This is a genomic window from Actinomadura rugatobispora, assembly GCF_042656285.1.
Taxonomy (GTDB): Bacteria; Actinomycetota; Actinomycetes; order Streptosporangiales; family Streptosporangiaceae; genus Spirillospora; species Spirillospora rugatobispora.
This window is the reverse complement of record NZ_JBHSON010000016.1, coordinates 1-112,717: the sequence shown is the minus strand read 5'-3', so window position 1 is coordinate 112,717 and position 112,717 is coordinate 1. Positions and strand designations below refer to the sequence as shown.

The window sequence follows — 112,717 nt, the reverse complement described above, 5'->3', positions numbered from 1 at the left end:
TGCTGCAGGACCCTTACTCCTCCCTCAACCCGCGGATGACGGTCGGCGACATCGTCGGCGAGCCGTTCGCCGTCCACCCGGAGGTCGCGCCCAAGGGGGAGCGGCGCGCCCGCGTGCAGGAGCTGCTGGAGCTGGTCGGCCTCGACCCCGGCCACGCCGACCGCTACCCGCACCAGTTCTCCGGCGGGCAGCGGCAGCGCGTCGGGATCGCCAGGGCGCTCGCGCTGCGGCCCGACGTGATCGTGTGCGACGAGCCGGTGTCGGCGCTGGACGTGTCCGTGCAGGCCCAGGTGATGAACCTGCTGGAGGAGCTGCAGGACGAGCTGGGGCTGGCGTACGTGTTCATCGCCCACGACCTGGCCGCCGTGCGGCACATCTCGGACCGGATCGCGGTCATGTACCTCGGGAAGATCGTCGAGACGGGCGACGAGACCCGGATCTACGAGCACCCCACCCACCCGTACACGCAGGCCCTGCTGTCGGCGGTGCCCGTGCCCGACCCCGAGCGGGCGGGCCTGGACGGGCAGATCGTCCTGGAGGGGGACCCGCCGTCGCCGCTGGACCCGCCGTCGGGGTGCCGCTTCCGCACCCGCTGCTGGAAGGCGGAGGACGTGTGCGCCGAGCGGGAGCCGGCCCTGGAGGAGCGGGAGGGCTCCGCGCACCCGAGCGCCTGCCATTTCGCCGCCGAGCGGGCGGCCACGACCGGCTGATCTCCGGCGACCCTCCCAAAGCCCTAAAGTGGGGAGACATGGCACGGAAGGCACGGGGGGCGCGGCTCCGCTCCGATCTCCACAAGATCGACGGCGGTGAGGCCGAGCTGCTGCGCGACGCCGACCGCGACGGCGGATGGATGCTGTGCGTGGGCGGCGTGCCGCAGTCCTACGTGGACCTGTCCGACCCGACCTATCTCGACTTCGAGTACATGCAGTTGATGGGCGACGTCGTCGACTGCCTCGACGTCCGCGAGGACGCCGAGCCGGGGAGCGGGCCGGGGCCGGAGCGGCGGGCGCTGGACGCCGCGCACATCGGCGGCGCCGGCTGCACGCTGCCCCGCTACATCGCCGCCACCCGCCCCGGCTCCCGCCAGGTGGTCTTCGAGCCGGACGGGCGGCTGGTCCGGCTGGTGCGCGAGCGGCTGCCGCTCCGGCAGGTCCCCGGCGTCAAGATCAGGATCACCGACGGGCGGACCGGCATGGCCGCGCTGGCCGACGCGGCCGACGACCTGGTGGTCCTGGACGCGTTCGCGGAGGCGTCCATGCCGGTCGAACTCGCCACCCGCGAGTTCACCCTGGAGGCCGCGCGGGTGCTGCGGCCCGGCGGCGTCTACCTGATGAACGTGGCCGACGGCTTCCGGCTGCCCTTCGCCCGCCGGGTGGTCGCGACCGTCCGCTCGGTGTTCCGGCACGTGCTGCTGATCGGCGAGCCCGGCGTGCTGCGCGGGCGCCGGTTCGGGAACCTGATCGTGGCCGCCTCCCGGCACCCGCTGCCGGCCGCCGAGCTGACCCGGCGGGCCGCGGGCGGCGCCTTCCGGGCCCGGGTGATGGCGGGGGACGAGCTGGCCGGGTTCTGCGCGGGCGCCGCGCCGCTGAGCGACGGCGAGGACGTCGAGGCGCCCGTCCCCCCGCCGGAGGTCTTCGGCCGCTCGTGACCGAGCAGGGCGGTCCGGAGCCGGTGATGAGCCGTTCCACCGCATATTCCGTGCGGTAAGCCGCGGACCGCGCAGTTCCGCGAACCGATTCCCATTGGAACCGGCCCGGAGCTACCCGAACGCGACCGGGCGCCGCCGGAGAGTAACGGCCGTCAGGCTGCCCGGACGCGTTTCACGCGGATTCCGGGACGGCCCCCGCGACGCCCCCGAGCATGTCGCGGGCAAGGTGACCTGGGCCGATTTCCCGGCCGCCCGCCAAGGCCGAGTAACGTCCTGTCGGGTGCGCAGTCATGACCTGAGTGCGCCTTCGCGCATCCGCCTTCGCGGACACGCGCAATGTCCCATAATTGAGCGATGCAGTCGTCCACCCGAATTCTCATTCTCGGCATGGATGCGTCGGGCAAAATCCTCCAGTTCGATCGCAACGCCGCCGCCGTGCTCGCCGAGAATCCCGAGGACCTGCTGGGCGCCCGGCTGGGCGAGGTCATCGCCGGCGCGCAGGACCCGCTGGACGAGGCGCTGCGCTTCGAGCGGGAGCGCACCACCATGCTCACCGTCGAGACCCGGCAGGGCGCCACCTACGACGCCGTGGTCACCGTGCACCCGATGAGCGGCGGCCCGGCCCTCGCCGGCGGGCCGTCCCGCCAGGGCGACGCGGCCCCGGCCGCCCTGGCGGTCATCCGCGTCCCCGTCCCGCTGGCCGACCGCTTCCTGGACCCGGCGGTGATCAGGCGCGCCCTGCTGGAGGACTCGCTGCCCCGGCTCGGCGCCACCCTCGACCTGGAACTGCTGGCGCGCGGCCTGATGAGCGTGCTGGTCCCGCACTTCTGCAACTCCGGCGGGCTGCTGCTGATGGAGAGCCTCGTCGACGCCGACGAGGACCCGCCGCAGCAGCAGGCCGGCGGGTCGCCCGCGCTGCGCCGCATGGCGGTCGCGTTCGACGACGGCGACCAGGCCTGGGACGCCACCTTCCCCACCGGCGAGGTGCTCAGCTACCCCGAGGGCACCCCCTACGTGCGCTGCCTGCGGACCGGCGCCCCGGTGCTGGTGGGGCTGGGCGGCGAGGGCGCGTCCAGGATCGCCGACGCCTGGCGCCGGCCGCCGGTGTCCGACCTGCTCAAGGGCGCCTCGATGCTGATCCTGCCGATCTTCGCCGACGGCGCGATGCTCGGCTTCTTCGTCTGCACCCGCAACGTGGCGCACCGCCCGTTCGACGCCTACGACATCGAGATCGGGATGGAGTTCGCCAGCCGCGCGGCGATCTTCATCGAGAGCGCCCGCCGGTACGGCCGGGAGCGCGCCACCGCGCTCACCCTCCAGCGCAGCATGCTCCCCACCGGCCTGTCCGCGCCGTCGTCGGTCGAGGTGCACCACCGCTACCTGCCCGGCAGCCGGCTGATCGAGGTCGGCGGCGACTGGTACGAGTCCATCGCGCTGCCCGGCGGCCGGGTCGCGCTGGTGGTCGGGGACGTGGCCGGGCACGGCGTGCGGGCCGCCGTCACGATGGGCCGGCTGCGCACCGCCATCCACACCCTGGCCGCGCTGGAGCTGCCGCCCGCCGAGGCGCTGGAGCGCCTCGACTCCCTGATGCGCACCCTCGGCGAGCGCGAACCGCACTTCGCCACCTGCGCCTACGTGGTGTACGACGCCGTCAGCGGGCGGTGCGAGGTGGCCAGCGCCGGGCACCTGCCCCCGCTGCTGGCCCCGCCCGACGCCGACGCGCGGTTCCTGGACGTCCCGCCCGCCCCGCCGCTGGGCGTCGGCGACGGCCCGGTCGTGACCCGCGAGTTCACCGTCGAGGACGGCACGCTGCTGTTCCTCTACACCGACGGGCTGGTGGAGAACCGGGCCCGCGACATCGACGACGGCCTGGCCCGGCTGCGCCGCACGTTCGCGCGCGGCGCCGCGGCCCGCCCGCTGGAGGACCTCTGCCAGGCCACCCTCGACGGCGTCTTCGACGACCAGCACCGCGACGACATCGCCATGCTGGTCGCCCGGCTGCGCCGCATCCCGGCCGACGACCACGTCTCCTGGGAGCTGCCCGCCGACCCCGCCGCCGTCCGCCGCGCCCGCGGCCTGATCCGCGCGCGGCTCGGCGAGTGGGGGCTGGGCGACCTGTCGCCGACCACCGAGCTGCTGGCCTCCGAGCTGGTCACCAACGCCATCCGGCACGCGGGCGGGCGGCTCACCCTGCGCCTGGTCCGGGAGGGCGGGCTGGTGTGCGAGGTGTTCGACTCCTCCGACGGCCGCCCCCGCATCCGCCACCAGGAGGACGCCGACCCCGCCGAGTCGGGCCGGGGCCTGCACGTGGTGGGGCGCCTGGCGCAGCGCTGGGGCGTCCGCCGCACCGCCCGCGGCAAGGCCGTGTGGTGCGAGCAGGAGCTGCCCTGAACCTTCCGGGGGCGCCGGCGCGGGCGGTCAGCGCAGCACGGAGATGTGCACGTGGTCGTAGTGGTTCTGGGTGATGCTGCCGCGGTCGGCCATCGGCCGCCAGCCGCCGCCCCGCACGTTCCAGATGTGCTGCTTCCAGATCACGTAGGAGATGCCCAGGCGCCGCGCGTTGGAGACGGCGTACTGCGCGACCTGGTCGCCGTGCCGCGCCGCGCTGGAACTGGGCATCCGCCCGCCCACGCTCTCCATGAAGTCGCACGCCCGCCCGTGCGCGTGGTCCTGCGCGTCCGCGCCGCTGCGGAAGCAGCCGATGGTGGGGAACGGGCCGTACATCTGGTCCAGCTCCATCACCAGTGAGCGCATCGTCGGCGTCATCAGGTTGCCGGTGATGAGCGACCGCGTCCCGCGCACGCCGTCCGGCCGCCCCGTCACCTGCGGCTGCCGGCGCGCCGACCCGCCCCTGGACGGCGTGTTCGCCGGGGCGTTGAGCTGCGCTATCCGGGTGCCGCGCGGCAGGATCCGCTGCAGCTTCTTGGTCAGGGCCTTGGCGTCGGTCTTGGGCGCGCTCACCACCAGCGCGTTGCCCTGGGGCATGCCGAGCGCGCGGGCCTGCGACCGGGACACCACCGCGTCGACGTCGCCGATGCCCATCGCCGCGTAGGCGCCCACCCGCACCTGGCCCGGCCGGTCGCTGCGCCCCGCCTTCACGACCCCGCCCAGCGGCAGCGACCCGTCCTGGCTCATCGAGAACGACACCGCCAGCCCGCCCGTCGCGATCGTCTGCCACAGCTGGTCGGACTCCGCCGACTGCGCCGGGACGAACGAGCGGAACGACGACGGGTCCACGCCCAGCAGCCCGACCCGGCGCCCCGCCACCTGGGCCCGCGCCGCGTCCACCACGGTGACCCCCGCGACGCCCTTCACCCGCTTCGCCCGCTCCACCGCGTCCGGCGGGAGCGTTCCGGTGCCCGCGATGAGCAGATGGGGGGTGTAGCGCTTGGTCAGGGGCGCCACCGGAGGCGCCTGGTCCGCCGCGCCGCCGGTGACGGAGACCAGGCGGTCGGTGCCCGCGGGCTCGTCGCCCCCGGACCGCTTGGAGACGACCACGACCAGGTCGGCGACCAGCGTGACGGCCAGCGCCGCCCCGATCACGGTGGGCAGCGCCCTGCCCGTCCTCCTCCCGGACCCGCCGATGCCCGTCCCGCCCCTTCGTGACCCGCGCGTCCGCACCCAGCCTCCTGTCATCGCGGGGGCGACCCCCCAAGCCCTCCACGCCCCACGCAGGGGCACCCCCGCGCACCCGAACCGCACCGGGGAAGCGCGGCCCTCGGACATCGCCGAGAGGGCGCCTTCGGGCAGGGAGGGGCGTCCGGGGGCCGGGTCGCGGCGAGGAGGGGCTCGCCGGCGGTCGGTCCCGTGCGCCGCATATTAGACAGCGAGGCGAATGCCCCGCCACCCGAGGCCGATCAGCGGACCGCTCGCACCGGTCAGTCCCACCAGAAGGACCACCAGGTCTTGCCGCGGATCTCCTCGGCGTAGCCGGTCAGGGTGCCGGGGCCCTGGAAGAGGATGTCCGGGCAGAAGGCCCAGTGCTCGGCGGCGACGTGCACCGCCTGGCGGGTGGTGACCGGCGGGGCGGCCACGCTGAGCTCCAGCGTGTTGAAGCCCAGCCCGATGACACGGGCCCCGAACCGCTCCTCCCAGCTCCGCACGACCGCCGCCAGGGGAGCGGTCCACTCGTTGTGGTTGAGCGCCCCCTGCCACCCCAGCGCGGCCAGGGCGTCGGCGCCGCGCTCCACGGCGGCCAGCCCCAGCGACATGCCGCGCCGCGCGAGCACGCGCGCGTGGCGGTCGGCCAGCGCGTCGGGGTCGTCCAGCAGGTGGGCGGGCTCGGCGGGCCCCGGGCAGTGCAGCCCGAACGGCGCGAGGTCGTCGACGTCGTCCTCGGACGCCTGCTCCGCCCAGTCGCCCCACACCTCGTACATGAACGCGCCCGGCGCGTAGTTGTCGATGTCGGCGACCGGCTCGGGGGCCACCTGCCCGGCCGCCCACGGCTGGTCGGACTCGTCCAGCAGCAGCGGCCACAGCCCCGACCCCGGGTGCTCGGTCCGCAGCCGCGACCACAGCTCGCCGCTCACGGGGTCGTCGCTGAGCCAGAACGCGGGGCGCAGCACCAGCTGGTGCTGCGGGTATCCGGGGTCCGGCCAGACCACGTCCCCCTCGGGCAGGCCCGCCGACAGCGTCCGCTCGACGGTGGCGTCGGCGAACAGCTGGGGCAGGTTGCCCGGCAGGGCCGGCCGGAGCTCTAGGTCGTCCATCTCTCGCCGTTCGGGTGCGCGTCGTGCCAACGGGGATCTTGGCACTCCCGAGATGTTAACGGCGTCGGCCCCGCCAGGGGGACCAGCCGCCAGGTTCGGTCGGCCCGCCGCGCCGGTCACCGCGCGGATCACGATCTGGTAGCGGGGGACGAGGGGTCGGGTCAGGGGGTTCCGGGGGAATCCCCGCGCAGCAGCGCGCGGGCGGGCAGGAGCATCGCGGCGGCACCGGAACCGGCCACCAACAGCAGGACCAGCGCCGCCGGGACCGGCGGCACCGAGGGGAGCGGCAGCCCGGTGACGGCGGTCGCGAACACCAGCAGCGTCACCGCCGCGATCAGCGCCCCCGTCGCCAGCCCCGTGCCGAGCACGACCACCGCCTCCAGGCGCAGCGACCGCAGCACCTGCCGCCGGGTCGCGCCCGCCAGCCGCAGCAGCGCGAACTCGCCGCGCCGCGCCGCCGTCGCCGTCGCCAGGGTGGTGACCAGGCCGATGACGATGAACCCGCAGATCGCCGCCACCACCACGCCGCTCAGGAAGCCCTGGAGGCGCAGCTCCTCGGAGACCCGGGCGCCGAACGCCCCGGCGGTGACGACCCGGGCCCCGGCGTAGCGGGCGGCGACCGGCCGCAGGTCGGCCTCGCCGGACACCAGGACGTGGTCGTCCAGGGGGGACGTGGCGTGCGCGGCGACCAGGTCGCGGGGGAGCAGCACGTCGCCCAGGCCCAGCCCGCGCTCGTAGATCGCCACCACGCGCGGCCTGAGCCGGGTGCCGTCGCCGAGCCACAGCGGCTTGATCGCGCCGACCCGCGTCCCGCCGGCCACGTCCCGGCTGAGCGCGACCGTCTCGCCGCGCAGCTCGCCGAGGCGGCCGGAAACCACGCCGGGATCGGTGGTGGCGGCGAGCCCGCCGGCGCCGACGCCCCGGGCGGGCAGCGAGCGCAACTGCTTCTCTCCCAGCTCGTTGACCGCCATCACCACCGTCGTGCGCTTGACGGCCGTCGCGGCGGTCACCCCGGGCGTCGCCCGCACGGCCGCCGCGGCCTCGGCGGGCAGCCCCGGCCCGGCCGAGACCAGGACCTGGGTCGCGCGCGTGGCCTCCCGGGCCTGCACCTCCGTCGCCCGCACCATCGTGGACTGGACGAACAGCTGCACGCCCGCGAACGCCACCGCCAGCGCCACCGGCGTCAGCACCGCACCCGCCCGCAGCGCCGCCGCGCCCGCCGCGTGCGCCGCCAGCCCGCCCGCGACCGGATCGAGCCGGCGGACCGTGCCGCCGAGCACCCGCACGCCGATGCGGGCGATCAGCGGGCCCAGGAACGCCGTCGCGATGATCAGGGAGATCACCAGGCCGCCCACCGACACCGCGGCGGTGGCGCCGGAGGTCGCCGCCGACGCGCCCAGCGCGCTCAGGCCGAGCACCAGGAACAGCCCGCCGGCGCCCACCCGCCAGCGCGGCAGCCCGGGGCGCTCCACGGCCGCCTCACCCAGGGCCTGGACGGGGCGGATCCGCGCCAGGCGCAGCGACGCCAGGAGCGCGGACACCGCCGCCGTGAGCACCGCGATCAGCAGCGCCGCCAGCGCGGGGAGCGGGCTCAGGGACAGGCCGAGGCCGCCGGGCAGCACGCCCCTGCCCGCCATCGCCGCGTGCATCGCGGCACCGGCGGGGAGCGAGAGCGTCCCGCCGAGCAGGCCCGCGGCGACCGCCGCCCGCACGTTCTCCCGGACGATCTGGGCCCGCACCTGCCCCGGCGTCGCGCCGACCGTCCGCAGCAGCGCGAACTCGCGGGCGCGCTCGCGGATCGACAGCGCGATCAGCCCGCCCGCCACCACCAGCGTCGTCATGACGGCCACGGAGCCCAGCGAGGCCCCCATCTCGACGACGTCGGGGCGCGCCGTGGCGACACTGAGGTCCTCGGCGTCCCCGCGCGCCGCGCCCGTGAGGACCTTCAATCCCGGGACGGCCTCGCGCAGCGCGGCGGTCTCCGCCCCGCCGCCCGTGTAGACCAGCAGCGCGTCGGCCTCGGACGGGCGGCCGCTCAGCGCGACCGCCGTCTCCGGGGCGAAGTACGCCCCCTCGGCGACCAGCCCGGTCACCGTGTACGGCCGCGGGGCCCCGTTCACCTGCAACATCACGCGCCGGCCGACCGCCGCTCCCGACGCCTGCTCCAGGGCGACCTCACCGGCCGTACGGGGAGCGCGTCCGGTGCGCAGCGAGGCCAGGCGGCTCCAGTTGTGCCCGGTGAACGCCCTGCCGTCCGCCGCGGCCACGGGGAACGACACGTCCGCGACCACGTCCCGGACGCCGGGCACGCTCCTGAGCCGCTGCGCCGCCGCGACCGGCACGCGCGCACGCTCGGTCAGGGGCCGCCGCTGGGTCTCCGGCTCCGACCCCGGCTGCTTGATCAGCATCGAGACCGACTGCGGGGCCGTGACGACCGCCGCGGCCTCCCCGTACCGCGCGACCGGGGCGTGCGCCCGCAGCGCCGACTCCAGGAGCACCCCGAACGTCCCGATGAGCACCGCCGCGAACGCCAGCGCGACGAAGATGCCGTGACGCGTCTTCACAGCGACTCCCAACGCCGCGAAACCTCGGCGGCCGTGGGCGAGGCCAGCTCGTCCACGATCCGGCCGCCGCTCAGGAACACCACCGAGTCCGCCCAGGACGCCGCCACCGGGTCGTGCGTCACCAGCACGACGGTCTGCCCGGCGGCGTCCACCGCCTCCCGCAGCAGGCGCAGCACCTCCCGCGCCGTGCGCGGGTCCAGCGCGCCCGTCGGCTCGTCGGCGAACACCACCTCCGGCTCGGTGATCAGGGCCCGGGCGATCGCCGCCCGCTGCTGCTGGCCGCCCGACAGCTCCGAGGGACGGTGCGCGGCGCGGTCGGACAGCCCCACCCGCCGCACGATCCCGGCCAGCCGCGCCGGGTCGGCCTCGCGGCCCGCCAGCCGCAGCGGCAGCGTGATGTTGTCCGCCACGCTCATCGTCGGGATCAGGTTGAACGCCTGGAAGACGAACCCGATCCGCTCCCGGCGCAGCCGCGTCCGCTTCGCCTCCCTCAGCGCGCCCAGGTCGACGCCGCCGATCCGGACCGTGCCCGAGGTGGGCCGGTCCAGTCCGGAGGCGCAGTGCAGGAACGTGCTCTTGCCCGACCCCGACGGGCCCATCACGGCGGTGAACCCGCCGCGCGGGAACGCCCAGGAGACCTCCTTCAGCGCGGTGACCTCGCCGTAGGTCCTGGTCACCGCCTCCAACTGGACCGCGCAGGCCGTGCCCGTGCGCGCCGCCATCGTCTGCATCACCTCGTCCACCCTTCTCACCTGCATGAACGTAGGCCGAGGGGCGGTGCCGGCACATGGGCGCGCGCCCCCGGATCGGTGGTGTAGCCCGCTACACCATGGATCCGGGGGTGCGTGACAGCGACGTCCGGGCCTGCCGTGCCTTACGGTTTCGGGGGAGATGAGACGAACCGTGAGACAGGCCCTCAGACGCAGCGGCGACGCCACGCGCTATCTCGCCGCCGGGCTGCGGACCGCGCTGCCCGCGCTGGCGGGCATGGCCGCGCTGCCCGTCGTGCTGTTCCTGTCCGTCACCCTGATCGCGCTGCCCTGGCTGCCCGACGCGCTGCGGCCCGTGCGCACCCTCGCCCGCGCCGAACGGCGCCGCGCGGGGAAGGCGCTCGGCCGCGAGATCCCCGAGCCGTACGAGCCGACCCGGGGCACCGGTCTGGTGCAGAGTCTCAGGCTGCTGCGCTCCTCCGCCACCTGGCGCGATCTCGCCTGGATGCCGCTGCACGGCGTCACCGGCCTGGTCATGGCCGTACTGGCGATCTTCATGTGGCCGGCCGTGCTGTACTCGCTGAGCCAGCCGCTCTGGTGGTGGGCGGCGCCGGAGGGCTCGCAGTCGGCGTTCATCGTGCTGGACAGCTGGCCCAAGGCGCTGACCATGCCGTTCGTCCAGGCCGCGGTGGAGATCGCCATCCTGGTCTGGGGGGTGCCGAGGCTGGCGCGCGGGCAGGCCAGGCTGGCCGAGCTGCTGCTGCGCCCCACCCGCCGCTCCAGCCTGACCGAGCGGATCGAGGAACTCGCCGAGACCCGGGCCGAGGCCCTGGAGGCGCACGGCGCCGAGCTCCGCCGCATCGAACGCGACCTGCACGACGGCACCCAGGCCCAGCTCGTCGCGGTCGCGCTCCGCCTCGGCCTGGCCGACCGCCGCTTCGACGCCGACCCCGACGCGGCCCGCACCCTCTTCCTGGAGGCCCGGGACGGCGTCGAGGAGGCCCTCACCCAGCTCCGCACCGTGATCCGCGCCATCTACCCGCCGATCCTGTCCGACCGCGGCCTGCCCGGCGCCATCCGGGCCCTGGCCGCCGGGCAGCACATCCCCGTCCACCTGGACGTGCCCGACCCGGGCCGCGCGCCCGCCGCCGTCGAGGCCGCCGCCTACTTCGTCGTGGCCGAAGCGCTCACCAACATCGCCAAGCACAGCGGCGCGGGCCGCGCCGAGGTCTCGCTCCGGCGCACGGCGGGGTCGCTGCGCGTCCTCGTCCGGGACGACGGCAAGGGCGGCGCCGACCCCGCGGCCGGCAGCGGACTGGCCGGGATCCGCCGCCGCGTGGCGGCCCTGGACGGGACCACCCGCCTCGACAGCCCCGCCGGGCGGGGAACGACCCTGGAAGTGGAGCTGCCGTGCGGATCGTGATCGCCGAGGACAACGTCCTGCTGCGCGAGGGCCTGGTGCTGCTGCTCACCTCCGACGGCCACGAGGTCGCGGCGGTCGCCCACGACGGCCCGGCCGTGCTGCCCGCGCTGCTGGAGCACCGGCCCGACGTCGCCGTCCTGGACGTGCGCCTGCCGCCGGGCTTCCGCGACGAGGGCCTGCGCGCCGCCATCGCCGCCCGCAAGGAGATCCCCGGCCTGCCCGTCCTGGTCCTGTCGCAGTACGTCGAGGAGACCTACGCGGCCGAGCTCCTGGCCGGGGGCGCCGAGGGCATCGGCTACCTGCTCAAGGACCGCGTCGGCCGGGTCGAGGAGTTCCTGGACGCCCTGCGGCGGGTGGCCGACGGCGGCACCGCCCTGGACCCGGAGGTCGTCTCCCAGCTCATGTCCACGCGCGGCGACCCGCTGCGCGCCCTCACGCCGCGCGAGCGCGAAGTGCTGGGGCTGATGGCCCAGGGCCTGGACAACGCCACGATCGCGAGCACGCTGGTCATCACCGAGCGGTCCGTGAGCAAGCACATCGGGGCGATCTTCACCAAGCTGGGGCTGCCGCACACCGACTCGGGCCACCGGCGCGTGCTGGCGGTGCTGGCCTACCTCAACTCCTGAGGCGGCGCCCGGCGCCGGCCGCGGCGTGCGGCGCCATGCCGTCCAGGAGGTAGGCCAGGCCCTGCGCGAACGCGGCGTCCCAGTCGCTGCCGCTGAGGTGGCCGTGCTCGGCGAGGCTGGGGTAGCGGTCGCGCTCGCGCCGCAGCAGCGCGTCGGCCGCCTCGCGCTCGGCGGCCTCGTCGCCGCCGCCCGCCTGCGTCAGCGCCGCCCCGATCACGTAGTTGGACAGGCCGGAGGCGGCGGCGACCAGATGCGGGCCGCGGAAGCCCGCCGCGACCAGCGTGGCGTGCATGAACTCGGTGCGGGCCAGCACGTTCGGGCCCAGCAGGGGGCGGCTGAGCAGGGCCGCCGACCAGGGGTGGCGCAGCATCGCGGCGCGCCACTCGCCGAGCAGCGCGGTGACGGCCTCCCGCCAGCCGGTGCCGTCCGGCGGGATCCGGGCCTCGCCGAAGATCGCGTCGAGGGCCAGGTCGAGCACGTCGTCCTTGGTCTTCACATGCCAGTAGAGGGTCGTGGAGCCGGTGCCCAGGCGCTCGGCGAGGCGGCGCATGGTCAGCCGCTCGTGTCCCTCCTCGTCCAGGAAGGCCACGGCCTCGCCGACGATCCGCTCGCGGGTCAGCGGCGGGGACTCCCGCCGCGGCCGCTCCTCCCGTAGCCACACGCTGCCGCTCATGGGGCGGGAGTCTAGTACATTGGCCCGGTAGTGGATCGTCGGTCTAGAAACTCGAACACTGTACGAGGAGGTCGCCGTGGGGCATGTCGACGTGAGCCGCCTGACCTATGCGCTGCCGGACGGGCGGCCCCTGCTGAACGAGGTCTCCTTCCGCGTCGGCGACGGCGTGAAGGCGGCCCTCGTGGGGCCCAACGGGGCCGGGAAGACCACGCTGCTGAGGCTGATCGCCGGTGATCTGCGCGCGGCCGGGGGAACGGTCTCGACCTCGGGCGGGCTGGGCGTGATGCGGCAGTTCATCGGGAGCGTCCGGGACGGCGGGAGCGTGCACGACCTGCTCCTGTCGGTGGCCCCCGCCCCCGTCCGCGCCGCCGCCGGACGCCTCGCGCGGGCCGAGCGGGAGCTGGCCGAGGACGAGCGGTCGCAGCTCGCCTACGCCCAGGCCATGGCCGACTACGGCGACGCGGGCGGCTACGAGATCGAGGTCGTCTGGGACACCTGCGCCACGGCCGCCCTCGGGCTGCCCTACGACGAGGTGAAGGGCCGAGCGGTCACCACGCTGTCGGGCGGCGAGCAGAAGCGGATCGTGCTCGAGGCGCTGCTGCGCGGCCCCGACGCGGTGCTCCTGCTGGACGAGCCGGACAACTACCTGGACGTTCCAGGCAAGGAGTGGCTGGCCGAGAGGCTGCGTGGCGTGCCCAAGACCGTGCTGCTGGTCTCCCACGACCGCCGCCTCCTCGCCGACGTCGCCGACCGCGTCGTCACCGTGGAGTCGGGCGACGTGTGGGTGCACGGCGGCGGCTTCGCCGGCTACGCGCAGGCGCGCCGCGAGCGCACCGAACGCCTGCACGAGCTGCGCCGCCGCTGGGACGAGGAGCACGCCAGGCTGAAACAGCTCGTCCACACGCTGCGGCAGCGGGCCACCAACAACGACGCGGTGGCCTCCTCCTACCAGGCCGCCCGCACCAGGCTGAAGCGGTACGAGGAGGCGGGCCCGCCGCGCAGCGCCCCCAAGGAGCAGAACGTGCGGATGAGGCTGCGCGGAGGCCGGACGGGCAAGCGCGCGCTGGTGTGCGAGTCGCTGGAGCTGACGGGCCTGCTGCGGCCCTTCGACTTCGAGGTCTGGTACGGCGAGCGGGTGGCGGTGCTCGGCTCCAACGGGTCGGGGAAGTCGTCGTTCCTGAGGCTGCTGGCGGGGGAGGACCTCTCTCACTCGGGCGTGGCGCGGCTGGGCGCGCGCGTGGCGCCGGGCCTCTTCGTCCAGACGCACACCCGGCCCGACCTGCACGGGCGGACCCCCGCCGAGATCGTCATGAGCGAGTACGCGCTGGTCCGCAACGACGCGATGGCGGCGCTGGCCCGGTACGAGCTGGCGCCCGCCGGGGCACGGCCGTTCGAGACCCTCTCGGGCGGCCAACAGGCCCGGCTGCAGATCCTGCTGCTGGAGCTGTCGGGCGCGACGCTGCTGCTCCTGGACGAGCCCACCGACAACCTCGACCTGGCCAGCGCGGAAGCCCTGCAGCAGGGGCTGGAGTCGTACGAGGGCACGGTCCTGGCGGTCACGCACGACCGCTGGTTCGCCGACGACTTCGACCGCTACCTCATCTGCGGCGCGGACGGGCGGGTGCGCGAGTCCGCCGAGCCCGTCTGGCGTGACGAGGCCCTGGCCGGGGGATCCTGACGGCGGAGGCGGAAGGCGGGAGGGCGATGGATCTCAACGAACGGGATATCGACGACTGGCCCGGGCACGGGCTCACCGACGCGGAGCTGGACGCGGCTTACAACGTGCGGGCCCTGGCGGGCGAGGAGCGGTTCGGGCACCTCATGGCGCGCTACCGCGCGATGTCCGATGCGGCGGTCGAAGGGCTGCCCGGGCATCCGGGGATCGTCTACGACGAGACCGGCGGGGAGCGCCTGGACGTCTGGGGCCCCGGGCGGGACGGCGAGGCGCGGCCGGTGTTCGTCTTCCTCCACGGCGGCTACTGGCGGGCGCTGTCGCGCGCGGACTCGGCGTTCATGGCCCGGACGCTGCACCGCAACGGGGTGGCGACGGTCGTTCCCGACTACACCCTCGCGCCCGCGGCGACGCTGGAGGAGATCGTCCGGCAGGTGCGGGCCGCGGTCGCCTGGGTGCACCGGCACGGCCGCGCGCACGGCCTCGACCCCGGGCGCGTGGTCGTGGGCGGCAGCTCGGCCGGCGGGCACCTGACGGCGATGACCATGCTGGACGGCTGGCAGGCGGAGTTCGGCCTGCCCGGCGACGCGGTCAGGGCGGCGATGCCGTTCAGCGGGCTGTTCGACCTCCGGCCGCTGACACGGGTCTACGTCAACGAGTGGCTGGGCCTGGACGTGCGGCGCGCCGCCGCGCTCAGCCCGGAGCTGCTGCCGGCCGGGCGCAGCCTCCCCGCCGTGGTCGCGGTCGCCGAGCACGACGGGCCCGGCTTCCTGCAGCAGTCGCGCCGCTTCGCCCGGCACTGGGGCCGCGCGGCCGAGCTGATGGTCGTCCCGGACCGGGACCACTTCGACGTGGTGCTCGACCTCGCCGACGAGCGCTCAGCGGTGAGCCGGGCCCTGCTCGCCCTCGTCCACTCGCTCTGAGCCCTCCGCGAGCCGCGCCGAGAGGCCGGCGGCCTCCCGGCGGAGGTGGTCGAGCATCAGCCGCGCCGAGGGCGTCGGCGGGCGGCGCGCGGGCAGCGTGACGCCGACCCGCCGCCGTACCGGGTCCAGCGGCACCGGCAGCGGCGCGATCCCGTCGCCGGCCCGGGCCACGAGCTCGGGCATCGCCGCGATCGCGTCGGTGTCGCGCACCAGCGTCCGCACGGTCAGGATCGAGGTGCACTCGACCAGGTCGGCGGGCAGCGGCAGCCCCTGGTCCCGGAAGACCTCCTCCAGTTCCTGCCGCAGCGCCGTGCGCTGCAGCGGCAGCACCCACGGGTAGCCGAGCAGGTCGGCCAGGCCCGGATCCGGCCGGGACCGGACGGGGTGGCCGGCCCGCGCGACCAGCCGCACCGGCTCGCTGTAGAGGCCGATCTGGCGCAGCTCCGGGGTGCCGCCGATCGGGTTGAGACGGCCCAGGATGAGATCGATCTCGCCGTCCATCAGCCGCGGGACCTGGGCGTCGAACGTGGCCTCCTGGACGATCACGGTGATCCGCGGCCGGTCCCGCTTGAGCGCCGCGATCGCCCGCGGCAGCAGCACGTTGGACCCGGCCAGCAGGGTGCCGATGGTGACGGTGCCGACCTCGCCGTCGGCCAGCCCGGTGATCCGCTCGCCGGCCCGGCGCAGCTCGGCCAGCACCGCGCGGGCGTGCTCGACGAACGCCTCCCCGAACAGCGTCGGCGTCATCCCGCGCGGCCCCCGCGCGAAGAGCTCGACGCCGAGGATCTGCTCGACCTCCCGCAGGCTGCGGGTGACCGCGGGCTGGGCCAGCCGCAGGTGCTCGGCGGCGCGCAGCACGCTGCCCTGGTCGGCGACGGCCACCACCAGGACCAGGTGGCGGAGCTTGAGCCGCCCGTTGAGCAGGTCGATCGGCCGCATGGCCGCACCCTATAACGACTTTGCGATATCTCTGATGGCAGGAGGTATTGGACAGGTATAGCGCACGGGATGAAGATGATCGTACGGGCGGCGAGCGGACGAGAGAGGACGTGGCGTGGTGAGGGGTTCATGAAGCCGGCCCACTACGTCGGCGGGGCCTTCCTCGCGGAGGAGCCCGGCGCGGAGACCTTCGCGCTGCTCGACCCGTGCGACGGCAGCGAGCGCGGGCGCGTCCCCGAGGCCGCCCGGGAGACCGTCGACGCCGCCGTCCGGGCCGCGCGCGGCGCGCTGGAGGGCGCTTGGGGCGCGACCGGCGACACCGGGCGGGCCGCCGCGCTGCGCCGGATCGCCGACGGCGTCGAGGCGCGGTTCGAGGAGTTCGTCGACGCCGAGACCGCCGACACCGGCAAGCCGCGCGAGCTGGCCGCCACCGTCGACGTCCCGCGCGCCGCCGGCAACTTCCGCGCCTACGCCGACCTGCTGTACGGGCGGCCCGAGCGCGCGTACACCACCGAGATCCCCGGCTGGTCCGCGGGCGCGGGCGGCCGGGCGCTCAACTACACCGTCCGCCGCCCGCTCGGCGTCGTCGCGGTCGTCTCCCCGTGGAACCTGCCGCTGCTCCTGCTGACCTGGAAGGTCGCCCCGGCGCTGGCCGCCGGCAACGCGGTGGTCGCCAAGCCCTCGGAGGAGACCCCCTCCACCGCCACCCTGCTCGCCTCGGTGATCGACGAGGCCGGGCTGCCCGCCGGGGCGTTCAACCTCGTGCACGGGCACGGCGCGGGCGCGGCGGGGGAGTTCCTCACCGGGCACCCGGGGGTGGACGCGATCGCGTTCACCGGCGAGTCGGCGACCGGTGCCGCGATCATGCGCAACGCCGCCGACCACGTCACGCCCGTCTCGTTCGAGCTCGGCGGCAAGAACCCCGCGCTGGTGTTCGCCGACGCCGACCTGGCGGGCGCCGTGGACGGCACGGCCCGGTCCTCCTTCACCCACTCCGGCCAGATCTGCCTGTGCACCGAGCGCGTGTACGTGCAGCGCCCGGTCTTCGAGGAGTTCGTGGCGGCGCTGGGCGAGCGGGCCCGCGCCCTCGCCGGCTACGGCCCGATGATCTCGGCGGAGCACCGCGACAAGGTGCTGTCGTACTACCGGCTGGCCCGGGAGGAGGGCGCCGCGGTCGTCGCGGGCGGCGGCGCGCCGCGGTTCGGCGACGCCCGCGACGGCGGCTTCTACGTGGAGCCGACCGTGCTCACCGGGCTGCCGGAGACCGCCCGCACCGTCCGCGAGGAGATCTTCGGGCCGGTCTGCCACGTCGCCCCCTTCGACACCGAGGAGGAGGCGGTGCGGCTGGCCAACGACAGCCCGTACGGCCTGGCCGCCACCCTGTGGACCACCGACCTGTCGAGGGCGCACCGGGTGGCGCCGCGCGTGCGGACCGGCATCGTGTGGGTGAACTGCTGGAACCTGCGCGACCTGCGGACCCCGTTCGGCGGGGTCAAGGCGTCCGGGATCGGGCGCGAGGGCGGGGAGTACTCCCTGGACTTCTTCTCCGAGCCCGTCAACATCTGCGTCCAGATCTGAGAGGCACATGGCCATCGAGACCGCCGCCCGGCGCATCCTGGAGGCGTACGCGACCGGCGTCCCGTGCGCGCCCGTCCGCGACCTGATCGGCCCGGACGAGGCGTACGACGTGCAGCGGCACCTCGCCCGGCACTGGGCCGCCGAGGGCCGCCGCCCGGTCGGCCGCAAGATCGGGCTGACCTCGGCCGCCGTCCAGGCCCAGCTCGGCGTGGACAGCCCCGACTTCGGCACGCTCTACGCCGACATGGCGGTGCCCGACGGCGCCGAGATCCCCGCGGGCGCGGTGCTGCAGGGCCGGGCGGAGGCGGAGGTCGCGCTCGTCCTGGAGCGGGACCTGCCGCACGAGCGGCACACCGCCGCCGACCTGATCCGGGCGACCGCGTTCGCGCTCCCGGCGATCGAGGTGGCGGGCAGCCGGATCCGCGACTGGGACATCACGCTGGCCGACACCGTCGCCGACAACGCCTCGTCCGGGATGTTCGTGCTGGGCAACCGCCCCGTCCCGCTGGCGGAAGTGGACCTGCGGCTGTGCGGCATGGTGCTGGAGCGGCGCGGCGAGCAGCTGTCCACCGGCACCGGCGCAGCCTGCCTCGGCCACCCGCTGAACGCCGCGCTCTGGCTCGCCGACACCCTGGCCCGCGCCGGTGACCCGCTGCGCGCCGGCGACATCGTGCTGACCGGCGCGCTCGGCCCGATGGTCCCGGCGGTCCCGGGCGAGGTGCTGGAGGCGCGCATCGAAGGGCTCGGCGACGTCCGCGTCGCCTTCGCCGAGGACCGCGAGAGCGGGGAGGACGCGTGAGCGAGCGGCAGGCGGCGGGCGGCGCGGCGGACGTGGACGCCGGCGCGCTGGCCGAGACGCTGGAGCGGGCCAGGGCGGAGGCCCGCGCGATCCCGCGCCTGACCGACGGCGCCGACCTGGACGTGGACACCGCCTACCGGGTGCAGCGCGCCGGGATCGATCTGCGGCTGGCCGGCGGCGAACGGCTCGCCGGGGTCAAGATGGGCTTCACCAGCCGCGCCAAGATGGTCCAGATGGGCGTGGACGACGTCATCTGGGGGCTGCTGACCGACGCCATGCTGGTCGAGTCGGCGGTGGACGCCGGGCGGCTGATCCACCCGCGGATCGAGCCGGAGATCGCCTACCTGATCGGCCGCCCGGTGCGCTCCGCGGCCGACGTGGACGCCGCCGTCGCCGGTGTCGCGGTCGGCTTCGAGGTGCTCGACTCGCGCTACCGGGACTTCTCGTTCACGCTCCCCGACGTGGTCGCCGACAACGCCTCGGCGTCCGGCTACGGCGTCGGCGCCTGGCACGACCCGAGCCGCGTCGGGAGCACGGCCAACCTCGGGATGCTGATGGAGATCGACGGCCGGGCCGTGCAGACCGGCTCGTCGGCCGCGATCCTAGGCGAGCCGGCGCGGTCGCTGCCCGCCGCCGCCCGGCTCGCCGAGGAGGCCGGGATCGTGCTGGAGCCGGGCTGGGTGGTGCTGGCGGGCGCCGCGACGGCGGCCGTGCCGCTGCCCGCGGGCGCCCACGTCAGGGTGACGGCCTCCCGGCTGGGCTCGGTGGAGGTGACGACATGACCGGCGACATCACCGGCGACATGACCGGCGGCCGCCGGGACGCGCTGCTGGTCGAGGGGAAGGCCAGGCCCCGGGGACGGTTCCCGCACGTGAAGCGGGCCGGCGACCTGCTCTTCGTGTCCGGCACCAGCTCGCGCCGCCCCGACGGCACCTTCGCCGGCGCGTCGGCCGACCCCATGGGCGTGACCGACCTGGACATCCGCGAGCAGACCCGCGCCGTCATCGAGAACGTCCGGGACCTCCTGCGGGCCGCCGGCGGCGATCTGGACGACCTGGTCAGCGTGACGGCCTACCTGGTCAGCATGAACGACTTCGGCGGCTACAACGAGGTCTACGGCGAGTACTTCGACGAGACCGGCCCGGCCCGCACCACCGTGGCCGTCCACCAGCTCCCCCACCCGCACCTGCTCATCGAGATCGCCTGCGTGGCGCACATTCCGGGCGAGCCAACGAAAGGGGCCGGATCGCCATGAGCCTGCCGAAGCTGTCCTTCGGGCGCTCCTTCAACCTCTCCCGCTGGGTCGACGAGCACCGCGACCTGCTCAGGCCGCCGGTCGGCAACGTCCAGGTGTGGAAGGACGCCGGCATGATCGTCATGGTGGTCGGCGGCCCCAACCAGCGCACCGACTTCCACGACGACCCGATCGAGGAGTTCTTCTACCAGCTCGAAGGCAACATGGTGCTGCGCGTCATGGAGGAGGAGGGCAGGCCGCCGGTCGACGTGCAGATCAACGAGGGCGACGTCTTCCTGCTGCCGCCGCACGTGCGGCACTCCCCGCAGCGGCCCGAGCCGGGCAGCATCGGCCTGGTCGTGGAGATCGCCCGGCCCGAGGGGACGCGCGAGGCGTTCGAGTGGTACTGCCTCGAATGCCACCACCGCGTGCACCGCGCCGAGCTGCACGTGGGCTCCATCGTGGACGACCTGCCGCCGGTCTTCCAGAGCTTCTACGACGGCGACCGCACGTGCGGGAACTGCGGCGCGGTCCACCCCGGCAAGGAGTGGCCCGAGCAGGCCCGCCCCAGGACGCGGGCCCGCGCGTGAACCGGCCCGTCGTCGACGTGCACGCGCACGTCTTCCCCCGGATCTCCCGCGCCGAGGCGCGGGTGCTCGCCGGCGCCGGCGAGCCGTGGCTGCGGGAGGGCGGCGACGGCGCCGGCATGATGATGAGCGGCGACGCCGAGTACCGGCCGGTCCGCGCCGAGCTGTGGGACGCCGCCGCGCGGGTCGCCGCGATGGACCGCTCCGGCGTGGACGTGCAGGCGGTCTCCTCCACCCCGCTGATGTTCGGGTACGAGGCCGACCCCGCCCGCGCCGCCGACTGGTGCGAGCTGGTCAACCAGCGGATCCTGGAGTACTGCGCGCAGGCCCCCGGCCGGCTGCTGCCGCTGTGCCAGGTTCCGCTGCAGGACGCCGAGCTGGCGTGCGCGGCGGTCACCAAGGCGGCGGCGGCCGGGCACCGCGGCGTCCACATCGGCAACCACGTCGGCTCCCGCTACCCCGACGACCCGGGCGTCGTGGAGTTCCTGGCGCACTGCGCCGCCGAGGGCGTGCCGGTGCTGGTCCACCCGTGGGACATGCTCGGCGGCGACCGGATGGGCGGCCGGTACATGCTGCCGTGGCTGGTCGGGATGGCCGCCGAGACCCAGCTGTCGATCCTGTCGCTGATCCTGTCCGGCGCGTTCGAACGGCTGCCCGCCTCGCTGCGGCTGTGCTTCTGCCACGGCGGCGGGTCGTTCGCCTACCTGCTCGGGCGGGCCGACAACGCCTGGCGCAACCGCGACATCGTGCGCCGCGACTCGCCGCGTCCGCCGTCGGCCTACACCGACCGGTTCCACGTCGACTCGGCCGTGTTCGACCCGCGCGCGCTGCGGCTGCTGGTGGAGGTCATGGGCGCGGAGCGGGTGATGCTCGGCACCGACTTCCCGTTCCCGCTGGGCGAGCTCGAGCCGGGCGCGACGGTCCGGGCGTGCGAGCAGCTGAGCGAGCGGGAGTGCGCGGCGATCCTCGGCGGGAACGCCCGCCGCTTCTTCGACATCGAGGACGTGGAGGCGTGAACGGCGGCGTGAACGGCGGCGTGGACGACCGCCTGAACGACATGGAGGCCGAGGCCCTGCGGCTCGACGCGACCGACCCGCTGCCCGCGCTGCGCGGCGACTTCCACATCCCGCCCGCGCCGGGAGGCCCGTACGCCGAGTCCGCCTACTTCGCGGGCAACTCGCTCGGCCTCCAGCCCAGAAGCGCCGCCCGCTGGGTGAACGAGGAACTGGACGACTGGGCGCGGCTTGCCGTCGAGGGGCACACCCAGGGCCGCCGCCCCTGGGTCGACTACCACGAGCAGGCCCGCGAGCCCCTCGCCCGGCTGGTGGGAGGGCTGCCGCACGAGGTCGTGGCGATGAACTCGCTGACGGTCAACCTGCACCTGATGATGGCCAGCTTCTACCGGCCCGCCGGGGAACGCACCCGCATCGTCATCGAGGACACCGCGTTCCCCTCCGACTCCTACGCGGTGCGCAGCCAGGCCGTCCACCACGGGCTCGACCCCGAGCGGACCGTCGTGCGCCTGCGCCCGCGTCCCGGCGAGGAGCATCTGCGCACCGGCGACGTCCTCGGCTACCTCGAACGTGAGGGACGGCACGTCGCCCTGCTCATGCTCGGCGGCGTCAACTACCTGACCGGCCAGCTCATGGACATGCCGGCCATCACCGAGGCGGGCCGCGCCGCCGGCGCCGCGGTCGGCTGGGACCTCGCGCACGCCGCGGGGAACGTCCCGCTGCGCCTGCACGACTGGGACGTGGACTTCGCCGCCTGGTGCTCCTACAAGTACCTCAACAGCGGACCGGGCGCGGTCGCCGGATGCTTCGTCCACGAGCGCCACGTGCGCGACCCCGCGGTGCCCAAGCTGGCGGGCTGGTGGGGCACAGACCCGGCGACCCGCTTCAGGATGGCGCCCGAGTTCAGCCCGCCCGCCACCGCCGACGCCTGGCAGCTGTCCAACCCGCCCATCCTGGCGCTGGCGCCCGTGCTGGCCTCGCTGGAGCTCTTCGACCGGGCCGGGATGGACGCGCTGCGCGCCAGGAGCGAGCGCCTCACCGCCTACCTGGCCGCGCGCCTGTCACGGGTCGCCGGGCTGGAGGTCGTCACGCCCGCCGACCCCGCGGCGCGCGGCTGCCAGCTGTCGGTCCGGGTGCCGGACGCGGCCGCGGTCGCCGGCCGGCTCGCCGCCGCGCACGGCGTCGTGGCCGATACCCGCGAACCCGATGTCGTCCGGCTCGCGCCGGTGCCGCTGTACTCTACGTTCCACGACTGCCACCGCGCCGGCACTGCCCTGAGGGCCGTGCTCGATCACCGGCCGGACGGCTGATACGTTCCCCGTATGTTGCTCCGGGGGCTGGATCGGCTCCCGAGGTGAGAAGATGGCGACGGAAACGGCACCGGCCGTCCTGCGCGTGGCGGACCTGCTGGCCCAGGGCGACCTGGCGCTCTCGCTGGTCGCGGGGCACGGCTCGCTCGGCCGCCGGATCAGGCGCGTGCGCGTCACCGACCTCCCCGGCCCCGGCGCCCAGGTGCGCGGCGGCGACCTGGTCCTGACCACCGGGCGGTGGTACCGCAGCCCCGCCGAGTGCGCGGCCTTCGCCGCCTCCCTGGCCGGACGCGGCGCGGCCGCGCTGGTGGTGGGCCCGGCGGCGCCGGACGGACCGCCCGTCTCCCTGGTCGTGGAGTGCGAGCGGCGCGGGCTGCCGCTCATCGCGGCCGCCGACGACCGCGCGTTCGCGGCCATCGCCGAACGGGTCGCCGAGGCGCACTCGCCCGCGGGACTGCGCCGCCGCCTGGCCGCGGCCGCGCACGGCGCCGGAGGGGTGCGCGGGGTGGTCCGCCTGCTGCGCGAGGAGACGGAGCTGGACTGCTGGGTGCTCTCCCCGCTGGCGACCGTCCTGGCCTCCGCCGGCGACCCGCCCGCCCGCGAGGACGTCGAGCGCGCCTGGCTGCACGCGACCGGCGCCGCGCCGCCGCCCGCCGCGGCCCTGGCCGTGCGCCCGATCCGCGGGGCGGACGGCGGCGTCCAGGGGCACCTGGTGTGCCCGGGCGGCGACGCCCCGGGCGCGGCGGGCGGGGAGAGGGCGATGCGGGCGGCCCTGCCCGTCCTCGGCGCCGAACTCGACCGGATCGACGCGGGGCGCCGCCGCGAGCAGCGCCGCGTCCGCGACCTGCTCGACGCCGCCGCCCGCGGCGCGGACCACGAGGCCGTCGCGGGAGGGCTCCGCTCGCTCGGCGCCGACCCGGGCGCGCCGACCGTGGCCGTCGCGGTCGCGCTCGACGCCGCGCTGCCCCGCGCCTGGATCGTCGGCGGCGCCCTGGCCCGCACGGCGGCACCCGACCGGGCCGGCCGGGTCCTGCTGTGCGAGCGCGACGACACGGTGATCGCGCTGGTCAACGGGCCGGCCGGCGCGGAGCGCGTCGAGGCGGCGCTGAGGGACGTGGCCGGCCGCTACCCGCTCGTCCTGCGGGGGCGCACCGTCGCCGCCGGGGTGAGCGAGGCGACGGGCGACGCCGGCGGCCTCGCCGCGGCGGTGGAGGCCGCGCGGCGCGTACTGCGGCACGCCCGCGACAGTGCCGGTCCGGTGACCGTCGTGCGCGAGGCCGACCTCGGCTCGCACCGGCTGCTGCTGGCCGTCCTCCCCGACGACGTGCGGCGCTCGTACCGGGAGCGGTTCATCGGACCGCTGGAGGACCACGACGCCCGGCACGGCTCGGAACTGGTCCGCACGCTCGACCTCTTCCTGGAGACGAGCGGGTCGTGGCAGCGCACGGCCGACCTCCTGCACGTCCACGTCAACACGCTGCGCTACCGCGTCCGGCGGATCGAGATGCTGACCGGGCGCAGCATGGGGTCGATGAGCGGCCGCGCCGACCTCTACCTCGCGCTGCGCTGCCCGCCGCCGTCCTGAACGGCCCGGGACGCCCCGCGGGTCAGCAGCAGGACGGCCATGACCGCGGCCGCCAGCACCCCCGCGAAGCTCGCGGCGCCCAGCTCGCCGCGCACCGCGTACGACGACACTGACGCCGTGAACACCCCGGTGCACATGGCGAAGGAGAAGGCCAGCGCCGGCACGGCGTGCCGCCGGGGGAGCGCGGCGGCCACCAGTAGCAGCCCGCACAGGATGAGGTCCGGCACGAGGAAGAGGTTGTCGCCGCGCCACGAGTCGTGCAGGAAGAGGAACGCGAACGTGCCCGTGCTGAGGATGACGGCGAGCACGCGGCCCGCGGTGATGAGCTCCATGCGTCCCATCTGAGCGGGCCGGGCGGCGCGGCGTATCCGCCCGCGGGCCGGAACGCCGCCGCCGCCCGGCCCGTCCTCGCCGGTCCGCCCGGACGGTGCGCGGCGGCCGGGTGGAGGAGGCGGCCTCCTGCTCGCGGCGGAGGGCGGGGCCGCGTGCCCGGCCTACGATCGGTACGTGTTCGCCGACCGGGTGGAGAACCTCGTCGGGCGCTGGTTCGCCCCGCTGCGCCTGGTGCTGGTCGCCGTGCTCGCGGCCGGGGACCTGGCCCTGATGCACCGTCCCGGGTCCGTCGGCGACTGGGCGGTGGTGCTGGCCGCGTACGGCGCGTACGCCGCCGCCGTCCGGCTCCCGATGCCCGCCGTGGCCGTGCTGTCGGTGCTGCTGGCCACCGCCGAGGTCGCCGCGTCCGCCGTCATCATGCCGGTGAAGGGGATGCTCGCGATCGCCCTGTTCGAGCTGGCCGTCCGCCGTCCGGCGCGCGAGCTGTCGGCGGGCGCGGCCGCTTTCGCGCTGGCGGTCGCCTGCGGCCGGATCGGCGACCCGGCCGCCGAGGTCGTGCCCGCGCTGTTCCGGGTCGCGGTCTTCGCCGCGGTGCTGCTGCTCGGCGGCGCCTACATCCGCTCGGTCCGCGCCGTCGCGCGGGAGGCCCGCGAGCGCGCCACCGAGCAGGAGCGGCGCCGGCTCGCCGAGACGCGCGCGGCCCGCGCCGCCGAGCGCACCGCCATCGCCCGCGAGCTGCACGACCTGGTCGCCCACCACGTGTCCTCGATGGTGCTGCGGGTCGGGGTGGCCCGGCACGTGCTGCCCGACTCCGGCCCGCGGGTCGGCGAGGTCCTGGACGACCTGCACGCCACCGGCACCGCGGCCCTGGCAGACCTCGGCCATCTGGTGGCGGTGCTGCGCGACCCGTCGACCGTCCACGACGACCAGCCGCCGGTCGAGCCCGCCGCCCTGCCGGCGGCGCTGGAGCGGGTGGTCGAGCAGGGGCGCCGCACCGGCCTGGCGGTGGAGGCGTCGGTCGACCCGGCCGTCGCCGGGCTGGACCCGGTCCGCGGCGTCACGGTGCTGCGCCTGGTGCAGGAGGGCCTGGCGAACGCCGCCAAGCACGCCGGTCCGGGCGCCCGTGTCCGGCTGACCGCACGGGTGGACCCGGACGCGGTACGGCTGATGATCCGCGACGGGGGAGGCGGCGGCCGCGACCGTCCCGCCTCCCCGCCCGGGTACGGGCTGGTCGGCATGCGCGAACGCGTCGGCCTGCTGGGCGGCACGCTGGAGGCGGGCCCGGCCGGCCCCGGCTGGGAGCTGTCCGCCGAGCTCCCCCTCGACGGGCGGCCGGACCCGCGGCCGGGGGCCGAGCGGCTGGAGGCGCGGCCGTGATCCGGGTCCTGGTGGCCGACGACCAGCACCTGGTGCGGGCCGGTCTGCGGATGCTCTGCGAGTCCGCCCCCGATCTGGAGGTCGTGGGCGAGGCCGCCGACGGCCACGAGGCGGTGGCGCAGGCGGAACGGGTCCTGCCCGACGTGATCCTCATGGACCTGCGGATGCCCGGCCTGGACGGCACCGCCGCCACCGAGCGGATCACGGCCGCCCGGCCCGCGGCGCGGGTGCTGGCGCTGACGACGTTCGGCGACGACGACCACCTGTACCCGGCGCTGGCCGCCGGGGCGTGCGGCTTCCTGGTCAAGAGCGCGCCGCCCGGGGAACTGCTGGAGGCGGTGCGCCGCGCCGCCGCCGGCGGCACCCCCTTCAGCCAGGAGGTGCTCGGACGGCTGGTGGACCGGGCCGTCCGCGCCCGCGACGAGTCCGCCCGCGTCCCCGACCCCGGCCCGCTCACGCCGCGGGAGCGGGACGTGCTGGCCCTGGTCGCCGCCGGGCTGTCCAACCAGGAGATCGCCGCGCGGCTGCATCTGGGCGTCACCACCGTGAAGACCCACATCGCCGCGCTGCTGTCCAAGACCGGCTGCCCGAACCGGATCCGGCTGGCCGTGTACGCCGTCCGCGCCGGGCTGGCCGGCGACTGACGGCCAGGCCAGGCCGGGCGGCGCTAGTCGGCGGGGCCCGCCAGGCCGTGGCGCGTGCCCTTGGGCAGCAGCGGGAACTGGCTCAGCGGCATGGGCGATCCGCCGCCCGCCGTGATGAGCGCGGCCAGGCGGTCCGGCGGCAGGCCGCCCGCCGCCAGGCTGCAGGGGGCCCGCAGCCGCACCGCGGCGGCCCGGGACGCGGTCCCGGCGGGCGTGCCCGCGACCGCCACACCGGCCTTGATCGCGACGCTGGCCAGCGACACGACCAGCGCCACGTCCGAGCCGGTGTCCAGCCGCACCGAGATCCACTCGCCGCCGGGCTGGATCGTGATCCGGCCCGAGTCGGCCAGCGCCGCGCCCATCCGGTCCACCACCGGGCGGGTCAGCCGCAGCTCGGCCTCCGCGCCGGTATGGAGATGGATGACCTGGACGCCCTTGGCGGCCAGGGCGACCCCTATGCCGCAGTCCGCCCGGACCTTGGAGACCCCCGGCCAGGCGCTGAGCCGGTCCGCGATGCGACCGGCATGGGAAGTCCCGCCACTTCCGTCGGCTGCCACAGCGTCATCGTTGCGCCGGTGAGGCGGCTTGCGGAACCGGTAGAGGCGGAATCGTTACGGGATGGTGCCGTGACCGTCTTGCGGACGGTCCGATGGCCCTCTGACCGACTGTCCTCAGGGGCTTCGGCACGGGCCACGCCCGGATCGCCGCGTTCGCCGCCGGGCCCGCCGCCCCGCTTCGCCGCCCGCCTCAGTCCTCGGCGCCGGGGGGCGGGAGGCGCTCCCCGGACCGCAGCCGGTCGAGGCCCAGCCAGATGAACTCGTAGGCCATCTGCTCGGCGCTCGCCCGCTCGGTGTCGGGATGCTCCAGCCACCACGACACCATCGACAGCATCGAGCCGTACATCAGCGGGACCAGCAGCCGCGCCCGCCGCTCGTTGACCGCCAGCGCGGCGGGCGACAGCGCGGGGTCGGCGCGGCGGCGCCGCAGCAGCAGGTCGGCGAACGCGGTGCCGAGCCGGTCGCGGAGCTCGCGCAGCTCCCGCAGCCCCAGCCCCACCTCGGGCTTGTCCAGGTGCCGGATCACCAGCGCCCAGGCGTCCGGCTCCTCGGTGGCGTAGTCGAACAGCACCCGCACCATGGCGCGGATGCCCTCGCCCGAGCCGCCCCGGGCGGGCACCGTCGCGTTGAGCCGCCCGGTCAGGTCGGTGACCACCGAGTCGGTGACCGCGGCGAACAGCTCCTCCTTGGACGCGAAGTGCTGGTAGAGCAGCGCCTTGGAGACCTGGGCGGCCGCCGCCACGTGCTCCATCTGGGTGAGGTGGTAGCCGCGCCGCCCGAACTCGCCCAGCGCCACCCTCAGCAGCTGCTCGCGGCGCTGGGCGTGCGGCATCCTGCGCCGCACACCCGGAACGGCCTCCCCCGTCTCACGCGTCATTTGCCGAGGTACTTACCCAGCTCGGCGCGCGCCACGGAACGCACGTGCACCTCGTCCGGCCCGTCGGCCAGCCGCAGCGTGCGCAGCCCGGCCCACATCGCGGCCAGCGGGGTGTCGTCGCTGACCCCGGCGGCGCCGTGCACCTGGATGGCCTTGTCGACCACGTCCAGCGCGACGCGGGGCGCGATCACCTTGATCGCCGCCACCTCGGAGCGGGCCGCCTTGACGCCCTGCTCGTCGATCAGCCAGGCGGTCTTGAGAGTGAGCAGCCGCGCCTGCTCGATCGCCATCCGCGACTCGGCGATCTGCTGCTGGACGACGCCCTGCCGGGCCAGCGGCTTGCCGAAGGCCACCCGCGAGGCGGCCCGCTCGCACGTCAGCTCCAAGGCCCGCTCGGCCATGCCGATGGCGCGCATGCAGTGGTGGATGCGGCCGGGGCCCAGGCGGGCCTGGGCGATGGCGAACCCGCCGCCCTCCTCGCCGACCAGGTTCTCCACCGGCACCCGCACCTCGTTGAGGTGGATCTCGCAGTGGCCGTGCTGGTCGGAGTAGCCGAACACGGGCAGCGGCCGGACGATCTCCACGCCCGGGGTGTCCAGCGGCACCAGCACCATCGACTGCTGCCGGTAGGGGTGGCCGTCCGGGTCGGTCTTGCCCATCAGGATCATGATCTTGCAGCGCGGGTCGGCGGAGCCGCTGATCCACCACTTGCGGCCGGTGATGACGTAGTGGTCGCCGTCGCGCTCGATCCGGGTGGAGATGTTGGTGGCGTCGGAGCTGGCCACGTCCGGCTCGGTCATCCCGAACGCGCTGCGGATCTCGCCGTTGAGCAGCGGGGTGAGCCACCGCTCCTTCTGCTCGGGCGTCCCGAACAGGTGCAGCACCTCCATGTTGCCGGTGTCGGGCGCGGCGCAGTTGATGGCCTCTGGGGCGAGGTTGGGGGAGCGGCCGGTGACCTCGGCCAGGCTGGCGTAGTCGGTGACCGACAGGCCGTGGGCGGGGTCCTGGCTGTCGGGGAGGAAGAGGTTCCACAGGCCGCGCTTGCGCGCCTCGACCTTGAGCTCCTCCACGATCGGGGGGACGGTGTGCTCCTGGCCGGCCGCGCGCAGCTCGCGCCGCTGCTCGGCGTAGAGCGGCTCGGCGGGGTACACGTGGGAGTCCATGAAGTCCTGCAGCCGGGCGAGGTAGTCCTGGGCCCGTTCGCTCAAACCGAAGTCCATTCGGCTATAGTAACTGACGAGTCAGTTACTTGGGGAAAGGCAGTCACATGGCGGCTTTCGACGGTGCGGGCAAGGTGGCGCTGATCACGGGCGGGTCCAACGGCATCGGCGCGGCGGTCGCCCGCCGGCTCGCCGCCGGCGGCGCGCGGCTGGTGCTCGCCGACATCGACGACGAGCGGGGCGGCGCGCTCGCCGAGGAGCTCGACGGCCGCTACGTCCGCTGCGACGTGCGCGAACCCGCCGACAGCCAGGCCGCCGTGACCGCCGCCGTCGAGGCGTTCGGCGGCCTGGACGTGGCCTTCCTCAACGCCGGGATCGTCGGCGGGGGCGACCTCGGCGAAGGCTTCGACCCCGACCTGTACCGCCGGGCCATGAGCATCAACCTCGACGGCGTCGTGTACGGCGTCCACGCAGCCCTCCCCGCCCTCCGCGCCCGCGGCGGCGGCGACATCATCGCCACCGCCAGCATGGCCGGCCTCACCGCCACCCCGTTCGACCCCGTCTACGGGGCGAACAAGGCCGCCGTCATCGGCCTCGTCCGCGCCCTCGGCCCCGCCTACGCGCCCGAGGCGATCCGCGTCAACGCGCTGTGCCCCTCGTTCGCCGACACCGCCATCCTCGGCGGCATGAAGGCCGAGCTGGAGGAGCGCGGGTTCCCCATCCTGGAGGTCGAGGACGTGGTAGGCGCGTTCATGGCCATCCTCGACGGGGAGGATTCCGGCGAGGCGTGGTTCGTCGTCCCCGGGCGCGAGCCGGGCCCGTTCAAGTTCCGCGGCGTCCCGGGTCCCCGCTGACCCTCGGGCCCGCCCCGATCCAGACCGTCCATCCGAGGGAGAGAGCGTGCGCGCGATCCAGATCACCGAGTTCGGCGGCCCCGAGGTGCTGAACGTCGCCGACCTGCCCGACCCGGTCGCCGGTCCCGGGCAGCTCCTGGTCGAGGTGTCCCGGGCCGGCGTCAACTTCGCCGACACCCACCAGGCCGAGGACAGCTACCTTTCCAAGACCGAGCTGCCGCTGGTGCCGGGCGGCGAGGTCGTCGGCCGCACCGCGGACGGGCGCCGCGTCGTCGCCCTCACCGGCAGCGGCGGGTACGCGGAGAAGGCCGTGGCCGCGGCGGGCATGGCCTGGGACGTCCCCGAGGCCGTCGACGACGTCACCGCCCTCGGCATGATCATCCAGGGCGCGTCCGCCTGGGTGCTGCTGCGCCGCAGCACCCACCTGGAGCCGGGGGAGACGGTCGTCGTGCACGCCGCCGCGGGCGGGGTCGGCACGCTGGCCGTCCAGATCGCCAAGGCCTGGGGGGCGGGCCGCGTCATCGCCACCGCCTCCTCCAAGGAGAAGCGCGAGCTGGCCCTGGAGCTCGGCGCCGACGTGGCGGTCGACCCCGCCGAGCCCGACCTGACGGCCGCCCTGATCGAGGCCAACGGCGGCAGGCGCGTGGACATCGTGCTGGAGATGACCGGCGGCCGGGTCACCGACCAGAGCCTGCGGGCGCTCGCCCCGTTCGGGCGGCTGGCCTTCTACGGGATGGCCTCCCGGGAGGCGCCCTCGCCCGTCCAGCCCGCCACCCTCCTGGCCCACTCCACCACCATCGCCGGGATGTGGCTGGCGCACGTCTTCCAGATGCCCGGCGACGTCATGGGCACCGCCCTCCGGGAGTTGTTCGGCCTGGTGGCCGACGGCCGGCTGCGGGTGGTCTCCGGCGGCGAGTACGGCCTGAGCGAGGCCCGCCGGGCCCACGAGGACCTGCGCGCCCGCCGCAGCACCGGCAAGCTCGTACTCGACCCCGCCCGCTGATGCGCCCCCGGCGGCGCGCCCGCGTCCCGGGCCCGCCGGGCGGGCCCGCCGGGGTCAGCCGCCGACCAGGCCGTTCTCGTAGGCGTACACGACCGCCTGGGTGCGGTCGCGCAGCGCCAGCTTGGTCAGCACATGGCCGACGTGGGTCTTGACCGTCTGCTCGGCCAGCACCAGCTCGGCCGCGATCTCGGCGTTGGACAGGCCCCGCGCGATCAGGCGCAGCACGTCCAGCTCGCGCGGGGTCAGCGACGAGGTCGCGCCCGGGCTGGGCCGCTGGTGGCGGCGGCGCCGGGCGAAGTCGCCGATCAGCCGCCGGGTGATGGACGGGGCCAGCAGCGCGTCCCCGGCGGCCACCACCCGCACCCCGTTGACCAGGTCGGCCGCCGAGGCGTCCTTGAGCAGGAACCCGCTGGCCCCCGAGCCCAGCGCCTCGTACACGTACTCGTCGAGGTCGAAGGTGGTCAGCACCAGCACCTTCGGCCTGATCCCGGCCGGGTCGACGTCGTCGCCGGGCGGCTCGCCGACCAGCTCGGCGGTCGCGGCCAGGCCGTCCATCTCCGGCATCCGGATGTCCATCACGATCACGTCCGGGTCCAGCTCGCGGGCCATCGCCACGGCCTCCAGGCCGTTGCCCGCCTGCCCGATCACCTCGATCTCCGGATCGGAGGACAGCAGCGCGGCCAGCCCGTCGCGGATCATCACCTGGTCGTCGGCGATAAGCACCCGAATCGTCACGACAGGAACACTAGCCGGGCCCGCTCACCGCTCCGGCGCGATCACTCCGAGTCGCCGTACGGCAGTTCGGCGACCACCGACCAGCCGCCCTCCGCGCGGGCCCCGGCGGTCAGGGCGCCGCCGAGCATCGCCACCCGCTCGTGCATGCCCACCAGGCCGTGCCCACCGCCGTGCGACTCCTCGGGGGTGGTGCGCGGGCCGTCGTCGGTGACGGCGACGTGCAGCCGGTCATGGCCGTACCGGATCTCGATCGCCACCCGGGCGCCGGGCGCGTACCGGGCCGCGTTGCTCAGCGACTCCTGCACGATCCGGAACGCCGACAGGTCAACCCCGACCGCCAGCGGCCGGGGCAGCCCGACCACGGTGACGCCGACCGCCAGCCCGGAGCGGCGGGCGGTGGCGACCAGGTCGTCCATCCGGTCCAGGCCCGGCTGCGGGGCGCGCTCGGCGCCCTCGTCGTCGGAGCGCAGCAGCCCCACCACCCGGCGGGTCTCGGTCAGCGCCTCGCGGGCGGCGTCGCGCACCACGCCGAAGGTGTGCCGGGCCGCGTCCGGCAGTTCGGGGATCTTGTACGGGGCCGCCTCCGCCTGCATGGCGATCACCGACATGTGGTGGGCGACCACGTCGTGCAGCTCGCGCGCGATCCGGGCGCGCTCCTCCAGCACCGCCTGGCGGGCCAGGTCCTGGCGGCGCAGCTCCTCCTGCTCGCGCAGGATCGCCTCGGCGGTGCGGCGCCCGCCGACCGCGTCGCCGAAGGCCAGCACCATCAGCACGATCCCGCCCAGGATCGCGCCGAACCAGCCCGGCATCCCGAACAGCACCGCGGGCCCGATCAGCCCCGCGATGGTGACGGCGCCGACGCCGACCAGCGTCTCGCGGTCGCAGGCGAGCGCGACGAAGAAGAGGATGACCAGGTGGGCCAGGAACGCGGTGACCGGCCACGGCCAGAAGGCCGTGTCGTGCACCAGCAGGGCCCCCGCCAGCAGCCCGCCGGCGGCGATCCGCCAGGCGGCCAGCGGCCGCCGCACCGCGAACAGCAGCGGGCCCGCCTGCAGCACGCCGAACAGCGCGCTGAGGCCCGGGGGCCGGCCGTCGACCTCGATCGGGATGGCGATGGAGCCCGCCGTGAACCCGATCGTCATGGCCAGCATGAGCAGCAGGATCGGCACGCGCAGCCACATCGGCGGCGGCAGCATGGTGGCCCGCGGGTCGTGCGGGCCCGGGATCAGCGCCGCGCGGACGCCCTGCACCAGGCGCACGTGGTCGTGCCGCGCCGGCTCGGGCCGGAGGGGGCCGTGGGGCGCGGGCTCGTCGCGCGGGGGAAGGGGAACATCGGTCATCGCACCTTGGAGCCTAAGGCGCGGCACCGACGGTCCGCCTGCCCCGGGGGAGGGAGATCGCGACCGGGCCCTGGGTAGCGGTCAATGTCCTACTTTATTAATATTCCCGATTGACTTAATAGGGATTTTGGTTCAGGGTGAAGATCGTGAGCCGCCCCGCCCATCCCGCAGCGCGCCTGCACGTCGTCCTCCGGCGGCAGGCCGGCTGCCTGTGTCGCCCCGCCTAGCGGGCGCCTCCCACGGCCCCGCACGCCGCGTCCCCTGAACGTACGCCGTCCCCCGAACGAACGCCGCGAAGGGCTCCTTCACCGTGTCCACCTCCTCCCTCGATCTGGCGCGCGCCCCCGCCCGGGCCCGCCCGAAGATCCTCTCCGTGCGCCTCCCGCGCTCCGCGCTGGCCCGCGCCGTCAGCCCGCTCGTCCTGCTGGTGCTGTGGCAGCTGGCCTCGTCCACCGGCCTGCTCTCCGAACGCCTCCTGGCGGCGCCCACCACGATCGCCGCCACCGGCGTGGACCTCCTCCGCGACGGCACGCTGCCCAGCGCGATCGGGGTCTCGGTGCAGCGCGCCGCGCTGGGCTTCCTCATCGGCGGCGTCGCCGGCGTCGGGCTGGCCGTGATCGCCGGGCTCAGCAGGCTCGGCGAGAACTCCGTCGACCCGCTGATGCAGATGCTGCGGGCACTGCCGCACTTCGGCCTGATCCCGCTGTTCATCCTGTGGTTCGGGATCGGCGAGACGCCCAAGGTCGCACTGGTCGCGCTCGGCGTCGCCTTCCCGCTCTACCTCAACACCTTCGCCGGGATCCGCGGCGTGGACGGCAAGCTCGCCGAGGTCGCGCACACGCTGCGGCTGGGCCGGTTCGCGCTGATCCGGCACATCGTGCTCCCGGGCGCGCTGCCGCAGGCCCTGGTCGGGCTGCGGCAGAGCCTGGGCATCGCCTGGCTGGCGCTCATCGTGGCCGAGCAGGTCAACGCCTCCTCCGGCCTCGGCTTCATGATCAACAACGCCCGCGAGTTCCTGCGCACCGACGTGGTCGTGCTGGGGCTGGTGGTGTACGCGGCGCTCGGCCTGATCACCGACGCGCTGGTCCGGCTGCTGGAGAGGAGGGCGCTGACATGGCGCAAGGACTTCCTGACGTGATCGCCGCCGGGACGCCCGGCCCGGCCCCCGCCGAGCCCGTCGCGACGGTGGAGGGGCTGACCCGGCGGTTCGGCGACCGGACGGTCCTGGACGGCATCGACCTGACCATCGAGCGCGGCGAGTTCGTCGCCCTGCTCGGCCGCAGCGGCTCGGGCAAGTCGACGCTGCTGCGCGCCCTGGCCGGCTTGGACCGTGACACCGAGTTCACCGAGGAGGGCGGCCTGACCGTCCGCGGCACCACCGCCGTGGCCTTCCAGGAGCCCCGCCTGGTGCCCTGGAAACGGGTCCGGGCCAACGTCGCGCTCGGCCTGGACGTCCCCGAGCCGCGGGCGGCCGCCGAGAAGGCGCTCGAGGAGGTCGGCCTGAGCGAGCGCGGCGGCGCCTGGCCCCTCACGCTGTCCGGCGGCGAGGCCCAGCGCGCCTCGCTCGCCCGCGCGCTCGTCCGCGAGCCCCGCCTGTTCCTGCTGGACGAGCCGTTCAGCGCCCTGGACGCCCTCACCCGCATCACCATGCACCGGCTCGTCCTGGACCTGTGGGAGCGGCACGGCCCCGGCATCCTCCTCGTCACCCACGACGTCGACGAGGCGCTGCTGCTGGCCGACCGGGTGCTCGTCCTGGACGGCGGCCGGATCGCGCACGAGTCGCGCGTCACGGTCCCCCGGCCCCGGCACCGCGACAACCCCGAGCTCACCGCGCTGCGGGACGTCCTCCTCGACCGCCTCGGCGTCACGCCCACCTGAGCACGCCCTCCCGAGTCCCCTCGAAGAGCGAGGAACCACCCATGACGATCGGAAGACTCCGCACGCTGCTGGCGGGCGTGGCCGCGCTCGTCCTCACCGCGTCGGCCGCCACCGGCTGCGGCGGCGGGGAGGACGCGCAGAACGCCGCGATCCGCCAGGACGGATCGGTCGACCTGTCCAAGGTCACGCTGCGGATCGGCGACCAGAAGGGCGGCCAGCAGGCCCTGCTCACCGCGGCCGGTGAACTGGGCAAGCTGCCGTACAAGGTCACCTGGAACCAGTTCACCTCCGGCCCGCCGCTGCTGGAGGCGGTCAACGCCGGGGCGCTGGACTTCGGCGCCGTCGGCAACACCCCGCCGGTGTTCGCCGCCGCCGCCGGATCCAAGATCAAGATCGCCGCGGCGGCCGACCTCGGGCTGACCGGCCAGGCCGTCCTGGTGCCCGGGAACTCGGCGATCAAAGCCCCGGCCGACCTCAAGGGCAAGCGGATCGGCGTGGCCAAGGGCAGCTCGGCCCACTACCACCTGCTGGCCGTCCTGAAGCGGGCCGGGCTCGGCTTCAAGGACATCCAGCCGCAGTACCTCGCGCCCCCCGACGCCCTCGCCGCCTTCAGCCAGGGCAGGCTGGACGCCTGGGCCGTCTGGGACCCCTACACCGCGCAGGGCCAGAGCCAGGCGGGCGCCCGCGTCCTCGTCGACGGCCGGGGCTACACCACCGGCTACAACCTCATCGTCGCCGCCGAGAAGGCCCTGGACGACAAGGCGAAGACGGCCGCGCTGCGCGACTACCTCGCCCGGCAGCGCCGCGCCCTGGTCTGGGCCGCCGAGCACCCGGAGAAGTGGGGCGAGGTCTGGGCCAAGGACACCGGGCTGCCGCTCCCGGTGGCCGTGCAGGCGGCCCGCCGCCGCGCCGCCAGCCTGATCAAGGTCGACGACGCGCTGGTGCGGCACGAGCAGCAGGTGGCCGACACCTTCCTCGGCGAGAAGCTGATCCCCGGGAAGGTCGAGATGGCCGAGTTCGTCGACCGCCGCTTCAACGACATCGAGGTGAGCCGATGACCGCGGGCGTCCCGCGCTTCCACTGGTTCCTGCCCACCACCGGCGACAGCCGCGCCCTGGTCGGCGGCGGGCACAGCGTCCCGGCGGGCGTCGGGCGCCCCGGCGACCGTCCCGGCAGCGCCGACCGGGTGCGCCCGCCGGACATCGACTACCTCGCCCAGATCGCCCGGTCCGCCGAGCAGCTCGGCTTCGAGGCGGTGCTGACCCCGACCGGCACCTGGTGCGAGGACGCCTGGCTGGTCACCGCGGCGCTGCTGCGCGAGACCTCCCGGCTGAAGTTCCTGGTGGCCTTCCGGCCGGGATTCGTCGCGCCGACGCTGGCCGCCCAGATGGCCGCCACCTACCAGCGGATCTCCGGCGGGCGGCTGCTGCTGAACGTGGTGACCGGCGGCGAGTCGGCCGAGCAGCGCCGCTTCGGCGACCACCTGCCGCACGCCGACCGGTACGCTCGCACCGGCGAGTTCCTGGAGATCGTCCGCGGCGCCTGGAGCGGCGAGCCGTTCGACTTCGAGGGCGAGCACTACCGCGTCGAGGGCGCCGTCGCGCCGCGCCCGCCCGACCCCCTCCCCGAGATCTACTTCGGCGGCTCCTCGCAGGCCGCGGGACCCGTCGCGGCCCGCCACGTCGACGTGTACCTGACCTGGGGCGAGCCGCCGGAGCAGGTGGCCGCGAAGATCGCCTGGATGCGCGGGCTGGCCGCCGCCGAGGGCCGCGAGCTGCGGTTCGGGATCCGGCTGCACACCATCAGCCGGGACACCTCCGAGGCGGCCTGGGGCGAGGCGCGGCGGCTGCTGGACGGCGTCGACCCGTCCCACGTCGAGCAGGCGCAGCAGGCCCTGGCCGCCAGCGACTCGGTCGGGCAGCGGCGGATGCGCGAGCTGCACGAGTCGTACCGCGCGGGCGCCCGGGGCCCGGCGCGCGACCTGGAGATCTACCCGAACCTGTGGGCCGGCGTCGGCCTGGTGCGGGGCGGCGCGGGCACCGCGCTGGTCGGCAGCCACACCGAGGTGGCCGAGCGCATCGAGGAGTACGCGGCGCTCGGCATCGAGGAGTTCATCATGTCGGGCTACCCGCACCTGGAGGAGGCCTACTGGTTCGCCGAAGGGGTGATCCCGGAGCTGCACCGGCGCGCCGCCGCCGCGTCCGCGGCGTCCGTCGTGTCCCCCGTGTCCGGAGAGCCCCGGCCCGCCGTCGCGGAGCGCCACGCCGAGGCCACCGCCGCCTCGACGGGTTAGACGCGCGTGGCGGAGACTGCTGGGATGACCGATGATCTCAGGCACCCCGTCTTCGCCCGTCTCTACCCCCGGCTGGACGCGGCCGCCGCGCGGATCGGCGGTGACGCGCACCGCGACGAGCTCCTGGCCGGCGCCTCCGGGCGCGTCCTGGAGCTCGGCGCGGGCCACGGCGCCAACTTCGCGCACTATCCGGGCGGCGTGACCGAGGTGGTCGCCGTCGAGCCGGAGCCCGCGCTGCGCGCCCGCGCCGTCGCCGCCGCCGCGCAGGCGCCGGTGCCGGTGGCGGTGCGGGCCGGGGTGGCCGAGCGGCTCGACCTGGACGACGCCTCCTTCGACGTGGCGGTCGTCTCGCTGGTGCTGTGCTCGGTCCGCAACCCGGTCCGGGCGCTGGCCGAGCTGCGCCGCGTGCTGCGTCCCGGCGGGGAGCTGCGCTACTACGAGCACGTGCGGGGCGACACGACCGGGATGGTGACGTTCCAGAAGTACGCCGACGTGGTGTGGCCGTACGTCGCGGCGGGCTGCCACGTCTCCCGGCCCACCGACGAGTGGATCGCCAGCTGCGGCTTCACCGTGCGCCGCGAGCGCCGCTTCGCCTTCCCCGCCTCGCGTCTCCCCAACCCGGCCTCCCCGCACGTGATCGGCGTGGCTGTGCGCGAGTAAGGACTTGCTTAACGTGCTTTTCATCGGGAAAGGCACGTTCATGGCTCAACACGGGGTACCCGGACAAGGCGACCTGGGACCCGCCCACCCGGAGGGGCCGTCGCATTCGGCGGCGACCGCGGCGATGCTGGCCGGCGCGGCGGCACTGGGCGGATTCCTCTTCGGTTACGACTCTTCGGTCATCAACGGCGCCGTGGACGCGATCAAGGCCCAGTTCGGCCTCAACCCGGTGGTCGTGGGCCTGGTGGTGTCGTCGGCCCTGCTGGGGTGCGCCGCCGGGGCCTGGTTCGCCGGGCCGCTGGCGGACCGGATCGGCCGCGTCCGGGTGATGCTGATCGCCTCGATCCTCTTCATGGTCAGCTCGCTGGGCTCGGCGCTGGCCTTCAACGCCTGGGACCTGACGTTCTGGCGCCTGGTCGGCGGGCTGGCGATCGGCGCCGCGTCGGTGATCGCGCCCGCCTACATCGCCGAGATCGCCCCGGCGGAGCTGCGCGGGCGGCTCGGCTCGCTCCAGCAGATGGCGATCGTGCTGGGCATCTTCGCCGCGCTGGTGGTCGACTACGTCATCGCCCGCGCCTCCGAGGGCGGGGCGTCCGGGCAGTTCCCCTGGGGCGGCACGGCCTGGCGCTGGATGTTCGCCAGCGCGATCGTCCCCGCCGTGATGTACGGGGTGATCGCCACGACCATCCCCGAGTCGCCCCGCTACCTGGTCAAGAAGCACCAGCCGGCGAAGGCCCGCGCGGTGCTGGCCCGGGTGATGGGGCACGGCGACGTGGACCTCAAGATCCGCGAGATCGGCCGCTCGCTGGCCCGCGACCGGCCCGTCCACCTGCGCGACCTGCGCGGCCACCGGCTCGGGCTGCTGCCGATCGTGTGGGTGGGCATCCTGCTGTCGGTCTTCCAGCAGTTCGTCGGCATCAACGTGATCTTCTACTACTCGTCCTCGCTGTGGCAGGCCGTCGGGTTCAGCGAGAACGACGCCATGCTCACCTCCGTGATCAACTCGGTGGTGAACGTGCTCGCCACGCTGCTGGCGATCGCGCTGGTCGACAAGATCGGCCGCCGCCCGCTGCTGCTGGCCGGGGCCGCCGGGATGACGGTCACGCTGGGGATCATGACGATCTGCTTCGCCACCGCCCCGGTGGTGAACGGGGAGCCCGTGCTCGGCGGCGCGGCCGGGCCCGTCGCGCTGGTCGCCGCCAACGTCTACGTGCTGTCGTTCGCCGCCACCTGGGGCCCCGTGGTCTGGGTGATGCTCGGCGAGATGTTCAACAACTTCATCCGGGCCTCGGCGCTGGCCGTCGCCGCCGCCGCGCAGTGGATCGCCAACTGGCTGATCACCACGACCTTCCCCGGGATCTCCGGCGTCTCGCTGGGGCTGGCGTACGGCATGTACACCGTCTTCGCGGCGCTGGCCTTCATCTTCGTGATGCGGGCCGTGCCGGAGACCAAGGGCCGCGAGCTGGAGGACATGGACCAGCTGGCCACGCCGGCGCGGACCTGACCGCACGGCGCCCCCGGCCGACCGCACGGCGGCCCCCGGCCGCGTCGGCTACCATGGGGCGCATGGCAGGCATGGGCGCGCATCACGCGCCGGCGACGACGACGCCGGGGACTCCCGGCGCGACCGCCGCCTGACCTGACGAGCCAGCGGCGAGGCCCCGGGAGCGATCCCGGGGCCTTTCGCCTTTGCCAGGGCCGTTCCCCGGGGCCGCTCCCACCGATACGACGAGACAGGAGCGAACCATGGGACAGGAACCGGCCCCCGGACGGGAACGGGCCGAGGGCCCTGGGGAGGATGCGTCCGGTGACCTGCCGGACTCGGTAGCATCGGACCCCGGTCCTGGATCGGACCCCGTGCACATCCCTTCATCATCGCCTTCATCATCGCGAGGAGTACCCGTGTCCACCGTGCCTGAGCTGCGCATCACCCTCGACGGAAGCGAGCGGGTGGTGGAGCCGGGGTCGACCGCCGGGACCGTGCTGGACGCCGACGGGCGCACCGTCATCGCCGCCCGGGTGGACGGCGAGTTGCGCGACCTGGCCTACCGGGTCCGCGAGGGCGAGAGCGTGGAGCCGGTCGAGATCGGCTCGGCCGACGGGCGGGCGATCATGCGGCACTCGGCCGCGCACGTGATGGCGCAGGCCGTCCAGGAGCTGTTCCCCGAGGCCCGGCTGGGCATCGGCCCGCCGGTGGAGAACGGCTTCTACTACGACTTCGACGTGCCCGAGCCGTTCACCCCCGAGGACCTCAAGCGCATCGAGAAGCGGATGCGCGAGATCGTCAAGCAGGGGCAGCGGTTCTCCCGCCGCCCGGTCTCCGACGAGGAGGCCCGGGAGGAGCTGGCCCGCGAGCCGTACAAGCTGGAGCTGATCGGCCTCAAGGGCTCGGCCCCCGAGGCGGGCGAGGGCGCCGACGTCGAGGTGGGCGCCGGCGAGCTGACCATCTACGACAACCTCGACGCCAAGTCCGGCGAGCTGCGCTGGAAGGACCTGTGCCGGGGCCCGCACCTGCCGACCACCCGCGTCATCCCCGCCTTCAAGCTGATGCGCTCGGGCGGCGCGTACTGGCGGGGCAGCGAGAAGAACCCGCAGCTCCAGCGGATCTACGGCACCGCCTGGGAGTCGCGGGAGAAGCAGGACGAGTACCTCAAGCTGCTGGAGGAGGCCGAGAAGCGCGACCACCGCAGGCTGGGCGCCGAACTCGACCTGTTCTCCTTCCCGCCCGAGATCGGCAGCGGCCTGGCCGTCTTCCACCCCAAGGGCGGCGTGGTCCGCCGGGTGATGGAGGACTACTCGCGGCGGCGGCACGAGGAGGCGGGCTACGAGTTCGTCAACACCCCGCACATCACCAAGCAGAACCTCTTCGAGGTCTCCGGGCACCTGGGCTGGTACAAGGACGACATGTTCCCGCCCATGGAGGTGGACGGCGGGGACTACTACCTCAAGCCGATGAACTGCCCGATGCACAACCTGATCTTCCGGGCGCGCGGGCGGTCGTACCGCGAGCTGCCGCTGCGGCTGTTCGAGTTCGGCAGCGTCTACCGGTTCGAGAAGTCCGGCGTGGTGCACGGCCTCACCCGGGTGCGCGGGATGACCCAGGACGACGCGCACATCTACTGCACCCGCGAGCAGATGGTCGGGGAGATCAAGAACCTGCTCGGCTTCGTGCTCGACCTGCTGCGCGACTACGGGCTCGACGAGTTCTACCTGGAGCTGTCCACCCGGGACGACTCGGAGAAGTTCATCGGCGTCGAGGAGGACTGGGCGGAGGCGACCGCCGCGCTCAAGGAGGCCGCCGACGACTCCGGGCTCGACCTGGTGGACGACCCGGGCGGCGCCGCGTTCTACGGCCCGAAGATCTCCGTGCAGGCCAAGGACGCGATCGGCCGCACCTGGCAGCTGTCGACCATCCAGGTCGACTTCAACCAGCCGAAGCGGTTCGAGCTGGAGTACCAGGCCGCCGACGGGTCGCGGCAGCAGCCGGTCATGATCCACCGGGCGCTGTTCGGGTCGATCGAGCGGTTCTTCGGGGTGCTGCTGGAGCACTACGCGGGTGCGATGCCGCCGTGGCTGGCGCCGGTCCAGGTGGTCGGGATCCCGATCGGCGACGCGCACGTCCCGCACCTGCAGAAGGTGGCCGAGCGGCTGCGCGAGCGGGGGATCCGGGTGGAGGTCGACGCCTCCGCCGACCGGATGCAGAAGAAGATCCGCAACGCCCAGAAGCAGAAGGTGCCCTTCATGCTGCTGGCCGGGGACGACGACGTGGCCAAGGACGCGGTGTCGTTCCGCTACCGCAGCGGCGAGCAGAAGAACGGGGTCTCCATCGAGGAGGCGGTCGAGGAGGTCGTGGCGGCCGTCCGGGACCGCGTCCAGGTCTGATCCCCGCGGTCCGCTCCTCTCTGCTCCTCTGTGGTCATCGGTGCCGTCCGCGGGCATGGCGCTCCGAAAGTTGTTACCGTTCGGTAGTGTCGGGCGCTGCAGCCTCGACGCCCACTGGTTTGGAGTCCACGGCGGTATGAAGTCCACGCGCAGGGCGGCCGGGCGCCGCGCCCCGGCCTGGAGCCGGTTCGCCGGGTACGGCGGGGCGCTGGCGCTCGTGGCGGCGGCCGTGGCGGTCCTGCTGGTGCCGCTGCTCGGCGACGAGCCGCGCGGGGCGGCCGGAAACGGCCGCGCCGCCTCCGGCACGGGGACGACCCCCGCCGCGCCCCAGCCCGTCCAGCCCCTTCCCGGCGGGACGGGCGCCGTCGACCCCGAGCCGCAGCAGAGCCGGGGGAGCACGCCCGGGCAGGGCGGCGGGCAGGACCAGGGCGGCGGCGGCCCGGCGGGGCCGGGCGGGGGCGGCGGCACCGTCACCTGGTGCCCGGCCGGCACCGCGTTCTACCGGGCCGCGGCCGGCGGCCTGGAGGTCACCGTCAACGTCGCGGCCAGCGGGCTCGTCCGCGCCGAGGTGTCGCTGCGCGGCCGGGCGCCGCAGTCCCGGCAGGGCACCGCGACCGGCGGCCGGCCGCACTCGTTCCGGTTCGCGGGCGTCACGGAGCCGATGGTGGAACGGGTGAAGATCACCACGGTGTCCGTCGGCGTGGCGATGCAGACCTGCTACGCGCGCGCCGGGCGGTAACCGGGCGAAACCGCTTCGTGCGGATCCTCGCGCTGTCTAGAGTGCGTTCCTGGTCGCGATGGCGGCCCGAGGGATCGTCGGGGTCGTTCCCGTGGGCGGGAGGGGAACGACCCCGATCTCTCTCCGCCGGGTCAGGCCGGGGCGCGTCCGTCGCGCCCGGCCGCGGCGGGCAGGACGACGTCGTCCACGGAGATGTTCACCGCGACCACGCGCATCCCGAGCATCTGGCTGACCACCCGGGCCACGTTGGTCTTGACCTCCTTGGCCACGTCCATGACCACCCGGCCGTACTCGACGGTGAGGGTGAGGTCCAGCGAGATCTCGTTGTCGTGCGCGGGGCCCCGGCCGCCGGGCCGCCCCGTCCCCTCGGGCGGTGCCCCGCCGGCCGGCCCGCCCGGGGAGGAGGGCCGCACGGACGACGCGGCGACCCCCTCGACCTCCAGCGCGGCCAGTCTCGCGATCTTCTCGATCACCTGATCCTCGATGGTGATTCGGCCCTTGACGACCGCGGCGGAGGTGGCGGTCGGGATGGCGGGCGCCTGGCGTTCCTCGGGCGCGGGAGCGGCGGGGGGAGCGGCCGGGGGAGTGCTCGGGGGAACCGGCGCGGGGGCGGGCAGCGGGACGCCGCCGGTCGACGACGGTCCCGAGGACGGCCCCGGGGCCGGCGGCCCCGGGAAGAACGGCATGGACCTGACCTCCGGACGCGGGTCCTCCGCTCCGCCGCCCGGGAATTCCTTGTCGAGGTCGGTCATCGTTCGGCTCCCCACGGTCGTTGCCCGTCCCGTTTCGCCCCCCATGGTGTCGGAGTGACGACGGTGGCGGGGGACGACTCGGGTGAAGTCTGGTGATGTCTGGTGAACTCAAGCCAACTCTGCACGTTCTGCCGAGTACGGAGCGAATCGGGGTCGCCGAAGGGGGCGTGCCAGGGCGGCGCCGGGGCCGCGCCGGAGGCATCCCGGCTTCATGGCCTCCGGCTTCTCTCTCTATGCTGCTGGTCAGGCCGTGAACAAAAGGAGACCGCCGCCTTGAGCGTAGAGCCGGAGGAGCCTGTGATGCCGGAGGTGCGCGAGGAAGCGCCCGAGCCGGGGGCGCAGACCGCTCGCCAGCCCCGTTTCGAGGAGGAACGGGGCGGCGCCGGAATGCCCGACAACTTCCAGCGGCTGTGGACGCCGCACCGGATGGCCTACATCAAGGGCGAGGGCAAGCCGACCGGCGCGGGCGCCGACGACGGCTGTCCGTTCTGCGAGATCCCCGAGATGAGCGACGAGGACGGCCTGATCGTGGCCCGCGGCCAGTGGGTCTACGCGGTGCTCAACCTCTACCCGTACAACTCCGGGCACCTGATGGTGGTGCCGTTCCGGCACGTGGCCGACTACGCCGAACTGGACCCGGCCGAGTACGACGAGCTGGCCAAGCTGACCCGCCGCGCCCTGACCGCGCTGCGCAAGGCCAGCGGCGCGCAGGGGTTCAACGTCGGCATGAACCTCGGCCACGTCGCCGGCGCCGGGATCGCCGCGCACCTGCACCAGCACGTGGTGCCGCGCTGGGGCGGCGACACCAACTTCATGCCGGTGGTCGGCCGCACCAAGGTGCTCCCGCAGCTCCTGCGCGACACCCGCCAGATCCTGGCCGACGCCTGGCCCGGGCACGACTGACCGGCACCCGGAGCGGAGCGCCGGCGGAGTGGAGGGTGACGGTCAGTCCCGCTCTTGCCGGGGAGTCTGAGGGGTCGCCCCCTCAGGGTGAAACGACCGGCACCCGGAGCGGAGCGCCGGCGGAGTGGAGGGTGACGGTCAGTCCCGCTCTTGCCGGGGAGTCTGAGGGGTCGCCCCCTCAGAGTGTTACTACCGGCACTCGGCTTGGGACGCCGGCCCCGCGGGCAGGACGGGGGAATGACGAAGCGAGACCGGCCCGTGCTGCTGTACGACGGCGACTGCGGTTTCTGCACCGCCTCCGTGCGGTTCGTGGAGCGGCGCGTCCCCACCTCGGCCGAGCCGGTGCCCTACCAGGTGGCCGATCTGGACGCGCTCGGCACCTCTGTCGAGCGGGCCTCGCGCGAGGTCGTCTGGGTGGCGCGCGACGGCCGCCTCTACGGGGGCGCGCAGGCCGCCGCGATGCTGCTGGTCGACGCCGGGGGTCCGTGGCGGCCGCTCGGGCTGCTGATCCGGGTGCCGCCGCTGCGCTGGGCGGCGCACGGCGTCTACCGCCTGGTGGCCGGCAACCGGGGCCGCCTGCCGGGGGCCACGCCCGCGTGCGCGCTCCCCGCCGAGCAGAGACCCGGACCGGGCCCCGCATCCCGCTGACCCGTACCGGGCGCCGTGCCGAACCCGCACGCCCCCGCGAGAGCGGCGGCCCCGGGGCGCCGCGGGCTCGCGCGCCCCGGGGCCGGGCGGCCCGCTCAGACCGTTCTGGCCTCGGCCGACACCTTGTCGGCCATGGTGCTGGGCAGCGGCTCGTACCGCAGGAACACGCGGTTGAAGGTGCCGGTGCCCTGCGACAGCGAGCGCAGGTCGATCGCGTACCGGATGATCTCCAGCTGCGGGACCTCCGCCCTGATCAGCGTCCGGCCGCCGGGCACCGACTCCGAGCCCAGCACGCGCCCGCGCCGCGAGGTCAGGTCGGACATGACCTGGCCCACGTAGTCGTCGCCGATCAGCACCGTGACCTCGTCGACCGGCTCCAGCAGCAGGATCGGGACCTTGGCCGCCGCGTCCTTGAGGCCCTGCGCGCCGGCGGCCTGGAACGCCATGTCGGAGGAGTCGACCGAGTGGGCCTTGCCGTCGTGCAGGGTGACCTTGATGTCGACCATGGGATAGCCGGCCGACACCCCGCGCGCCATCTGCTGCTTGACGCCCTTCTCCACCGAGGGGATGAACTGGCGCGGCACCACCCCGCCGACGATCTTGTCGACGAACTCGAAGCCCTCGCCCGAGGGCAGCGGCTCCACGTCGATGTGGCAGATGCCGTACTGGCCGTGCCCGCCGCTCTGCTTGACGTGCCGTCCCAGGCCCTGGGCGGCGGCGCCGAACGTCTCGCGCAGCGGCACCCGCAGCTCGATCCGCTCGACCTCCACGCCGTAGCGGGTGCGGAGCCGCTCGATCAGCACGTCGGCGTGGGCCTCGCCCATGCACCACAGCACCAGCTGGCGGGTCTCGGAGTTGTTCTCCAGCCGCAGTGTCGGGTCCTCGGCGACCAGCCGGCCCAGCGCCTGGCTGAGCTTGTCCTCGTCGGCCTTGGAGTGGGCCTGGATGGCGACGGGCAGCAGCGGGTCGGGCATCGACCAGGGCGCCATCAGCAGCGGCTCGCCGGGATCGGACAGGGTGTCGCCGGTCTCGGCCCGGCCCAGCTTGGCGACGGCGCAGATGTCGCCGGCGGCGCACGAGGAGATGATGCGCTGCGCCTTGCCCAGCGGGGATGTGAGCGCGCCCACCCGTTCGTCGACGTCGTGGTCCTCGTGGCCGCGGTCCTCCAGGCCGTGCCCGGACACGTGCACGGTGCTGTCGGGACGCAGCGTGCCGGAGAAGACCCGGACCAGCGAGATCCGGCCGACGTAGGGGTCGGAGGTGGTCTTGACGACCTCGGCGACCAGCGGGCCCTCGGGGTCGCACGCGATGTTCCTGGCCGGTCCGCCGTCCACGCCGGTCACGGTCGGGATGCCGTGCTCGGGCGGCGAGGGGAACGCCTGGGTGATGACCTCCAGCAGCTCCAGCATGCCGATCACGGGGCCGGGATGGTCGCCGTGCGGGACGGAGGTGGCCAGCACCGGGTAGAAGCTGCCGCGCGCCACCGCGGTCTCCAGGTCCTCGATGAGCTCCTTGACCGGGAGCTCCTCGCCGGACAGGTACCGGTCCATGAGGGTCTCGTCCTCGCTCTCCTGGATGATCCCCTCGATCAGCGCGGCGCGCTGCTCGGCGATCTGGTCCAGGAACTCCGGGTCGGGGGCGCACTCGACGCGCTCGCCGGAGGAGTAGTCCAGGCAGCGCTGGGTGAGCAGCCCGATCACGCCCTTGAGGCCGTCGCCCGAGCCGACCGGGAAGTAGCAGGGGAGCACGCCCTCGCCGAAGGCGTCCTGGCAGGCCAGCACGACGTCGTCGAAGTCGCCGCGCTGCTGGTCGATCTTGGTGACGACGACCGCGCGCGGCATGCCGACCGCCGCGCACTCCTCCCACAGCAGCCTGGTGAGGCCGTCGATGCCGTCCACCGCCGAGATGACGAACAGGGCGGCGTCGGCGGCGCGCAGCCCGGCCCGCAGGTCGCCGACGAAGTCGGCGTACCCGGGTGTGTCGATGAGATTGACCTTGACGTCGCCGAAGGTCAGCGGTGCCAGCGCCAGGTTGACCGAGCGCTGCTGGCGCACCTCCACCTCGTCGAAGTCGCTGACCGTGGTGCCGTCCTCCACGCGCCCGCGGCGCTGGACGGTGCCGGTCGCGGCCAGCAGCGCCTCGACCAGCGTGGTCTTGCCCGCCCCCGAATGGCCGACCAGCGCGACGTTGCGCACCCTGTCGGGCCGGCCGGCCTCCGGTGCCCTCCCGGAGCCTCCCGGATGGCCTCCCTTGTCCGCCATGACTACCTCCTCGGACGGGCCCCGCGGGGCCGTGTGCGGCTGAGGGCCCGGCCCCTGGCGGGGCCCGGTCCTCACGTCCGAGTGCGGCGCCAGGCCACCTCCCGACGGCGTGACCGACGTCACACCCGTGTCAATACCTTTTCCCGTGACGGCGAGGATCACAAGAGGTGAACGGCAAACGTCCGCCATCACTTCTCAGGTGAACCTGCCCACGGCGCGCCGCCTTGACCCCCGGCGACGAGCGCTCCCACTACGATGGGCGCGCTGCGCGGCCCGCGGGCGTCGTTCGCCGCGGGCCCGGTGCGGACCCTGGAGCGATCCCGGCGGGACCTCCACCACGACTTCACAGGATCGGACGCGATGCTCAACAAACTGCGGCCCGCGCTGGGACGCGTTCTGACCCCCATCGGCCAGACCGTCGCGCGGACCGGGGTCTCGCCCAACGCCATCACCGTCATCGGGACGGCGGGCGTGCTCGCCGGGGCGCTGGGGTTCTTCCCGCGCGGCGAGTTCTTCTGGGGCACGATGGTCATCACCGCGTTCGTGCTGTTCGACATGCTGGACGGGGCGGTGGCCCGGGTCACCGGCAAGATCTCCAAGTGGGGCGCGTTCCTCGACTCCACGATGGACCGGGTCGCGGACGCGGCGATCTTCTCCGGGCTGATGATCGGGCTGTACCGGGACGGCCAGGAGGGCCTGGCCTGGCTGGCGCTGTACTGCCTGGTCGCCGGGGCCGTGGTCTCCTACGCCAAGGCCCGCGCCGAGGGGCTCGGGTACACCTGCGACGTGGGGATCGCCGAGCGCGCCGAACGGCTGATCGTGGTGCTGGTGGCGGCCGGGTTCGACGGCCTCGGGGTGCCGTTCATCCTGGCCCTGGCGCTGTGGGTGCTGGCCGCGCTCAGCACGGTCACGGTCGGGCAGCGGTTCGCGACCGTGCGGGCCCAGGCGCTGGCCGCCGACGCGTCCGGCGCGTCCGGGGAGGCCGAGGAGTCCGAGGAGTCCGAAGAGGACGGGACCGGGCCCGCCGCCGGTCAGAACGGCGCCGCGGCCGCCCCGGAGCAGAAGGATAAGGAAGGGGCGGCGCCGGCGGTCCCGCGCGCCGAGCCGAAGAACGTCCCCCGCGGCCGTGACGGCGGCGGCCGCTCCGGTCGCCGCAGCGGCGGCGCCAAGCAGCGGGCGGAGCGCCCCGCGTGACCGCGGGCGCCGCGCCCTCCAAGCTCGCGTCCGTCCGCGACGAGGTGATGGACACCGCCTACGCGCTCGGCTGGACGATCGTTCGCAAGATGCCCGAACGGGCCGCCAGGGCGGCCTTCACCGCCCTGGCCGACCGCACCTGGCAGCGGCACGGCCACGGCGTGCGCCAACTGGAGCGCAACCTGTCCCGGGTGCTGGGCAAGGACGCCGTCGACGACGAGGTCAGGATCCTCAGCAAGAAGGTCATGCGGTCCTACTTCCGCTACTGGCTGGAGGTGTTCCGGCTGCCGGAGTACGACCGCGAGCGCGTCGTCGGCCGGATGCGGGTCACCGGCCACGAGAAGATCTTCTCCACCCTCGACTCCGGCCGCGGCGTCATCCTGGCGCTGCCCCACATGGGCAACTACGAGCACGCGGGCGCCTGGCTGGCCCACCAGGGCCAGACCTTCACCACCGTGGCCGAGCGGCTGCGGCCCGAATCCCTCTTCGACCGGTTCGTGGCGTTCCGTGAGAGCCTGGGCATGGAGGTGCTGGCGCACAGGGGCGCCTCGGCCTACGGGCGGCTCGCCCAGCGGCTGCGCGGCGGCGGCATGGTGTGCCTGGTCGTCGACCGCGACCTCACCGAGAGCGGGATCGAGGTGGAGTTCTTCGGGTCCGCCGCCCGGATGCCGGCGGTGTCGGGGGCGCTGGCGGTCCAGACGGGGGCCGCGCTCCTCCCGGTCACCCTGTGGTACGAAGGCGAGTACTGGGCGGCGCGTGTCCACGACGAGATCCCGGTTCCGGCCGGGGGCGTCAGACAGGAGAAGATCCAGGCCATGACGCAGCAGCTCGCACGCGTGTTCGAGGAGGGCATCGCCGCGCACCCCGAGGACTGGCACATGCTCCAGAAGGTGTGGGTCGAGGATCTGGAGGAGGCGGGCCGGTGAGGATCGGCATCGTCTGCCCGTACGAGTGGGACGTCCCGGGCGGCGTCCAGCAGCACATCCGCGACCTGGCGGAGGCGCTGATCGGCCTCGGCCACGAGGTGTCGGTGATCGCGCCCGCCGACGACGACGTCCCGCTGCCCCCGTTCGTGGTGCCGGCGGGCCGGGCCGTGCCGGTGCCCTACAACGGCTCGGTGGGCCGGGTCGCCTTCGGGTTCCTGTCGGCCGGCCGGGTCCGGCGGTGGATCAACGAGGGCGGCTTCGACGTGCTGCACGTGCACGAGCCCGCGGCGCCGTCGCTGGGCATCCTGGCCTGCTGGGCGGCGGACGGGCCGATCGTGGGCACGTTCCACGCCTCGTACCAGAAGTCGCGGCTGGTGTCGGTCACGGCGCCGATCCTGCAGAGCGCGCTGGAGAAGATCACCGGTCGGATCGCGGTGTCGGAGGCGGCCCGCAAGACGCTGGTGGAGCATCTGGGCGGCGACGCGGTGCTGATCCCCAACGGGGTCGCCACCGAGCGGTACGCGATGGCCGAGCCGCTGCCCGGCTGGCCGGGCCGGGCCGACGGCGGCGAGGAGGCCGGGACCGGCCGCGGCGCCGGCGGCGCGCTGGGCTTCCTGGGCCGCATGGACGAGCAGCGCAAGGGCCTGCCGGTGCTGCTGCGCGCGTTCGAGATCCTCGGCCGCGAGCGGCCCGGGCTGCGGCTGCTGCTGGCCGGGCCCGGCGACGCCGACGACGCGGTCGCCAAGGTCTCGCCCGAGCTCCGCGACCGGGTGGTGGTGCTGGGCATGGTCAGCGAGGAGGACAAGGTCCGCGCCTACCATTCGGTGGACGTCTTCGTGGCGCCCAACCTGGGCGGGGAGAGCTTCGGCATCGTGCTGGCCGAGGCCATGTCGGCGGGCGCCCCGATCCTGGCCAGCGACATCGAGGCCTTCGACCGGGTGCTGCTGGGCGGCCGCGCCGGGGCGCTGTTCCCGGTCGGCGACCACGAGGCGCTGGCCGCCGCGGCGGGCGAGCTGCTGGACGACCCGGCCCGGCGCAAGCAGCTGTCGGCCGAGGCGCGCGCCGCCGTCCGCCGCTACGACTGGTCGGCGGTGGCGCGCGACGTGCTGCGGGTGTACGAGACGGTCGCGCTGGACGGCGCCGGTGTCGTCGAGTCCGGTCGCGGGGCCTGAGAGGTTTCGATCACATGTTCCCCGACTGGATCATCGACGTCCTGTTCTGGATCGCGGTCGTCTTCCTCGTCGGCGTGTACGTCTCCTGGCGTGCCACCCGGCTGGACCGGCTGCACGTGCGCGTGGAGACGGCCCGCGCCGCGCTGGACGCGGCGCTGGTGCGGCGCGCGGCGGTGGCGCTGGAGCTGGCCGCCTCGCGGCTGCTGGACCCCGCGACCAGCCTGGTGCTGGCCACCGCGGCGCACGAGGCGCGCACCGCCGACGCCGAGTCCCGGGAGTTCGCCGAGAGCGACCTGTCCCGCGCGCTGCGGGCGGTGGTGGACCAGCCCGACTTCTCCGACACCCTGAAGGAGAAGGGCGGCGGGCAGCCGGTGCTGGACGAGATGGGCGGGGCGGCGGCCAAGGTCGTCTACGCCCGCCGGTTCTACAACGACGCGGTCGCGCAGGCCCGGACCGCGCGCCGCAAGATGCTGATCCGGGTGCTGCCGCTGGCCGGGCGGGCGCCGCTGCCGGGCTTCTTCGAGATCGACGACGATCCGCCGGAGGCCCTGCGCGGCTGACCTGACCGGAAGACCCCGGGATGCCCGGGATTGAACCGGACCAATGCGGTAATTCGTATTCGCTACCCTCGGGCAGGTTGCCGACTGGAGGGTGAGAACGTGCGAAACGCATGGGCCGGAGGGGTGCGCGGACGGCTGGCCGCCGGAATCGGTGCCGCCGTGCTCGGCGGCGCCCTGACGGCGTGCTCCGGCTCGGACGGGCCCGAAACGGCCGCGCCCCCCAACGCCGCCGCCCCCGGCGGGGGCGCCGACCGGCCGTCGGCGCCCGCCACGCATCCCTTCACCGGCGGGCGGGCCGGAGTGAACAACCCGGTCCTGGCCGTGAAGATCGAGAACACGCAGATGGCGCTGCCGCAGACCGGGGTGGGCTCGGCCGACATCGTGTACGTGGAGCAGGTCGAGGGCGGCGAGACCCGGCTGATGGCCGTCTACTCCTCCAAGCTGCCCGCGCGGGTCGGGCCGGTGCGCAGCGCCCGGATCTCCGACCTGCACCTCCTCCCGCAGTTCGGACGGCCCGCGTTCGCGTTCTCCGGCGTCCAGAGCAAGATGAAGAAGTACATCAAGCAGGCGCCGGTGTACGACATCTCGCAGGACAACGGCGGCCGCGCCTACTTCCGCTACGGGCCCAAGCCCATCCCCTACAACCTCTACGCCAACCCGAGGACGCTGCTGAAGCAGGCACCCAAGGCGGAGGGGCCGCGCGACATCGGGTTCCGGTTCGGCCCGGCGCCCGAGGGCGGCAAGCCGACCGCGACGTTCACCGCCCGCTGGCCGTCCACGCGGATGTCCTTCACCTGGTCGGCCAAGCAGAAGCGGTGGCTGTCGGCCCACAACGGCCGGACCAACACCGCGGCCGAGGGCGGGGTCCTGGGCGGGCGGACGGTGGTCGTCCAGTACGCCGAGACGACCCGTTCGCAGTTCCACGACTTCCTCGGCAACTACACGCCGCTGATCAAGACCACCGGCACCGGGCGCGCCGTGGTGCTGCGCGACGGCAAGGCCTACGACACCACGTGGTCGCGGCCGTCGGAGGACAAGGGGACGACCTTCACCACCGCCGGCGGCGAGCCGATGACGTTCGCGCCCGGTCAGGTGTGGATGGTGCTCGTCAACAACGGCAGCCCCCGCATCCCCTGAGGCCCCGGTGCCCCCTGCAGGCGCGGGCACCGCGGTGCAAGGCTCCACTCCGTAAGGAAGGCGCCCGCGATCTTGACACCATGGCGGGTCCAGGGCCGTGTCGAGCAGGCAATATCATGGATTCATACCCGTCGTCCGTCCACGTGAGGAATGCCCGTGTCCACTGCGAATCCCGCCCCCGAGCCGACCAACGCTCCCGCCACCGGGACCGCCCGGGTCAAGCGCGGCATGGCGGAGATGCTCAAGGGCGGAGTGATCATGGACGTGGTCACGCCCGACCAGGCGAAGATCGCCGAAGACGCCGGCGCGGTCGCCGTGATGGCGCTCGAGCGGGTGCCCGCCGACATCCGCGCCGAGGGCGGCATCTCCCGGATGAGCGACCCCGACATGATCGAGGGCATCAAGGCGGCGGTCTCCATCCCCGTCATGGCCAAGGCCCGGATCGGCCACTTCGTCGAGGCCCGGGTGCTGCAGGCGCTGGGCGTCGACTACGTGGACGAGTCCGAGGTCCTGACCCCGGCCGACTACGAGAACCACATCGACAAGTGGGCGTTCACCGTCCCGTTCGTGTGCGGGGCCGTCAACCTCGGCGAGGCGCTGCGCCGGATCACCGAGGGCGCGGCCATGATCCGCTCCAAGGGCGAGGCCGGCACCGGCGACGTCTCCAACGCCACCACCCACATGCGCAAGATCCGGGGTGAGATCAGGCGGCTACAGGGGCTGCCCGAGGACGAGCTGTACGTGGCCGCCAAGGAGCTGCAGGCGCCGTACGAGCTGGTCAAGGAGATCGCCGAGGCGGGCAGGCTGCCGGTGGTGCTGTTCACCGCGGGCGGCATCGCGACCCCGGCCGACGCGGCCATGATGATGCAGCTGGGCGCCGAGGGAGTCTTCGTCGGCTCGGGCATCTTCAAGTCCGGCGACCCCGCCAAGCGCGCCAAGGCCATCGTCGAGGCCACCACCTTCCACGACGACCCGGACGTGATCGCCAAGGTCTCGCGCGGCCTCGGCGACGCCATGGTCGGCATCAACGTCGCCTCCCTGGGCGAGGACCAGAAGTTCGCCGGCCGCGGCTGGTGACCCCGGGCCGGGGCCGGCCAGGCCCCGGCCGCTCCGGGCGGCGGGCCGGTGACCCGCCGGTTACTTGCGGCGCCCCCTCCCCAACCCGCGCCCCAGGGTTTACGCTGGCCGCGCGGTCGTTGGGGGAGGAGCGGGCCCCCGGGCGGCAGGCGGCCGCGGGAGGGGACGATCATGGGGTGGTCGGTCGCGCTGGCCTGTGCGAGCGCCGGTGAACCCGCCGAGGTGTTCCGGCCGGGCCTGGACCCCCACCCCGATCCCGAGGCCGCCGCGACGCTGGCCCGCGGGCTCTATCCCGCCGCGACCCTCACCGAGACCGGCGACACGGTCCTGGACTTCGCGCTGTGGCCGTACGAGGACGAGCTGTTCGTCGGCGTGTTCGGCGACGGCCCGGGGCGCGCGCTGCTGCTGTGCGACCGGCGGCTGTTCTGCCTCGACGACGACGCCCGCCGGATCGCCGACAGCGTCGCCGCGACCCTGCCCGGCGCGCGCTGCGGCGTCCTCGTCCTGCACAGCGTGATCTCCGGCTGCTGGTTCCGCTGGTACGAGGGGGGCCTGCTGCGCCGCGACGTGTTCGTCACCGCCGAGGACGGCGTGGTGGTCGACCAGGGCGGGCGGCTGCCGGTCGAGGCGCCGTTCTGGAAGCCCGTCGACGACGGCGCCCCGGACGTGCCGCTGCCCTTCGACCCCGAGGAGTTCGGGCTGGCGCTGGCGGGCGCCCACATGTTCGGCCGCGGCATCACCGACCGCGGTGAGGACGGCTTCCTGCCGCTGGAGCTGCCGGTGCGCCGCTTCAAGCTCTCCTGAGGGCCCGGCCAGGGGGAAGACGTGCCAGGTCCGGGAACGTTGTACTTGAACGTCTAGGGTTGTCCTGAGGGGCGCCCGCGCCCCTGCACTCTCCCCGGAAGGTTCCACGTGACTGCTGCCGTGCCCACCATCGGCGTCCTCGCCCTCCAGGGCGACGTGCGCGAACACGCCAGGGCCCTCGAGGGCGCCGGGGCGCGGACCGTGCGGGTGCGCCGCCCCGAGGAGCTGGAGCGCGTGGACGCGCTGGTCGTCCCCGGCGGGGAGTCCACCACGATGTGGCGGCTGGCGCGCACCTTCGAGCTGCTCGAACCGCTGCGCAAGCGGATCGAGGCGGGCATGCCCGCCTACGGCTCCTGCGCCGGCATGATCATGCTGGCGGACCGGATCCGGGACGGCGCGGACGGCCAGGAGACGATCGGCGGCATCGACATGACGGTGCGCCGCAACGCCTTCGGCCGCCAGGTCGACTCCTTCGAGGCCGAGGTGCCGCTGGAGGGCGTCGGGGACACGCCGTTCCACGCCGTCTTCATCCGCGCGCCCTGGGTCGAGTCCGTCGGCGCGGGCGTCAGCGTCCTCGGCCGCGCCGAGAGCGGCCCGAACATCGGTAGGATCGTCGCCGTCCGCCAAGGGCGCCTCATGGCGACCGCGTTCCATCCTGAACTGACGGGCGACCACCGAGTGCACCACTACTTCGCCGATCTGGTGCGCCGGGCGATGGAGGAGGAGTAAGAGGATGTCCGGCCATTCCAAATGGGCGACGACCAAGCACAAGAAGGCGGCCCTCGACGCCAAGCGGGGCAAGCTCTTCGCCAAGCTGATCAAGAACGTCGAGGTCGCGGCGCGGACCGGCGGCGGCGACCCCGACGCCAACCCGACGCTGTACGACGCCATCTTCAAGGCGAAGAAGAACTCCGTCCCCAACGACAACATCGAGCGCGCGCGCAAGCGCGGCGCCGGTGAGGAGGCCGGGGGCGCCGACTGGCAGAACATCACCTACGAGGGCTACGCCCCCGGCGGTGTGGCGCTCCTGGTCGAATGCCTGACCGACAACCGCAACCGCGCCGCCTCCGAGGTGCGCGTGGCGCTCACCCGCAACGGCGGCTCGCTGGCCGACCCGGGCTCGGTGTCGTACCTGTTCAACCGCAAGGGCGTCGTGATCGTCCCGAAGGCGGGCACCACCGAGGACGACCTCATGCTGGCCGTCCTGGACGCCGGCGCCGAGGAGGTCAACGACCTCGGCGACAACTTCGAGGTCGTCTCCGAGGCCGGCGACCTGACCGCCGTGCGCACCGCGCTGCAGGACGCCGGGATCGACTACGAGTCGGCCGACTCCAGCTGGCTGCCCAGCGTCTCGGTCCCGCTGGACGAGGAGAACGCCAAGAAGGTGTTCCGCCTGATCGAGGCCCTGGAGGACTCCGACGACGTCCAGGACGTCTACGCCAACTTCGACGTCTCCGACGAGATCATGGCCTCCCTCGACTAGCCGCGGTCCGCGTCCGGACTCCGCCCGCCTCTCGCGGCGGCGTCCGGCCGCGCGTCCCGTAGGGTCGGGATCATGGAGATCCGGTCGTTGGACGCCGCAGGGCTGGACGCCGTCCGCGACCTGCGTTCCCAGGGGTTCGGGCCGCTGTCGGACGGCCAGTGGGCGCAGGGCATCCGGCTCGCGGGCCACACGCTGCGCGGGGGCCGCCAGCTCGCCTGCTACGAAGGCGGCCGGCCGGTGGCGATGGCGCGGATCCACGACCTGGCGCAGTGGTGGCACGGCCGTCCCGTCTCCATGGGAGGCGTCGGCGCGGTGGCGGTGGCCCCCGAGGCCCGCGGCAGGGGGGTCGGCCGCCGTCTGATGACCGAGGTGCTGGAGCGCTGCGCCGCGTTCGGGCACCCCCTGTCGGTGCTGTATCCCGCGACCACGCCGCTGTACCGTTCGCTGGGCTGGGAGCACGCCGGTTCCCTGCACCGGGCCGCGCTCCCCGCCGAGGCGTTGCGCGAGGTACGGGCCGACACCTCCGTCTCTCCGCGCCGTGCGGGCCCCGACGACGCCGCCGAAGTGGCCGAGACCGTCCGCCGGGTGCACCGCGACGCCGGCCACTGCGGGCCGATCGACTGGGGAGAGACGGCCTGGCGGATCTACCTGGCCGACCGCGACGTCTACCACTACCTGGCCGAGGACGGCTTCCTGGACTACCACTGGGGCGACGGCAACACGTCCCTGGAGGTCGAGCGGGTGGTGGCGGGCTCGGAGGCGACGCTGCGGGCGCTCTGGGCGCTCGTCGGGTCCGGCTCGTCGATCGTTCCCACCGTGTACGCGAACGTGGCGCCGCACGACCCGGTCTTCTGGCTGACCCGGGAACGCACGTTCGAGGAGGTCCGGCGGACCCGCTGGATGCTGCGCGTGATCGACGCCCCGGCCGCGGTCGAGGCGCGCGGCTTCCCGCCCGGCGTGTCGGCCGAGGCCGCCCTGGAGATCGACGATCCGCAGCTCCCGGCCAACTCCGGGTCCTGGTGGCTGAGCGTGCGGGACGGCGCCGGCCGCCTGGAGCGCGGGAACGCGGCGGGCCGTCCGGCCGTGCGGGTCGGGGCCCGCGGCCTCGCCGCCCTGTACGGCGGGGTGCCGACCTCCACGCTCCGCTCCGCCGGGCTCCTGGAGGGCGACGCGCCCGCCCTGGACGCGGCCTTCGCCGCCACGCCGTTCGCGCTCGACCACTTCTGACCCGGTGGGACGACACGTCCCCGGGATACGCGACGATTGTCCGGCGGGTTTAGTAGCGTGGCGACCCGTCGAACACAAGATCGAAGGAGCGGCGTTGCGGGTGATGGGCGTGGACCCCGGGCTCACCAGATGCGGGGTCGGCGTGGTCGACGGCGCCCCGGGCACACCGCTGCGGCTGGTGCGCGTCGAGGTCGTCCGGACCGCGCCCGACGCCGACATCGCCACCCGCCTGCTGGGCATCGAGATCGGCATCGAGGCCCTGATGGACGAGCTGCGGCCCGACGCGGTCGCGGTCGAGCGGGTCTTCTCCCAGCACAACGTGCGCACCGTCATGGGCACCGCGCAGGCGGCCGGGGTCGCCATGCTGGTCGCCGCCCGGCGCGGGCTGCCGGTGGCGATGCACACCCCCAGCGAGGCCAAGGCCGCCGTCACCGGCAACGGCCGCGCGGACAAGGCCCAGGTCACGAAGATGGTGACGCGGCTGCTGCGGCTGGAGACCGCGCCCAAGCCGGCCGACGCGGCCGACGCGCTGGCGCTGGCGATCTGCCACGTCTGGCGCGGCGGCGCGCAGGCGCGGCTGGCCGCCGCCCGTACCAGGAGCGACCGCACCAGCACCCGAGGGGGAACGAGCCAGTGATCGCCTTCGTCAGCGGCACGGTGGCCGCCGCCGGACCGGACGCCGCCGTCATCGACGTGCACGGCGTGGGCCTGTCGGTGCAGTGCACCCCGGCGACGCTCGCCGGGCTGCGGGTGGGCGAGGAGGCCAGGGTCCCGACCTCGCTGGTCGTCCGGGAGGACTCGCTGACGCTCTTCGGGTTCGCCGACGACGACGAGCGGACGGTGTTCGAGCTGCTGCAGACCGCCAGCGGCGTCGGCCCGCGGCTGGCGCTGGCGATGCTGGCCGTGCACAGCCCCGACGCGCTGCGGCTGGCGGTGTCCGGCGAGGACCTCGCGGCGCTGACCAAGGTGCCCGGCATCGGCAAGAAGGGCGCCCAGCGGATCGTGCTGGAGCTGAAGGACCGGCTCGGCGGCCCGGTCGGGGGCGGCGACACGCGCGCCCCCGTGCGCGCCGAGCCGTGGCGCGAGCAGGTCCAGAACGGCCTGATCAACCTGGGCTGGTCGGCCAAGGACGCCGACGCCGCCGTGGACGCGGTCGCCGCCGACCTCGACGGCGGCGACCCGCCGCCGGTCGCCGTGCTGCTGAAGTCCGCGCTGAAGAAGCTCAGCAGGTGACGGGGCCGATGGACCAGCCCGAACGGATCGTCTCGGCCGACGCCGACGGGCCCGAGGAGCAGGTCATCGAGGCCGCGCTGCGCCCCAAGCGGCTCGACGACTTCATCGGCCAGGAGCGGGTGCGCGAGCAGCTGTCGCTGGTGCTGCACAGCGCGCTGCGGCGCGGCCGCACCCCCGACCACGTGCTGCTGTCGGGCGGGCCCGGGCTGGGCAAGACCACCCTCGCGATGATCGTCGCGGCGGAGCTCGGGCAGCCGCTGCGGATCTCCTCAGGGCCCGCGATCGAGCGGGCCGGCGACCTGGCGGCGGTGCTGTCCACCCTCGCCGAGGGGGAGGTGCTGTTCCTGGACGAGATCCACCGGATGGCGCGTCCCGCCGAGGAGATGCTCTACATGGCGATGGAGGACTTCCGCGTCGACGTCGTGGTGGGCAAGGGCCCGGGGGCCACCGCGATCCCGCTCGACATCGCCCCGTTCACGCTGGTCGGCGCCACCACCAGGGCGGGCATGCTGCCGGGGCCGCTGCGCGACCGGTTCGGGTTCGTGGCGCACATGGACTTCTACGAGCCCGCCGAGCTGGAAGTGATCGTCAAGCGGTCGGCCCGGCTGCTGGAGGTCGACATCAGCGACGAGGGCGCCGCGGAGGTCGCCGGGCGCTCCCGCGGCACGCCCCGGATCGCCAACCGGCTGCTGCGCCGCGTCCGCGACTACGCGGAGGTGCGCGCCGACGGCGCCGTCGACCGCGAGCTGGCCCGGGCCGCGCTCAGGCTGTACGAGGTCGACGAGCGCGGCCTCGACCGCCTCGACCGGGCCGTGCTGGCCTCGCTGATGCGCAAGTTCGGCGGCGGACCGGTGGGGCTGTCGACGCTGGCGGTGTCGGTGGGGGAGGAGCCCGAGACGGTCGAGGTCGTGGCCGAGCCCTTCCTGGTCAGGCAGGGTCTGCTGGCCCGCACGCCACGGGGCAGGGTGGCCACCCCGGCGGCGTGGGCGCATCTGGGGCTCACCCCGCCCGCCTCCGCGCCGATGGCGGGTACGCTGTTCGCACTGGACGACGACGGCGACCCGCCGGAGCAGTGATCGTCGCCGATGATCACGGAGTGGCGTGCGGGCAGTAACGGCTTGGGAACTTCACGCCGCTCCCGATCGTCACGTCGTTGCCGGTGTCTGGCGTACTCTCTAGACTCCGGGACTTGGTCACCCGTTCCCGGCCGACCGCTCCATCGGATGCCGCCACACCGGCGACAGGCTGGGCAAACCACATCGGAAGGATGCCCCAGTGATGGGCAGCGACATGATTATTGCGGCAGAGCAGGGCGGTAGCGGGGCCTTCAACCTCCTGCTGCTCCTGGCCGTTCCCCTGGTCTTCTACTTCCTGCTGATCCGCCCGCAGAGCAAGCGGCGCAAGGAGCAGATGCAGATGCAGAGCGCCCTGGCGCCCGGGGCGCGGGTGATGACGACCAGCGGGATGTACGCCGACGTGGTGTCGGTGGACGACGACGGCCTCGTGCTGGAGATCGCCCCCGGTGTCCAGGCCCGGTTCGTCAAGCAGTCCGTGATGCAGGTCGTCACCGAGGCCGACAAGCCCGCCGAGGAGATCGACCTCACCGAGGACGACGACGATGACCTCGGCGAGGAGACCGCCAAGACCGACCTGAAGAAGGACGGCAAGGGCGAGTCCGCCGACGCCGAGGACGGCGGGGCCGCCGCCGGCGAGGACGAGGACGGCAAGGACGGCAAGCCCGCCGCGCAGGGAGCCGGCGCGGGCAAGGGCCTGAAGAAGTCCTCCGGCTGATTCCGGCGATCCGCCGACCACGGCCGGGCGCGGCGCCCGGTCGCCGACCCACGACGACTACGGGAAGTTAGACGACCAGTGGCTCCGCCTCGCAGCAACATTCCCAATCCAGGGCGTACGCTCCTCGCGCTGTTCGTGGTCATGGCGGCCCTCACCGGCGTGATGTTCCTGCAGGGTCAGCCCACCCCCAAGCTGGGGCTGGACCTGGCCGGCGGGACCACCGTCACGCTGACCGCCAAGACCGCCGACGGGCGGACGCCGCCGTCCACCCAGATGGACCAGGCCGTCAAGATCATGACCCAGCGGGTCAACGGTCTGGGGGTCTCGGACGCCGAGGTGGCCAAGCAGGGCTCCAGCAACATCGTGGTGAACGTGCCGGGCGAGGGCCAGGACCGGGTCGTCCAGCTCATCGGCACCACGGCCAAGCTGCAGTTCCGCCAGGTGTACGCGGTGGCCGACGGCAAGCCGACGGGGGCGGCGCCGAGCCCGGCGGCCACGCCCACCCCCAAGAGCTCGGGCAAGCCGAGCCCGTCGCCGAGCGGCTCGCCCAGCGCGTCGCCGTCCTCGCGGGGCCGGGCCATGTCGGAGGCGTTCGCGGCGCCGACGCCCACGCCGTCCGGCTCGGGCGGGGCGTCGCCGTCGGCGTCGCCCTCCGCCCCGGCCTCGCAGGCGCCGACGTCGCTGCCGTCGAACCTGGTGCCGCCGGGCGCCGCCGGCGGCGCCCCCGACTACACCGGCATCGACGACAAGAAGGTCATCCAGCAGTTCGAGGAGCTGAACTGCTACGTGCCCGACAAGCGGGTGCAGGGGTCCAACGACCCCAACCGCAAGTGGGTCGCCGCCTGCGACCAGAAGGAGGAGCGGGGCCAGGTCGCCAAGTACATCCTCGGCCCGGTCCGGGTGCTGGGCGAGCAGGTCTCCGACGCCTCGGCGATGCCGCCGGACGCCACCCAGGGGCAGAGCAGCTGGTGGGTCAGCATGAAGTTCAAGTCCCTGGGCGGCCGCCAGTTCGGGCAGGCCACCACCGAGGCGTACCAGGCCTACCAGCAGGACCCCAGCTCCCCGCGCTCCCAGATCGCGATCGTCCTTGACGGCCAGGTCGTGTCGGCGCCCAGCATCAGCCGGGGCGCCATCACCGGCGGCACCGCCCAGATCGACGGCCCGCCGGAGAGCTTCAACCAGGTCTACGCCACCGACCTGGCCAACGTGCTCAAGTACGGCGCGCTGCCGCTGGAGTTCACCCAGAGCTCGATCGACGAGGTGTCCTCCACGCTGGGCTCCGACCAGCTGCGCGGCGGCATGATCGCCGGTGCGATCGGGCTGGTGCTGGTGGTGCTGTACTGCCTGCTCTACTACCGGGGCCTGGGGCTGGTGGCGGTCTCCAGCCTGCTGGTGGCCACCGGGATCACCTACGTGTCGGTGGTGATCCTGGGTGAGAACATGGGCTTCCGGCTGTCGCTGCCGCACATCATCGGTCTGATCGTCTCGATCGGCATCACCGCCGACTCGTTCATCGTCTACTTCGAGCGACTACGCGACGAACTGCGCGCGGGACGCACGCTGCGGCCCTCGGTCGAGGTGGCGTGGAAGCGGGCGCGGCGCACCATCCTGGTCGCCGACGCGGTGACCTTCCTGGCCGCCCTCGTGCTGTACTTCCTCGCGGTCGGCGGGGTCCGGGGCTTCGCGTTCGCGATGGGCCTGACGACGCTGATCGACGTGGTCGTGGTGTTCTTCTTCACCAAGCCGCTGGTGGGCCTGCTGTCGCGGACCAGGTTCTTCGGCCGCGGCCATCCGCTGTCGGGGCTTGACGCCAAGCGGCTGCGCAAGGCGGCGGCGCGTACCGCCGGTGCCGCGGTGCCCGCCGCCGGCCCGGCCAAGGCCACCGCGACCGCCGGCGCCGGTTCCGCCCGCTCCACGAGCCCGAAGAGCCAGGAGGCCTGATGCTGGGGCTGCGCGCAGTCATCTCCCGGATCTACCGGGGCGAGATCAGCGCCGACATCGTCGGCAAGCCAAAGGTGTGGTACTCCATCTCGGGGCTGCTGCTGGTGGTGTCCATCGCCGGCCTGCTGATCCAGGGCCTGAACTTCGGCGTGGAGTTCAAGGGCGGTTCGGTGTTCACCTTCAGCGCGCCCAGCGCCTCGATCGAGCAGGTGCGCGGCGCCGTCACCGGCGGCGGGGCGCACCAGGCGATCGTGCAGAAGGCGGGCGGCGACTGGCGGGTCACCACCGAGAGCCTCAGCTCCGGCAAGGTGACCGAGGTCAAGAACCACGTCGCCGAGGAGCTGAACGTCCCCGCCCAGCGGGTCAGCACCCAGGTGGTGGGGGCGTCCTGGGGCGGTGAGATCTCCGAGAAGGCCTGGCAGGCGCTGCTGGTCTTCATGATCTTGATCATCGCCTACCTGTCGGTGGCGTTCGAGTGGCGGATGGCGCTGGCCGCCGTGGTGGCGCTGGTGCACGACCTGGTGATCACGGCGGGCGTGTACGCCTGGTCGGGGTTCGAGGTCACGCCCGCGACGCTGCTGGGCTTCCTGACCATCCTGGGCTACTCGCTGTACGACGCCGTGGTGGTGTTCGACATGATCAAGGAGGTCACCAAGCCGCTCGGCCCCACCTCCAAGATCACCTACAGTGAGGCGGCCAACCAGGCGCTCAGCAGCACCCTGGTGCGCTCGCTGAACACCTCGCTGGTGGCGATCCTGCCGGTCGCGGCGATCCTGTTCATCGGCACCACGCTGTTCGGCGCGGGCACGCTGAAGGACCTGTCGCTGTCGCTGTTCGTCGGCATGATCGTCGGTACCTACTCCTCGATCTGCGTGGCCACGCCGCTGCTGGTGCAGCTGAAGGAGCGCGAGCCGAAGTACCGCGAGCTGCGGGCCAACATCGCCCGGCGGGAGAGCAGCGCCAAGCGGCAGGCCAAGGTGGCCAAGGCCGAGGCGGCGGTGGCCGTCGGCGGAGGCGGCGGCTCGGGCGACCCCGGTGACGACGCGGAGCCCTCCGACGACGTCCCGGCGGACGAGCTCCCGGCCTCGGTGAGCGTGCGCAAGGTCGTCCAGCAGGGGCCGCGCCAGCAGCCCAAGCGGGGCTCCCGGCAGCAGCGCCGGGGCAAGTAGCGGCGGACAGCGAACGAACGGAAGCGCCGGCCGTGCCCACCGTCCTCGGGACGGGGGCACGGCCGACGCATGACCAGGGAGCATCAGGTGGACCTCGACAAGCTGATCCAGGACCGGATCCGGGACGTGGCCGACTATCCCAAGGCCGGCGTCGTCTTCAAGGACATCACCCCGCTGCTGGCCGACCACGTGGCGTTCGCGGGCGTGGTGGACGCCATCGTCAACCACCACGGCCGCGGCACCGTCGACAAGATCGTCGGGATCGAGGCGCGCGGGTTCATCCTGGCCGCCCCGGTGGCCTACCACTTCGGTGCAGGGTTCGTCCCCGTGCGGAAAAAGGGAAAGCTGCCCTCGCGCTCGTACGAGGAGACCTATGATCTCGAGTACGGGACCGAGACCATCGAGATGCACGTGGACGCGTTCGGTTCCGGTGAACGGGTGCTGATCGTCGACGACGTCCTGGCCACGGGCGGCACCGCCCGGGCGGCGGCGGAACTGGTCCGCCGGGCGGGCGGCGAGGTCGTCGGGATTTCGGTCCTGATGGAGCTGTCGTTCCTGCACGGACGGGACAAGCTCGGGAATCTGGACGTTCATTCACTGGTTACGGTCTAGTACGAAATGGGTGGCGGATACACTGACGCCATCGGGTCCGGCGGGGGACGGGCGCATCCCGCTCGGCGAGGAGGCTACGGCGCCCCGAGGTCAGAGGAGGCTGGGTGCCCGGTGAGGTGGTATCGACCGACGCGGTGACCGAAACGGTGGCCGAGGGAACGGCGGGCCCGGCGACGCAGCCGGGGACCAGGCGGGACGCGCACGCGTCCCGGACCAGGGCCGCCGGCACGGCCTCCGCGCCCTCCGCGCCCTCCGCCCCCGAGCCCGCCCCCGGTGAGCCCGGCGGCCCCGCTCCGGCGGGCGGATCACCCGACGGCCAGGCCACGTCCACCGGTTCCGGATCCCAGGCACCCGCCGCCGCGGCCGCCAACGGCCCGACCGAAACTCCTCCCACCCGCTCCGGTCCCGCCGCCGCACCGTCCCGGTCCGGCAGGCCGAATCCGGCGGGCTCGACGCCCCGGATCGCCGAGGTCACGCCGGAGGCGGCGGACGCCCTCGCCGGCCGGCCCTCCCCGGAAGACGCGACCACCGGACCCGGCAGCGGGTCCGATGTGACGAAGATCACCCCCGAGGAGCCCCGGGCGAAGGGCACGTCCGCCAGGCCCGCCTCCGCAGAGCCCTCGTCCCCACAGCCCGCGTCCTCCTCCGGCGGGACGGGGAGCCCCCCGCCGGGGCGCTCCTCCGGTGGGGCGCCGCCTGCCAGAGCCTCCGACCGGCAGGGAACGAGGCCCACCAGGGCCTCAGACTCCGGACACAAAGGGCCGGGAGGCCCGTCCACCAGTACGTCCTCGTCCAGGTCCGGCCGGGCCGCGAGCCCGTCCCAGACCACGATCCCGCCGTCCGCCGCCCGGGTGCGCCGCAGGCTCGCCCGCCTGGGCTCCCAGCGCGGTCCCACCATGAACCCGGTACTCGAACCACTGATCAAGACCGTCCGCAACACGCATCCGAAGGCGGACCTGCGGCAGATCGAGCGCGCCTACGACGTCGCGGCGCACTACCACCGCGATCAGAAGCGCAAGAGCGGCGACCCCTACATCACCCACCCGCTCGCCGTCACCGCCATCCTGGCCGAGCTCGGGATGAACACCGAGACGCTGTGCGCGGCGCTGCTGCACGACACCGTCGAGGACACCGCCTACACCCTCGAGGAACTGAGCTCCGACTTCGGCGACGAGATCACCGCGCTGGTCGACGGGGTGACCAAGCTCGACAAGGTCAAGTACGGCGAGGCGGCCGAGGCCGAGACCGTCCGCAAGATGGTCGTGGCGATGTCCCGCGACATCCGGGTACTGGTGATCAAGCTCGCCGACCGGCTGCACAACATGCGCACGCTGCGCTACATGCCGCGGCACAAGCAGGAGAAGAAGGCCCGCGAGACGCTGGAGGTCTTCGCGCCGCTGGCCCACCGGCTGGGCATGAACACGCTGAAGTGGGAGCTGGAGGACCTCTCGTTCGCCACGCTCTACCCCAAGCGGTTCGACGAGATCGCCCGGCTGGTCGCCGAACGCGCCCCGCGCCGCGACGACTTCCTGCAGGACGTGATCGAGAACGTGTCGACCGACCTGCGCGAGGCCAAGATCAAGGCCAGCGTGACCGGCCGACCCAAGCACTACTACTCGATCTACCAGAAGATGATCGCCCGGGATGTCAGCTTCGACGACATCTACGATCTGGTCGGCATCCGGGTGCTGGTCGACAGCGTCCGCGACTGCTACGCCGCCCTCGGCTCGATCCACGCGCGATGGAACCCGGTCCCCGGCCGGTTCAAGGACTACATCGCGATGCCGAAGTTCAACATGTACCAGTCGCTGCACACGACGGTGATAGGGCCCGAGGGCAAGCCGGTCGAGCTGCAGATCCGCACCTGGGGCATGCACCGGCGGGCCGAGTACGGCGTCGCGGCGCACTGGAAGTACAAGGAGGAGACGGTCGGCGGCCGGAAGGCCGGCGACATGCAGTGGCTGCGGCAACTGCTCGACTGGCAGAAGGAGACCGCCGACCCGGCCGAGTTCCTGGAGTCGCTGCGGTTCGACCTGTCGGTCTCGGAGGTGTTCGTCTTCACCCCCAAGGGCGACGTGATGGCCCTTCCGCAGGGGGCGACGCCGGTCGACTTCGCCTACGCCATCCACACCGAGGTCGGGCACCGATGTATCGGCGCCCGCGTCAACGGGCGGCTGGTGCCGCTGGAGTCCACCCTGGACAACGGCGACACCGTCGAGGTCTTCACCTCCAAGTCCCAGGACGCCGGGCCCAGCCGCGACTGGCTCAACTTCGTCAAGAGCGCCCGCGCCCGCAACAAGATCAAGCACTGGTTCTCCAAGGAGCGGCGGGACACCGCGATCGAGTCCGGCAAGGACTCCATCGCCCGCGCGATGCGCAAGCAGAACATGCCGCTGCAGCGGATGATGTCGGGAGAGGCGCTGCTGGCGCTCGCCCGCGACATGCGCTACCCGGACGTCTCCTCGCTGTACGCCGCCGTCGGCGAGGGCCACATCTCCGCGCAGAACGTCGTCCAGCGGCTGGTGGAGGCCCTCGGCGGGGTGGAGAGCGCCGACGAGGACCTGGCCGAGATCGCGCTCCCCACCAAGCGCAAGCGCACCCGGACGACCGGCGACCCCGGCGTGGTCGTGGCGGGCGACTCCGACGTGTGGGTGCGGCTGTCGCGCTGCTGCACCCCGGTGCCCGGCGACGACATCGTCGGCTTCGTGACCCGCGGGCACGGCGTGTCGGTGCACCGCTCCGACTGCGCCAACGTGGCCAGCCTGAAATCCCAGCCGGACCGGCTGATCGACGTCAAGTGGTCGCCCGGCGAGGACTCGGTCTTCCTGGTCGCCATCCAGGTGGAGGCGCTCGACCGGCCGCGGCTGCTGTCGGACGTGACGCGGGTGCTGTCGGACCAGCACGTCAACATCCTGTCCGCGTCGGTCACCACCACCCGCGACCGGGTCGCCGTCAGCCGCTTCACCTTCGAGATGGGCGACCCCAAGCATCTGGGGCACGTCCTGAAGGCGGTCCGCTCGATCGACGGCGTCTACGACGTCTACCGCGTCACCAGCGGCGCGCAGCGTTGATTGTCGGCGCGAGCTGCGCTCGTCGCTGGCGCTCCTCGCTTGTCGCGCCGACGGCGATCGCTGCATCGCTCCGAACTCGCCTTGACGGCTCGCTTCGCGATCAGGTTCTCGCTTCGCTCGAACCTGGCTTCGCACGCGATCGCGACGCCTGAGGTCGTCGCGGGGTTGCTCAGCGGGCTTGGGTGGTCTTTCCACGAGGAAAGGGCCGGTCCGTTGGGACCGGCCCTTTTGCGCACGCTCAGTTTTCGGGGGTGTCCTCGGGGACGGCGTCGACGCCGGCCTCCGCGCGCTGCTGCTCGGTGATGGGGGTGGGGGCGCCGGTCAGCGGGTCGTGCCCGGAGGCGGCCTTCGGGAAGGCGATCACATCGCGGATGGTGTCGACCCCGGCCAGCAGCATGACCATGCGGTCCCAGCCGAAGGCGATGCCGCCGTGCGGGGGCGGGCCGTACTTGAACGCCTCCAGGAGGAACCCGAACTTGGACTCGGCCTCCTCCTTCGACAGACCCAGCACGTCGAACACACGCTGCTGCATCTCGGCGCGGTGGATACGGATGGAGCCGCCGCCGATCTCGTTGCCGTTGCAGACGATGTCGTAGGCGTCGGCGAGGGCCTCGCCGGGGCGCTCCTGGAAGTCGCCCCAGTACGCGGGCTTGGGCGCGGTGAACGGGTGGTGCACCGGCGTCCAGCCGATCTGCTCGCCCTTCTCGTCCTCGGCGGGCTCGAACACGGGCGCGTCCACCACCCAGCAGAACGCCCACGCCGACTCGTCGATCAGACCGCACCGGCGGCCGATCTCCAGCCGGGCGGCGCCCAGCAGCTCGCGCATCGCGTGCGGCTTCCCGGCCGCGAAGAAGACCGCGTCACCGGGCGCGGCGCCGACCTTGGCGGCCAGCCCGGCCTTCTCGTCGTCGGAGAGGTTCTTGGCGACCGGGCCGCCGAGCGTGCCGTCCTCCTGGACCAGGACGTAGGCCAGGCCGCGGGCGCCGCGCGCCTTGGCCCAGTCCTGCCAGGCGTCCAGCTCCTTGCGGGTCTGGGAGGCCCCGCCCGGCATCACGACGGCGCCGACGTAGGGGGCCTGGAACACCCGGAACGAGGTGCCGGAGAAGTACTCGGTCAGCTCGGTCAGCTCGTTGCCGAAGCGCAGGTCGGGCTTGTCGGAGCCGTACCGCGACAGGGCCTCGGCGTAGGTGAGGTGGGGGATCGGCCGGGGGACCTCGTACCCGGCGATCTCCTTCCACAGCCGTGCCACCAGGTCCTCGGCGACCCGGATCACGTCGTCCTGCTCCGCGAACGACATCTCGATGTCGATCTGGGTGAACTCCGGCTGCCGGTCGGCGCGGGAGTCCTCGTCGCGGTAGCAGCGCGCGATCTGGTAGTAGCGCTCCAGGCCGGAGACCATCAGCAGCTGCTTGAACAGCTGCGGGGACTGCGGCAGCGCGTACCAGCTGCCCGGCTTGAGCCGGACCGGCACCAGGAAGTCGCGGGCGCCCTCGGGGGTGGAGCGGGTCAGCGTCGGGGTCTCGACGTTGACGAAGCCGTGCTCGCGCATGACCTCGTGCACGAGGAAGGAGCCCTCGGAGCGGACCCGCATCGCCTTCGCGACGGCGTCGCGGCGGATGTCGAGGTACCGGTACTTGAGCCGGACCTCCTCGTTGACGTTGACGTCGCCCTCGATCGGGAACGGCAGCGGCGCCGCCTCCGACAGCACCTCGATGTCGGAGGGGGCGACCTCGATGTCGCCGGTGGGCAGCTCGGGGTTCTCGTTGCCGGCGGGCCGCACCCGCACCTCGCCGGTGATCTTGACGCAGTACTCCGACCGCAGGTCGTGCGCGGTGTCCTCTTCCCGGAACACCACCTGCGCGGTGCCGGAGGCGTCGCGCAGGTCGATGAACGTGACACCGCCGTGGTCGCGCCGGCGGGCCACCCAGCCGGCCAGCGTGACCTGCTGACCGGCATGCTCCTTGCGGAGCGTCCCCGCCTCGTGCGAGCGGATCATCCTGAAAGCCTTTCCTTCAACGTGGAGACGATCTGGGGGAGCGGCACGGCGGCCTGGTCACCGCCTTCCAGGTCCTTCACCTGCGCGGACCCGGCGGCGATATCTCGCTCGCCCAGGATCACCGCGTACCGTGCCCCCGACCGGTCGGCGTCCTTCATGGCGCCCTTGAGCTTCTTGCCCCCGTAGGCCATGTCGGCCGCGATCCCGGCCTGGCGCAGCTCGTTCACCAGCGTGAACAGCCTGCGGCCCGGCTCGTCGCCGAGCGCGACGCCGAACACCTGGCAGCGCGGCGGGGCGGTGAAGCCGGTGCCCTCGGCCTCCAGCGCCAGGACGGTGCGGTCGAGGCCGAGCCCGAACCCGATGCCGGGCAGCGGCGGGCCGCCGATGTCCTCCGACAGGCCGTCGTAGCGGCCGCCTCCGCCGATGCCCGACTGGGCGCCGAGCAGCGGGTGGTCGAACTCGTAGGTGGTGCGGGTGTAGTAGTCCAGCCCGCGCACCAGCGTGGGGGTGTCCTCCCAGGCGATGCCCAGGTCGGCGAGCAGCTCGCGGACCCGGTCGTGGTGGGCCTTGCAGTCGCCGCACAGGTGGTCGGCCATCAGCGGGGCGCCGTCCAGCTGGGCCCGCACCGCGGGACGCTTGTCGTCCAGCACCCGCAGCGGGTTGATGTCGATGCGGGCGCGGGTGGCCTCGTCCAGGTCGAGGCCGTGCAGGAAGTCCTGCAGCAGGGCCCGGTAGGCGGGACGGCACTCCTTGCAGCCCAGCGAGTTCAGCAGCAGCCGCACCTGGGTGAGGCCGAGGGAGCGGTACCAGTTCCAGGCGATCGCGATCGTCTCGGCGTCGACCTGCGGGTCCTCGCTGCCGATGGCCTCCAGGTCGAGCTGGTAGAACTGCCGGTAGCGGCCCTGCTGGGGCCGTTCGGCGCGGAACGCCGGGCCGGTCGTCCAGATCTTGACCGGCAGCCCGCCCTGCTTGTGCAGGCCGTGCTCCAGCACCGACCGCAGCACCCCGGCGGTGAACTCCGGGCGCAGCGTCAGCGACCGGCCGCCCCGGTCCTCGAAGGTGTACATCTCCTTGCTGACCACGTCGGTGGACTCCCCGACCCCCCGTTTGAAGAGGTTGGTGTCCTCGAAGACCGCCAGCTCCAGATAGCCGTACCCGGCCAGCCTGGCCTGCTCGGCGAACGCCTGGCGGATGGCCGAGAACAGGTCCGCGCGCGGCGGGACGTATTCGCTGACCCCCTTGGGGGCCTGAAAGCTCGAACTCATGATCGTTAAGGTCAGAATCCCTGTCGTGGACCGTCTGCGGGCACTTCCGCCAGGAACGGATTGGTGGCGCGCTCGCGGCCGATGGTGGTCTGCTCGCCGTGGCCCGGCAGGACGACGGTCTGGTCGGGCAGCGTCAGGCACACCCGGGCCAGGCTGGCGAGGATCTCCTCGTAGGAGCCGCCCGGCAGGTCGGTGCGCCCGATCGAACCCGCGAACAGCAGGTCCCCGCTGAACATCACGTCGGGGATCTCCCCCGCGGGCGGCGTCCTGAACGTCACCGACCCAGGCGTGTGGCCCGGGGCGTGGTCGACGGTGAAGCTCAGCCCCGCCAGCTCCAGCGCGGCCCCGTCGGTCAGCTCCTTCACATCGTCGGGCTCGGACAGCTCCAGCCCGCCGAACAGCTGCTGGCCCGCGTTCAGCGAGAAGCCCTTGGCGGGATCGCTGAGCAGGTCGCGGTCGTCGGGATGGATGTAGGCCGGGACGTCCTTGGCGCCGCAGACCGGCGCGACCGACCAGACGTGATCGAGATGGCCGTGGGTGAGGAGCACCGCGACCGGCTTGAGCCTGTGTTCGCGCAGGATCTCCTCGATTCCGGCCTCGGCGTCCTGGCCGGGGTCGATGATGACGCACTCCTCACCCGCGGCGGGTGCCACGACGAAGCAGTTCGCGGCGAACGATCCTGCGGGGAACCCGGCGACGAGCACGGTCGTCCTTCCTTCAGGCCATGGTTGCGGCGGTGCGGTTCGTCAGCGCGTCCGGGAAGCGGCGTTCCTGAAACTTCGCTGGATGGAGCTGTGGGTCCGGTGCGCGCCGTGGCCGGGCCACACCCGGCCAATCGCGCGGTGCCTCCGAGGGTACCGGCGGGGCCGTGGCCACCGCGAACGGGATTCACTGATCGTCGTGTCGCGGCGGCGGCGGCCGGGCACCCGCGGTGGCGGGCCGGTCCGGCCGGGTGACGGCGGACCCGCGGCTCGCCGTGGACCGCTACTATGCGCTGCACGTTCACCTGATCTGATCACACCGGAGGCTAGGCACGTGGCGGGGAAGGACCGCAAGAAGGAGCTCGCTCGGCAGCGTTACGAGCGGCAGCAGGCGCGTAGGCGCGCCCAGGAGGCCCGTGCCCGCCGCATCCGGATCATCGGGGTGGTGGCCGCGGTGGCGATCGTCGCGGGGGGTGCCGCCGGGACCGTGGCCCTGGTGGGGCGGGACGACTCGTCCAACGCCGAGGAGCCGCAGGCCAAGGCGGGCGACTGCACCTACACCCCGGCCCAGGAGGCGGGGGCGCCCAAGGACCTGGGCACCCCGGCCGCGACGCCGCAGCACAAGGGCCCGGTCAAGGCGACGATCAAGACCACCCAGGGCGACGTGGGGATCGAACTGGACGGCGCCAAGGCCCCCTGCACCACCAACTCCTTCGTCTTCCTGGCGGCGAAGAAGTTCTTCGAGAAGACCTCGTGCCACCGGCTGTCCACCAGCGAGGGCCTGCGGATGCTGCAGTGCGGCGACCCGACCGGCTCCGGCTCCGGCGGCCCGGGCTACCAGTTCGCCGACGAGAACCTCGAGGGCGCCAAGTACACCAAGGGCACCCTCGCCATGGCCAACTCCGGCCCCGGCACCAACGGCAGCCAGTTCTTCCTCGTCTACGGCGACTCGCAGCTGCAGCCGAACTACTCGGTGTTCGGCAAGATCACCTCGGGTCTGGACGCGCTGGAGAAGGTCGCCAAGGGCGGCGTCGACAAGCCCGGCGAGGACGGCACCGGGCAGCCGAAGAAGAAGGTCACGATCCAGAGCGTCTCGATCGCCGGGAATTAGGCGAACGGGATACTAAGGTGTGGAGGGTCCGGTGGTTGTGTACACGATCGGGCCCGTGATTCAGGAGGCAAGGGTGTCCAGCGCGACCGATCCCTGGGGCCGGGTGGACGAGGACGGCACCGTCTACGTGAAGACGTCGGACGGCGAGCGCGTCGTGGGTTCCTGGCAGGCCGGTGCACCGGAGGAGGCCCTGGCCTACTTCAAGCGCAAGTACGACGCGCTGGCCACCGAGATCGGCCTGCTGGAGCAGCGGCTGCGCACCACCGACCTGCAGCCCGCCCAGGCCCAGCAGAGCGTCGCCCGGCTGCGCGAGGCCGTCACCGACGCGCACGCCGTCGGCGACCTCGACAGCCTGGTGCGGCGGCTGGACGGCCTCACCGAGCAGGTCGGCCGCAAGCGCGAGGAGGTCAAGGCCCAGCGCGAGCACGCCCGGCACGAGGCCCGCGAGATCAAGGAGCGGATCGTCGCCGAGGCCGAGCGGATCGCGGCCGAGGAGACCCACTGGAAGAACGGCGGCGAGCGGCTGCGCAGGCTGGTGGAGGAGTGGAAGGCGGCCGACCGCATCGACCGTCCCACCGAGACCGCGCTGTGGAAGCGGTTGTCGGCGGCCCGCAACGCCTTCACCAAGCGCCGCAAGGCCTACTTCGCCACCCTGGACGACCAGCGCGAGGAGGCCCGGCGCGACAAGGAGCGCCTGGTCGCCGAGGCCGAGGCGATGCAGGGGTCCACCGACTGGGGCGACACCGCCGCCGCCTACCGCGACCTGATGCGCCGCTGGAAGCTGGCGGGGCGGGCCTCCCGTGAGGTGGAGGAGGACCTGTGGGCCCGGTTCAAGGGCGCCCAGGACGTCTTCTTCGCCGCCCGGTCCGCCGCGTTCGCCGAGCGCGACGCCGAGCTGCGGGTGCACGCCGAGGAGAAGGAGAAGATCCTCGCCGAGGCCGAGCGGCTGCTGCCCGTCCGGGACGTGCGGCAGGCGCGGCAGGCGCTCCGCGCGATCCAGGAGCGCTGGGAGGCCGCCGGTATGGTGCCGCGCGACCAGCGCGACCGGCTGGAGGGCCGGCTCCGCAAGATCGAGGAGACGGTGCGGGGCGCCGAGGAGAAGGAGTGGCAGCGCACCAACCCCGAGGCGCGGGCCCGTGCCGAGGCGACGGTGGCGCAGCTGCGCGGCTCCATCGAGAAGCTGGAGAAGGACCTGGAGAAGGCCCGCGGCGCGGGCCGGGACAAGGCCGTCAAGGACGCGGAGGAGGCGTTGACGGCCCGCCGCGCCTGGCTGGAGGAGGCCGAGCGCACCCTCGCCGAGTTCTCCTGACCCCTTCCCTCCGGGACGATCTCAGTCGGCCGGGCGCGTGGCGGCCGGTTCGGCGGCGCGGCCGAGGAAGGCCAGCAGCCGGGTCTGCTCGTCGGCGCCGCGCGGCGGCGTCAGCGCCGGGCCCAGCCGCCCGTCCCTGCGCAGGCCGGCGGCCACCACCTGGGCCGTGGCGAACGCGTGGTGCACCAGGCCGGGGTCGAGCCGGGCCGGCTGGCCGGTGGCGCGGGCCAGATCCCAGGAGTGCACCAGGGGCTCCAGCACGCTCGCGCCCAGGAAGTCGATCAGCGGAACCTCTCCCAGCGTCCCGAACGGGATCGGCCGGCGCAGCGCCTCCGGCGTGAGCGCGGCGTCGCACTCCTTGCGCGCCGTGCGCCAGGCCTGGAGCGCGTCGTCGGCGGCGAACACGCCGGGCCGGCAGGGCGCGTCCGGGGCCGGCCGCCCGGTGGCCAGCGCCAGGATGGCGTACTGACCCGCGATGACGTGCCCGGTGACGTCACGGGCCGTCCACTCAGGGCACGGCGAGGGCGCGGACCAGCGATCGCCGGGCACGCCGCCGACCATGTCCTCGAAGAGGTCCAGTGCCCGGTGGTATCCGCTGAGGTTCGGAGCCATGGTGGCCAGTGACCCGCGAACCGGGTTCGGTGTCAAGCGTTATCGGCAGGTTGGCCTTCCCGCCCGTCCGGTCACCCCTGCCCCGGGCTCACCGGCCCGCGGTCGCGCCGCGCTGCCGGAGCATGTCGGTCATGAGCGCGATCTCCGAGCCCTGGCCGTTCACCATGGTGCGGGCCAGCCGCCGTACGCGTTCGTGGCCGGTGCGCGCCAGGACGGCCTCGGCCATCTCCACCCCGGCCCGGTGATGGGTGATCATGAGCTGGAGGTAGAGCACCTCGGCGTCCCTGCCGGAGGCGCGCTCGAGCCGGTCCAGCTGCTCCCGGGAGGCCATGCCGGGCATGGCCGCCGCGCCGCCGGGCCGGGCCGCCCCGGACCCGCCGTGGCCGCCGTGCCCGGCCATCCAGCGCATCGGGCCCGCCGGGTCGGTCTTGGGCAGCTCCCACTCGTCCAGCCAGGCGGTCATCATGCCGATCTGGGCCGACTGGGTGTTGATGATGTCGTAGGCCAGCAGCCGGACCCGCTCGTCCTCGGTCCGGTCCCGCACGATGAACGACATCCGCACCGCCTGGGCGTGGTGGACGCTCATGTCGCGGGCGAACCCCGCCTCGGGGCCGTCGCCGGCCGGACGTCCCGACCGCAGTCCCGCCAGCGCGGCCAGCACGCCCGCGACGGCCAGGACGAGCACCGCGAGGGCGACGGTGACCCGCCGCCCCCGCGATGCCCCTGTCACGGCGCGTCCTTGGCGCCGTTGCAGGCGGCGCCGGGTTCGGGCGTCTGCTCACCCTTCACGAAGGCGCGCAGGAAGGCGTCCACCCGCGCGTCGGAGGCGTTCTGGAGCTTGAGCTGCTTGCCCCACGCGGTGAGGATGACCGGCGCGTCCTGGCCGGGGTAGGGGCTCATGAGCGTGTAGTCGGTGTTCTCCACCTTGCCCTTGAGCTTGTCGATCTGGTCGGCGGCCAGGCCGGGCGTGTAGGTGATCCACACGGCGCCGTGCTCCAGGGAGTGGACGGCGTTCTCGTTGCGGAGCTGGCGGTCGTAGATCCGGGAGTCGCAGTTCTGCCACACCGGGTCGTGGTCGCCGCCCATCGGGGGCGTGGTGTCGTACTGGACGGGACTGGAGGTGTGGCCCTGGGCGAGGTCGTCCTTCTGGATCAGGCCCGCGATCGAGGAGTCGGCGGAGGACGGGCGGCTCTGGACGAAGGCGTAGCCGATCGCGACGGCCGCGACGAGGCCGATCACGGTGAAGAAGGCGATGCTCCCCCAGGGCACCTGGCGCTGGTTGAGGACGCTGCGCTGCGCTCGGTTGCGTGCGCTCTTGGACATGATGGAACTCCCTCTCGGGGTGCTGTGCTCGGGGACGGGTGACTGGGACGGCCGTGGACCGGGCATGGCCCGGCCTCACGGCCGGCGCGTCACAGCCGGAGCACCTGCAGGCAGGAGAGGGAGCGCGCCAAGGGCGCGGGAAGTGCGGGAGGCGCGAGGAACCAGCCCGAGCGGCGCGGGCGCCGCGCGCCCGTTGGGCCGGGGTGGGCGGCCACGCTGAGGACCAGGAGGGCCAGCAGCACCGCCAGGCTCAGGCAGGCGTCGTTCGGGCCCATGGGAGGCAGGTGCACGGGCTCGCTGAACGCCGCCGCCCCGGAGGCCGCGAGGGGCCCGGTGGCGGGGGCGCCCGCGTGCTGGGCGGCCGCCGCGTCGGCCAGACCGGCCGGGACGCTGGTGGCGTGGGCGGTGCAGACCCGCGGCGGCGGCGCGTGCCCGAGCCCGTAGCTGAAGGTGAGGCCGGCCACCAGGAACAGCGCCATGAGCAGCCCTGCGGGCCCATGGCGCGGTCGCGGGTCTGTACGGCCCACCGTCACGCTCCGATTCAACCTCCGGGCGAACCAACGCCGCGGGCGGGGTGCGGAGTTCCCGGACAAAGCCCGCGAATCGCGATACTAGCGGCGCCCGCGGGCCGTCAGGGACGTCCGTTCGCCGAGATAGTGTCGGAGCGTGACCAGCAGGGCTGAACCAGGGCAACCGGAAGGGCTCTTCGACCATCCCGGGGCCCCAGGGCCGGCGGAGGCGTCGCCGGGCGCCCCCAGCGCGGCCGCGGGCGGCGGGCGCGCGGGCGGCGGGGCCGAGCAGCCCCTGGCCGTGCGGATGCGGCCGCGCGCGCTCGACGAGGTCGTCGGCCAGCAGCACCTCCTCGGCCCCGGCACCCCCATCCGGCAGCTCGTCGACCGCGACGTGCCCATGTCGCTGGTGCTGTGGGGCCCGCCCGGCACCGGCAAGACCACCCTGGCCACGGTCGTCAGCCAGGCCACCGCGCGCCGCTTCGTGGAGGTCTCGGCGGTCAGCGACGGGGTGAAGCGGGTCCGCGCCGAGATCGACCTGGCCCGCCGCGAGCTCGGCATGACCGGCCGGCAGACCGTGCTGTTCGTCGACGAGGTGCACCGCTTCAACAAGGCCCAGCAGGACGCGCTGCTGCCCGCGGTGGAGAACCGCTGGGTCTCCTTCATCGGCGCCACCACCGAGAACCCGTTCTTCTCGGTGATCAGCCCGCTGCTGTCGCGCTCGCTGCTGCTCACCCTGGAGCGGCTCGGCGAGGACGACCTGCGCGAGGTCGTCCGGCGGGCGCTGGCCGACGAGCGCGGGCTCGGCGGGCGGGTGGCGCTCGACCCGGCCGCCGAGGACCACCTGATCCGGCTGGCCGGCGGCGACGCCCGCCGCACCCTCACCTACCTGGAGGCCGCCGCCCTGGTCGCCGACGGCGGCGCGGCGATCGACGTGGACGTGCTGGAGAAGGCGGTCGACCGGGCCGCGGTCCGCTACGACCGCGAGGGCGACCAGCACTACGACGTCATCAGCGCGTTCATCAAGAGCATCCGCGGCAGCGACGTCGACGCCGCGCTGCACTACCTGGCCCGGATGATCGAGGCGGGCGAGGACCCGCGGTTCATCGCCCGCCGGCTGATCGTGCACGCCAGCGAGGACATCGGCATGGCCGACCCGACCGCGCTGCAGACCGCGACCGCCGCGGCGCAGGCGGTGGAGTTCGTCGGGCTGCCCGAGGCGCGGATCAACCTGGCCCAGGCGGTGATCCACCTGTCCCTGGCCCCCAAGTCCAACGCGGTGATCATGGCGGTGGACGCCGCGATCGCCGACGTGAAGAAGGGCGAGGCGGGCCCGGTGCCCGGTCATCTGCGCGACGCCCACTACAAGGGCGCCGCCAAGATCGGGCACGGCCAGGGCTACCGGTACGCCCACGACCATCCGGGCGGCGTCGTGCGCCAGCAGTACGCGCCCGACTCCGTCCACGGCCGCGAGTACTACCGGCCCACGCGGCACGGCGCCGAGGCCCGGTTCTCGGAGGTGCTGTCGCGCATTCGTTCCGTCCTGCGGGGCAGGAGCGAGCCGAGGGACGGCTGAGCCGCTAGAAGACCGAGCCGCCGGAAGGGAGGCGGGCGGCGGATTCGATCTTTGCGGCCGTTGCTCCCGCCATCGGCCGCGCTCGCCCGATAGCCTGCCCGGGGACGCCCCTGGGATCGCGGGGCGCCGCCGTCGGCGCGGGGTCCGCGACCCGGCACGGTCAGGGCCGGTGGCCAGGGTAAGGTCTCTCTCCAGACCGGGCCCGGCACGCCGGCCCGGCACGGACCCGACAGGTACCCGAGATCATTCGACGGCACCCGACTCGTACACACTGCGGACACACAGCGGAACGGAAGCCCTGATGCTCACTGGTGGACAGCTGGCAGGTCTCATCGTGGCCGTGTTCTGGGCGGTGCTGGTCTCCTTCCTCGCCCTGACGCTGCTGAAGCTCGCCCGCGTCCTGACCGAGGCGAGCAAGGTCCTCTCGGAGATCGGCGACCAGGCGCTGCCGCTGATGGAGGACATGAGCCGCACGGTGCGCCGGGCCAACGAGCAGCTCGGCCGCACCGACGTGATCACCAAGCAGGTCGCGGGCGTGACGCAGAACGTCTCCGCGGTCACCACCGTCATGACCTCCGTGATGGGCGGGCCGCTGGTGAAGGCCGCGGCGTTCTCCTACGGCGTGCGCAAGGCCCTGGGCAGCCGGGCCGAGGAGGCCCGCGACGTCCGCGAGTCCCGCGAGGGGCGCTCCGGCGGGGGCCGCTCCGGCGGGGGCGCCTCGCGGCCGCAGCTGCAGGCCCGGTCCGGCGGCAGGGGGCGCGGCAGATGATCCCCGGTCGAAGCGAGGCACAATGAGAAGACTGTTCTGGCTCTCGGTGGGCGCCGGCGCGGGCGTCTACGCCACGCACCGGGTCAAGCGGCGGGTGGAGCGCTTCGCGCGCAGCCTGTCGCCCGAGGGCGTGGCGGCCCGCGCGGTGACCGCCGGGCACGGCGCGGGCGACCGGTTGAGGAACTTCGCCGACGACGTGCGTACCGAGATGCGGGCACGTGAGGCCGAGCTCCGGGAGGCCGTCGAGATGGACCAGGCGCCCCCGGAGCCGGACGGCCCCGCGCGCCGCCGGATCCTCCGCGCGCCGCGTTACACGATCATCGACGACGACAAGGATGGCCACTGATCATGGAGTCGGCAGAGGTTGCGCGCCGCTTCCTCGGGTTCTTCGAAGAGCACGGGCACACCGTGGTTCCCTCGGCCAGCCTGATCGCCGAGGACCCGACCCTGCTGCTGGTGAACGCCGGGATGGTCCCGTTCAAGCCGTACTTCCTCGGCCAGCGCACGCCGCCCGCGGTGCGGATGACCAGCGCGCAGAAGTGCGTGCGGACGCCCGACATCGAGGAGGTCGGCAAGACCACCCGGCACGCCACCTTCTTCCAGATGCTGGGCAACTTCTCCATCGGCGACTACTTCAAGGAGGGGGCCATCCCCTTCGCCTGGGAGCTGCTCACCCGCCCCCAGGCCGACGGCGGGTTCGGCTTCCCCGAGGAGAAGCTGTGGGTCACCGTCTACGAGGACGACGACGAGGCCGCCGGCATCTGGCACGACAAGGTCGGCGTCCCGCTGGAGCGCATCCAGCGGCGCGGCCTGGCCGACAACTACTGGCACATGGGCGTGCCCGGCCCGGGCGGCCCCTGCTCGGAGATCTACTACGACCGGGGCCCCGAGTACGGCCGCGAGGGCGGCCCGGTCGTCGACGAGGACCGCTACCTGGAGGTGTGGAACCTCGTCTTCATGCAGTCGCAGCTGGCCGAGGTCCGCACCAAGATCGACTTCGATGTCGCGGGCGACCTGCCGGCCAAGAACATCGACACCGGCATGGGCCTGGAGCGGATGGCCGCCATCCTCCAGGGCGTCGACAACATCTACGAGACCGACACGCTGTGGAAGGTGCTGACCCGGGCGGCCGATCTCACCGGCACCGGGTACGGCCGCGACCACCGCGCCGACGTGTCGCTGCGGGTGATCGCCGACCACGTGCGCAGCGGCACGATGATGGTCGCCGACGGCATCCGCCCCGGCAACGAGGGCCGCGCCTACGTGCTGCGCCGCATCCTGCGCCGCTCCATCCGCAACCTGCGGCTGCTGGGCGGCCAGGACGCCGGGCTCATGCACGAGCTGACCGCGGCCGCGATCGGCGCGATGGGGGAGCAGTACCCCGAGCTGGTCCGCACCGCCGCCACCATCCACACGGTGATCGACGCGGAGGAGGAGTCGTTCCTCCAGACGCTGCGCACCGGCAACACGATCTTCGACCAGGCGGTGGCGGAGGCGCGCCGCGCCGGGACCCCGCTGTTGGCCGGCGACCAGGCGTTCAAGCTGCACGACACCTACGGCTTCCCGATCGACCTGACCCTGGAGATGGCCTCCGAGCAGGGCCTGCGGGTCGACGAGGAGGGCTTCCGCCGGCTGATGGCCGAGCAGCGCGAGATGGCCAAGCGCGACGCGCGCGAGAAGAAGACCGGCAACCTGGACGTCTCGGTCCTGGACGAGCTGCTCGTCGGCGCCGGCGGCGCGGTCGACTTCATCGGCTACGGCGAGGTGCTGGGCGAGGCCCGGCTGGCCGGGCTGCTGGTCAACGGCGCGAACGTGCCCGCGGCCGGCGAGGGCGCCGAGGTCGAGGTGGTCCTCGACCGCACCCCCTTCTACGCCGAGGGCGGCGGCCAGCTCGCCGACCACGGCCTGATCCGGCTCGGCGGCGGCGCGGTCATCGAGATCGACGACGTGCAGTCCCCGCTGGCCGGGCTGGTCGTGCACCGCGGCCGGGTCCGCTCCGGGGAGGCCCGGGTCGGCGACACCGCCTACGCCGAGATCGACGTGGAGCGGCGGCGGGCGATCTCCCGCTCGCACACCGCGACCCACATGGTGCACGCCGGGTTCCGGCGGGCGCTGGGCGAGTCGGCGGCGCAGGCGGGCTCGGAGAACTCCCCCGGCCGCTTCCGGTTCGACTTCACCGCCTCGGGCGCCGTCCCGCCCAGCGTGCTGCGCGACGTGGAGGACGAGGTCAACGAGGTCCTGGTGAACGACCTGGACGTGCGGGCCTTCCACACCTCCATCGACGAGGCCCGGGCGATGGGCGCGCTGGCGCTGTTCGGCGAGAAGTACGGCGACGAGGTCCGGGTCGTGGAGGTCGGCGACTACTCCCGGGAGCTGTGCGGCGGCACCCACGTGGCCCGCTCCGGGCAGCTCGGCCTGGTCAAGGTGCTGGGCGAGCAGTCGATCGGCGCCGGCGTGCGCCGGGTCGAGGCGCTGGTCGGCATCGACGCCTTCCGCTTCCTGGCGAAGGAGAGCGTGCTGGTCGCGCAGCTGTCGGAGCAGATGAAGACGCGCAAGGAGGAGCTGCCCGAGCGGATCTCCGGGGTGGTGGCCCGGCTCCGCGACGCGGAGAAGGAGCTGGAGCGGCTGCGGTCGCGCGAGGTGCTGGCGGTCGCCGGATCGCTGGCCGAGGGCGCCCGCGACGTCGGCGGGACGGCGTTCGCCGCCTACCGCGCGCCCGACGGCACCGGCGCGGACGACCTGCGCAAGCTGGCGGTCGACGTGCGCGGCCGGCTCACCGCCCGGCCCGCCGTGGTCATGGTCGTGGGCGTGCCGAAGGACCGTCCGGTCGTGGTGATCGCGGTCACCGAGGGCGCCCGCGAGCGCGGCCTGAAGGCCGGGAGGCTCGTCGGCGTCGCGGCCAAGGCGCTCGGCGGCGGCGGTGGCGGCAAGGACGACCTCGCGCAGGGCGGCGGCTCGAACCCGGGCGCCGTCGACGAGGCGCTCGCCGCCGTGGAACGGGCGGTGGGAGCGTCATGACAGGGCGGAGCGAGGGCATGAGCGCCGGTCCCGCGGGGGTTTGCGGGGGGCCGTTCCCCCGCCGGGGGGTCGTGTGAGCCTGCCGGTGAGCGGGGCGGGGGCCGCGGACGAAGCAGCCATGGACGGAGCGGGCCTATGAGGAACGGCGTCCGGCTCGGCGTGGACGTGGGTACCGTGCGGATCGGGGTCGCGCGCAGCGACCCCGCCGGGATCCTCGCCTCGCCACTGGAGACCGTCAAGCGCGGCAAGGGCGACCTGGACCGGCTGGTCGCGCTGGCCGGCGAGCACGAGGCGGTGGAGGTGGTCGTCGGGCTGCCGACCTCGCTGTCGGGCCGCGAGGGGCCGGCGGCGGAGGGGGCGCGCAAGTTCGCCGCCCGCCTCGCCGGGCGCCTCCCCGCCGAGGCCGTCCGGCTGTACGACGAGCGGCTCACCACCGTGACGGCCGAGAGCGGCCTGCGCGCGGGCGGGGTGCACGGCCGCGACCGCCGCAAGGTCGTCGACCAGGCCGCGGCGGCCGTGCTGCTGCAGGCGGCGCTGGACGGCGAGCGGTTGACGGGACGACCCCCAGGCGAGATCGTCCGGGGAAGCTCATGAACGACTTGGACCTGTTCTCCGACTCCGATCCGCACGGCGACCGCGGGTACGCCAGAGGGCCCGATCCCCGGCGGGGGCGGCGCGCCGGGCGCCAGCGCCAGCGGCGGCGGCGCCGCAGCGGCAGTGCGGCGTTCCTGTTCGCGATGGCCTTCCTGGTGGCGGTGGTGGGCACCGGCGGCGTGCTGGGCGTCGCCTGGGTGGACCAGCGGCTGCACCCGCCGGACTACGAGGGCCAGGGGAGCGGCGCTGTCACGGTCCAGATCAAGGACGGCGACAGCGGTTCGACGATCGCGGCGACGCTGCTGAGCCACGAGGTGGTCAAGAGCACCCGGGCGTTCGTGTCGGTCTACGGGAAGAACCCCAAGGCCGCCGGCATCCAGCCGGGCTTCTACCAGATGCGCAAGCGGATGTCGTCGTCGTCGGCGATGGCGCTGCTGCTGGACCCCAAGGCGCGGGCCGGCAACCAGATCATCATCCCGGAGGGGCTGCGGGCCGTGCAGGTGGCGCAGCAGCTGTCGAAGAAGACCGGGATTCCGGTGCGCGAGTTCCAGCGGGTGATCACCAGGCCGACCGGGCTGGGGCTGCCCCCCTACGCCAAGGGCAAGATCGAGGGCTACCTGTGGCCGGGGCAGTACAACCTCAACCCCAACGCCTCCGCGCGCGAGATCCTCAAGTCGATGGTGGACCGGTTCAACCAGTTCGCCCAGCAGTCGGACCTGGCCGGCCGGGCGCAGCGGGCGAAGCTGCAGCCGGGCACGGTGATCACCATGGCCTCCCTGATCCAGGCCGAGAGCGGGCGGCCCGATGACATGCCGAAGATCTCCCGGGTGATCTACAACCGGCTGCGGCACAAGCCGGTGCCGATGTTCCTGAAGTTCGACAGCACCACGCTCTACGGGCTGAACAAGTACGGGATCGTGGCCAGCAACGAGGACATCAAGTCCAAGAACCGCTACAACACCTACAACTACGGGGGGCTGCCCCCGGGCGCGATCTCCAACCCCGGGGAGAAGGCGATCGACGCGGTGATCGAGCCCGAGGAAGGCGACTGGCTGTTCTTCGTGGCCACCGACCCCAAGAACCGGATCACCGAGTACGCCGCCGACGAGCAGGAGTTCAACCGGCTGCGGCAGAAGCTGAACCAGTACCTCGCCCAGAACGGAGGCAACTAGTGGCGCGGGCGGCGGTGCTCGGCAGGCCGATCGAACACTCGCTGTCGCCGGTGCTGCATCGCGCGGCGTACGCGGCGATGGGCCTGGACGACTGGGTGTACGAGGCGTACGAGTGCGACGAGACCGGCCTGTGGGGCTTCCTGGAGGGGCTCGACGAGGAGTGGGCCGGGCTGTCGCTGACGATGCCGCTCAAACGGACCGCGCTGAAGCTGGTCGACACGGTGTCCGACCTGGCGGTGGCGGTGGGCGGCGCGAACACGATCGTGCTCCGCGAGGGGCGCAGGCACGGCGACAACACCGACGTGCACGGGATCGTGGCCGCGCTGACCGAGGCGGGGCTGGGCGCCCCCGCGTCGGCGCTGGTGCTGGGCGGCGGGGCCACGGCGGCCTCGGCGCTGGCGGCGCTGGCCGACCTCGGGCTGACCAAGGCGGGGCTGGCCGTCCGCAACCCCGACCGGGCGGCCGAGTCGATGGCGGCGGGGGAGCGGTTCGGGCTGGCGCTGCGGATCGGCGCGCTGGACCGGCTGCCGGACCTGCTGGGCGTCGAGCTGGTGATCTCGACCCTGCCGGGGATCGCGGCCGACCCGTACGCCGCGCAGGTCGCCGCGTCCGGGGCGTCCCTGTTCGACGTGGTGTACGCGCCGTGGCCGACGACGTGCGCGGCGGCGGTCGAGGCGGCGGGCGGCACGGTCGTCGGCGGCTTCGAGATGCTGCTGCACCAGGCCGCGCGGCAGGTCGTCCTGATGACGGGCCGTGAGGACGTCCCGGTCGAGGCGATGCGCGCCGCCGGGGAGGCCGAACTGGCCCGCCGCGCGTCCGCCTGACGCCCCTGGTGCGTCGCAGTCCCCCCAGGTCAGACCGACGAGCGCTGGCTCGGTTCCGGGGCCGGGGGGACGGCCGGCGGGGACCGGCGGCGTTTCACGGCCTCGTGGGTGAAGGTCAGGACGATCGGCAGGATGACGCTGAGCCAGAAGTCCTTCCACTCCCACAGGCCGACCGCCACGCCGCCCAGGCTTCCGCCCGTGACCAGGGTGAGCACCAGTACCGTCCAGTGCCGCCTGACCAGCCGGACCAGGTCGGTGCGCGGGCGTGCCGGGATGAGGGCGGGCAAGGGGCGGTCGCGTGCGTGCGCGCGCTGCACGACCGTCGCGTCCGGCGTCAGGTGCAGCATGTCCCTCGGGCGCAGCAGCGGCAGCCGCAACAGTTCGGTGAGCCCTTCCAGCCGCCACCACAGCGTCCACAGTGACGTGCGGCCGCTGCCCGGGTAGCCGTTCCAGCGCGGGTTGGTCACCTTTCCCTGGACGAGGGTGTGGAAGGCCCGCGCGACCGTGGCGCCCGACGGTCCGCGCGGGTCGCCCAGCAGCGCCATGAGCGCGATGGGCAGCCCGAAGTGCCACAGGGCCAGCCGCCAGACGGGCTTGGACCCGGTGCCGTGCGGGGAGACGTCGTAGGTCTCGATCCAGGTGTGCTCGTCCTCGGGGTCGAAGTGCTCGATCAGCCAGTCGTGCGCGGCCAGGATGCGCGCGTCGCTGTGGCCGGGGCGGGCCTCGGCCAGCGTCACCAGCGCGAAGGCGGTGTGCGTCACGGTCGGCGCCGCCATGGACGTCGGCCCCCAGCCGGGCCGCTCCCCGGTGCGGTCGGCCGTCAGCCACTCCACGCCCCGCACGATCGCCGGGTCGTAGGGGTTGAGCTGGGTGAGGGCGCGCAGGGCCAGGCAGGTCAGCCACACCCGCGACTGGCAGCCCAGCAGCGAGCCCCAGCCGCCGTCGGAGTTCTGGTTGCGCAGCAGCCAGTGGTAGGCGCGCCGCACGTCGGGGGCGTCGTCCCGCAGGTCGCAGCGGGAGCGGGCGAGGAACCGGGCGATCCACGCGGTGGCCTCGACGACGGGCATGCCCAGGCTCGTCTTGGTCGACCATCCTCCGTCGCGCAGCACGTCGCCCGAGGCGGTCTGCCGCGAGGTGAGGAAGGCCAGGCCGTCGTCGAAGTGCTCGAACGGCCGTCTCGCCTCGGCGAAGGCCAGCAGGCCCAGCGCGGTCGCGGTGGTGCCGGGCTCGGGCCTGGTCAGGTCGTGGTACCAGCCGCCGCCGTCGCCGTCGGCCACCGCGTAGGCGTCGCGCAGCACGTCGAGCGACTCGTCGAGGCGTGCGGTGAGCACGGCCATGTCAAGAGCCGGAGTCCGGGGCGCCGCCGGCGCCGTCCTGCGGGAGTGGGGGGAGAGGTGCACGGTTACCGCCTTCTCCTGGCTATGTGCCCGTTCAGCCAGGTTCTCTACCCCGCCGGTTTGGTGGCTGTGTCCGCGACCGTCCAGAGGGATGCCCGTGCGCGGGCACGTTTCAGTCAGGGGGTTCCAGTTAGGGCGAGTAGTCAAGAAACGGGAGAGTGGCGGTCCCGCCACCCTGGCGCGGAACACGAGGAGGACGGGATGGTGCGGCGACCTGTGGAGCGGGGACCGGGGCAGGAGGTGGACGAGGCGAGCCGACAGGCGGGAGAGGACTGCGTGCTGTGCCCGCCGTTGCGGTTCCGGCTCAACGCGATGGCGGACCTTCCGGGTGAGCGGGCGGTGCTCGCCGCCGACGGCGACTTCTTCCTCATGCCTGACCTGGCTCCGCTGGCCGAGGGGCATGTGCTGCTGGTGACGTCCAGGCATCTCCAGTGTGCGGGAGCCTTCGGGAAGGGGCTGTGGGCACGGGCGTGGCAATGGCGTCACCGTGTCGCCCGTCTTTACAGAGACGCCTATGGCGGAGACGGCCTGCTGATGTTCGAGCACGGGCCCGGGACCTCGCAGGGCGGGGGCGCCTGCATCGACCACGCGCACTGGCACCTGCTGCCGCGCGGCAGCGGGGCAGGGGGCGGCGTGCGCGACAGACTGGAGGCGCACGGGCTTCCCGGCGCGTGCGCCACACGCGACACCGTGCATGGCCTCTTCCTTGCGGGGCGCTCCTACCTGCTGGTGGACGAGCAGGGGAGGGCGACCGTCCACCCGGCCGACGGCGTGCCGAGCCAGTACCTGCGCGGGGTCGCCATGCGCGTCTTGGAGGGCGACGCGGGGGAAGAGCGGTCCTGGCGCTGGCAGGAGTCGTTCGGCCTTCCCGAGAGCCGGGCACGGTTCCTGCGCACTCTGGAGGACCTGCGCACGGCGGTGGCGGCCGACGACGCCCGTCAGCGTTCCGAGCGCGCGGCCAGCCACCAGTAGAGCTCACCGGCGGCCAGCCGGTCCCCGAACCCGGCGCGCTCCACGCCCTCGCCGAACCCGGTGGGGTACTCCAGCAGCAGCTCGTCGCGCCGGTGGGCGAGCACGTGCTCCAGGGAGGTGGCGCCGAAGCGCAGCAGCCACAGGGGCCGCCGCCCCTCGACGGCCGCGTCAAGGACGGGCAGCAGCTCCCGCGCCTCGGCGGAGCCGGTCACCGTCGCGGTCCCTCCGAGGAGCCGGGCGAGCGTCGGCGCCTCGCTGATGACCACGTCGGCCTGGCGCAGTAGCGGCACCACGTCGGCGGCGGGGAGCCGGGCGTCGATGTCGTGCGGGACGAGGTCGAAGGCGACCAGGGTGCCGTGCCGCCGGGCGATCGCCGCGGCCCGGTGCAGCGCCGCCCGCGACACCGGCGACAGCAGCGCGTACCCGTCCAGGAAGAGCGCGTCCGCCCGGCGGATCTCGGCGGCCGCCGAGCGCACGTCGTGCTCCGACAGCCGGCGCGAGGGCGCGTCGTCGTCGGCCACCAGCAGCCGCGCGCCGCGGCGTTCCGGGGAGGGGCCGTCGCGCAGCATGACGGTCACCCCGTTGGGCGTGCCGTGCTCGACCCGCAGCCGGTCGCGCAGCCCGAGCCGGCGCAGTTCCCGGCGGATCACGGGGGTGTAGTCGTCGTCGCCGACCCGGGCGAGCACGCCGACCCGGCGGAAGTAGCCGGCCGCGCGCCGGGCCATGTTGACCGCGGTGCCCGCGACGATCGCCCGGGCCGGGGCGTAGGCAAGCCGGTCGTGGGTGACCTCGGTGAAGCGCAGCCCGGGCAGGGTGGCGCGCACCTCGATCCGGACGTCCCCGATCGCGAGCAGGCGGAAGCGGCGGTCGGCGACGCCCTGGAGGCCGGGCCAGTCCACGGGCGATCGGGTGGGAGTCTCGGTGATGTCCATGGCGGGGCCGGCGGCGGGGTTCAGCCCGGCGCGGGGAGGTCCGGAAGGTCTGGGAAGTCGGGCGAGAACCAGGCGGGCTGGGGGTGGGACGGGGACGAGTACCGCGTGGGCAGGGACTGCGCGGGGCACATCTGCCGGAACGCCCTCATCACCGGACGCAGGCTGGGGATTAGGTCGTACCCGTCGATCTCCCGCAGCGGCACCCAGGCGGCGTCGGCCAGATGGTCGGTGGCGGTCTGGTTCTCGACGCTCACCTCGTGCGTCACCGGGCTGCACAGCCGCGCCGCCGCCACCACCCGGACGGGGCGGGGAAGGATGGCCTTCCGGCCGCGCGGCCGGCCCGGCATGTACCACTGCCAGAGGTGGAACGGCGGTCCGGGCGCGATCTTGAGGCCGACCTCCTCCCAGACCTCGCGGCGGATGTGGTCGTCCAGATCGAGGTCGCCGGCGACCTCGAGCCGCCCGCCCGGAACCTCCCAGCGGCCCGGATGGTACGGATCGGACGCGGACTTGCGCACCATGAGCAGGCGGTCCTCGTCGAGGATGAAGGCCTTCTGGGCGAACTCCAGTTTGGGGCGGGCCTCGCCGAAGGCGGCGGGCAGCGGGGCATCGGTCCTGAATGCGGGCATAGCTGGGGGTCTTTCCGTGCTACCGACCCTGGCGGTCCGTGCTCGGCACCACGGTAACAACCGGCGGCGGGCCGGGGAATGAACGGTGACGGCGGGGTGTTGAGACTGTTTGCGTACCTCAGTCAGACTCCGATGCGGGTGTGCCGCCCGCGGCCGGGCATGCCGGTCTTGACGCCGGCATGCCGCAGGTCACGGTGTGGCCCCGCAGGTGATAAGCTGAACAACCGACCGGCCCTGTACGGATGCCCGCACGGCAGACCGCACGGGGCGCTCAAGCGGAGGCCACCTCCCACCTGACCGGCCAGAAGGCTGGTGGGTCTCGGTCCGGCGTACGGGCGTCACGACGCCCGTTCCGTCGGCGTCCTCGGCCGCTCCGGCGTCCGAGGCGACCGAAGGTGGCCCCGCATGCGAGTCGTGCGGGGCTTTTCGCATGGAAGGCCTGGGGTACGACCGGTCCACAAGACGTTGAGAACGACGTGAGAACGGCCCCAAGGAGGTCCCATCAGCGCCGAACCGCGTATCAACGACCGCATTCGCGTGCCCGAGGTCCGGCTCGTCGGCCCGAACGGCGAACAGGTGGGCATCGTGCCCATCGCCAAGGCCCTTGAAATCGCGCGTGAGTCGGATCTCGACCTCGTCGAGGTGGCGCCCACCGCGCGCCCGCCCGTCGCCAGGCTCATGGACTACGGCAAGTTCAAGTACGAGTCCGCGATGAAGGCGCGTGAGGCGCGGAAGAACCAGGCGCACACGATCATCAAGGAGATCAAGCTCCGGCCGAAGATCGACCCGCACGACTACGAGACCAAGAAGGGTCACGTGGTGCGGTTCCTCAAGGCCGGGGACAAGGTCAAGGTCACGATCATGTTCCGCGGTCGCGAGCAGTCCCGGCCCGAACTGGGCCGCCGGCTGCTGCAGCGGCTGGCCGAGGACGTCGAGGATCTCGGCTTCGTCGAGTCCCGGCCCAAGCAGGACGGCCGGAATATGATCATGGTGATCGGCCCGCACAAGAAGAAGGCGGAGGCCAAGGCGGAGCGCGCGGAGGCCAAGGCGCGCGCCCAGCAGGACTCCGGTCCCGCCTCCGTCTGACGGGCCCGGCCCGCCGGGCCCGGGCCGGACGGGGCGGCCGTCACAGCGACCGCCCCGGCCCGATCCTGCGCTCGCCGCGCTTGCGCTCGCAGGGTCGTGACGCACGTACATCAGCCTGACAGGCGCTCACCGCCACCGGCGGCACGCGTCCGCTCAGGCACGCCTCCGTGCCCGAGCGGAGGCACCCGAGGGATCCAGTGAGGGAGACGACGGCGACCATGCCGAAGACCAAGACCCACAGCGGTGCCAAGAAGCGTTTCAAGCTGACCGGCTCCGGCAAGGTGATGCGCCGCCGCGCCAACCGCAACCACCTGCTCGAGCACAAGCCGTCCAAGCGCACCCGCCGGCTGGACGGCCAGGCCGTGGTGACCCCGGCCGACGCCAAGAACATCAAGAAGCTGCTGCGCAAGTAGCCGGCGCCCCAGACCCCGTACGACCGGCCGAGGCCCGGAGGCCCCGGCCCCCACGAAGGAGTTCGAAACGTGGCACGCGTGAAGCGGGCGGTCAACGCCGCCAAGAAGCGTCGGGTCGTCCTGGAGCGGTCGAGCGGCTACCGCGGACAGCGCTCGCGGCTGTACCGCAAGGCCAAGGAGCAGCAGCTCCACTCGATGACCTACGCGTTCCGGGACCGCAAGGACCGCAAGGGCCAGTTCCGCCGCCTGTGGATCCAGCGGATCAACGCCGCCGCCCGCGCCAACGGGATGACCTACAACCGGTTCATCCAGGGCCTCAAGGCCGCCGAGGTCGAGGTCGACCGGCGCATGCTGGCCGAGCTCGCCGTCAACGACGCCCCCGCCTTCGCCGCCCTGGTGAAGGTGGCCAAGGCCGCGCTGCCCGCCGAGGGCAGCCAGGCCGCCTGACCGGCGGACGGGCGATTCACCGCATGGCGGGCCGCGAGCTGACCTCTGTCCGATCACCCAGGGTGAAGGCGGCTCGGCGGCTCGCCAAACGCGCCTTCCGGCGCCGCGAGCGCCGCTTCCTCGCCGAGGGCCCCCAGGCCGTCCGGGAGGCCCTGGAGATCCCGGGCGGGCTGGCCGAACTGTTCACCACGGCCGAGGCCGAGACACGGCACGGCGACCTGGTGCAGGCCGCCGAGCGCGCCGGGGTCCCGGTGCTCCGGGTCAGCGGCGAGGTCATGGCCGAGCTGGCGCAGACCGTCACCCCCCAGGGGCTGCTGGCGGTCTGCGAGTTCGTCGACGTCCCCCTGGGCACCGCGCTGGAGACCGCCCCCCGGCTGGTCACGGTGCTGGCCCACGTCCGCGACCCGGGCAACGCGGGCACCGTCCTGCGCACGGCCGACGCCGCCGGGTCGGAGGCGGTGGTGTTCACCGACGCCTCGGTCGACCCGTACAACGGCAAGTGCGTGCGGGCCTCCGCGGGCAGCCTGTTCCACCTTCCCGTGGTCGTCGGCCCCCGCTTCGAGGAGCTGGTCGCCGACCTCAAGGGCGCCGGGCTGACCGTCCTGGCGGCCGACGGCGCCGGCAAGCGCACCCTGGACGAGGCGATCGACGACGGTCTCCTCGCCCGTCCCACGGCCTGGGTGTTCGGCAACGAGGCCTGGGGGCTGCCGGAGGAGATCCTGGCCCACGCCGACGAGGTGATCCGGGTTCCCATCTACGGCCGCGCCGAGAGCCTCAACCTCGCCACCGCCGCGGCCGTCTGTCTCTATGCCTCGGCGCGCGCCCGGCGCGCCGGCGCCTGACTCGCGGTTCCCAGGCGACACGCCGTCACCTGGGGTTTCACGCGCGGCCGCCTGTGTTCCCGCAAGGCTGGCCGCAAACGGCCGGTTCGGATCATGCTTCTCCCGTGCTGACCTGCAAGGATGAACGGACATCGGTGGGATGCGCACGGGGCGCGCGGGTGGTGGGGTCGTTCCTGAGGAGGAGCGTGATAACCGACCCGCGAGGGATCCGCGAGGCGGGCCGCGATCCCTACGGTGTTCACCAGGACGGCGACGAGGCCGTGCGATTTGGGGGCGACATGATGACCGACGATGGCAGGACCACCGGCAGGACGGGCCGCGGCGTGCAGCGGCACGCCCGGCGGGCGCCCGAGCTGCGCTGCCGCTCCGGCGGAGCACGGCCGGTCCGCGACCCCGCCTGCCCCGGCGGCGGGCTCCTCCTGGAGGTGGAGGCGGTCGAGACGCGCGGCGCCGCGGTCCTGGCCGAGGTCCGCGGGGAGATCGACCTGCAGACCGCCGACCTGCTCCGCACCCGGCTGACGGCACTGCACGCCGCCGGCCACCGCCACCTGGTGGTCGACTTCGCCGCCGTGCCGTTCTGCGACGCCGCGGGACTGGGGGCGCTGGTCGCCGTGCACAACCGCGTGTCCGCGGACGGCGGCGAGGTCCGGCTCGCCCGGGTGCGCCCCGCCCAGCGGAAGCTGCTGCGCATCACCGGCCTGCACCGGGTCTTCCCCGTCTACGAGGACGTCGAGGACGCGCTGGCGGCCCAGCCCGCCCCCACGGCCTGACCCCGCCCACCTACCCGCACCTTGGCCGCGCCTGCCCGCGGCGGCCTTCGCGCGTCTGGCGCGGGTTTCCCGCGCCCGCAGCGGTTTTCGCGTGTGCGGGGCGGCTTTCGCGTGTCTGGGGTGGCTCTTGCGTGCGCGGGGTGGCCTTCCGTGTCTGGGGTGATCTCCGTGGCTCCGGGGCGGCTCTCGCGGGGGGCGGGTGTGTTGGGGGTGGTTGTATGGGTTGCTGTGGTTTTGGGGTGCTTTGACGGGGTGCCCGGGCCGTTGGGGCTGCCGGGGGCCCGACGGTGCGTGATGGGCGGGGCGGGAGGGGGAGGCGGCTTTCCCGTACGGCCGGATCCTGGGCGGTGAGGCCACAAATGCCTAGCCGCAGGGAGTTCTGCGGGTCCCGTAAGGTGGCCGTCTCCGGCTAGAGTCTCTTCTCGACAGTCCGCGTTCTACCGCGTTCTACCGAGTCTCTACCGTGTCTGGAGGCCGTTGTGGGCGGAGACGACTCCCCGCACGCGCCTCGCCGCGTGCCCTCGCGAGAGGGCACGTCCCGCCCCGCACACGAGTCCGTACAAGAGGACATGACCGACGATCTGCCCGACGGGCTGGTGGTGGCCGACGGTGACGCCCGCGTCATCACCTTCAACGCCGCCGCCGCACGGATGACCAAGATCTCCGCCGCCTCGGCCATCGGCCGCGACTTCCGCGACGTGCTGCCGCTGCACGACGCCGAGGGCCGCGACTGGTGGAAGTGCCTGGCGCCCTACGACGGGCTGGCCACCCGCACCCGCCACCCCGAGCGGTCGCTGTTCCTGCCCGGGGGCTGCGAGCTGCTGGTCACCGCGGCCTACCGGCGGGACGAGCGGGGCCGGGTGCGGCGCTTCACGGTGTGCCTGCGCGACGCCGCCCACCGCGCCCGGCAGGAGCGCGACCGGGCCGATCTGGTCTCCACCGTCGCGCACGAGCTGCGTTCCCCGCTGACCAGCGTCAAGGGCTTCACCGCGACCCTGCTGGCGAAGTGGCACCGCTTCAACGACGACCAGAAGCGGGTGATGCTGGAGACGGTCAACGCCGACGCCGACCGGGTGACCCGGCTGATCACCGAGCTGCTGGACGTGTCCCGCATCGAGTCGGGCCGGCTGGAGATGCGCCGCCAGGTGGTCGACCTGATCGAGGAGACCCGCAAGGTCATCGCCGGCCGGATCGCGGCGGGCGACCCGGAGGACCGGTTCCGGTTCGAGTCGCGCGGCGAGTTGCCCGAGATGTGGCTGGACCCGGACAAGATCGACCAGATCCTGGGCAACCTCCTGGAAAACGCGGTGCGGCACGGCGCTGGTACTGTCACCATCGTGGTGGAACCGGACGCGCACAAGGAGGGGGCCGCCGTGTCGGTGCGCGACGAGGGCGAGGGCATCCCGCCCGAGGCCGTCCAGCGCGTGTTCCGGCAGTTCTGGCGCGGCCCCGGCGGCAACCGCCGCGGCGGTACCGGGCTCGGCCTCTACATCGTGAAGGGCCTGGTCGAGGCCCATGGCGGCACCATCACCGTGCGGCGCGCCCCCGGCGGCGGCGCCGAGTTCCGATTTACCATGCCCGCCGGCGCTCCGGACTACGCCTCCTGACCGAGGCGCCCCTCCTCCGAGCGCCCGCGCGGGCTTTCCCCCGGCACCACCGGGCCGAGCGCGCCGCGCCGACGGCCGGCCCGTCCTTTCCGGATCTTTCCCGTCCGCCCACTAGACTGCGGGCGTTCCACGCCGACCGGAGTTGTCACACCACCATGTCTGCACCCAACAAGTCCTACGACCCCGTCGAGGTGTCCGCGTTGCAGCCCGAGGAGCTCGACCGGGCCCGCGACGAGGCCCTCGCGGCCATCGCCGCCGCGTCCGATCTCGACGGGCTGAAGCAGGTCCGGCTGGCGCACGCCGGCGACCGCTCCCCGCTGGCCCTGGCCAACCGGGAGATCGGCGCGCTGCCGCCCGCCGCCCGCGCCGACGCCGGCAAGCGGATCGGGGCCGCCCGCGGCGCCGTCGCCCAGGCCCTCAAGAAGCGCCAGGCCGAGCTGGAGGAGGAGCGCGACCAGCGCGTGCTGGTCGAGGAGACCGTCGACGTCACGCTGCCGTGGGACCGCGCCCCGCGCGGCGCCCGGCACCCGCTGACGACCCTGCAGGAGCGGATGGCCGACGTCTTCGTCTCCATGGGCTTCGAGATCGCCGAGGGCCCCGAGGTCGAGGCGGGCTGGTTCAACTTCGACGCGCTCAACTTCAAGCCCGACCACCCGGCGCGCACCATGCAGGACACCTTCTTCGTGGAGTCGGAGGACGCCGACCTGGTGCTGCGCACGCACACCTCGCCGGTGCAGGTGCGCTCGCTGCTGACGCGGCCCCTCCCGGTGTACGTGGTGGTGCCCGGCCGCACCTACCGCACCGACGAGCTGGACGCCACGCACAGCCCGGTCTTCCACCAGCTGGAGGGCCTGGCGGTGGACGAGGGCCTGACCATGGCCGACCTGCGCGGCGCCATCGACGCGTTCGTCAACGGGATGTTCGGGGAAGGGCTCAGGACGCGGTTCCGGCCGTCCTACTTCCCGTTCACCGAGCCGTCGGCCGAGGTCGACATGCAGTGCTTCGTGTGCCGGGGCGCGTCGGTGGAGCCCGGCGCACCTCATTGCCGCACCTGCGGCTCGGAGGGCTGGATCGAGCTGGGCGGCTGCGGCATGGTCAACCCGCGGGTGCTGGTGGCCTGCGGCATCGACCCCGAGCGCTACAGCGGCTGGGCGTTCGGGCTGGGCGTGGAGCGCTCGCTCATGTTCCGGCACGGGGTCGAGGACATGCACGACATGGTGGAGGGCGACGTGCGCTTCGCCCTTCCGTTCGGGATGGAGATCTGATGCGCGCGCCGCTTTCGTGGCTGCGGGAGTACGTGGCGCTCCCGGCCGACGTCACCGGCCGCGAGCTGGCCGCCCGGCTGATCGACGCCGGGCTGGAGGTGGAGACGGTCGAGCAGGCCGGCGCCGACCTCACCGGCCCGCTGGTGATCGGCCGGGTGCTGGCGATCGAGGAGCTGACCGGGTTCAAGAAGCCGATCCGCTACTGCCAGGTGGACGTCGGGCGGGCCAACGGCACCGGCGAGCCGCAGAACATCATCTGCGGCGCGACCAACTTCGCGGTGGGCGACCGGGTCGTGGTGATCCTGCCCGGCGGCGAGCTGCCCGGCGGGTTCAAGATCGGTTCACGGAAGACCTACGGCAGGCTCTCCGAGGGCATGATCTGCTCGGTGCGTGAGCTGGGCATCGGGGACGACCACGACGGCATCCTGGTGCTGCCGCCCGTCCCGGACGGGGCCGAGCCGCCCGGCACCGACGCGGTCGAGCTGCTGGGCCTGCGCGACGACGTGCTCGACATCGCGGTCACCCCCGACCGGGGCTACGCGCTGTCGATCCGCGGCATCGCCCGGGAGGCCGCCATCGCCTACGGCGTGCCGTTCACCGATCCCGCGGGCGTCGATCTTCCCGCCGGCGACGCGGCGGGCGAGGCGTACCCGGCGAGCATCGCCGACCCGACCGCCTGCGACCGGTTCGTGCTGCGCGAGGTGCGCGGCTTCGACCCTGCGGCGCAGACGCCCATGCCGATGCGGGTGCGGCTGCACCGCGCCGGGATGCGCCCGGTGTCGCTGGCCGTCGACGTCACCAACTACGTGATGCTGGAGCTGGGCCAGCCGCTGCACGCCTTCGACCGGGAGAAGCTCACCGGTCCCGTCGTGGTGCGGCGCGCCGAGCCCGGCGAGCGGCTGGAGACCCTCGACCACGTGCGGCGCGAGCTGCACCCCGAGGACATCCTGATCACCGACGGGTCCGGGCCGATCTCGATGGCCGGGACGATGGGCGGCCTGACCACCGAGATCGACGAGAAGTCCGCGGACATGGTGATCGAGGCCGCGCACTTCGACGACATCGGCACCGCCCGGATGGGGCGGCGGCACCGGCTGCACAGCGAGGCGTCCTACCGGTTCGAGCGCGGGGTCGACCGCGAGCTGCCGCTGTACGCCTCGTACCGCGCGGTGCGGATGCTGGCCGAACTGGGCGGCGCGGAGATCGTTCCGGGCGTGACCCACGCGCAGGCCCCGGTGGAGCCGGGCACGGTGACGATGGCGGCCGCGCATCCCGGCCGGGTCGCGGGAGTGCCGTACGACCGGGCGGCCGTGGTGCGGCGGCTGGAGCAGGTCGGCTGCGCGGTGGCCGGGGACGACACGCTGACGGTGACGCCGCCGTCGTGGCGCCCCGACCTGACCGACCCCAACGACCTGGCCGAGGAGGTCATCCGGCTGGAGGGCTACGAGGCCATCCCGGCGCGGGCGCCGCGGCCGGTCGCCGGGCGCGGTCTCACCCCGCGGCAGCGGCTGCGCCGCCGGGTCGGCCGCGCGCTGGCCGGCGCCGGGTACGTGGAGGTGCTGAGCTTCCCGTTCGTCGCCGAGAAGGACTGGGACGCGCTGCAGTTGCCGGCCGGCGACGCGCGCCGCCGGGCGCTGCGGCTGGCCAACCCGATGTCGGAGGACGAGCCGCTGCTGCGCACCACGCTGCTGCCGGGCCTGCTGAAGGCGCTGGCCCGCAACGTGGGCCGGGGGTTCGGCGACGTGGGCGTCTACGAGACGGGCCTGGTCTTCCGGCCGCGTTCGGAGTCGCCGCTGCGGTCGCCGCGGCTTCCGGTGGACCGGGGGCCGACGGCCGAGGAGATCGCCTCGGTCGAGGCGGCGCTGCCGGACCAGCCGGAGCGGGTGGCCGTCGTCCTGGCCGGTGAGCGGGAGCCGTCCGGCTGGTGGGGCGAGGGCCGTCCGGCGGACTGGGCGGACGCGATCGAGGCCGCCCGCACGGTGGCGCGCGAGGCCGGGGTGGAGTTGACGGTGCGGGCGGACCGGCACGCGCCGTGGCATCCGGGCCGCTGCGCCGCGCTGTACGCGGGCGAGACGCTGGTGGGGCACGCGGGCGAGCTGCACCCGCGGGTGATCAAGGCGTACGGGCTGCCGGCGCGCACCTGCGCGATGGAGCTGGAGCTGCGCCGCCTCGGCGAGCCCGGGGTGGTGCGGGCGCCGCACGTGTCGCCGTACCCGATGGCCGCGCAGGACGTGGCGCTGGTCGTCGACGCGGCCGTTCCGGCGGCGGAGGTGGAGGCGGCGCTGCGCGAGGGCGCGGGAGAGCTGCTGGAGTCGATCCGGCTGTTCGACGTCTACACCGGCGAGCAGGCGGGGGAGGGGCGCAAGTCGCTGGCCTACAGCCTGCGGTTCCGGGCACCCGACCGCACGCTGACCGCCGAGGAGCTGAGCGCGTCCCGGGACGCCGCGGTGGCCGCCGCGGTGGAGCGCACCGGGGCGGTGCTCCGGAGCGGCTGACCGCCCGTCCGGCATTCAGGCGAGGGGAGCGGTCCCGGTGCGCGCGCCGCACCGGGGCCGCTCTCGCGTTTTCAACGCGACTGATGCCACTCAATAGCTCTTGTGTCGCGTTGGTCGTCCGGGTATGCTCGCTCGGTCACATCGTCGCCCGGCTGGGGAGTCCGTTGGAGAACTGAGGTCGCAGACACCGCGCGGTGGGCTTGGCCCGCGCGCGTTTCTTGACCTTGGTGGACCCTCCGTCCCGGGCTTTTCGCATGCCCGCGCGGCGGCCCGGCCCCAGATGCGCGTTCCCGCGGTGTCTCCACGTGTCCTGATCGATTCGACGCGTTCTGGAGGTCCGCGCATGTCTTCCGCATCCCCTTTCTCCGTGGTCTGCTCGGAGCTGTCGTTCTCCTGGCCGGACGGCACCGTCGTCCTGGACGGCCTGGACGCCGCGTTCGGCACCGGCCGCACCGGCCTGATCGGCGTCAACGGCTCCGGCAAGTCCACGCTGCTCAAACTGATCGCGGGCGAGCTGCGCCCGGCGTCCGGCTCGGTCGCGGTGGCCGGTGAGATCGGCCACCTGCCGCAGAACCTGCCGCTCGGCACCGCCCAAACCGTGTCCGACCTGCTCGGCGTCTCCGCCGTGCGCGCCGCGCTGCACGCGATCGAGCGCGGCGAGGCCACCGAGCAGAATTTCACCGCCGTCGGTGACGGGTGGGACGTGGAGGAACGGGCCCGCGCCGAGCTGGCCCGCCTCGGCCTCGCGTCCCTGGCCGAGGAGAAGGACGGCCTGGACCGCACCGTCGGCACCCTCTCCGGCGGAGAGGCGATCATGGTAGGGCTGGCCGGGCGGTTCCTGGCCCGTCCCGGCGTGCTGCTGCTGGACGAGCCCACCAACAACCTCGACCTGGACGCGCGCCGCCGCCTGCACGAGGCGGTGTCGTCCTGGCCCGGCGTGCTGATCGTGGTCAGCCACGACCGGGAGCTGCTGGAGCGGGTGGACGAGATCGCCGACCTGCGCGACGGCGCCGTCCGGTCCTTCGGCGGCGGTCTCACCGCCTACGAGGAGCTGCTGGCGGTCGAGCGGGAGGCGGCCGAACGGGCCGTCCGCGCCGCCGAGGGCGATCTGCGGCGGCAGAAGCGCGAGCTGGAGGAGGCCCATGTGAAGCTGGCCCGCCGGGTCCGGTACGGCAACAAGATGTTCGAGAGCAAGCGCGAGCCGAAGGTCGTCATGCAGGAGCGCAGGCGGCAGGCGCAGGTGTCGGCGGGCAAGCACCGGATCATGCACGAGGGGCGGCTGTCGGACGCCCGGGACCGGCTGGCCGAGGCGGAGGAGGCGGTCCGGGACGACGCCGAGATCCGGGTGGCGCTGCCGGCCACGCGGGTCCCGGCCGGGAGCACGGTGCTGACCGTCACCGGACTCGCCGTGCCCGCGTCCGGGCCGTCCGACTCGCCGGCGCCGGAGTCCGGGGCCGGCGCCCTGGGGGAGCTGGTCGTCCGCGGCCCGGAGCGGATCGCGCTGGTCGGGCCGAACGGCGCCGGGAAGACCACGCTGCTGCGGGCGATCCTCGGCGAGGACGGCGTGCCGGGCGCGGACGGCCTCTCGGTCAGGGTGGGCGTGGAGGGCGTCCGGTACCTGCCGCAGCGGCTGGACGTCCTGGACGACCGGCTGAGCGTGGTGGACAACGTCCGCGCGTACGCGCCGTCGGCGCCGGTCAACACCGTGCGGGCGGGGCTGGCGCGGTTCCTGTTCCGCGGCGCGCGGGCGGAGCGGAGCGCCGGGGCCCTCTCCGGAGGGGAGCGGTTCCGGGCCGTGCTGGCGGCGCTGCTGCTGGCCGAGCCCGCTCCCCGGCTGCTGATGCTGGACGAGCCGACCAACAACCTCGACATGGCCAGCGTCCGCCAGCTCGGCCAGGCCCTGGACGCCTACCAGGGCGCGCTGCTGGTGGTCAGCCACGACGTCCCCTTCCTGCGGACCATCGGGATCACACGGTGGCTCCGCCTGGACCGGGACGCCGGGCTGACCGAGGTCGACCCGATGTAGCCGCGGCGCCCGTTCAGCGGCCGAGGGCCTGGAACCAGCGGAGGGTGTCCGGCAGGCCCTTGAACACCGTCGCGTCGTGCCCGGCGTCCGGCCCGTAGTCCACGACCTGCGGGCGGGCGCCGTGCGCGCGCAGCGTGCGCGCGCAGCTGCGCGCGTTGGCGAACGCGACGTGCTCGTCCCCGCTCGCGCCGTAGATGCGGACCGGGACGCGGGGGCGCCAGTCGCAGGTGCCGTCCGCCGACCGGATCGCCCGCAGCAGCGCCCCGGACGGGTGCTCCAGCTGCCGCAGGTACCGCGGCGTCGCGAGCTCGCGGATGGTGCCGGGCAGCCGCGTGACGATCTCCTCCTCGCCGGTGGTGCCGTTGAACAGGCCCTCGACGGCCTTGTCGTGCGGGGCGTTGAACACCTGGGAGGGGGAGTCGTAGATGTGGTGCAGCCGGTTCCAGGCCACCGAGACGTAGGACAGGTAGAACACCGAGGCCCTGGGGGCGAGCGGGCCGTCCTCCGACAGGGAGGCGGGGATCTGGGCGTCGCGGATGTCGTAGGGGCCGCTGATGGGGGCGAGCGCGCCCAGGCGCAGGTGCCGGTCGGCGCCGTTCTGCAGCTCGCGGCCGAGCGCCATGGCCGCGTGCCCGCCCTGGGAGAAGCCCGTGACCAGGACGCGCGGGTTCAGGACGCGGCCGTGCGAGGCGGCGACGGCGCGGGCGGCGCGCAGCATGTCCAGGGACGCCGAGGCTTCGGACGCGGCGTCCATGTAGGGGTGGTGCCCGGGGCCGAGGCCCAGGCCGAGGTAGTCGGGGGCGACCCCGGCGTAACCCGCCGCCGCGTAGTAGATCGCCGCGACCCGGCTCTGCCCCTGCTCGTCGACGGACCCGGCCATGTCGCGGGAGGCGTGCGTGCCGTGCGCGTAGCTGACGGCGCGCAGGGTCCGGCCGGCGGTGCGGGCCGGCAGGGACACCACCCCGCTGGCGGTGGTCGGGGCGCCCGTCGCCGAGATCGTCCGGTAGACGACCCGGTAGGTGTCGACGCCGTGGCGGGGCGCGGGGGTGCCGAAATCGGGGCTGATGGCGGTGAGGTAGCGGCCCGCCTCGTCGCCGGACATGTGCGCGACGCGGGTGGCCGACACCACCGTGCCGCGCGGGTCCGCCTTCTTCCCGGGCGCGGCGGGCGGGCGTTCGGGGGAGGTGAGGGCGGCGGCCGCGGTGGGCACGGCCGTCAGGGCGAGGCCCGCGCCGAGCAGCGCGGTGCCCGCTCGCCGGGAGGCATTCCGGAAGGTGTTCTTCGTCATGCCCATGACGCTAGGAAGCGGGCCGGGCGGGCCCCATGGGCCTGAACACCCGAAGCGGGGTGTACCTGACGACACCGCCGTGGCCGCCGGGCCGGGCACACTCCGCTCTGCCGCCCGCGGCTCAGGTCAGCACGCGCTTGGTGAACGTGCGCGTCGACACCCAGGTCAGCACCGCCGTGCCGCCGATGACCGCCAGCATGAACGCCCACGTGGGCATGTGCCCGACGTCGGGCGTGAGCGCCGCCCGCAGCCCCTCGCTCACGTACACCAGGGGGTTGAACAGGCTGGCGATCTGCAGCCAGCGGATCTCGTCCAGCGCCGACCACGGGTAGTAGACGCAGCCGAGCATGGTGACCGGCAGCAGGATCACCGCGAAGAGGATCTGCGCCTTCTGCGGGTCGATCAGCGTGCCGAGCAGCAGCCCGCCCGAGGCGGCCAGCAGCGACCCGGCCACCATCATCACGATCAGCACCGCCCAACTGCTGACGTGCACCTGCGGCGCCTGGCCGTCGGCGTGGATGAACAGCACGGCGGGGAAGACCAGCAGCCCGCCGATCAGCCCCTGCAGCCCGGCCGCGGTGATCTTCTGGATGGCCAGCATCGGCACCGGCAGCGGGGCCAGCGCCCGGTCGGTGATGGAGCGCTGCCAGGTCAGCTCCATCATCAGCGGCATGATCGCCGCCATCATCGCCTGCATCAGGATCGAGGAGGCCACCAGCCCCGGCACCAGGACGGTGGTGAAGTTGGCGCCCTGCGCCGCGGCGCCGCCCGCCCCCATCGTCGCCGCACCGCCGCCGATCTTCGGCAGCACGTAGGCGAACACGAACACGAACATCAGCGGCTGGGCCAGCACGCGCAGGAACGTGGCGATGAAGTTCTTGCGCATCACCCGCACCTCGCGGGCCATCATCGCCAGGAACGTCCGCGTCACGGTCGGGCGCATCGCCGGCGGCTCCAGCAGCACCCGCCCGGCCTGCGCGACCTGCCCGGACTGTTCGTCCTGTGCGGCCTGCTCGGTGCTCATTCGCGGTACTCCCGTCCGGTCAGGGTGAGGAACACGGTCTCCAGGCTGGGCCGCAGCTGCGCGGCGTCGGTGACGCCGACCCCGGCCGCCGCGCCGATCGCCACCAGGTCGCCGAGCACGCCGTCGGCCTCGCGGGCGAACACCCGCACCTGCCGCCCGGTGATCTCGACCCTGCCGACGGCCGCGTGCTCGCGCAGCGCCGCGACGCCGTCCGGCGGCGGCCCGTCGTAGGTCACGGTGATCACGGTGTCGGCGCCCGCGGAGGACTTGAGGCCGTCCACGGTGCCGCTGGCCAGGACCTTGCCGTGGTCGACGACCGCGACCCGGTCGCAGAGCGCCTCCGCCTCCTCCATGTAGTGCGTGGTGAGGACGGTGGTCTGCCCGTCGGCCTGCAGCGTGCGCAGCACCTCCCAGAGGTTGACGCGGGTCTGCGGGTCGAGGCCGGCGGTGGGCTCGTCCAGGAACAGCACCTGCGGGCGGTGCACCAGCGCGCGGCAGATCATCAGCCGCTTGGCCTGGCCGCCCGACATCTCGAACGGGTTGCCCTTCCGCCGGTCGGTCAGGTTGAACATCTCCAGCAGCTCGTCGGCGCGGCGCCGGGCGTCCTTGCGCCCCATGCCGAAGTAGCGGCCGCGGAACTCCAGGTTCTCGAACGCGTCCAGGTCGTTGTCGAGGGTGTTGTTCTGCGACACCATCCCGATGCGGCGCTTGACCTCGACCTGGTCGCGGACGACGTCGAGCCCGCACACCTCGGCCCGTCCGGACGTGGGCACCACCAGCGTGGTGAGCATCCCGATGGTGGTCGACTTGCCGGCGCCGTTGGGGCCGAGCAGGCCGAAGAACTCGCCCTGGGCCACGTCCAGGTCGACGCCCTGCACGGCGCGAACGTCGCCGCGCGGGCTGGAGTAGGTCTTGTGCAGATCGACCGTGCGGACGGCCACGGGGCGCTCGTCGCCGCCTGCCGCGGCCGCGGCCGGGGCGGCCCCGGCCACCTTCGCCGCCGCGTCCTCGGGCGCCGTCGCGCCGGAGGACCTGGCGGTCTCCTGGGGTGGGGACACGTGCTCGGTCCTTTCGTCGTGGTCGGGTGGCCGCGTGCGGGGTCAGCGAGGCGGGGCGCAGCCCGGGATGCCGCCCCGGGCCCCGTCCTCGGGGGAGCGCGGGGGATCGTCGTCGGGGAACCGGTCGAAGCGCTCGATCAGGCGGAGCAGGAACCGGCGGACGGCCGGCTCGTCGGCCTCGTCGACCACGTCGTAGAGCTGCCAGAGGTCGTCCTGGAGGGCGTGCCCCGTCTCCGAGACCAGGCTCCGGCCCGAGTCGGTGATGTGCACCAGGACGGCGCGGCGGTCGCGCGGGTCGCGGCGGCGTTCGGCGTGGCCGTTGCGCTCCAGGGTGTCGACCACCGAGGTGACCGTCGCGGGGGTGATCATCAGGCGCTTGGCCAGCTCCCCGGCGCGCAGCCCGTTCTCCAGCATGAGCGCGCGCAGCAGGAAGAAGCCCGCCGGGCTGGCACCGTGCCGCTCCACCAGCCGGTACATGACCGGGCCGGAGAGCCGGGCGGCCGCGGCGAACAGGCGTCCGACGGGCCACTCCTCGACGGGGCCGAGGGCGCTCAGGTCGCCGAAGCCCAGGTTGGGTTCCTCCTGCATGACCCTATTCTTAGGCACCCGAAATTTAGCTGTCAAATGATTAGTTCTCGAAGTATCCTTGAGATCGACTTGAATATCCATCCAGTCTCATGCATACTCTTGCCGTTCGTTCATCGGGGAAGGGGCGGAGACCATGGGAGTCAGGGCGGCGGTCGCCGGCGCCAGCGGATACGCGGGCGGCGAGGTGCTGCGCATCCTCGCCGGCCATCCCGGATTCGAGATCGGCACGCTCACGGCCGGCTCCAACGCCGGCACCGAACTCGGCGCGCACCAGCCGCACCTGCGATCGCTGGCCGGCCGCACGCTCGCGCCGACCACGCCGGACGCCCTGGCCGGGCACGACGTGGTGTTCCTGGCGCTGCCGCACGGCCAGTCCGGGCCGCTGGCCGAGAAGCTGGGCGAGGACGTGCTGGTGGTCGACTGCGGCGCCGACTTCCGGCTCGCCGACCCCGCCGACTGGACCGACTTCTACGGCACCCCGCACGCGGGGACCTGGCCGTACGGGCTCCCCGAGCTGCCCGGCCAGCGCGAGGCCCTCGCCGGGGCCAGGCGCATCGCCGTCCCCGGCTGCTACCCGACCGCGGTCACGCTGGCGCTCTACCCCGCCTTCGCCGCCGGACTGGTCGAGCCCGACGTGGTCGTCGTCGCCGCCTCCGGCACCTCCGGCGCCGGCCGCAGCCTCAAGCCCCACCTGCTGGGCAGCGAGGTCATGGGCTCGGTCAGCGCGTACGGCGTCGGCGGCGTCCACCGGCACACCCCCGAGATGATCCAGAACCTCAGCGGGGTCGCCGGTGAGCCGGTCACCGTGTCGTTCACGCCCACGCTGGCGCCGATGAGCCGCGGCATCCTGGCCACCTGCACGGCCAAGACGCGGCCCGGCGTCACCCTGGAGACCCTGCGCGACGCCTACGGCCTGGCCTACGACGGCGAGCCGTTCGTGGGCCTCCTGCCCGAGGGGCGGTGGCCGGCCACGTCCATGACGCTCGGCGCCAACACCGCCCTCGTCCAGGTCGCCCACGACGAGCGCGCCGGCCGCGCCGTCGTGGTCGCCGCCATCGACAACCTCACCAAGGGCACCGGGGGCGGCGCCGTGCAGAGCGCCAACCTCGCCCTCGGCCTCCACGAAGAACTCGGTCTCACCACGATCGGAGTGTCCCCTTGAGCGTCACCGCCCCACAGGGGTTCCGCGCCGCCGGCGTCGTCGCCGGGCTGAAGGACAGCGGAGCCCGAGACCTGGCCCTGGTCGTCAACGACGGGCCGTCCCGCGCCGCGGCCGGCGTCTTCACCCGCAACCGTGTGAAGGCCGCCCCGGTGCTGTGGTCCGAGCAGGTCCTCAAGGGCGGCAGGGTGCGCGCGGTGGTGCTCAACTCCGGCGGCGCCAACGCCTGCACCGGCCCCGCCGGCTTCCAGGACACCCACGCCACCGCCGAGAAGGTCGCCGAGGTCCTGGACGACTCCGCCGGCGAGATCGCGGTCTGCTCCACCGGACTGATCGGGGAGCGGCTGCCGATGGACGCGCTGCTGTCCGGCGTGGACGCCGCGGGCGGCGAGCTGACGCGCGGCGACGGCGGGCTGGCCGCCGCCGACGCCATCCGCACCACCGACACCGTCGCCAAGATCGCCTTCCGGCAGGGCGCGGGCGGCTACATGATCGGCGGGATGGCCAAGGGCGCCGGCATGCTGGCCCCCTCGCTGGCCACCATGCTCTGCGTGATCACCACCGACGCCGACCTGGACGCCGCCGCCCTGGACCGGGCGCTGCGCGCCGCCACCGGCGTCACCCTGGACCGGCTGGACGCCGACGGCTGCATGTCCACCAACGACACCGTGCTGCTGCTGGCCTCCGGCGCCTCCGGCGTCACGCCCGACGAGGCCGCCTTCACCGCGCTGCTCACCGAGGTCGCCGCCGACCTGACCCGGCAGCTCCTGGTCGACGCCGAGGGCGCGTCCAAGGCGATCACCATCGAGGTCGTCGGCGCCGGCAGCGAGGACGACGCGGTCACCGTCGGCCGCTCCATCGCCCGCAACAACCTGCTCAAGTGCGCCATCCACGGCGAGGACCCCAACTGGGGCCGGGTGCTGTCGGCGGTCGGCACCACCGACGCCGTCTTCGAGCCCGCCCACCTCAACGTCGCGATCAACGGAGTGTGGGTCTGCCGGAACGGCTCGGTCGGCGACGACCGCGACAAGGTCGACCTGCGCCCCCGGGACGTGACGATCACCGTCGACCTGTCGGCGGGCCCGCACAGCGCCACCGTCTGGACGACCGACCTCACCGCCGAGTACGTCCACGAGAATTCGGCGTACAGCACATGAGCCCGGCCGAGGAGCGGAGCGACGGGGTGAGCACGGTCTCCGGGGCGCGGATGCGCAAGAACCGGGCCGGGGTCCTGGAGAAGGCCGGGACGCTGGTCGAGGCGCTGCCCTGGCTGCAGCGGTTCCACGGCACCACCGTCGTGATCAAGTACGGCGGGCACGCGATGACCGACGAGGCGCTGCGCGCCTCGTTCGCCGACGACATCGTGTTCCTGCGCTACGCGGGGCTGCGCCCGGTGATCGTGCACGGCGGCGGCCCGCAGATCAACGCCGCGCTGGACCGGGCCGGGATCGAGTCCAGCTTCACCGCCGGGCTGCGGGTGACCACCCCCGAGGCGATGGAGGTCGTCCGGATGGTGCTGGTCGGCCAGGTCAACCGGGACGTGGTCGGGCTGGTCAACCGGCACGGCGCGTTCGCGGTGGGGATGTCGGGCGAGGACGCCAACCTGTTCACCGCCGAGCGCAAGCACGCCGTGGTGGACGGCGAGCCGGTCGACATCGGCCAGGTCGGGGAGATCGTCGAGGTGCAGGTCGGCGCGGTCCGCGCGCTGCTGGACGACGGCCGGATCCCGGTGGTCTCCAGCGTGGCGCGCGGCGACGACGGCCAGATCTACAACGTCAACGCCGACACCGCCGCGGCCGCGCTGGCGGTGGCGCTGGACGCCGAGAAGCTGGTGGTGCTCACCGACGTGGAGGGCCTGTACGCCGACTGGCCCGCCAGCGACGACGTGATCGACGGCCTCACCACCGACGAGCTGGCGGGGCTGCTGCCCGAGCTGTCGTCGGGGATGGTGCCCAAGATGGAGGCCTGCCTGCACGCGGTGCGGGGCGGGGTCCCGCAGGCGCACGTGCTGGACGGCCGGGTGCCGCACTCGCTGCTGCTGGAGATCTTCACCGACGAGGGCGTCGGGACGATGGTGCTGCCCAGCGTGCCGGGCGCCGCCGCCGTCCCGGCCGGGGCCGCGGGGACGGCGAGCGGAGCGGAGGACACGCCATGACCGGGACGAACGGCACGAACACCACGAACACCACGAGCGCGAACGACGATCTCAGGGCGCGGTTCGGGGCGGCGTTCATGCCCAACTACGGCGTCCCGCCGCTGGCGCTGGCGCGCGGCGAGGGCAGCCGGGTGTGGGACGTCGACGGCAACGTCTACCTCGACCTGATCTCCGGCATCGCCGTCAGCAGCCTCGGGCACGGCCACCCGGCCCTGGTCGAGGCGGTGTCCGCGCAGGTCGCGCGCCTCGCCCACACCTCCAACCTCTTCCTGCACGAGCCCGAGGTGCTGCTGGCCGAGAAGCTCCTGGAGCTGCTCGGCGCCGACGCCCGGGTGTTCCTGGCCAACAGCGGCACCGAGGCCAACGAGGCCGCGCTCAAGATCGCCATCAAGTACGGCAAGACGCACGGCCGGTCCTACTTCGTCGCCGCCGAGAACGGCTTCCACGGCCGCAGCATGGGCGCGCTGGCGCTGACCGGCAAGGCCGCCATCCGCGACCCGTTCGGCCCGTACGCGCTGGACGTGCGGTTCGTCCCGTACGGGGACGCCGCGGCGCTCGAGGCCGCGGTGACCGACGAGTGCGCGGCGGTGTTCCTGGAGCCCGCGCAGGGCGAGGCCGGGGTCGTCCCGCCGCCCGAGGGCTACTTCGCCGCCGCGCGGCGGATCTGCGACGCCACCGGGGCGCTGTTCGTGGCCGACGAGATCCAGTCCGCGGTCGGCCGCACCGGGGCCTGGTTCGCCTTCCGGCACGAGCTGGGCGAGGCCGCCCCCGATGTCCTCACCCTCGCCAAGGGGCTGGGCGGCGGCCTGCCGATCGGCGCGTGCGTCGCGTTCGGCCCGCACGGGGACGTCTTCGCCAAGGGCGACCACGGCAGCACGTTCGGCGGCAACCCGGTGAGCGCCGCCGCCGCCCTCGCCGTGATCGGCACCATCGAGAAGGAGGGCCTGCTCGACCAGGTCACCGCCGTCGGGGAGCGCCTGGCCGCCGGGATCGCCGCCGTCGGCCACCCCCTGCTGGCCGCCGGGGACGCCGGCGTGCGCGGCCGCGGACTGTGGCGGGCGCTGGTGCTGACCGCCGACCGCTCCGCCGCGGTCGAGGCCGCCGCCCGCTCCGCCGGGTTCCTGGTCAACGCCCTGCAGCCGGCCGCGGTCCGGCTCGCCCCGCCCCTCATCCTCACCCCCGACCAGGCGGGGTCGTTCGTGGACGCCCTCCCGGCGATCCTCGACGCCGCCGCCGAGAAGGAGAACTGACCGATGGCCAGGCACTTCCTCCGGGACGACGATCTCACGCCCGCCGAGCAGGCCGAGGTGCTGGAGCTGGCCGCCGCCATGAAGCGCGACCGGTTCGCCCACCGGCCCCTGGAAGGCCCCCGGACGGTGGCGGTGCTGTTCGACAAGCCGTCCACCCGCACCCGGATCTCCTTCGCCACCGGCATCGCCGAGCTCGGCGGCCACGCCCTGGTCCTGGACGCCGGCACCAGCCAGCTCGGCCGCGGGGAGAGCATCTCCGACACCGCCCGGGTCCTGGAACGGCAGGCCGGCGCGATCGTGTGGCGGACCGCGGGGCAGGAGCGGATCGAGGAGATGGCCGCGGGCACGACCGTCCCGGTGATCAACGCCCTCACCGACGAGTTCCACCCCTGCCAGGTCCTCGCCGACCTGCAGACGGTCCGGGAGTCCAAGGGAGCCCTCGCCGGGCTGACCCTCGCCTACTTCGGCGACGGCGCCAACAACATGGCCCACTCCTACCTGCTGGGCGGCGCCACCGCCGGGATGCACGTGCGGATCGGCGCCCCCGAGTCGCTGCCGCCCGACGCCGCGGTCGTGGCCCGCGCCGCGGAGATCGCCGCGTCCACCGGCGGGTCCGTGACCGTCACCGCCGACGCCAAGCGGGCCGCCGCCGGCGCCGACGTGCTGGCCACCGACACCTGGGTGTCGATGGGGCAGGAGGGCAAGGACACCTCGCTGTACGAGCCGTACGCCGTCGACGAGGCGCTGCTGGCCCAGGCGGACGACGACGCGATCGTGCTGCACTGCCTGCCCGCCTACCGCGGCAAGGAGATCGCCGCCGCCGTCCTCGACGGCCCCCGCAGCGTGGTCTGGGACGAGGCGGAGAACCGGCTGCACGCGCAGAAGGCGCTGATCGCCTGGCTGCTGGAGCGCTCGGCGGGCGGCGCGCGATGACGATCCCGATGACCAAGACCGCGCGCCAGGCCAAGGTCGTCGATCTGCTGTCCCGCAACCACGTCCACTCCCAGGCGGAGCTGGCCAAGCTGCTGGCCGACGAGGGCGTCGAGGTCACCCAGGCGACGCTGTCGCGCGACCTCGTGGAGATCGGCGCGGTCCGGCTCCGCGGCGACGACGGCAGCCTGATCTACGCCGTCCCGGGGGAGGGCGGCGACCGGATCCGGCGCGCCCGCACCGGAGGCGACGCCGAGTCGTTCACCGGCCGGCTCGGCCGGCTGGCCGCCGAACTCCTGGTCTCCGCCGAGGCGTCGGCCAACCTGGTCATGGTGCGGACCCCGCCGGGCGCCGCCCAGTACCTGGCCTCGGCCATCGACCACGCCGAGTGGCCCTCGGTCCTCGGCACGGTCGCCGGCGACGACTCCATCCTCGTGATCGCGCGCAGCCCGGACGGCGGCGAGGAACTGGCCCAGGCGCTGCTGAAGCTGGCCGCCGGGCGGGAACGGCGCGGCTGACCGGCCCTCGGGGCCGGGCTCGCGGCCGTGCGTTGATGCCGGATGCCCGGGTGGCAGTACGGTTGGACGGGCACCTGCGCGCCCGGGCCGAGCCGGACTCCGGAGACAGCAGGAGACCCCGGCGCCCGCGCGGTGACGCGGCACCGAGGAACAAACCCCTAGCGGTGGGAAAGAGGATTTTCGTGACGAAGGCACCGACGCGACTGTGGGGCGGCCGGTTCGAGGGCGGGCCGTCGGACGCGCTCGCGCGGCTCTCGGTGAGCGTCCAGTTCGACTGGCGGCTCGCCCCGTACGACCTGATGGGCTCGCGCGCGCACGCCCGCGTGCTCAACCGGGCGGGGCTGCTCACCGGCGACGAGCTCGAGCGCATGCTCGGTGCCCTCGACGACCTGGAGACGGCCTGCCGCAACGGCGAGTTCCGTCCCACCGTCGCCGACGAGGACGTGCACACCGCGCTGGAGCGCGGCCTGCTGGAACGCCTCGGCGCCCTCGGCGGCAAGCTGCGCGCCGGCCGCAGCCGCAACGACCAGGTCGCCACCGACCTGCGGCTCTACCTGCGCGACCACGTCCGGCAGATCGTCAGCCGGCTGGTCGAGTTGGAGACCGCGCTGATCACCCAGGCCGAGCACAACATGGGCGTCGCCGCCCCCGGCATGACCCACCTCCAGCACGCCCAGCCCGTGCTGTTCTCCCACCAGCTGCTGGCGCACGTTCAGCCGCTCACCCGCGACATCGACCGGCTGCGCGACTGGGACCGCCGCGCCGCGGTCTCCCCGCTCGGCTCGGGCGCCCTGGCCGGCTCGTCGCTGCCGCTGGACCCGCAGGCCACCGCCGCCGAGCTCGGCTTCGACGCGGCCGCCCCCAACTCCATGGACGCCGTCGCCGACCGCGACTTCGTCGCCGAGTTCCTCTTCGCCGCCGCGCTCACCGGCGTCCACCTCTCCCGCCTGGGCGAGGAGATCTGCCTGTGGGCCTCGCAGGAGTTCCGGTGGATCGAGATGGACGACACCTACGCCACCGGGTCGTCGATCATGCCGCAGAAGAAGAACCCCGACGTCGCCGAGCTGGCCCGCGGCAAGGCCGGCCGCCTCATCGGCCACCTGGTCGGCCTCCTGACCACCCTCAAGGGCCTGCCGCTGACCTACAACCGCGACCTGCAGGAGGACAAGGAGGGCGCCTTCGACGCCGTCGAGACGCTGCTGCTCGTGCTCCCCGCCATGTCCGGCCTGATCGCGACCATGCGGGTCAACACCGAGCGCCTGGAGTCCTCGGCCCCCGACGGCTTCGCCCTGGCCACCGACCTGGCCGAGCTGCTGGTCCGGCGCGGCGTCGCCTTCCGCGACGCGCACGAGGTCGTCGGCCACCTGGTCGTCTGGTGCCAGGTCAACGACAAGGACTTCGACGACCTCACCGACGAGGAGCTGGTCAAGGTGTCCCCGCACCTGACCCCGGACGTCCGCGAGGTTTTCAACGTCCAGGGCGCCCTGGCCAGCCGCAAGGCGCACGGCGGCACCGCCCCCGACCGCGTCCGCGACCAGCTGGCCTCGCTGCGCGCCCTCGTCGACGGCCACGCCGCCTGGGCCGCGGGCTCGGACGGCACCGACACCGACTCCTGACCCCTCCTGGACGCGACCCGCACGATGGCACCCACACAACCCCCCGGGGGGCCCGAGGTCTCCGCCCAGGCCCTCACCCGCGAACCGCTGCCCAGGGAGTTCTTCGACCGGCCCGTGGAGGAGGTCGCCCCGGACCTGCTCGGGCACGTCCTCGTCCACGGCGACGTCGCGCTGCGCCTCACCGAGGTCGAGGCGTACGCGGGCATGCTCGACCCCGCCTCGCACGCGTACCGCGGGCTCACGCCCCGTACGGCGGTGATGTTCGGGCCTCCGGGGCACGCCTACGTGTACTTCACCTACGGCATGCACTTCTGCGTGAACCTGGTCTGCGGCGAGGACGGCACGGCCTCGGCCGTCCTGCTGCGCGCCGGCGGGATCGTCGCCGGGATGGGCACCGCCAGGGAACGCCGCCCGAACTCCACCGAACGCGACCTGGCCCGCGGCCCCGCACGGCTGTGCACCGCCCTGGGCATCGGGCGCGACCAGAACGGCTCGGACGTGTGCTCCCCGGACCGCCCGCTGAAGATCACGGCGGGGGAGCCGGCCGACCCGTCCCGGATCAGGTCAGGACCCCGCACCGGCGTGAACGGGGGCAAGGAGACGCCCTGGCGCTTCTGGATCGACGGCGACCCCACCGTCTCCCCGTACCGCGCCCACGTCCCGCGCAAGCGGAAACCGACCGCATGACCCCCGGACTGGAAGAGGAGGGCGCAATGCCCCGCAAAGCGGCCCGCGGGAGCTCCCGCGGGATCGCCCTGGCCGCCTCCCTCGTGCCGGCCGTGGTCATCCTCGCGGTCCTCTTCCTGGACCTGACGCTGCAGCGCACGACCACGCTGAAGCAGCTGCAGCAACCGTCGACCATCCAGTACCCGGACGAGTCGCAGCACTACATAGGCTTGCAGGAAGGACGCAGCCTGATCTTCGGCCGGGTCGTGGAGCACCAGATCTACGCCGGACGCGACTCGGGCCTGGGGTACGGGCACTTCGTGGAGATCGAACTCCCGGTCGGAGACCGGCCCGTGCTCAAGGACGCCGTCTGGGAACCCGCCGGCGTCCGGGCCCGGTTCGCCTCGGGACACGAACTCTTCGTGCCCGCCCGCTCTTTCATGTATGGCCGCTGAAAACCGTTACGGTGAACGGCGGCCCATCAGGCAACCTGGTAGACGTACCACCGGCAATGCTGGAACGAGGGAGAACGTGACCGACATCCTCGACGATCTCGCGTGGCGCGAACTGATCGCGCAGTCCACCGATCTGGACGAACTGCGGGCACTGCTCGCCGCGGGGCCGGTCACGCTCTATTGCGGATTCGACCCGACCGCGCCGTCGCTGCACCTGGGCAACCTCATCCAGATCCTGCTGCTGCGCCGCTTCCAGCAGGCCGGGCACCGTCCCATCGGCCTGGTCGGCGGCGCCACCGGACTGATCGGCGACCCCAGCGGCAAGAGCGCCGAGCGGGTCCTGAACTCCGAGGAGACCGTCGCCGGCTGGGTCCGGCGGATCCACGGGCAGATCTCCCGGTTCCTGGACTTCGGCGACGCCCCCGAATCGGCCACCATGGTCAGCAACCTCGACTGGACCGGCGGGCTGTCGGTCATCGAGTTCCTGCGCGACATCGGCAAGCACTTCCCGGTCAACCGCATGCTGGCGCGCGAGACGGTGAAGACCCGCCTCGAGACCGGGCTGAGCTACACCGAGTTCAGCTACGTGCTGCTGCAGTCGATGGACTACCTGGAACTGCACCGGCGGTACGGCTGCCTGCTCCAGACCGGCGGCAGCGACCAGTGGGGCAACCTCACCGCGGGCGTCGACCTGATCCGCCGGGTGGAGGGGGCGTCCGCGCACGCCCTCACCACCCCGCTGCTCACCAAGGCCGACGGCAGCAAGTTCGGCAAGACCGCCGGCGGCGAGACCTACTGGCTCGACCCCGAGCTGACCTCGCCGTACGCGTTCTACCAGTTCTGGTTCAACGCCGACGACCGCGACGTGGAGAAGTTCCTCAAGGTGTTCTCCTTCCGCTCGCGGGAGGAGATCGAGGACCTGGTCAAGCAGGGCGGCGACCGTCCGGCCGCGCGCATCCCGCAGCGGGCGCTCGCGGAGGAGATGACCACGCTCGTCCACGGCGCCGACGAGACCGACCGCGCCGTCGCGGCGTCCCGCGCCCTCTTCGGCCAGGGGGCTCTGGAGGAGCTGGACGAGCGGACCCTCCGGTCGGCGCTGGCCGAGGTCCCCCGCGTGGAGATCCCGACGGGCGAGCTGCCGCCCGTGGCCGACCTGCTGGCGTCGTCCGGGCTGTGCAAGAGCAAGTCGGAGGCGCGGCGCGCGATCGCCCAGGGCGGCGCGTACCTGAACAACACCAAGGTCGCCGCCGAGGACGCCGTGCCGTCCGCGGACGACCTGCTGCACGGCCGCTTCCTCGTCCTGAGGCGGGGCAAGCGCAACGTGGGCGGCGTAGAGGTCAAGCGAGACTGACCTCCACGCGGCCATGAGGCACAAGGAGCCCGGGTCCCGGTCCGTTCGCTGACGCGGGGCCCGGGCTCCTGCCGTGCGGCCGTGGACGCGCGTCTGGGCGTCCACCTGCGCGGAAGCGCGCCGACCTCGGACGGCCGGCACGGAAAAGCTCGGTAGATTCACGTCACAGTGCGGTCACGGGACGGGTGTTACGGGCATGTTCCAACGCCTGAAAACGCCCTGTCACCTGGGGTTTCAGGTCCTCCGATCCCCGATTTGACGCTGTTGCGGGACCGACCTAATGTTCTACCTGCCCCAAGGGGAGCGGGACGCCGACAGGCGGCTGGCCCGAGGGGAACCTCCCAGACCGCAGGCGTGAAGATTCTTCACGTCCTTCGGACCTGGGAGGTACACCGAACCGGACGAAGTTTGACAAATCGGTCGAGTCGGGTAGGGTAGAAGGGTTGCCCCGGAGGACGGGCTCGCGAGAGTGGGCGCGAACGCGGTGGGTGTCCGTTTCTTGAGAACTCAACAGCGTGTTAAAAGCCAGTGCCTTTATAGGTCCGGCCGTTTAGGTCGGACCACCCCGTGGCCGCGGTCCCTTCTTGTGAGGGTTCGTGGTGGGGATTTCTTTGAGGCAGTGCACCGGCCCGTGTACGGGTTGGTGTTTTGCTGGGATTTTTTCCTGAGGTTTGGCGGCTTTTCGGAGTCGTCGTTCGGACCTTGATGGAGAG

At 73.7% G+C, this 112,717-nt stretch carries 103 protein-coding genes and 1 pseudogene (1 of these 104 cut by a window edge); 76 read left to right on the top strand and 28 right to left on the bottom strand.

Annotated elements, in window-relative coordinates:
• The 3 genes from ACFPZN_RS14165 to ACFPZN_RS14155 form a co-directional block, all read left to right on the top strand.
• A protein-coding gene (locus ACFPZN_RS14165) for an ABC transporter ATP-binding protein (protein ID WP_378282380.1) crosses the window boundary here: on the top strand, window positions 1–710 show its 3' portion. 325 nt of this gene lie to the left of the window's left edge; 710 of the gene's 1,035 nt are visible here — the last part of the coding sequence; its start codon lies beyond the left edge, outside the window; its stop codon occupies window positions 708–710.
• A gap of 38 nt (window positions 711–748) precedes the next feature.
• A complete protein-coding gene (locus tag ACFPZN_RS14160; protein WP_378282379.1) occupies window positions 749–1,648 on the top strand; it encodes a spermidine synthase in 900 nt (299 codons plus the stop codon).
• 387 nt (window positions 1,649–2,035) lie between these two features.
• Window positions 2,036–4,039 (top strand): ATP-binding SpoIIE family protein phosphatase, encoded by a 2,004-nt coding sequence (locus ACFPZN_RS14155; RefSeq protein WP_378282378.1) that lies wholly within the window; start codon window positions 2,036–2,038, stop codon window positions 4,037–4,039.
• Window positions 4,040–4,066: 27 nt separating this feature from the next.
• Here the strand turns inward: ACFPZN_RS14155 and ACFPZN_RS14150 are convergent, their stop codons facing one another.
• The 4 genes from ACFPZN_RS14150 to ACFPZN_RS14135 all read right to left on the bottom strand — a co-directional run bounded on the left by ACFPZN_RS14150 (window position 4,067) and on the right by ACFPZN_RS14135 (window position 9,643).
• Window positions 4,067–5,269 carry a VldE C-terminal domain-containing protein gene (locus ACFPZN_RS14150; RefSeq protein WP_378282377.1) on the bottom strand — a complete coding sequence of 401 codons (1,203 nt, stop codon included), beginning with the start codon at window positions 5,267–5,269 and terminating at the stop codon, window positions 4,067–4,069.
• A 257-nt stretch (window positions 5,270–5,526) separates the two neighbouring features.
• Window positions 5,527–6,357 (bottom strand): DUF4253 domain-containing protein, encoded by an 831-nt coding sequence (locus ACFPZN_RS14145; protein WP_378282376.1) that lies wholly within the window; start codon window positions 6,355–6,357, stop codon window positions 5,527–5,529.
• A 161-nt stretch (window positions 6,358–6,518) separates the two neighbouring features.
• Window positions 6,519–8,921 (bottom strand): ABC transporter permease, encoded by a 2,403-nt coding sequence (locus ACFPZN_RS14140; RefSeq protein WP_378282375.1) that lies wholly within the window; start codon window positions 8,919–8,921, stop codon window positions 6,519–6,521.
• A complete protein-coding gene (locus ACFPZN_RS14135) occupies window positions 8,918–9,643 on the bottom strand; it encodes an ABC transporter ATP-binding protein (protein ID WP_378282412.1) in 726 nt (241 codons plus the stop codon). The genes ACFPZN_RS14140 and ACFPZN_RS14135 overlap by 4 nt, the downstream gene beginning before the upstream one ends.
• A 181-nt stretch (window positions 9,644–9,824) precedes the next feature.
• On the opposite strand from ACFPZN_RS14135, the gene ACFPZN_RS14130 reads away from it, so the two are divergent.
• Together ACFPZN_RS14130 and ACFPZN_RS14125 are read left to right on the top strand one after the other, a co-directional pair.
• Window positions 9,825–11,054, top strand: coding sequence for a sensor histidine kinase (locus ACFPZN_RS14130; protein WP_378282374.1), 1,230 nt, complete (start codon window positions 9,825–9,827; stop codon window positions 11,052–11,054).
• Entirely contained in the window at window positions 11,042–11,680 is a 639-nt protein-coding gene (locus ACFPZN_RS14125) for a LuxR C-terminal-related transcriptional regulator (RefSeq protein ID WP_378282373.1), read from the top strand. Before ACFPZN_RS14130 ends, ACFPZN_RS14125 begins: the two co-directional genes overlap by 13 nt.
• Here ACFPZN_RS14125 and ACFPZN_RS14120 read toward each other — a convergent pair.
• The gene (locus tag ACFPZN_RS14120) at window positions 11,670–12,353 is read right to left on the bottom strand and encodes a TetR/AcrR family transcriptional regulator (protein ID WP_378282372.1); all 684 of its coding nucleotides are present in this window, start codon (window positions 12,351–12,353) and stop codon (window positions 11,670–11,672) included. The two genes, ACFPZN_RS14125 and ACFPZN_RS14120, sit on opposite strands and share 11 nt — an antisense overlap.
• Window positions 12,354–12,429: 76 nt before the next feature.
• Between ACFPZN_RS14120 and ACFPZN_RS14115 the strand changes: the two genes are divergently transcribed.
• Both ACFPZN_RS14115 and ACFPZN_RS14110 read left to right on the top strand, forming a co-directional pair.
• On the top strand, window positions 12,430–14,031 hold the full coding sequence (locus tag ACFPZN_RS14115; RefSeq protein ID WP_378282371.1) for an ABC-F family ATP-binding cassette domain-containing protein: 1,602 nt from the start codon (window positions 12,430–12,432) through the stop codon (window positions 14,029–14,031).
• A gap of 26 nt (window positions 14,032–14,057) precedes the next feature.
• Window positions 14,058–14,948, top strand: coding sequence for an alpha/beta hydrolase (locus ACFPZN_RS14110; RefSeq protein ID WP_378282370.1), 891 nt, complete (start codon window positions 14,058–14,060; stop codon window positions 14,946–14,948).
• Here ACFPZN_RS14110 and ACFPZN_RS14105 read toward each other — a convergent pair.
• Window positions 14,904–15,887, bottom strand: coding sequence for a LysR substrate-binding domain-containing protein (locus ACFPZN_RS14105; protein ID WP_378282369.1), 984 nt, complete (start codon window positions 15,885–15,887; stop codon window positions 14,904–14,906). The two genes, ACFPZN_RS14110 and ACFPZN_RS14105, sit on opposite strands and share 45 nt — an antisense overlap.
• 129 nt (window positions 15,888–16,016) lie before the next feature.
• Between ACFPZN_RS14105 and ACFPZN_RS14100 the strand changes: the two genes are divergently transcribed.
• The 8 genes from ACFPZN_RS14100 to ACFPZN_RS14065 are packed head-to-tail and all read left to right on the top strand — an operon-like array spanning window position 16,017 to window position 23,993.
• Complete coding sequence (locus tag ACFPZN_RS14100) at window positions 16,017–17,465, top strand: 2-hydroxymuconic semialdehyde dehydrogenase (protein WP_378282368.1); 1,449 nt, start codon at window positions 16,017–16,019, stop codon at window positions 17,463–17,465.
• Window positions 17,466–17,472: 7 nt separating this feature from the next.
• Window positions 17,473–18,264, top strand: coding sequence for a 2-keto-4-pentenoate hydratase (locus ACFPZN_RS14095; protein ID WP_378282367.1), 792 nt, complete (start codon window positions 17,473–17,475; stop codon window positions 18,262–18,264).
• Complete coding sequence (locus ACFPZN_RS14090; RefSeq protein ID WP_378282366.1) at window positions 18,261–19,046, top strand: 2-keto-4-pentenoate hydratase; 786 nt, start codon at window positions 18,261–18,263, stop codon at window positions 19,044–19,046. Before ACFPZN_RS14095 ends, ACFPZN_RS14090 begins: the two co-directional genes overlap by 4 nt.
• Window positions 19,043–19,519, top strand: a complete 477-nt coding sequence (locus ACFPZN_RS14085) for a RidA family protein (RefSeq protein ID WP_378282365.1) — start codon at window positions 19,043–19,045, stop codon at window positions 19,517–19,519. Before ACFPZN_RS14090 ends, ACFPZN_RS14085 begins: the two co-directional genes overlap by 4 nt.
• Window positions 19,516–20,088 carry a 3-hydroxyanthranilate 3,4-dioxygenase gene (locus tag ACFPZN_RS14080; RefSeq protein WP_378282364.1) on the top strand — a complete coding sequence of 191 codons (573 nt, stop codon included), beginning with the start codon at window positions 19,516–19,518 and terminating at the stop codon, window positions 20,086–20,088. Before ACFPZN_RS14085 ends, ACFPZN_RS14080 begins: the two co-directional genes overlap by 4 nt.
• Window positions 20,085–21,101: an amidohydrolase family protein gene (locus ACFPZN_RS14075; RefSeq protein WP_378282363.1), complete on the top strand. Its 1,017-nt coding sequence runs from the start codon at window positions 20,085–20,087 to the stop codon at window positions 21,099–21,101. Before ACFPZN_RS14080 ends, ACFPZN_RS14075 begins: the two co-directional genes overlap by 4 nt.
• Window positions 21,098–22,408: a kynureninase gene (kynU, locus tag ACFPZN_RS14070; RefSeq protein ID WP_378282362.1), complete on the top strand. Its 1,311-nt coding sequence runs from the start codon at window positions 21,098–21,100 to the stop codon at window positions 22,406–22,408. The genes ACFPZN_RS14075 and kynU overlap by 4 nt, the downstream gene beginning before the upstream one ends.
• Before the next feature lie 52 nt (window positions 22,409–22,460).
• Window positions 22,461–23,993 (top strand): PucR family transcriptional regulator, encoded by a 1,533-nt coding sequence (locus ACFPZN_RS14065; RefSeq protein WP_378282361.1) that lies wholly within the window; start codon window positions 22,461–22,463, stop codon window positions 23,991–23,993.
• Here ACFPZN_RS14065 and ACFPZN_RS14060 read toward each other — a convergent pair.
• Window positions 23,960–24,325 (bottom strand): hypothetical protein, encoded by a 366-nt coding sequence (locus ACFPZN_RS14060; protein WP_378282360.1) that lies wholly within the window; start codon window positions 24,323–24,325, stop codon window positions 23,960–23,962. The genes ACFPZN_RS14065 and ACFPZN_RS14060 overlap by 34 nt on opposite strands.
• Before the next feature lie 175 nt (window positions 24,326–24,500).
• Between ACFPZN_RS14060 and ACFPZN_RS14055 the strand changes: the two genes are divergently transcribed.
• A complete protein-coding gene (locus ACFPZN_RS14055) occupies window positions 24,501–25,703 on the top strand; it encodes a sensor histidine kinase (RefSeq protein ID WP_378282359.1) in 1,203 nt (400 codons plus the stop codon).
• Entirely contained in the window at window positions 25,700–26,347 is a 648-nt protein-coding gene (locus ACFPZN_RS14050; RefSeq protein ID WP_378282358.1) for a response regulator, read from the top strand. The genes ACFPZN_RS14055 and ACFPZN_RS14050 overlap by 4 nt, the downstream gene beginning before the upstream one ends.
• Window positions 26,348–26,370: 23 nt before the next feature.
• Here the strand turns inward: ACFPZN_RS14050 and ACFPZN_RS14045 are convergent, their stop codons facing one another.
• The 3 genes from ACFPZN_RS14045 to ACFPZN_RS14035 form a co-directional block, all read right to left on the bottom strand.
• Window positions 26,371–26,904 (bottom strand): luciferase domain-containing protein, encoded by a 534-nt coding sequence (locus ACFPZN_RS14045; protein ID WP_378282357.1) that lies wholly within the window; start codon window positions 26,902–26,904, stop codon window positions 26,371–26,373.
• Window positions 26,905–27,094: 190 nt separating this feature from the next.
• Window positions 27,095–27,781 carry a TetR/AcrR family transcriptional regulator gene (locus tag ACFPZN_RS14040; protein WP_378282356.1) on the bottom strand — a complete coding sequence of 229 codons (687 nt, stop codon included), beginning with the start codon at window positions 27,779–27,781 and terminating at the stop codon, window positions 27,095–27,097.
• A complete protein-coding gene (locus ACFPZN_RS14035) occupies window positions 27,778–29,001 on the bottom strand; it encodes an acyl-CoA dehydrogenase family protein (RefSeq protein WP_378282355.1) in 1,224 nt (407 codons plus the stop codon). The genes ACFPZN_RS14040 and ACFPZN_RS14035 overlap by 4 nt, the downstream gene beginning before the upstream one ends.
• 47 nt (window positions 29,002–29,048) lie before the next feature.
• Between ACFPZN_RS14035 and ACFPZN_RS14030 the strand changes: the two genes are divergently transcribed.
• Entirely contained in the window at window positions 29,049–29,795 is a 747-nt protein-coding gene (locus tag ACFPZN_RS14030; protein ID WP_378282354.1) for an SDR family oxidoreductase, read from the top strand.
• A 46-nt stretch (window positions 29,796–29,841) separates the two neighbouring features.
• Entirely contained in the window at window positions 29,842–30,798 is a 957-nt protein-coding gene (locus ACFPZN_RS14025; protein WP_378282353.1) for a quinone oxidoreductase family protein, read from the top strand.
• 54 nt (window positions 30,799–30,852) lie between these two features.
• Here ACFPZN_RS14025 and ACFPZN_RS14020 read toward each other — a convergent pair whose 3' ends face one another.
• Window positions 30,853–31,533 carry a response regulator gene (locus ACFPZN_RS14020; RefSeq protein ID WP_378282352.1) on the bottom strand — a complete coding sequence of 227 codons (681 nt, stop codon included), beginning with the start codon at window positions 31,531–31,533 and terminating at the stop codon, window positions 30,853–30,855.
• Between the two features lie 41 nt (window positions 31,534–31,574).
• On the bottom strand, window positions 31,575–32,873 hold the full coding sequence (locus tag ACFPZN_RS14015; protein WP_378282351.1) for a sensor histidine kinase: 1,299 nt from the start codon (window positions 32,871–32,873) through the stop codon (window positions 31,575–31,577).
• Window positions 32,874–33,183: 310 nt separating this feature from the next.
• On the opposite strand from ACFPZN_RS14015, the gene ACFPZN_RS14010 reads away from it, so the two are divergent.
• The 8 genes from ACFPZN_RS14010 to ACFPZN_RS13975 all read left to right on the top strand — a co-directional run bounded on the left by ACFPZN_RS14010 (window position 33,184) and on the right by ACFPZN_RS13975 (window position 42,325).
• Window positions 33,184–34,011, top strand: coding sequence for an ABC transporter permease (locus tag ACFPZN_RS14010; RefSeq protein ID WP_378282350.1), 828 nt, complete (start codon window positions 33,184–33,186; stop codon window positions 34,009–34,011).
• Entirely contained in the window at window positions 33,987–34,751 is a 765-nt protein-coding gene (locus tag ACFPZN_RS14005; protein WP_378282349.1) for an ABC transporter ATP-binding protein, read from the top strand. Before ACFPZN_RS14010 ends, ACFPZN_RS14005 begins: the two co-directional genes overlap by 25 nt.
• A gap of 41 nt (window positions 34,752–34,792) precedes the next feature.
• Window positions 34,793–35,809 (top strand): ABC transporter substrate-binding protein, encoded by a 1,017-nt coding sequence (locus tag ACFPZN_RS14000; protein ID WP_378282348.1) that lies wholly within the window; start codon window positions 34,793–34,795, stop codon window positions 35,807–35,809.
• The gene (locus tag ACFPZN_RS13995) at window positions 35,806–37,044 is read left to right on the top strand and encodes an LLM class flavin-dependent oxidoreductase (RefSeq protein ID WP_378282347.1); all 1,239 of its coding nucleotides are present in this window, start codon (window positions 35,806–35,808) and stop codon (window positions 37,042–37,044) included. Before ACFPZN_RS14000 ends, ACFPZN_RS13995 begins: the two co-directional genes overlap by 4 nt.
• A 24-nt stretch (window positions 37,045–37,068) precedes the next feature.
• Entirely contained in the window at window positions 37,069–37,704 is a 636-nt protein-coding gene (locus tag ACFPZN_RS13990) for a methyltransferase domain-containing protein (protein ID WP_378282346.1), read from the top strand.
• 40 nt (window positions 37,705–37,744) lie between these two features.
• Complete coding sequence (locus ACFPZN_RS13985; protein WP_378282345.1) at window positions 37,745–39,208, top strand: sugar porter family MFS transporter; 1,464 nt, start codon at window positions 37,745–37,747, stop codon at window positions 39,206–39,208.
• A gap of 398 nt (window positions 39,209–39,606) precedes the next feature.
• Entirely contained in the window at window positions 39,607–41,586 is a 1,980-nt protein-coding gene (thrS, locus tag ACFPZN_RS13980) for a threonine--tRNA ligase (protein ID WP_378282344.1), read from the top strand.
• Window positions 41,587–41,722: 136 nt separating this feature from the next.
• Window positions 41,723–42,325: a hypothetical protein gene (locus tag ACFPZN_RS13975; protein ID WP_378282343.1), complete on the top strand. Its 603-nt coding sequence runs from the start codon at window positions 41,723–41,725 to the stop codon at window positions 42,323–42,325.
• Between the two features lie 131 nt (window positions 42,326–42,456).
• Here ACFPZN_RS13975 and ACFPZN_RS13970 read toward each other — a convergent pair whose 3' ends face one another.
• Window positions 42,457–43,077: an Asp23/Gls24 family envelope stress response protein gene (locus ACFPZN_RS13970; RefSeq protein WP_378282342.1), complete on the bottom strand. Its 621-nt coding sequence runs from the start codon at window positions 43,075–43,077 to the stop codon at window positions 42,457–42,459.
• A 300-nt stretch (window positions 43,078–43,377) separates the two neighbouring features.
• Here ACFPZN_RS13970 and ACFPZN_RS13965 point away from each other — a divergent pair, with 300 nt between their 5' ends.
• Both ACFPZN_RS13965 and ACFPZN_RS13960 read left to right on the top strand, forming a co-directional pair.
• Window positions 43,378–43,980, top strand: coding sequence for an HIT family protein (locus ACFPZN_RS13965; RefSeq protein ID WP_378282341.1), 603 nt, complete (start codon window positions 43,378–43,380; stop codon window positions 43,978–43,980).
• 237 nt (window positions 43,981–44,217) lie between these two features.
• Window positions 44,218–44,628 carry a thiol-disulfide oxidoreductase DCC family protein gene (locus tag ACFPZN_RS13960; RefSeq protein WP_378282340.1) on the top strand — a complete coding sequence of 137 codons (411 nt, stop codon included), beginning with the start codon at window positions 44,218–44,220 and terminating at the stop codon, window positions 44,626–44,628.
• Between the two features lie 95 nt (window positions 44,629–44,723).
• On the opposite strand, the gene ACFPZN_RS13955 is transcribed toward ACFPZN_RS13960, so the two are convergent.
• The gene (locus ACFPZN_RS13955; protein ID WP_378282339.1) at window positions 44,724–46,889 is read right to left on the bottom strand and encodes an elongation factor G-like protein EF-G2; all 2,166 of its coding nucleotides are present in this window, start codon (window positions 46,887–46,889) and stop codon (window positions 44,724–44,726) included.
• Between the two features lie 360 nt (window positions 46,890–47,249).
• On the opposite strand from ACFPZN_RS13955, the pseudogene pgsA reads away from it, so the two are divergent.
• The 18 genes and pseudogenes from pgsA to ACFPZN_RS13865 form a co-directional block, all read left to right on the top strand.
• Window positions 47,250–47,861, top strand: a pseudogene (gene pgsA / locus ACFPZN_RS13950) (phosphatidylinositol phosphate synthase); the annotation flags it as partial.
• A 218-nt stretch (window positions 47,862–48,079) separates the two neighbouring features.
• The gene (locus ACFPZN_RS13945; RefSeq protein WP_378282338.1) at window positions 48,080–49,009 is read left to right on the top strand and encodes a phosphatidylinositol mannoside acyltransferase; all 930 of its coding nucleotides are present in this window, start codon (window positions 48,080–48,082) and stop codon (window positions 49,007–49,009) included.
• Window positions 49,006–50,181 carry a glycosyltransferase family 4 protein gene (locus tag ACFPZN_RS13940; RefSeq protein WP_378282337.1) on the top strand — a complete coding sequence of 392 codons (1,176 nt, stop codon included), beginning with the start codon at window positions 49,006–49,008 and terminating at the stop codon, window positions 50,179–50,181. Before ACFPZN_RS13945 ends, ACFPZN_RS13940 begins: the two co-directional genes overlap by 4 nt.
• A gap of 14 nt (window positions 50,182–50,195) precedes the next feature.
• Entirely contained in the window at window positions 50,196–50,741 is a 546-nt protein-coding gene (locus ACFPZN_RS13935; protein WP_378282336.1) for a LemA family protein, read from the top strand.
• Window positions 50,742–50,840: 99 nt separating this feature from the next.
• The gene (locus ACFPZN_RS13930; RefSeq protein ID WP_378282335.1) at window positions 50,841–51,878 is read left to right on the top strand and encodes a DUF3048 domain-containing protein; all 1,038 of its coding nucleotides are present in this window, start codon (window positions 50,841–50,843) and stop codon (window positions 51,876–51,878) included.
• A 156-nt stretch (window positions 51,879–52,034) separates the two neighbouring features.
• Entirely contained in the window at window positions 52,035–52,955 is a 921-nt protein-coding gene (gene pdxS, locus ACFPZN_RS13925) for a pyridoxal 5'-phosphate synthase lyase subunit PdxS (RefSeq protein ID WP_378282334.1), read from the top strand.
• A 171-nt stretch (window positions 52,956–53,126) separates the two neighbouring features.
• Entirely contained in the window at window positions 53,127–53,759 is a 633-nt protein-coding gene (locus ACFPZN_RS13920) for a DUF6928 family protein (RefSeq protein WP_378282333.1), read from the top strand.
• A gap of 108 nt (window positions 53,760–53,867) precedes the next feature.
• Window positions 53,868–54,488, top strand: coding sequence for a pyridoxal 5'-phosphate synthase glutaminase subunit PdxT (gene pdxT, locus ACFPZN_RS13915; RefSeq protein WP_378282332.1), 621 nt, complete (start codon window positions 53,868–53,870; stop codon window positions 54,486–54,488).
• Between the two features lie 4 nt (window positions 54,489–54,492).
• Window positions 54,493–55,242: a YebC/PmpR family DNA-binding transcriptional regulator gene (locus ACFPZN_RS13910; protein ID WP_378282331.1), complete on the top strand. Its 750-nt coding sequence runs from the start codon at window positions 54,493–54,495 to the stop codon at window positions 55,240–55,242.
• 72 nt (window positions 55,243–55,314) lie between these two features.
• Window positions 55,315–56,469: a GNAT family N-acetyltransferase gene (locus ACFPZN_RS13905; protein WP_378282330.1), complete on the top strand. Its 1,155-nt coding sequence runs from the start codon at window positions 55,315–55,317 to the stop codon at window positions 56,467–56,469.
• A gap of 94 nt (window positions 56,470–56,563) precedes the next feature.
• Window positions 56,564–57,106, top strand: a complete 543-nt coding sequence (gene ruvC / locus ACFPZN_RS13900) for a crossover junction endodeoxyribonuclease RuvC (protein ID WP_378282329.1) — start codon at window positions 56,564–56,566, stop codon at window positions 57,104–57,106.
• The gene (gene ruvA, locus ACFPZN_RS13895) at window positions 57,103–57,702 is read left to right on the top strand and encodes a Holliday junction branch migration protein RuvA (RefSeq protein ID WP_378282328.1); all 600 of its coding nucleotides are present in this window, start codon (window positions 57,103–57,105) and stop codon (window positions 57,700–57,702) included. The genes ruvC and ruvA overlap by 4 nt, the downstream gene beginning before the upstream one ends.
• Window positions 57,703–57,710: 8 nt before the next feature.
• A complete protein-coding gene (ruvB, locus tag ACFPZN_RS13890) occupies window positions 57,711–58,778 on the top strand; it encodes a Holliday junction branch migration DNA helicase RuvB (RefSeq protein WP_378282327.1) in 1,068 nt (355 codons plus the stop codon).
• Between the two features lie 202 nt (window positions 58,779–58,980).
• Window positions 58,981–59,493 carry a preprotein translocase subunit YajC gene (gene yajC / locus ACFPZN_RS13885; protein ID WP_378282326.1) on the top strand — a complete coding sequence of 171 codons (513 nt, stop codon included), beginning with the start codon at window positions 58,981–58,983 and terminating at the stop codon, window positions 59,491–59,493.
• 141 nt (window positions 59,494–59,634) lie between these two features.
• Window positions 59,635–61,434: a protein translocase subunit SecD gene (secD, locus tag ACFPZN_RS13880; RefSeq protein ID WP_378282411.1), complete on the top strand. Its 1,800-nt coding sequence runs from the start codon at window positions 59,635–59,637 to the stop codon at window positions 61,432–61,434.
• Entirely contained in the window at window positions 61,434–62,603 is a 1,170-nt protein-coding gene (secF, locus tag ACFPZN_RS13875) for a protein translocase subunit SecF (protein WP_378282325.1), read from the top strand. The genes secD and secF overlap by 1 nt, the downstream gene beginning before the upstream one ends.
• Window positions 62,604–62,672: 69 nt before the next feature.
• Entirely contained in the window at window positions 62,673–63,215 is a 543-nt protein-coding gene (locus tag ACFPZN_RS13870) for an adenine phosphoribosyltransferase (RefSeq protein ID WP_378282324.1), read from the top strand.
• A 560-nt stretch (window positions 63,216–63,775) separates the two neighbouring features.
• Window positions 63,776–66,286 carry a RelA/SpoT family protein gene (locus tag ACFPZN_RS13865; RefSeq protein WP_378282410.1) on the top strand — a complete coding sequence of 837 codons (2,511 nt, stop codon included), beginning with the start codon at window positions 63,776–63,778 and terminating at the stop codon, window positions 66,284–66,286.
• Window positions 66,287–66,524: 238 nt separating this feature from the next.
• On the opposite strand, the gene aspS is transcribed toward ACFPZN_RS13865, so the two are convergent.
• From aspS to ACFPZN_RS13850, 3 genes are read right to left on the bottom strand one after another with little or no spacing between them, the layout of a single operon-like run.
• Window positions 66,525–68,282, bottom strand: a complete 1,758-nt coding sequence (gene aspS, locus ACFPZN_RS13860) for an aspartate--tRNA ligase (RefSeq protein ID WP_378282323.1) — start codon at window positions 68,280–68,282, stop codon at window positions 66,525–66,527.
• Window positions 68,279–69,547: a histidine--tRNA ligase gene (hisS, locus tag ACFPZN_RS13855; RefSeq protein ID WP_378282322.1), complete on the bottom strand. Its 1,269-nt coding sequence runs from the start codon at window positions 69,545–69,547 to the stop codon at window positions 68,279–68,281. Before hisS ends, aspS begins: the two co-directional genes overlap by 4 nt.
• Window positions 69,548–69,558: 11 nt before the next feature.
• Entirely contained in the window at window positions 69,559–70,251 is a 693-nt protein-coding gene (locus ACFPZN_RS13850) for an MBL fold metallo-hydrolase (protein WP_378282321.1), read from the bottom strand.
• 331 nt (window positions 70,252–70,582) lie between these two features.
• Here ACFPZN_RS13850 and ACFPZN_RS13845 point away from each other — a divergent pair, with 331 nt between their 5' ends.
• Window positions 70,583–71,359, top strand: coding sequence for a peptidylprolyl isomerase (locus ACFPZN_RS13845; protein WP_378282320.1), 777 nt, complete (start codon window positions 70,583–70,585; stop codon window positions 71,357–71,359).
• Between the two features lie 73 nt (window positions 71,360–71,432).
• The gene (locus ACFPZN_RS13840) at window positions 71,433–72,668 is read left to right on the top strand and encodes a DUF349 domain-containing protein (RefSeq protein ID WP_378282319.1); all 1,236 of its coding nucleotides are present in this window, start codon (window positions 71,433–71,435) and stop codon (window positions 72,666–72,668) included.
• Between the two features lie 21 nt (window positions 72,669–72,689).
• On the opposite strand, the gene ACFPZN_RS13835 is transcribed toward ACFPZN_RS13840, so the two are convergent.
• The 4 genes from ACFPZN_RS13835 to ACFPZN_RS13820 all read right to left on the bottom strand — a co-directional run bounded on the left by ACFPZN_RS13835 (window position 72,690) and on the right by ACFPZN_RS13820 (window position 75,082).
• Window positions 72,690–73,280 (bottom strand): TIGR03086 family metal-binding protein, encoded by a 591-nt coding sequence (locus ACFPZN_RS13835; protein WP_378282318.1) that lies wholly within the window; start codon window positions 73,278–73,280, stop codon window positions 72,690–72,692.
• Window positions 73,281–73,368: 88 nt separating this feature from the next.
• Window positions 73,369–74,010: a DUF305 domain-containing protein gene (locus ACFPZN_RS13830; RefSeq protein WP_378282317.1), complete on the bottom strand. Its 642-nt coding sequence runs from the start codon at window positions 74,008–74,010 to the stop codon at window positions 73,369–73,371.
• On the bottom strand, window positions 74,007–74,603 hold the full coding sequence (locus ACFPZN_RS13825) for a DUF3105 domain-containing protein (protein WP_378282316.1): 597 nt from the start codon (window positions 74,601–74,603) through the stop codon (window positions 74,007–74,009). Before ACFPZN_RS13825 ends, ACFPZN_RS13830 begins: the two co-directional genes overlap by 4 nt.
• 89 nt (window positions 74,604–74,692) lie before the next feature.
• Complete coding sequence (locus tag ACFPZN_RS13820; RefSeq protein WP_378282315.1) at window positions 74,693–75,082, bottom strand: hypothetical protein; 390 nt, start codon at window positions 75,080–75,082, stop codon at window positions 74,693–74,695.
• 325 nt (window positions 75,083–75,407) lie between these two features.
• Between ACFPZN_RS13820 and ACFPZN_RS13815 the strand changes: the two genes are divergently transcribed.
• From ACFPZN_RS13815 to ACFPZN_RS13785, 7 genes are all read left to right on the top strand, one after another.
• Window positions 75,408–76,688, top strand: coding sequence for a replication-associated recombination protein A (locus ACFPZN_RS13815; protein ID WP_378282409.1), 1,281 nt, complete (start codon window positions 75,408–75,410; stop codon window positions 76,686–76,688).
• A 301-nt stretch (window positions 76,689–76,989) separates the two neighbouring features.
• Window positions 76,990–77,457: a DUF948 domain-containing protein gene (locus ACFPZN_RS13810; protein ID WP_378282314.1), complete on the top strand. Its 468-nt coding sequence runs from the start codon at window positions 76,990–76,992 to the stop codon at window positions 77,455–77,457.
• A 22-nt stretch (window positions 77,458–77,479) separates the two neighbouring features.
• Complete coding sequence (locus tag ACFPZN_RS13805) at window positions 77,480–77,803, top strand: DUF6167 family protein (protein ID WP_378282313.1); 324 nt, start codon at window positions 77,480–77,482, stop codon at window positions 77,801–77,803.
• 2 nt (window positions 77,804–77,805) lie between these two features.
• Window positions 77,806–80,475: an alanine--tRNA ligase gene (gene alaS, locus ACFPZN_RS13800; RefSeq protein ID WP_378282312.1), complete on the top strand. Its 2,670-nt coding sequence runs from the start codon at window positions 77,806–77,808 to the stop codon at window positions 80,473–80,475.
• 135 nt (window positions 80,476–80,610) lie between these two features.
• Window positions 80,611–81,069 (top strand): Holliday junction resolvase RuvX, encoded by a 459-nt coding sequence (gene ruvX, locus ACFPZN_RS13795; protein WP_378282311.1) that lies wholly within the window; start codon window positions 80,611–80,613, stop codon window positions 81,067–81,069.
• A complete protein-coding gene (gene mltG, locus ACFPZN_RS13790) occupies window positions 81,066–82,241 on the top strand; it encodes an endolytic transglycosylase MltG (RefSeq protein ID WP_378282310.1) in 1,176 nt (391 codons plus the stop codon). The genes ruvX and mltG overlap by 4 nt, the downstream gene beginning before the upstream one ends.
• The gene (locus ACFPZN_RS13785; protein WP_378282309.1) at window positions 82,241–83,065 is read left to right on the top strand and encodes a shikimate dehydrogenase; all 825 of its coding nucleotides are present in this window, start codon (window positions 82,241–82,243) and stop codon (window positions 83,063–83,065) included. The genes mltG and ACFPZN_RS13785 overlap by 1 nt, the downstream gene beginning before the upstream one ends.
• 29 nt (window positions 83,066–83,094) lie before the next feature.
• Here ACFPZN_RS13785 and ACFPZN_RS13780 read toward each other — a convergent pair whose 3' ends face one another.
• A complete protein-coding gene (locus ACFPZN_RS13780; protein ID WP_378282308.1) occupies window positions 83,095–84,402 on the bottom strand; it encodes a prenyltransferase/squalene oxidase repeat-containing protein in 1,308 nt (435 codons plus the stop codon).
• Between the two features lie 261 nt (window positions 84,403–84,663).
• Between ACFPZN_RS13780 and ACFPZN_RS13775 the strand changes: the two genes are divergently transcribed.
• Entirely contained in the window at window positions 84,664–85,434 is a 771-nt protein-coding gene (locus ACFPZN_RS13775; protein WP_378282307.1) for an HIT family protein, read from the top strand.
• On the opposite strand, the gene ACFPZN_RS13770 is transcribed toward ACFPZN_RS13775, so the two are convergent.
• Window positions 85,401–86,366 (bottom strand): PfkB family carbohydrate kinase, encoded by a 966-nt coding sequence (locus tag ACFPZN_RS13770; RefSeq protein ID WP_378282306.1) that lies wholly within the window; start codon window positions 86,364–86,366, stop codon window positions 85,401–85,403. The genes ACFPZN_RS13775 and ACFPZN_RS13770 overlap by 34 nt on opposite strands.
• A 20-nt stretch (window positions 86,367–86,386) precedes the next feature.
• Entirely contained in the window at window positions 86,387–86,995 is a 609-nt protein-coding gene (locus tag ACFPZN_RS13765; RefSeq protein WP_378282305.1) for an NUDIX domain-containing protein, read from the bottom strand.
• A gap of 501 nt (window positions 86,996–87,496) precedes the next feature.
• Between ACFPZN_RS13765 and infC the strand changes: the two genes are divergently transcribed.
• The 9 genes from infC (at window position 87,497) to ACFPZN_RS13720 (ending at window position 97,946) form a co-directional block, all read left to right on the top strand.
• Window positions 87,497–88,081, top strand: coding sequence for a translation initiation factor IF-3 (gene infC, locus ACFPZN_RS13760; RefSeq protein ID WP_378282408.1), 585 nt, complete (start codon window positions 87,497–87,499; stop codon window positions 88,079–88,081).
• Window positions 88,082–88,299: 218 nt separating this feature from the next.
• Entirely contained in the window at window positions 88,300–88,494 is a 195-nt protein-coding gene (rpmI, locus tag ACFPZN_RS13755) for a 50S ribosomal protein L35 (RefSeq protein WP_378282304.1), read from the top strand.
• Between the two features lie 69 nt (window positions 88,495–88,563).
• On the top strand, window positions 88,564–88,941 hold the full coding sequence (gene rplT, locus ACFPZN_RS13750) for a 50S ribosomal protein L20 (protein WP_378282303.1): 378 nt from the start codon (window positions 88,564–88,566) through the stop codon (window positions 88,939–88,941).
• A gap of 23 nt (window positions 88,942–88,964) precedes the next feature.
• Window positions 88,965–89,783 carry a TrmH family RNA methyltransferase gene (locus ACFPZN_RS13745; protein WP_378282302.1) on the top strand — a complete coding sequence of 273 codons (819 nt, stop codon included), beginning with the start codon at window positions 88,965–88,967 and terminating at the stop codon, window positions 89,781–89,783.
• Between the two features lie 185 nt (window positions 89,784–89,968).
• Window positions 89,969–90,553 carry an STAS domain-containing protein gene (locus tag ACFPZN_RS13740; RefSeq protein ID WP_378282301.1) on the top strand — a complete coding sequence of 195 codons (585 nt, stop codon included), beginning with the start codon at window positions 89,969–89,971 and terminating at the stop codon, window positions 90,551–90,553.
• 569 nt (window positions 90,554–91,122) lie between these two features.
• Window positions 91,123–92,160 carry a sensor histidine kinase gene (locus ACFPZN_RS13735; RefSeq protein ID WP_378282300.1) on the top strand — a complete coding sequence of 346 codons (1,038 nt, stop codon included), beginning with the start codon at window positions 91,123–91,125 and terminating at the stop codon, window positions 92,158–92,160.
• 155 nt (window positions 92,161–92,315) lie between these two features.
• Window positions 92,316–93,425: a phenylalanine--tRNA ligase subunit alpha gene (gene pheS, locus ACFPZN_RS13730; RefSeq protein WP_378282299.1), complete on the top strand. Its 1,110-nt coding sequence runs from the start codon at window positions 92,316–92,318 to the stop codon at window positions 93,423–93,425.
• Window positions 93,425–95,920, top strand: coding sequence for a phenylalanine--tRNA ligase subunit beta (pheT, locus tag ACFPZN_RS13725; protein ID WP_378282298.1), 2,496 nt, complete (start codon window positions 93,425–93,427; stop codon window positions 95,918–95,920). Before pheS ends, pheT begins: the two co-directional genes overlap by 1 nt.
• A 343-nt stretch (window positions 95,921–96,263) precedes the next feature.
• Window positions 96,264–97,946 carry an ABC-F family ATP-binding cassette domain-containing protein gene (locus ACFPZN_RS13720; protein ID WP_378282297.1) on the top strand — a complete coding sequence of 561 codons (1,683 nt, stop codon included), beginning with the start codon at window positions 96,264–96,266 and terminating at the stop codon, window positions 97,944–97,946.
• 13 nt (window positions 97,947–97,959) lie between these two features.
• Here the strand turns inward: ACFPZN_RS13720 and ACFPZN_RS13715 are convergent, their stop codons facing one another.
• The 4 genes from ACFPZN_RS13715 to ACFPZN_RS13700 all read right to left on the bottom strand — a co-directional run bounded on the left by ACFPZN_RS13715 (window position 97,960) and on the right by ACFPZN_RS13700 (window position 101,904).
• Entirely contained in the window at window positions 97,960–99,234 is a 1,275-nt protein-coding gene (locus ACFPZN_RS13715) for a dienelactone hydrolase family protein (RefSeq protein ID WP_378282296.1), read from the bottom strand.
• A 121-nt stretch (window positions 99,235–99,355) separates the two neighbouring features.
• A complete protein-coding gene (locus ACFPZN_RS13710) occupies window positions 99,356–100,258 on the bottom strand; it encodes an ABC transporter permease (protein ID WP_378282295.1) in 903 nt (300 codons plus the stop codon).
• Window positions 100,255–101,316 carry an ABC transporter ATP-binding protein gene (locus ACFPZN_RS13705; protein ID WP_378282294.1) on the bottom strand — a complete coding sequence of 354 codons (1,062 nt, stop codon included), beginning with the start codon at window positions 101,314–101,316 and terminating at the stop codon, window positions 100,255–100,257. Before ACFPZN_RS13705 ends, ACFPZN_RS13710 begins: the two co-directional genes overlap by 4 nt.
• 42 nt (window positions 101,317–101,358) lie before the next feature.
• Window positions 101,359–101,904, bottom strand: a complete 546-nt coding sequence (locus ACFPZN_RS13700; RefSeq protein WP_378282293.1) for a MarR family winged helix-turn-helix transcriptional regulator — start codon at window positions 101,902–101,904, stop codon at window positions 101,359–101,361.
• A 133-nt stretch (window positions 101,905–102,037) separates the two neighbouring features.
• On the opposite strand from ACFPZN_RS13700, the gene argC reads away from it, so the two are divergent.
• The 10 genes from argC (at window position 102,038) to tyrS (ending at window position 112,004) form a co-directional block, all read left to right on the top strand.
• A complete protein-coding gene (argC, locus tag ACFPZN_RS13695) occupies window positions 102,038–103,066 on the top strand; it encodes an N-acetyl-gamma-glutamyl-phosphate reductase (RefSeq protein ID WP_378282292.1) in 1,029 nt (342 codons plus the stop codon).
• Window positions 103,063–104,220, top strand: coding sequence for a bifunctional glutamate N-acetyltransferase/amino-acid acetyltransferase ArgJ (gene argJ / locus ACFPZN_RS13690; protein ID WP_378282291.1), 1,158 nt, complete (start codon window positions 103,063–103,065; stop codon window positions 104,218–104,220). Before argC ends, argJ begins: the two co-directional genes overlap by 4 nt.
• 50 nt (window positions 104,221–104,270) lie before the next feature.
• On the top strand, window positions 104,271–105,218 hold the full coding sequence (gene argB / locus ACFPZN_RS13685) for an acetylglutamate kinase (RefSeq protein ID WP_378282407.1): 948 nt from the start codon (window positions 104,271–104,273) through the stop codon (window positions 105,216–105,218).
• Complete coding sequence (locus tag ACFPZN_RS13680) at window positions 105,215–106,468, top strand: acetylornithine transaminase (protein ID WP_378282290.1); 1,254 nt, start codon at window positions 105,215–105,217, stop codon at window positions 106,466–106,468. Before argB ends, ACFPZN_RS13680 begins: the two co-directional genes overlap by 4 nt.
• A 3-nt stretch (window positions 106,469–106,471) precedes the next feature.
• Window positions 106,472–107,401, top strand: a complete 930-nt coding sequence (argF, locus tag ACFPZN_RS13675; RefSeq protein WP_378282289.1) for an ornithine carbamoyltransferase — start codon at window positions 106,472–106,474, stop codon at window positions 107,399–107,401.
• Window positions 107,402–107,409: 8 nt separating this feature from the next.
• A complete protein-coding gene (locus ACFPZN_RS13670) occupies window positions 107,410–107,916 on the top strand; it encodes an arginine repressor (RefSeq protein ID WP_378282288.1) in 507 nt (168 codons plus the stop codon).
• 182 nt (window positions 107,917–108,098) lie between these two features.
• A complete protein-coding gene (gene argH, locus ACFPZN_RS13665) occupies window positions 108,099–109,532 on the top strand; it encodes an argininosuccinate lyase (RefSeq protein WP_378282287.1) in 1,434 nt (477 codons plus the stop codon).
• Window positions 109,533–109,556: 24 nt separating this feature from the next.
• A complete protein-coding gene (locus ACFPZN_RS13660; protein WP_378282286.1) occupies window positions 109,557–110,219 on the top strand; it encodes a DNA-3-methyladenine glycosylase in 663 nt (220 codons plus the stop codon).
• A 26-nt stretch (window positions 110,220–110,245) separates the two neighbouring features.
• On the top strand, window positions 110,246–110,653 hold the full coding sequence (locus ACFPZN_RS13655) for a hypothetical protein (protein ID WP_378282285.1): 408 nt from the start codon (window positions 110,246–110,248) through the stop codon (window positions 110,651–110,653).
• Window positions 110,654–110,729: 76 nt separating this feature from the next.
• Window positions 110,730–112,004 (top strand): tyrosine--tRNA ligase, encoded by a 1,275-nt coding sequence (gene tyrS / locus ACFPZN_RS13650; RefSeq protein WP_378282284.1) that lies wholly within the window; start codon window positions 110,730–110,732, stop codon window positions 112,002–112,004.
• Window positions 112,005–112,717: the final 713 nt, after the last annotated feature.

What these genes read in the sequence shown, in the direction of transcription:
- ACFPZN_RS13990 (WP_378282346.1), top strand. Translation starts at nt 37,069, where the DNA reads ATGACCGATGATCTCAGGCACCCCGTCTTCGCCCGTCTCTACCCCCGG.
- ACFPZN_RS14100 (WP_378282368.1), top strand. Translation starts at nt 16,017, where the DNA reads ATGAAGCCGGCCCACTACGTCGGCGGGGCCTTCCTCGCGGAGGAGCCC.
- ACFPZN_RS14035 (WP_378282355.1), bottom strand. Translation starts at nt 29,001, where the DNA reads ATGGACTTCGGTTTGAGCGAACGGGCCCAGGACTACCTCGCCCGGCTG.
- rpmI (WP_378282304.1), top strand. Translation starts at nt 88,300, where the DNA reads ATGCCGAAGACCAAGACCCACAGCGGTGCCAAGAAGCGTTTCAAGCTG.
- ACFPZN_RS14085 (WP_378282365.1), top strand. Translation starts at nt 19,043, where the DNA reads ATGACCGGCGACATCACCGGCGACATGACCGGCGGCCGCCGGGACGCG.
- ACFPZN_RS13810 (WP_378282314.1), top strand. Translation starts at nt 76,990, where the DNA reads ATGCTCACTGGTGGACAGCTGGCAGGTCTCATCGTGGCCGTGTTCTGG.
- ACFPZN_RS14135 (WP_378282412.1), bottom strand. Translation starts at nt 9,643, where the DNA reads ATGGCGGCGCGCACGGGCACGGCCTGCGCGGTCCAGTTGGAGGCGGTG.
- pheT (WP_378282298.1), top strand. Translation starts at nt 93,425, where the DNA reads ATGCGCGCGCCGCTTTCGTGGCTGCGGGAGTACGTGGCGCTCCCGGCC.
- ACFPZN_RS13720 (WP_378282297.1), top strand. Translation starts at nt 96,264, where the DNA reads ATGTCTTCCGCATCCCCTTTCTCCGTGGTCTGCTCGGAGCTGTCGTTC.
- ACFPZN_RS13710 (WP_378282295.1), bottom strand. Translation starts at nt 100,258, where the DNA reads ATGAGCACCGAGCAGGCCGCACAGGACGAACAGTCCGGGCAGGTCGCG.
- argF (WP_378282289.1), top strand. Translation starts at nt 106,472, where the DNA reads ATGGCCAGGCACTTCCTCCGGGACGACGATCTCACGCCCGCCGAGCAG.
- ruvX (WP_378282311.1), top strand. Translation starts at nt 80,611, where the DNA reads ATGAGGAACGGCGTCCGGCTCGGCGTGGACGTGGGTACCGTGCGGATC.
- ACFPZN_RS14160 (WP_378282379.1), top strand. Translation starts at nt 749, where the DNA reads ATGGCACGGAAGGCACGGGGGGCGCGGCTCCGCTCCGATCTCCACAAG.
- aspS (WP_378282323.1), bottom strand. Translation starts at nt 68,282, where the DNA reads ATGATCCGCTCGCACGAGGCGGGGACGCTCCGCAAGGAGCATGCCGGT.
- ACFPZN_RS13805 (WP_378282313.1), top strand. Translation starts at nt 77,480, where the DNA reads ATGAGAAGACTGTTCTGGCTCTCGGTGGGCGCCGGCGCGGGCGTCTAC.
- ruvB (WP_378282327.1), top strand. Translation starts at nt 57,711, where the DNA reads ATGGACCAGCCCGAACGGATCGTCTCGGCCGACGCCGACGGGCCCGAG.
- ACFPZN_RS13825 (WP_378282316.1), bottom strand. Translation starts at nt 74,603, where the DNA reads ATGTCCAAGAGCGCACGCAACCGAGCGCAGCGCAGCGTCCTCAACCAG.
- argC (WP_378282292.1), top strand. Translation starts at nt 102,038, where the DNA reads ATGGGAGTCAGGGCGGCGGTCGCCGGCGCCAGCGGATACGCGGGCGGC.
- ACFPZN_RS14105 (WP_378282369.1), bottom strand. Translation starts at nt 15,887, where the DNA reads ATGCGGCCGATCGACCTGCTCAACGGGCGGCTCAAGCTCCGCCACCTG.
- ACFPZN_RS13660 (WP_378282286.1), top strand. Translation starts at nt 109,557, where the DNA reads ATGGCACCCACACAACCCCCCGGGGGGCCCGAGGTCTCCGCCCAGGCC.
- ACFPZN_RS14040 (WP_378282356.1), bottom strand. Translation starts at nt 27,781, where the DNA reads ATGACGCGTGAGACGGGGGAGGCCGTTCCGGGTGTGCGGCGCAGGATG.
- ACFPZN_RS13745 (WP_378282302.1), top strand. Translation starts at nt 88,965, where the DNA reads ATGGCGGGCCGCGAGCTGACCTCTGTCCGATCACCCAGGGTGAAGGCG.
- ACFPZN_RS13905 (WP_378282330.1), top strand. Translation starts at nt 55,315, where the DNA reads ATGGAGATCCGGTCGTTGGACGCCGCAGGGCTGGACGCCGTCCGCGAC.
- ACFPZN_RS13955 (WP_378282339.1), bottom strand. Translation starts at nt 46,889, where the DNA reads ATGGCGGACAAGGGAGGCCATCCGGGAGGCTCCGGGAGGGCACCGGAG.
- ACFPZN_RS14155 (WP_378282378.1), top strand. Translation starts at nt 2,036, where the DNA reads ATGGATGCGTCGGGCAAAATCCTCCAGTTCGATCGCAACGCCGCCGCC.
- ACFPZN_RS13960 (WP_378282340.1), top strand. Translation starts at nt 44,218, where the DNA reads ATGACGAAGCGAGACCGGCCCGTGCTGCTGTACGACGGCGACTGCGGT.
- ACFPZN_RS13835 (WP_378282318.1), bottom strand. Translation starts at nt 73,280, where the DNA reads ATGGCTCCGAACCTCAGCGGATACCACCGGGCACTGGACCTCTTCGAG.
- yajC (WP_378282326.1), top strand. Translation starts at nt 58,981, where the DNA reads ATGGGCAGCGACATGATTATTGCGGCAGAGCAGGGCGGTAGCGGGGCC.
- ACFPZN_RS14065 (WP_378282361.1), top strand. Translation starts at nt 22,461, where the DNA reads ATGGCGACGGAAACGGCACCGGCCGTCCTGCGCGTGGCGGACCTGCTG.
- ACFPZN_RS13670 (WP_378282288.1), top strand. Translation starts at nt 107,410, where the DNA reads ATGACCAAGACCGCGCGCCAGGCCAAGGTCGTCGATCTGCTGTCCCGC.
- ACFPZN_RS13975 (WP_378282343.1), top strand. Translation starts at nt 41,723, where the DNA reads ATGAAGTCCACGCGCAGGGCGGCCGGGCGCCGCGCCCCGGCCTGGAGC.
- ACFPZN_RS13770 (WP_378282306.1), bottom strand. Translation starts at nt 86,366, where the DNA reads ATGGACATCACCGAGACTCCCACCCGATCGCCCGTGGACTGGCCCGGC.
- argB (WP_378282407.1), top strand. Translation starts at nt 104,271, where the DNA reads ATGCGCAAGAACCGGGCCGGGGTCCTGGAGAAGGCCGGGACGCTGGTC.
- ACFPZN_RS13700 (WP_378282293.1), bottom strand. Translation starts at nt 101,904, where the DNA reads ATGCAGGAGGAACCCAACCTGGGCTTCGGCGACCTGAGCGCCCTCGGC.
- ACFPZN_RS13735 (WP_378282300.1), top strand. Translation starts at nt 91,123, where the DNA reads ATGACCGACGATCTGCCCGACGGGCTGGTGGTGGCCGACGGTGACGCC.
- ACFPZN_RS13775 (WP_378282307.1), top strand. Translation starts at nt 84,664, where the DNA reads ATGGTGCGGCGACCTGTGGAGCGGGGACCGGGGCAGGAGGTGGACGAG.
- ACFPZN_RS13985 (WP_378282345.1), top strand. Translation starts at nt 37,745, where the DNA reads ATGGCTCAACACGGGGTACCCGGACAAGGCGACCTGGGACCCGCCCAC.
- ACFPZN_RS13970 (WP_378282342.1), bottom strand. Translation starts at nt 43,077, where the DNA reads ATGACCGACCTCGACAAGGAATTCCCGGGCGGCGGAGCGGAGGACCCG.
- ACFPZN_RS13655 (WP_378282285.1), top strand. Translation starts at nt 110,246, where the DNA reads ATGCCCCGCAAAGCGGCCCGCGGGAGCTCCCGCGGGATCGCCCTGGCC.
- ACFPZN_RS14145 (WP_378282376.1), bottom strand. Translation starts at nt 6,357, where the DNA reads ATGGACGACCTAGAGCTCCGGCCGGCCCTGCCGGGCAACCTGCCCCAG.
- ACFPZN_RS14110 (WP_378282370.1), top strand. Translation starts at nt 14,058, where the DNA reads ATGGATCTCAACGAACGGGATATCGACGACTGGCCCGGGCACGGGCTC.
- ACFPZN_RS13870 (WP_378282324.1), top strand. Translation starts at nt 62,673, where the DNA reads ATGACCAGGGAGCATCAGGTGGACCTCGACAAGCTGATCCAGGACCGG.
- ACFPZN_RS13965 (WP_378282341.1), top strand. Translation starts at nt 43,378, where the DNA reads ATGCCGGAGGTGCGCGAGGAAGCGCCCGAGCCGGGGGCGCAGACCGCT.
- ACFPZN_RS13780 (WP_378282308.1), bottom strand. Translation starts at nt 84,402, where the DNA reads ATGGCCGTGCTCACCGCACGCCTCGACGAGTCGCTCGACGTGCTGCGC.
- secF (WP_378282325.1), top strand. Translation starts at nt 61,434, where the DNA reads ATGCTGGGGCTGCGCGCAGTCATCTCCCGGATCTACCGGGGCGAGATC.
- ACFPZN_RS14000 (WP_378282348.1), top strand. Translation starts at nt 34,793, where the DNA reads ATGACGATCGGAAGACTCCGCACGCTGCTGGCGGGCGTGGCCGCGCTC.
- ACFPZN_RS14095 (WP_378282367.1), top strand. Translation starts at nt 17,473, where the DNA reads ATGGCCATCGAGACCGCCGCCCGGCGCATCCTGGAGGCGTACGCGACC.
- ACFPZN_RS14080 (WP_378282364.1), top strand. Translation starts at nt 19,516, where the DNA reads ATGAGCCTGCCGAAGCTGTCCTTCGGGCGCTCCTTCAACCTCTCCCGC.
- ACFPZN_RS13935 (WP_378282336.1), top strand. Translation starts at nt 50,196, where the DNA reads ATGTTCCCCGACTGGATCATCGACGTCCTGTTCTGGATCGCGGTCGTC.
- ACFPZN_RS13910 (WP_378282331.1), top strand. Translation starts at nt 54,493, where the DNA reads ATGTCCGGCCATTCCAAATGGGCGACGACCAAGCACAAGAAGGCGGCC.
- ACFPZN_RS13995 (WP_378282347.1), top strand. Translation starts at nt 35,806, where the DNA reads ATGACCGCGGGCGTCCCGCGCTTCCACTGGTTCCTGCCCACCACCGGC.
- mltG (WP_378282310.1), top strand. Translation starts at nt 81,066, where the DNA reads ATGAACGACTTGGACCTGTTCTCCGACTCCGATCCGCACGGCGACCGC.
- ACFPZN_RS14060 (WP_378282360.1), bottom strand. Translation starts at nt 24,325, where the DNA reads ATGGAGCTCATCACCGCGGGCCGCGTGCTCGCCGTCATCCTCAGCACG.
- ACFPZN_RS13680 (WP_378282290.1), top strand. Translation starts at nt 105,215, where the DNA reads ATGACCGGGACGAACGGCACGAACACCACGAACACCACGAGCGCGAAC.
- pheS (WP_378282299.1), top strand. Translation starts at nt 92,316, where the DNA reads ATGTCTGCACCCAACAAGTCCTACGACCCCGTCGAGGTGTCCGCGTTG.
- hisS (WP_378282322.1), bottom strand. Translation starts at nt 69,547, where the DNA reads ATGAGTTCGAGCTTTCAGGCCCCCAAGGGGGTCAGCGAATACGTCCCG.
- ACFPZN_RS14005 (WP_378282349.1), top strand. Translation starts at nt 33,987, where the DNA reads ATGGCGCAAGGACTTCCTGACGTGATCGCCGCCGGGACGCCCGGCCCG.
- secD (WP_378282411.1), top strand. Translation starts at nt 59,635, where the DNA reads ATGGCGGCCCTCACCGGCGTGATGTTCCTGCAGGGTCAGCCCACCCCC.
- ACFPZN_RS13765 (WP_378282305.1), bottom strand. Translation starts at nt 86,995, where the DNA reads ATGCCCGCATTCAGGACCGATGCCCCGCTGCCCGCCGCCTTCGGCGAG.
- ACFPZN_RS14015 (WP_378282351.1), bottom strand. Translation starts at nt 32,873, where the DNA reads ATGACCGATGTTCCCCTTCCCCCGCGCGACGAGCCCGCGCCCCACGGC.
- ACFPZN_RS13820 (WP_378282315.1), bottom strand. Translation starts at nt 75,082, where the DNA reads ATGGCGCTGTTCCTGGTGGCCGGCCTCACCTTCAGCTACGGGCTCGGG.
- ACFPZN_RS14030 (WP_378282354.1), top strand. Translation starts at nt 29,049, where the DNA reads ATGGCGGCTTTCGACGGTGCGGGCAAGGTGGCGCTGATCACGGGCGGG.
- alaS (WP_378282312.1), top strand. Translation starts at nt 77,806, where the DNA reads ATGGAGTCGGCAGAGGTTGCGCGCCGCTTCCTCGGGTTCTTCGAAGAG.
- ACFPZN_RS13920 (WP_378282333.1), top strand. Translation starts at nt 53,127, where the DNA reads ATGGGGTGGTCGGTCGCGCTGGCCTGTGCGAGCGCCGGTGAACCCGCC.
- ACFPZN_RS14120 (WP_378282372.1), bottom strand. Translation starts at nt 12,353, where the DNA reads ATGAGCGGCAGCGTGTGGCTACGGGAGGAGCGGCCGCGGCGGGAGTCC.
- ACFPZN_RS13715 (WP_378282296.1), bottom strand. Translation starts at nt 99,234, where the DNA reads ATGACGAAGAACACCTTCCGGAATGCCTCCCGGCGAGCGGGCACCGCG.